This window comes from Solirubrobacter ginsenosidimutans (assembly GCF_027587205.1).
Genome location: NZ_JAPDOD010000009.1, coordinates 1 through 115,343, shown reverse-complemented (window position 1 = coordinate 115,343; position 115,343 = coordinate 1). Strand labels below are relative to the sequence as shown.

Genomic DNA, 115,343 nt, shown 5'->3' with positions numbered 1-115,343 from the left:
CTACAAGCCGCTGCCGGGGCCGGACTACTCCGATCCGAGCATCCAGCCGTCGGTGAAGAAGTGGAAGGTCGCGCTCGTCGTGACCGACTTCCCGGACAAGACGTTCACGATCTCGCAGCCGGCGGGCGGGACGGTCTTCGGCACGCCGACCGCGGAGGCCAACAGCGTCCCGCGCGCGGACGTGCCGGCGTTCTATCGCGACTTCCTGAACAAGCCGCAGGCGCTCAATCACTTCCAGACGATGAACCGGTACTGGATGGAGGACACGCACGGCAAGTACGGCGTGCAGCTGGACTCGTTCGGGCCGTATCAGCTCCCTGGCCGGTCCTATCAGTACTTCATGACCGACTTCGGCGGCGCGGCGCAGCAGGCGCACTGCCCGGACGCGGCCAACTACCCGTGCAACAAGAACTTCCGCACCGACGCCAAGGCGGCATGGGTCGCCGCGGTCGGCCAGGACGTCGTGAACTCCTACGACAACGTCTTCTACGTCTCCGCCGGTGAGGACGAGTCCTCCACCTGGCAGGAGTTCGGCAACATGAAGTGGGCGACGCAGGACCAGGTGCCGGACGCCTTCGGCCCGAAGAACTTCGACCCCACGCAGGCCAACTGGGCGATCACCCGCTACGTGCCGTGGACGTCGTGGGCCTCGGCCTCGACGATCTGGCCCAACGCGAGCGGCAACACCTCGATCGAGGCCGAGAGCTCGGGCATGGGGACCTACGCCCACGAGCTGACCCACAACCTCGGCATCGCCGACAACTACAACAACCCGTTCGACACGACGCTGCAGCGCGACGCGACCGGCCCCTGGGACATGATGAGCCGCGGCTCCTTCGGCGGCCCCGGCGGCACCCATGCGCGCTACTTCATCCCGCCCACCACCGGCGGCTCGCTCGGCTCGCAGCACGACCTGCGCAACAAGGCCAAGCTCGGGTTCATCACGCCCGACCAGCTGCTGAAGGTCAACCGCGGCGGCCTCGCGCAGTCCGGCATGGTCGTGGCCGACGTCACCGCGCGTGAGGTCGACCCCGGCTCGGGCCTCAGTGGCATCCAGGTCAACCTCGACGGCGGCGACAAGGAGCCGCCCTGCACCGTCGCCACCAACCCGCTGTGCGACGGCGTCGGCCGCAACGCGACCACGGGCGCGGTCACCAACGGCTACAACAGCTACCTCGCCGAGGTCGTCCAGCAGATCGGCTCGGACTCCTTCGACCCGAGCCACGGCGTGATCCTCTCGAAGTCCAAGACCGCGGAGAACTCCACCTGCGGTCGCTACACGTGCTTCAACTGGATCATCGACGCCCACCCGGAGGACATCAACATGGTCGACTTCGTGGCCGCCGACGGCACGGTCAACAAGGTCACGATCGCCGACCAGCGCCAGCTCGACGACGCGTCGTTCAACGCCGGCCTGAACTCGGGCTCCTCCTACGAGTACGAGGACACCGCGAACCGGCTGCGCTTCTACATCATCGACCTGCACAAGGACGCGAGTGGCGTCCTGCACTACACGATCGGCGTCCAGTCGCTCGACGGCAACGGCCCGCAGACCCGTGGCGTCGCGCTCGCCGACGCGCCCGGCCTCACGGACGACGCCGGCCTTCAAGCGTGCACGTTCACGCTCAAGAACACCGGCGTGGCGGCGGCCACGGACCCGGCGCTGCACCCGATGGACGTCTCGGCCAACCTGACCTCAGACGTCTACCGGCTCAGCGCGAGCGCCACCGGCAGCGGCTGGAGCGCGTACCTGCGCAACGCCCTGGCGACCGCGAAGTTCGGGGAGAGCACCACGGTCCCGGTCTACGTCTCCAAGGCCGACGGCGCCGCCGCGGACGGGACCGTCACGCTCAACGCCGTCTCGGTCAGCGATCCGTCCAAGACCGCGACCGCGGTCTGCGGCGTCTCGAGCGGGACGGTCGGCGGTTCGGTGCCGGCGACGCTCTCGCTGTCGCTCGGCGCGGCGGCCTCGTTCGGTCCGTTCACGCCCGGCGTGGGGCAGACCTACACCGCGTCGACGGCCGCCACGGTCATCTCGAGCGCGGGCGACGCGGCGCTGAGCGTCGCCGATCCGGACGCGGCGGCCACCGGCCATCTCGTCAACGGCTCGTTCTCGCTCCCGCAGGGCCTGAAGGCCCAGGCCAAGGGCGGCGCCTACGCGCCGGTCGGCGGCAGTGCCGCGCCGACGACCCTGACCAGCTGGAGCGGCCCGGTCTCCAACGACCCGGTGCCGATCGGCTTCCAGCAGACCATCGGTGCCGGCGATGCGCTGCGCACCGGCACTTACTCAAAGACGCTGACGTTCACACTCAGCACGACCACACCGTAAGTTCATGAGTCCTGGCCTCGTGGACACATGTCCACGGGGCTGGACTTGACCGTCCGCATATCTCCCCTTAAACATGAACGTACGGCGGCCTGGAGGGCTGCCCAGGGTCTAAACGAAGGGGAATACATGAAGGTGCTTCACGCCGCCGGGGTGGCGGCAGTGCTGGCGCTCGCCGCGCCCGCGGCGGCGTTGGCCGGCGCTCCGGCGCCCGTCGATCCACAGAACTGGTCCTTCCAGGACAACCTCACGTGGAACGACTACAAGCCGCTGCCGGGGACGGATTACTCCAACCCTGACGTGCAGCCGACCGTCAAGAAGTGGAAGGTCGCGCTCGTCGTCACCGACTTCCCGGACAAGGGCTTCACGATCTCGCAGCCCGCGGGTTCCACGATCTTCGGGACGCCGACGGCCGAGGCCAACCAGGTCCCGCGTGACCAGGTGCCGGCGTTCTACCGCGACTTCCTCAACAAGCCGCAGGCGCTGAATCACTTCCAGACGATGAACCGGTACTGGATGGAGGACTCCTTCGGCAAGTACGGCGTGCAGCTGGACGCCTTCGGGCCGTACCGCATGCCGGGTCGCTCGTACCAGTACTTCCACGATTACACGACCAACGCCCACTGCCCGGACGCCGCGCACTACCCGTGCACGCTGAACTTCCGCACGGACGCGCGCGCCGCCTGGCTCGCCGACGTCGGCGCCGCCAAGGTCGCCGAGTACGACAACATCTTCTACGTCTCCGCGGGTGAGGACCAGTCCTCCACCTGGCAGGAGTTCGGCCAGATGAAGTTCAAGACGATGGACGACGTGCCGGACTCCTTCGGCCCGAAGGCCTTCGACCCGCTGCAGACCAACTGGGCTCCGACCCGGTACGTCCCGTGGTCGTCGTGGGCGTCGTCGTCGACGATCTGGCCCAACGCCTCCGGCAACACGTCGATCGAGGCCGAGAGCTCCGGCATGGCGACCTACGCCCACGAGCTCACGCACAACCTCGGCCTGCCCGACAACTACGGCAACCCGTTCGGCACCACGCAGCAGCGTGCCGCCACCGGCATGTGGGACATGATGAGCCGCGGCTCGTTCAACGGCCCGGGCGGCCAGCACACCCGCTGGCAGATTCCCCCGACGCAGGGCGCCGCCCTCGGCTCGCAGCACAACATCCGCAACAAGCGCGTCCTGAACTTCATCACCGACAACGACCTCCTGCGCCTCAACCGCGACGGGCTGGCGACGTCGGGCATGGCGGTCACGGACGTCACCGCGCGTGAGACCGCGCCGACGGGCGGCGAGATCTCCGGCGTCAACATCGCCCTCAACGGCGCGGGCGACAAGGAAGCGCCGTGCAACTACCTGACGGACCCGACCTGCGACGGCGTTCGAACGTCCGGCTCGAGCGTGACGGGCAAGTACGACAACTACACGATGGAAGTCGTGCAGCAGATCGGCTCGGACTCCTTCAGCCCGGGTCACGGCGTCCTGATCTCCAAGACGAAGAACACCGCGTCCTCCTGCGGCTCCTCGAGCTGCTTCGTGTGGGTCGTCGACTCGCATCCGGAGGACATCAACAAGGTCGACTTCGTCGCGGCCGACGGCACGCCCAACAAGGCGACCATCGGTGACGAGCGCCAGAAGAACGACGCCTCGTTCAACGCCGGCGTCGGCTCGGGCTCCTCGTCGGAGTACGAGGACACGGCCAACCGCCTGCACTTCTACATCCTGGACAAGCACAACGACGCGCAGGGCATCCTGCACTACACCGTCGGCGTCCGCTCGCTCGACGGCTCCGGCCCGCAGGCCCGCGGCGTGGCGCTCGCGTCGCCGCAGCTCGGCAACGACTCCGGCTACGCGACCTGCTCGTTCAACCTGAAGAACACGGGCGCCGCGGCGGCCGTTCCGGCGGGCACGCACCCGCAGGACGCCTCGGCCTACCTGAACAACGACATCTACCGTCTCTCGGCCTCGGCCACCGGCACGGGTTACGCGGCGTACCTCAAGAACCAGTTCGCGACCGCCAAGTTCGGCGAGAGCGTCTCGGTCCCGGTGTACATCGAGCGTGGCACGGGCTCCGGCTCGGTCACGCTGAACGCCGTCTCCGAGAGCGATCCGACCAAGACCGCCTCCGCGGTCTGCACCCTGGCCGACAGCACGGTCGGCGGCTCGGTGCCGGCGACGCTGTCCCTGAACATGGGCGCGGCGGCCTCCTTCGGCCCGTTCACCCCGGGCCTGGGCAAGGACTACATCGCCTCCACGACGGCCACCGTCGTCTCCACCGCCGGTGACGCGACCCTGACGGTCGCCGACCCCGACGCGACGGCCAACTCCGGTCACCTGGTCAACGGCACGTTCGCGCTGCCGTCGGCGCTGCAGGCCTCCGGCTCCACCGCGGGCGCGTACTCCGCGCTCCCGGCGACGCTGAAGACCTACGCCGGCCCGGTGTCCAACGATCCGGTCGCCGTCAGCTTCAAGCAGACGATCTCCGATCACGACGCGCTGCGCACCGGTCAATACGCCAAGACGCTGACCTTCACGCTCAGCACCACCACCCCCTAGCGGCTCTCATCAACTACGACTCCGTGTACACATGTCCACGGAGTCGTGGTTGACCCGCGCCTTTATCTCCCCTGAAGATGCTCTCACGCGGCACTCCGTTTGCCGCGAGGGTCTACGAGAGGGGTCTGAACAACATGAAGGTGCTCCACGCCGCCGGCCTGGCGGCCGTGCTCGCGCTGGCGACGCCGATGGTCGCGTCCGCTGCGGGTCCGCCCGCGCCCATCGATCCGCAGAACTGGTCCTTCCAGGACAACCTGACCTGGAACGACTACCACGCGCTGCCCGGGACGGACTACTCCGATCCGTCGATCGTGCCGACCGTGAAGAAGTGGAAGGTCGCGCTCGTCCTCACGGACTTCGACGACAAGCCCTTCTACATCACGCAGCCGGCCGGCAGCTCGGTCTTCGGCACGCCGACGATCGAGGCCCACGACATCCCGCGCGCGGACGTCCCGGCCTTCTACCGCGACTTCCTCAACAAGCCGCAGGCGCTGAACCACTTCCAGACCATGAACCGGTACTGGATGGAGGATTCCTACGGCAAGTACGGCGTCCAGCTGGACGCCTTCGGCCCCTACAAGCTCCCGGGCCACTCCTACCAGTACTTCATGACCGAGTTCGGCGGCAACGCCAACCTCGCGCACTGCCCGGCGCTGACGCCCGCGCACCCGTGCAACCTGAACTTCCGCACCGATGCCCGCGCGGCGTGGCTGGCCGACGTCGGCGCGGCGAAGATCGCCGAGTACGACAACGTCTTCTACGTCTCCGCCGGTGAGGACGAGTCCGCCACGTGGCAGGAGTTCGGCGAGATGAAGTTCAAGACGCAGGACGACGTCACGGACGCGTTCGGCCCGAAGTCCTACGGCGACCTGACCCAGACCAACTGGGCGGTCACCCGCTACGTGCCGTGGTCCTCGTGGGCCGCCGTCTCGGGCATCTGGCCCAACGCGTCCGGCAACACGTCGATCGAGGCCGAGGCCTCCGGCATGGCCACGTACGCGCACGAGCTGACCCATAACCTGGGCCTTCCGGACAACTACAACAACCCGTTCGGCACCGTCCAGCAGGTCACCGCGACCGGCATGTGGGACATGATGAGCCGCGGCTCGTTCAACGGCCCGGGCGGCCAGCACGTCCGCTACCTGATCCCGCCGACGCAGGGCGAGGCGCTGGGCTCGCAGCACAACGTGCGCAACAAGCGCGTGCTGAACTTCCTCACCGACAACGACCTGCTGCGCCTGAACCGCAACGGGCTGGCGACATCGGGCATGGCGGTCGCGGACGTCACCGCGCGTGAGACGGCGCCGACCGGCGGCGAGATCTCGGGCGTCAACATCGCCCTCGACGGCACCGGCGACAACGAGGCGCCGTGCTACATCAACGGCGTCCTGACCACGCCGAACTGCGACGGCGTCGCCCGCGCGGCGAACGGCACGATCAGCGGCAAGTGGAACAACTACACGATGGAGGTCGTGCAGCAGATCGGCTCGGACTCCTACGACCCGGGCCACGGCGTCCTGATCTCCAAGACCAAGACCAACAACTCCTCCTGCGGCTCCTACAGCTGCTTCGTGTGGGTCGTCGACTCGCATCCGGAGGACATCAACAAGGTCGACTTCGTCGCGGCCGACGGCACGCCGAAGAAGGCGACGATCGGCGACGAGCGCCAGAAGAACGACGGCTCGTTCAACGCCGGCCTCGGCTCGGGCTCCTCGTACGAGTACGAGGACACGGCCAACCGCCTGCACTTCTACATCCTCGACAAGAAGACCGACGCGACCGGCATCCTGCACTACACGGTCGGCGTCCGCTCGCTCGACGGCTCCGGCCCGCAGACGCGCGGCGTCAGCGTCGCCTCGCCGCAGCTCGGCAACGCCGAGGGCTACACGACGTGCTCGTTCACGCTCAAGAACACGGGCGCCGCGGCGGCCGTCCCGGCCGGCACGCACCCGCAGGACGCGGCGGCGTACCTCAACAGCGACGTCTACCGCCTGTCGGCGTCGGCGTCGGGCACCGGCTACAGCGCGTACCTCAAGAACGCGTTCGCGGCCGCCAAGTTCGGCGCCACGGTCTCGGTTCCGGTCTACATCGAGCGCGGCACGGGCTCCGGCTCGGTCACGCTGAACGCCGTCTCCGAGAGCGATCCTTCGAAGACCGCGTCGGCGGTCTGCACGCTGGCCGACGGCTCGGTCGGCGGCTCGGTGCCGGCCACGCTGGCCCTGACGATGGGCGCTCCGGCCACGTTCGGCGCGTTCACGCCCGGCCTCGGCAAGGACTACGTCGCCAACACCACGGCGACCGTCGTCTCCACCGCCGGTGACGCGTCCCTGACGGTCGCCGACCCGAGCACGACGGCCAACGGCCACCTGGTCAACGGCACGTTCTCGCTCCCGCAGGCCCTGCAGGCGTCCGGCGCCACCGCCGGGCCCTACGCGGTGCTGCCCACCACGCTGAAGACATACAGCGGCCCGGTCTCCAACGACCCGGCGACGATCAGCTTCAAGCAGACGATCGGCTCCGCCGACGCCCTGCGTACCGGCACCTATGCCAAGACGCTGACCTTCACGCTGTCCACGACCACCCCTTAGTCCAGTTGTTCGGCCCCCGTGGGAGAAATTCCACGGGGGCTGTATTGACCTCCCATGAGTTGTTACGTAACCATTCATGAGAGCGGTGGCACGAATGCCGCCGGGGGTCTAAGTAGGAGGGTCTGTACAAATGAGAGGTACTCGCGCCGCGGTCGCCGCGGCGTTGGTCGTTCTCGCCGCGCCGGCCGCCGCACTCGCGGCGGACACCGCGCCGGCGCCGATCGATCCGCAGAACTGGACGTGGCAGGACGAGCTGACGTGGAATGACTACAAGAAGCTCCCGGGGCCGGACTACTCCGATCCGAGCATCCAGCCGTCGGTGAAGAAGTGGAAGGTCGCGCTCGTCGTGACCGACTTCCCGGGCACGCCGTTCACGATCAGCCAGCCGCAGGGAAGCACCGTCTTCGGCACGCCCACCGCGGTGGCCCACGACATCCCGCGTGCACAGGTTCCCGCGTTCTACCGCGACTTCCTGAACACGCCGTCTGAGCTGAACCACTTCCAGACGATGAACCGGTACTGGATGGAGGACTCCTTCGGCAAGTACGGCGTGCAGCTGGACGCCTTCGGCCCGTACGAGCTCCCGGGCACGCAGTACCAGTACTTCCTTACCGACCAGGCGAGCGGCAACGGCACGGCGCACTGCCCGGTGCTCACGCCGGCCAAGCCGTGCAACAAGAACTTCCGCACCGATGCTCGCGCTGCCTGGCTGGCGGACGTCGGCGCGGCGAAGATCGCCGAGTACGACAACGTCTTCTACGTCTCCGCCGGTGAGGACGAGTCCTCGACCTGGCAGGAGTTCGGCGAGATGAAGTGGATGACGCAGGACCAGGTGCCGGACGCGTTCGGCCCCAAGGCCCTCGGCGACCTGACCCAGACCAACTGGGCGATCACCCGCTACGTCCCGTGGACGTCGTGGGTCTCGGCGGCCACCAACTGGCCGAACGCCTCGGGCAACACGTCGGTCGAGGGCGAGAGCTCCGGCATGTCGACCTACGCCCACGAGCTCTCGCACAACCTGTCGATCCCGGACAACTACGGCAACCCGTACGCCGTCGTCCAGCAGCGCGGGTTCACCGGCATGTGGGACATGATGAGCCGCGGCACGTTCAACGGCCCAGGCGGCCCGCACACGCGCTTCCAGATCCCGGCGACGCAGGGCGCGTCGCTCGGCTCGCAGCACAACATGCGCAACAAGCGCTTCCTGAACTTCGTCGGCGACGCCGACCTCGTGCGGCTGAACCGCAACGGCCTGGCGGCGTCGGGTCTCGCGGTGGCCGATGTCACCGCCCGCGAGGTCCCGCATGCGGCGGGCGACGTCGCCGGCGTTCGCGTGGAGCTCGACGGCACCGACGGCGACAAGTCCACGCCCTGCAACTACCAGACCGACTGGAAGTGCGACGGCGTGCGCCTGAACGGCACGACCGTCACCGGCAAGTACAACGCCTACACGATGGAAGTCGTGCAGCAGATCGGCTCGGACTCGTTCGATCCCGGCCACGGCGTGATCATCAACAAGGTCAAGAACTCCGCGTCCAGCTGCGGCGGCTCGAGCTGCTTCGCCTGGATGATCGACTCGCATCCCGACGACATCAACCACGTCGACTTCGTCAAGCCCGACGGCACGCCGAAGATCGCGACGCAGGGCGACGAGCGCCAGCTCAACGACGGCTCGTTCAACGCCGGCCTGGACTCGGGCTCCTCGTACGAGTGGACCGACCAGCAGAACCGCCTGCACTTCTACGTGGTCGACAAGACCACCGACGCGCAGGGCATCCTGCACTACAAGGTCGCCGTGAAGTCGCTGGACGGCGCCGGGCCGCAGACGCGTGGCGTGGCGCTGACGTCGGGCGGGTCGACCCAGGTCGCCGCCGGCCAGTGGTCGACGTGCACGTTCGGCCTCAAGAACACCGGCGCCGCTGCGGCGACCGATCCCGCCCTGCACCCGCAGGACGAGAGCGCGTTCCTGGAGAGCGACGTCTACCGCCTCGCGGCTTCGGCCACGGGCACCGGCTGGAGCGCGAAGATCCTCAACGCGCTCACCGCCGTGAAGTTCGGCGAGACGGTCAAGGTCCCGGTCTACGTCACGAAGGCGCTCAACGCCTCCGCGGCCGGCACGGTCACCCTGACGGCGACGTCGGAGAGCGACCCGGCCAAGACGCAGACCGCGGTCTGCGGGCTCAGCGACGGCGCCGTCGGCGGCTCCGTGCCGGCGACGCTGGCGCTGACGATGGGCACGCCCGCCTCGTTCGGCGCGTTCATCCCGGGCGTCGGCAAGGCCTACGCCGCCCAGACCACGGCCACCGTGATCTCCACGGCCGGCGACGCGACCCTCTCGGTCTCGGACCCGTCCGCCACCGCCACGGGCAAGCTCGTCAACGGCACGTTCGCTCTGAACCAGCCGCTGATGGCCCAGGGCTCCTCGCCCGCCGCGGGCCCCGCGGGCGCGTTCACCGCGATCGGCGGCTCGGCCGCTCCGACCAAGCTCGCGGGCTGGGTCAACCCGGTCGCCAACGACCCGGTGACGGTCGGCCTCCAGCAGACGATCCTGGCCAGCGAACCGCTGCGCACAGGCTCCTACGCCAAGGCGCTGACGTTCACCCTCTCCACCACCACGCCATAACCTAAAGCCCACCTAAGGGGTCTGGCCCCTTAGGTGGCGCTTAAGTTCCGAAGGGCCGGCCAGAGCGTCGGCCCTTCGCCATTTCGTACCTAAAGCGCAGCTAAGGGGCCAGACCCCTTAGGTTGGCGTTAACTAGCGGCCGAAGAGGCGGACGAAGCCGCGGGCGCGGCCCTGGAGGGCCTCGACGAGCGTGCGGACCTCGGCCAGGTCGGAGCGCAGTTCGCGGTCGCCGACCTCGACCGGGAGCATCGAGTCCTGCAGCTCGACGAGGGCGTTGTCGGCCTCGTCGATCGCCTCGCCGGCGCGCTCGAGGAACGCGCGGGCGCCCTGGGACGGCAGGCCGGGACTCGGCTGCGTGAAGGTGCGGCCCTGGAGTGAGTAGCGGGCGGCGAAGGAGGAGTGGGTGCGCTGCGCGCGGCCGTACGCGGTCTGCACACCGCGGAAGAGCTCGGCTTCCATGCGGTCGGCGGTGTTCTCGTCGAGCAGCTCGTAGGCGGCGCCGAGCACGGCGAGCGCGGTCGCGAGCTCCTCGATCGCGATCGCGAGGTCGTCGAGCAGTTGCTGCCGCGCCTCGGCAGTCACATAGGTCATGGGTCGGGCTCCAGGTTGCGCGTGGACCACCACTCCTCGCCGTAGTCGATGGTGAGCTCCTCGCCCGCCTCGACGTCCCGCAAGGTCACGAACGTGATCAGCCGAGGACCATCCTGGATGTACTCGCAGTTGGCCTCATAGGAGTGGTTGTAGAGCATGCCGTAGCCCAGCAGGAGGATGACCTCGTTCTCGTCCTCGGCCGAGCCGAACACGTAGTCGCCGAGCATGCCGCTGACGCTGTCGCCCGGGACTTCGAGCGTCGGACACGACTCCACCGCGTCGCCCTTCGCGAACGCGCGCGCCGCGTACACGCCCCGCCCGTGGCGACCTTCCTTGATCTCCAGGCCCTCTGACACGGACGAGGACCTTAGCCGCCGGGGCGACGTTTACGGTCTCGCACGTGCTGCGCGTCCTCAGAAACGAGCCGTCGGCGGTCCTGCTGACCGTCCAGTTGGCCGGTGTGCTGCTCTATCCGTTCATGGAGGGCAACGGCGGCGGTCGTGCGCTCTTCAGCGTCTTCGGCATCCTCGTGCTCGGCCTGGTGGTGCTGGCGGTGCGCGCCACGCCGGCGCTGACGTGGGTGGGGGTGTTGCTGGGCCTGCCGTCGACCGTGCTGCTGCTGATCGTCGCGGTGACCGGCGACGAGACGCTGATCCCGTACTCGTCCGCGTTCGAGGCCGTCCTGTACTTCTACGCCGCGGGTGCCCTGATCTCGTACATGCTCGCCGACCACCAGATCACGCGCGACGAGCTGTTCGCGGTCGGCGCGACCTTCACGCTGGTGGCATGGGGCTTCGCGCACGTGTACGTGGTGTGGCAGGCGATCGAGCCGCACAGCTTCATCGCGGCGATCGACCCGACCGGCGAACGGTCGTGGATGGAGCTGCTGTTCCTGAGCTTCACGACGCTCTCGAGCACGGGGTTGAGTGACGTCGTCCCCGTGGAGGCGTTCGCGCGCAGCCTGTGCATGATCGAGCAGATCGCCGGCGTGGCCTACATCGCCGTCGTCGTGTCACGCCTCGTGGCGCTGACGATCCCGAGGCCGCGCAGCTAGAGGTGGAGACGGTGCAGGGTGACCTCGGCGGTCGCGCCCTGGAGGGCGAGCGCGCCCACGTAGCCGTCCTGGAGTAAAAGATCTGACAGTGAAAAGTCGCCGGGCTGTTGGGTGTCGAACGACTCCGGGGCCCAGCCCAGTCCGCCGCCGCCGGCCTTGGCCAGCGCTTCCTTGCGGCACCAGATGCGCAGCAGCTCGGTGTGGCGGTCGTGTCCGTTCAGGGCGGCGTGCTCGGCCGGCGTGAGGGTGCGCTCGACCGCCCGCGAGCGGCGCGACGTGTGTTCGACGTCGATGCCGACCTCGGCGTGCTCGGTCAGCGCGATCACGGCCAGGTCGGCCGAGTGCGAGAGGTTGAAGCGCAGCGCAGAGCCGAGGATCTCGGGCTTTCCGTGTTCGGAGCTGGCGAGCTCGACGTCGCCGGGGTGTATGCCGAGCCGGCCCGCGAGCACGATCCGCAGCGCGGCGCGGGCCACGATCCAGCGGGGTGCGGCGGCGAGCCGCGAGGCGCGCTCGCGCTCCTCGTCGGACAGCATCGCTTCAAGGGAACGGACGAGTTCCGGGGGCTGGGAGAGCCCGGCCTGCCAGACCTCGACGGTTCGCACCATGTGGACGGTAGCTGTAATACACTCCTGCTGGTCATTGGCAAGGATGCTTGATAAGAGGGGAAGTACGCCTGGCACCGCGGGCGTCGACTCCTGTTCTGAACCCACATAGGGCCTTGTTCCAGGCCCCCGAAGTCGGAGCAGCGAATGAATCGACGCAGCATGCTCATCCCTGTCGCGGTCCTGGCCGCGATGGTCGCCGCGAGCCCGAGCACCGCCTCGGCGGATGGCAACGGCTGGTCCTGCATCAGCCCGTTCGCGAACTACACGAACCAGACGTACCCGAACGATCCGCCGGCCCCGAGTCACATCATCGACTCGCTGGCGATCTCGGTCACCCGCACCGACGCGTCGCCGCTGACGGCCGTGCCCGGCCAGCCGCTGGCGCTGCGCGACCTGCGGCTGACCGCCTCCTTCACCGACACGCGCCCGATCGAGCAGATGTACCGCCGCACGGGTGGCATCGGCGTCTCCTACCGCGGCATCCCGCGTGGGCAGGAAGAGGACACCTCGCGGACCTTCGCCCAGCGCGCGAACCCGGCCGACAACAACGTCCTCTACTGGTCGTACAACACGGCCGCTCAGGGGCAGCCGGCCGTCTACGTCTACACGGAGAAGGCCGCGTCCGGCCCGCCGCAGGTGCGGACCGCCGACCAGCCGAAGGACACGCCGGACTTCACGTACGCGACGCCGACGGTGTCACTCGCGCACCGTTACCTGTCACACACCGGCAACAGCCAGTTCCCGCTCGACGCCTGGGTCGCGGTCGCCGCGTCCAACACCGCCGAGGGCGTCCAGACGCTACCGGTCAAGGGCTACTGGTCGGTCAACGTCAAGGACGCTACACCGGGCTCACCGGAGACGCCCGCCGACTACACCAACGACACCGTCACCGTGACGGTGCAGGACGTCGTGCTCGACCTGCCGCGCACGAACTGGACGCCCACGGGAGCAGGCCCGGTCGAGTTCTCGATCGCGGGTCCCGGCGGCCTCGGCGTGATCCAGGTCGAGTCCAAGGGCTACGACCGCGTGGGCTACAACTCGCCGTTGAACATCCGCCCGTTCGGCAGCGTCTACATCCGCGCGCAGACGGAGTCCTACGGCTCAAGCAACGACTGCATCCCGGGTGGCATCTCGGTCGTCAACAGCGCGATCGCCGCCGGTCAGGCGGGGCTGCTGTTCGGGGACGCCGATCCCGTCAACGCCGATCCGGCGCTCGGCGATCCGGCCACGCCGGGGGCGTACACGACCGGCAGCGGCGCGCAGAAGGCGATCGGCACCCGCGGGCGCTTCGGCTTCTCGTTCACGCCGCTTCCCGCGATCGCGGTCGCCGCGCTGCCGCCGGTGGCGGTGCCGATCGCGCAGCCGGCGGCGAAGCCGGTCATCCTGGCATCGGGCACGACGGCGAAGCCGACGTCCGTGGGCAGCGTCACGCTGAAGCTGACCAATCCCAACGCGACCGCCTCGCGATACAAGCTCGCGGTCAAGACGGTTTCGAAGTACAAGGTCGGCAAGACCAAGAAGGTCGTGACCGTCGCCGCCGGCAGGACCGTCACGGTCAAGCCGGGCGCGACGAGCCTGAAGTTCTCGCTCTCCAAGACGGCGAAGACGCTGCTCAAGACGCGCAAGACGCTGAAGGTCAAGGTCACGCTGACGCCCGTGGGCGGCGGTTCTGCCGTGACGAAGACGCTCACGCTCAAGCGCGCCTAGCCGGTGCGCCGGGCCGTATCCCTGCTGCTGCTCACCGGCGCCCTCGCGGCGCCGGCGAGCAGCGCCGCGGCGTTCCCGGACGCGACGTTCGGGAACCAGTGCCAGTACAGCTACGACCGCTACTGGCGGCCGGTGCCGATGATCTTCGGCGGGACGTTGACCGACGGCGCCGGGAAGGAGCTCGCCTCAGGGACGCGGCTCGCGGTGGGGGACACGGTGCGCCTGCAGGGCGGCACCGTGTCCGCCGTGCTGCCGTCCTGGATCCTCCCGTTCGCCTACGACTCGGGGATGATCGGGCTGGGCGGCGGCGAGCTCCCGGTGCGCGGGTGGCTCGCGCTGGAAGCGACCAACACCGTCGAGGGCGTGGTGGCGCCGATCGCGTTGACCACGGTCGCGCGCACGCACGTGGAGGTGACGGCGTCCAACCAGGTCGACGAGGAACGCTCGTCGATCGTCGTGGTCCAGGCGCCCGTCCCGGCCCAGACGTGGACGGCAACCGGCGGCGAAGTGCAGGTCCGCCAAGCCGTCGGCGAGAGCCTGCCGCCGATCCCGGTCGGCCGTGATGGAGCGGATGTGCGCGTCCGCGGGTCGTTGTTCGTCGAGGCGTCGTTGAGTGGCGATCTCAAGCTGTTCATGGACTGCCTGCAGGGCGATCAGGTCGCGCAGGGCTCGAGCTTCACCGACACGCTGCCGGGCACGCTGGGCGTCTTCGCGGTGCCCGGGTGGGACGGTGTCGTCGACGGGACGCCGGTGACCGGGCCGGTGGACGCCGACGTGCTGCTCAGCCAGGCGCCGCCGCGGGCCGAGGTGGGTGAGGGGGCGTCGGTGAGCGGGGCGACGCTCCGTCTGCGGCTGACGGAGGCGCAGCGGACGGCCTGGCTCGGCGGCGCGACGAGCTTCCCCGTGACGGGAGCGGTCGTCGTCCACGGGGCGCGCAGCGACGAGGCGACGCAGTCGGTGCCGGTCTCGCGGACGATCACGGTTGGGTCGAGCGGGCCGGTGACGGTGTCACTGCCGCTGGAGGCCTCCACGTGGACGTCGACCGGCGCGGGCGGGATCGATCTGCGTTCGGACCGCGTGATCTCACTCGACGCGGCGGTGGGCGGCTCGACCCGCACGCTGACGCTCACACGGTTGGCGGCGGGCGATCCGTACCCGTTCGCGCGGTTGCTGCGGTCCGTGGCGCCGACGCCGATCGTGACGCCGGCGCCGACGGCCGGCGCGGTGCCGACTGCCGCCGCGGTCGTGCCGGTGGTTCCGGCCCCCGGGCCGGCTCCGGCTGCGGTTCCGAAGCCCGGTGTGGCATCGGTGCGTTCGACGAAGCTCAAGGTCGCGGCGCGGCGCGTGGGGGTGTCGCTGCGGTGCACGGGCGCGACCGCGTGTCGCGGGACGGTCCGGCTGCGGACGGCGGCGAAGGTCCGGGTCGGCAAGCGGGCCAAGCGGATCGTCACGCTTGCGGGGGCCGCGAAGTATTCGGTGCGGGCGGGAGCGACGGCGACCGTCCGGCTCACCCTCTCGCGGGACGGTCGCACGCTGCTGGCGGCGCATCGTTCGGTGCGCGTCAGCGTCGAGGTGAAGCCCTCGGGCGGCACCTCGGTGCGGCGAACGCTCACGCTGAAGCGATGAGGCGCTACCCGCCGCCGGCGACGAGCCGGCGGCGGGCCTCGTCGTCCAGCAGCGGGCACGAGAAGCACTTCACGTTCGCCGGCGTGCGGTAGTAGAGACAGCAGCCCTCGCGGACGTGCAGGAGCAGCTCGTGCGTGCCGAGGTCGAGCAGGCGCAGCTCGGCACGGTCGGCGAGCAGCTCGAACGCGCGCTCGGGCTGGTTGGAGAGCTGCGCGACCCAGGTGATCGCGGCGTCGTAGCGATCCTTCACGGCGCGTCGCAGCGCGGCCTCGGGGCGCTTGGTGTGCTCGTGGACGGCCTCGATCAGCGGCGCGAGGTGGGCGTCGATGGCGTGGTGCGGGTCGTTGCCGCCGCCGAGCGTCGCGTCGGTGCGGAGCAGCTTGAGCCCATTGCCCTCGGGGGGCTCGGGGCCGATCCAGACGAGGACGTTGGCGGCGCTGATGTCCGGGACCGGCGCGTGGTTGAGCTGCGCGGTCGCCACCGGCACGGCCAGCAGCCACGTGACCAGCTCGACCAGGCGCTGGCCCTGGATGTCGAGGCGATCGGTGCCGAAGGACGCACCGCAGGTGGCCAGCGCATCGTGCAGTCGCGGACCGGCGAGCTCGGCCGTCGTCGCCCAGCCGGTCACCGGCCTAGTGGCGTCGAGTCTCCGCTTCGGGACACTAGTTCAGGCGCGCGGTGACCCGGTTCAGGCGCCGCTCGGCCTCGTCCATGTCGTCGAAGGGCAGCGTGACCCGCATGCGCACGATCTGGAGCTCGCGGGTCAGGTCGCCCGCGCGTTCGTAGCGAGGCTGCAACAGGTCGAGCAGGCTCGCGGCGAGCTGGTGGCCGCACTGCCAGTGCATCGTCCCCAGCGCGTCGGCGTCCGTCAGGTGGCCCGTCGCCGGGTCGAGCACCAGCGGCGCGGTCAGGCGCTGGTGGGCCAGGAAGTGGCCGTGCGCCCCGGCGACGATGCCGAGTGGCAGGCCGGCGCGGCGGCCGACCTCCTGCAGGATGATCGCGATCAGGACCGGGTGGGCGTGACCGCGCTCGAGCGCCTTGTCGATCAGCAGCTCGTGCGGCCCGCCGTTGAGGCGAGCGGCCAGCACGGCGTTGGTCACGGCCTCGCCGAGGGCGCGCAGCTGCGCCTCGGCGCTGGTCTCGAGCTCGGCGTGGATCGCGGTGCCGAGGGCGGTCAGCCCGCGCTCGACCCGATCGCCGTCGAGCTCTCCCAGCTCCCACGCCAGTGACATCGCGAGCTCGGCGGGCGAGGGGCAGGTGACCGACGCGTGCAGCCGGAACGGCACGGCCGTGACCGGCCTGCGCACCGCTGTATCTCTGTCGCTGCTGCTCACGTCCCGACCTCCGCAGAGCCAAGTTCGAAGTTCCCCGGGCCTCTCGGATGAGAGCGCCTCTTAGGGGACCCTAACAAATTCCGACGCCGAGAATCGGATTACGCTTCAATGTGCCCGACAAGCGACTTGGCGGCTAGTGCCAAGTCCCCTTGATGATGATCGTTTAATGGCCTTAATCGCAAGCCCACACACCAGATCCGCTTCTCCGGCCTCGCTGGCCGGGCGTCTCGCCGCGGGCGAAGGACGCGCCGTCGTGACCTTCGCGGGCCAGGGCGTGGACGTGCTGGACGAGCTCGCCGCGCTCGTCGCGCAGCGGCCGGAGCTCGCCTCCGGCGTCGCGCTGGGAACCGAGGTGCTGACGCGGGTGGCCGCGTCGGAGCTCGCGCTGGCATCCGGCGCCTACCGGCACGGCGTCGACGTCGGTGCGTGGGTGATGGACCCTGACGGCGCGCCGCCGGCGACGTACCTCCGCGGCGCGGCGGTGGCGTACCCGCTCTCGCTGCTGGCGCAGGCGCTGCTGTGGCGGGCGTTGTGGGCCGACGCGCTAGGCGAGGTGATCCGCGCGGGCTCGGTGGTCGCCTTCGCCGGGCACTCGCAGGGCTTGCTGGCGGCCTCGTTGGTCGCCGAGGCGCCTTTCGGGGAGGTCTCCGACGCGCTCCTGGCCCGCCACTTGGAACGCGCCGCGGTCCAAGGGCTGTTCATGTCGCGGGCGGCCTGCGGGCGCTCGCCGATGGCGGCGATCTCCGGCGTGCCGGTGGCGCGCGTCGAGGCGGTGCTCGCCGAGGTGAACGCCGAGCTCGCGCCCGCGGTGGCGGCCATCCCCGCGGTGTCGTCGCCCGCCGACGTTTCGCCGGCGCTTGCGCCCGCGACGGCGGCCGGCGGCGTGCGGCCGGGGTCCGCGGTCGTGTCACGCGCCACCGTCGCGCTCGTCAACACGCCGACCCGCATCGTCGTCGCCGGCCCGCCCGCGATCCTCGACCTGCTGCGCGGCCGGCTCTCCGAGATCGCCCGGAGCGAGACCGCGGAGCGGCGGGATGGGCGGCGGGGCGGCTCACCGTTGCGCTTCGAGTGGTCGGAGGTGGGCGTCGACGTGCCGTTCCACTCGCCCGCGCTCGCGGAGCCCTTGGCGGCGTTCGAGGCGTGGGCGGGGTCGGAGCAGGCGTCCAGCTGGGCGCCGGTCCTCGGCGTCGTCGGTGACGTCGCCCGCTCGCAGTTCGTGGAGCCGGTGCGCTGGGACGCGGTTGCACGGTCGATCGCGGAGTCCGGCGCCGACTGGGTGCTGGACCTCGGCCCAGGGACCGCCGTCGCGCGGCTGACGGCCGAGAACCTGCGCGGGACGGGCGTGCGGGTGCTGGCGCTCGCGTCGCCGGAGGGCCGGCGGGTGCTGACGGCGCCGGGCGCCGCTCCGGCCGAGCGCGATGTCACCTACGCGGATCTCGCTCCCCAGGTCGTCTCGCTGCCGGACGGCCGGCGGCACCTGGACACCCGCTACACGCGGTTGACCGGTCGTCCGCCGGTGATCCTCGCCGGGATGACGCCCACGACGGTCGACGCGCCGATCGTCGCCGCGGCCGCCAACGCGGGCTACATGGCCGAGCTCGCGGGCGGCGGGCAGCCGGACCAGCGCACGTTCGAGCTGCGCGTCGAAGAGCTGGCGTCGCTGCTGGAGCCGGGCCGGGAGGTCGTGTTCAACACGCTGCTGCTCGACCGCCATCTATGGGAGCTGCACGTCTCGCGCAAGGCGCTGCTGTTCGGTGCGCGGCGCGCGGGTGCGCCGCTCGCCGGGCTGACCGTGTCCGCCGGCATCCCGGACGTCGACGAGGCGATCGCGCTGCTGGACCGGCTCGCGGCCGAGGGCATGCGCCTCAACGCGTTCAAGCCCGGAACGGTCGAGCAGGTCCGGCGGGTGCTGGCGATCGCCGACGCCGCGCCACACCACACGATCGCGGCCCACATCGAGGGCGGGCGCGCGGGCGGCCACCACTCGTGGGAGGACCTCGAGGAGCTCCTGCTGGAGACCTACCACGAGCTGCGCCGGCGGCCGAACGTGCTGGTCTGCGCGGGGGGTGGCATCGGGACGCCCGCGCGTGCCGCCGACCTGCTGACGGGGTCGTGGGCGCTGGCGCACGGTGCGTTGGCGATGCCGGTCGACGCCGTGCTGATCGGCACGGCCGCGATGGCGGTGGCGGAGTCGGCGGCGTCGCCACAGGTCAAGGCGGCGCTGGTGGCGGCGTCGGGTTCCGGCTCGTGGGTGCCGCGGGGCGGGGCTTCCGGCGGTGTCACCTCGGCCCGGAGCAACCTCAACGCGGACATCCACCTGCTCGACAACGCGGCGTCGCGGGCGGGGCATCTGCTCGAGTCGGTGGCGGGCGACGAGGCGGCGGTGGCCGCTCGCCGCGACGAGATCATCGCCGCGCTGGCGCGCACCGCCAAGCCGTACATCGGCAATCTGGCGGAGCTGACGTATCTCGAGCTGCTCTCGCGGTTCACGGCGCGCTGTGCGACGGGCCGCTTCGGCCGCTACGACGACGGCGCGTGGGGACACACGAGCTGGCGCGCGCGGGCTGTGGCGCTGTACGAGCGATTCGCCGCGCGCTTGGACGCTGCCGAATCGGGTCCGTTGGCCGTCGCGTTCGATCTCGACGACCCCGCGCTCGCCCTGGAGCGGTTTGCGGCGTCCTATCCGGCGGCGGCGACCACGTTGTTGCACCCCGCCGATGCGCAGTTCTTCCTCGAGGTGTGCGACCGGCCGGGAAAGCCCGTGCCGTTCGTCCCGGTCCTGGACGGCGAGGTACGCCGCTGGTACATGGCCGACAGCCTGTGGCAGGCCCAGGACGACCGCCTCTCCGCGGACGCGGTCTTCGTCATCCCCGGCCCGGAGGCGGTGGCGGGCATCACCCGCGCCGACGAGCCGGTCGCGGACCTGCTCGCGCGCTTCGAAGCCGAGGCGATCTCGCGCGTTGCCTCACCCGCGGTGGAGCGGGAGCGGCTGGCCGCCCCGGGGCCCGCACCGGAGCCGCTCGCCGCCCTCACGGCCGGGCACGGACCGATCGCGGCGTTGTGCGCGGCGCAGTGCGTCGTCTCCTCCGACGGCCGCACCCACCCGAACCCGCTCTGGCGACTGCTCGCCCCGGGGGACACCATCACCCACCACGCCGGGACGGTGACGGTCCGCCCGTCCTCCGCGACGATCGAGAGCGTCACCCTCCGCGCCGACGGCGAAGACGCCCTCGTCATCGTCGACACCGCCACCACCGACCCGCTCGTCCTCCGCTACCGCCCAGGCATGCATACCACGCGTATACCGGGGTCTGACCCCGGTATACCGGATGCATACCAGGTGCATACCGCAGGTACACAGGGGTCTGACCCCGGTATGCCGGGTGGATACGACTTGGATGCAAGGGGTGCGGTGCGGGAGGCCGTCGTCGAGGTGGGTGGGGACGCTGCGCGGGCCGCGTTCGCCGCCGGCGCCCTCTCGGGTGAGCGTCCCGCGGCGGTCGACGACCCGCTGCGGGGGCTGCGTGCTCCGTGGGCGTGCCCGCCCGGGCTGGCCGGGTCGTATCGCGCGGCGACGGGTGCCGCGCACGACGGGGTGCCGGTCGACGTCGCGCTCACGCTGGCGTGGCCCGCGTTGTCCGCGCTGCTCGCGTACCCCGCGCTGGCAGCGCGGCTGCCGGAGCTCGTGCACGCCGCGCACGCGGTTCGTCCCGGCGCGGCGTGGCCGCCGCTCGCCGGCGAGCGCGGGGTCACGGAGGCTCGGCTGGTGGAGCTGGCCGACCCCGAGGGTGCGCCGACCCGCCTGCGCTGCCACGCGCGGCTGACATCGGCACGGGGTGTCATCGCCGAGGTCGAGGCCGAGCTGGCGATCCTCGGCGATGCGGCCGCGACGGCCTTCGCGCTCCGCCGGCGCGACGTCCACGACCTCACGCTCAGGCTCGCGGAAGCGGGTGACGCCGACTTCCTCGCCGCGCAGGCGTGGCTCCAGCTGACCCGCGAGCTCAGCGCCGGTGACGTGCTGCGCGTGCGCGCCGAGACGACGCTCGAGCTCCCGCACGGCGGCGCGCCCGTCTGGGCGGCGAGCGGGACGGTCGCGGACTCGACCGGCGTGATCGGCACGGTCACGGCCGACAGCGACGCCACGTCAGCGGCCTCGCGCGCGGCGGCGGTGGAGATCGGTGGCGCCGGTGGGGGCGCGTCCGTGGCGTCGCGTGCCGGCGTTGCGGAGGCCACGCCCGCGGACCCCGTCACCGCCGCGCTCGCGCTGCTCGCCCCCGCCGCGCCTGAGCGCCATCCCCGTCCCGCGAAGACGCTCGCGGAGGCGGAGGACTCGGCGCCCGCCTCGATGGAGGCGTTCGCGCGGGTGGGCGGGGATCGCAACCCGCTGCACCGCTCCGTCCTCGCCGCGCGGATGGCGGGCCTGAAGCGCCCGATCGTGCACGGCGCGTGGACCGCCGCGCGCGCGTCGGCGTTCGTCATCGACGCGCTGTGCGGCGGCGATGCCACACTCCTGCGCGAGTGGCGTGTCACGTTCCTGGCACCGGTCGCGCTGGGGGCGCTGCTCGACTTCGAGGCGACCCGCATCGCCGTCGTCGACGGGTGCCGCGTGGTGCAGGTGCGCGTGCGGGTGGGGGAGACGGACGTCGCGCTCGGCGAGGCGGTCCTCGCTCCGCTCCCGACCGCGCTCGTCTTCCCCGGCCAGGGCATCCAGCGCCAGGGCCTCGGCGCCGACGGCCGCTCACGCTCGCGCGCCGCCCGAGCGGTCTGGGAGCGCGCCGACGCGCACACGCGCGCCGCGCTGGGCTTCTCGTTGCTGGACGTCGTCGACCGCAACCCGCGCGAGCTGCGGCTGGCCGACGGGCGCGTGCTGCGCCATCCCGGCGGCGTGCTCTTCCGGACCGAGCTCACCCAGCCCGCGCTCGTCGCCCTCGCCGCGGCGCAGCTCGCCGAGCTGCGGGCCGAAGGGGCGATCGGTGACGCCTTCGTCGCGGCCGGGCACAGCGTGGGGGAGTTCGCCGCGCTGCACGCGCTCGGGGCGCTCCGTCTCGAGGACGCGCTGACGCTCGTCCATCGCCGCGGCGAGGCGATGCAGGCCCACGTCCCGCGTGACGCGGACGGCGCCTCGCCCTACCGGCTCGCCGTCGTCGACCCGGCGGGCGCTGACATCGAGCAGCTCGTCGCCGACGATCAGGTCGAGATCGTCAATCACAACGCGACCGGACGCCAGTACGCGGTGGCGGGTACCGCGCAGGCGATCGCGGGGCTCGAGCAGCGGCTCGGCACGCGCGCCGTGCGGGTCCTGCCCGGGATCGACGTGCCGTTTCACTCATCCGTGCTGCGCGCCGCGATCGAGGCGTTCCGCGTGCATCTGGAGGCGGTGGCGATCGATGTCACACGCATCCCGGGGCGCTGGGTGCCGAACCTGACCGGCCGGCCGTTCGCCGCCGGCGACTCGGTGGTCGACCTGCTCGCGCACCAGCTCGCTTCCCCCGTGCGCTGGATCGAGACCCAGCAGGCCCTCGCCGCCCGCCGGCTGATCGAGGTCGCGCCCGCGCACGCCGACGTCCTGACGGGGCTGGCGCGGATCACCCTGGCCGGCCGTGACATCGAGCTGCTGCACGCCGAGCGCGATCGCGACCTCGTGCTCGATCGCGACGAGCCTGTGCGAGCGGAGGTGTCCGCCCCGGTGGCGGTGCCCACCGGGGCGGACACGTCCGCTCGCACATCGGTGCCGGAGGATACGCGCGATCACCCGCTCGACGCGGGCGACGCGCTTCAGCTGGTGCTCGCGCTGCAGGCGCGGGTGCGCGTCGACCAGCTCGACCCCTCCGAGACGCTCGACGAGCTCTTCCAGGGCGTGTCCTCGCGGCGCAACCAGGCCCTGATCGACCTGGGACGGGAGTTCGGGCTCTCCGGCGCCGAGGGCGTCCAACGCCACACGATCGGCGAGCTCGGCGGGACGCTGCGCGAGCAGGGCGCCGCCTATCGCTTCCCGGGCGCGTACCTGCGCGAGGCGCTGGCGGCGGGTCTCGCCCGGGCGGGTGTGGGGCGGGCGGACACCACGGCCAAGCTCCGGCTGGCGCCGGGCTTGACCGAGCAGGTGCTCGCCCGCCTCGCGCTCGACACCCGCCCGGGCCCGTCGGCGCGCGGGGGAGAACTGGCCCGGTTGCGCGCCGGCGACCGCCTGCTCGAGCGCGCTGTGGAGCTGACGGCCAACGACCTCGGGATCACGCTCAAGCCGGCGCGCGAGGCCGAGCCGGCGGCCGCGCCGGTGCTGACCGGCGAGGCGGGCGCGCAGCTCCAGGACGCGCTGCTGGACTCCGCCCGCGCCTTGGCCGACGGGTTGGGTCGCCCGTTCGACGATCACGGCACGCCGCTGCACACGTCCGATGACGACCGCGAGCGCCTGGCGATCCTCGATGCCGAGCTCGGCGCGTCGCGCGCGACGGAGATCGCCCCGCGCTTCGACGCCCGCCGCCACGTCCGCTTCACCTCGGCGTGGGCCAGCGCGCGCTGGGACCTCGTCACCGCCTACCACGACGCGCTCGCCGGCCGCCTCGACTCGACGGCGCTGACCGACGAGGTGGACCGTCTCGCCGCCCACGCGGCCGAGGCGCCGGTCGCGACGACGGCGGCCTGGCTCGCGGCGAGAGCGGGCGCGGCGGGCCGGGAGGACATCGCGCGAGCGTTGCGCCGGCTCACCAGCGCGGCGGGGTCCGCGGTCGAGATCACGCCTGACTTCCGCCACGAGACCGCGCTCGTGACCGGGGCGTCGCCCGGCTCGATCGCGGCCGGGATCGTCAGGCGCCTGCTGCGCGGGGGAGCGAAGGTCGTCGTCACGACCTCGCATGACACGTCCGACCGGCGGCGGTTCTACCGCGACCTCTACCGCACGGCGGCCGGCGCCGGAGCCGAGTTGCACGTCGTGCCGGCCAACCTCGCCTCCTTCGCTGACATCGACAGCCTCGTCAACTGGCTCCAGGCGCCCGGCGGCGGACGGCAGGGGCGCGACGACCTGCGCCTCGATCCGTTCACGCCGACGTTGCTCGCGCCGTTCGCCGCGATGCCGACCGTGGGCGACGCGAATGAAGCCGGGGCGCAGTTCGAGACCGCGTTCCGGCTGCAGCTGCTCGGCGTCCAGCGGTTGATCGGCGCGTTCCAGACGCCGCGGACGGTGCTGCTCCCGCTGTCGCCGAACCACGGGTCCTTCGGCGGGGACGGGCCGTACGGCGAGACCAAGGCGGCACTCGAGGTGCTCGTTCGCCGCGCGCGCACCGAGGCCTGGGGCAAGGACGCGACGATCATCGCGCCCCGCATCGGGTGGGTGCGCGGCACCGGGCTGATGGGCGCCAACGACGCGCTGGCGCCGCTGGTCGAGGAGCGGCTCGGCGTGCGCACGTTCGGCGCCGACGAGATGGGCGGGCTTCTCGCCGGCCTGCTCGAGCACCCGGAGAGCGACCTCGACGGCGGCCTCGCCGGCATCGCGGACCTCCGCGCGGCGCTCGAACCGCTCGCCGACGAGCTGCGCGCCCGGGCGGCCCGCAACGCGCGGCGCCACCGGCTCGAAGGCGCCGCCGCCGCGCCCGCGGACGTCATCGAGGCGCTCCCCAGCCCGGGCACCGACATGGCGCCGCGAACGCCGGCGTACCTCCCTGAGCATGCGCTCAAGCCCGAGGACCTCGTGGTCATCGTCGGCACCGGGGAGCTCGGACCGGGTGGCACGGGGCGCACCCGCTTCGCGCTCGAGCTCGGCGAGCTGGACTCGCCCGGCGTCGTGGCCGAGCTGGCCTGGCTGACCGGGCTCGTGAACTACGAGGTCGAGCACTATCGCGGCCGCTGGATCGACGCCGCGACCAACCAAGAAGTCCCTGAGCACGCGATCGCGGAGCGCTACGCACAGCAGGTCGCGGAGCGAGTGGGCGTCCGCGCCCTGCACAGCGATGGCGCGATCGACGAGCAGGGGCACACCGTGCTCGCCCCGGTGACGCTCGAGAAGCCGCTCACCTTCGAGGTCGAGACCGAGGAGGAAGCGCGCGCCTTCCCGCACGCCCGCCGCCACGGCGACCGCTACCTCGTCACGCAACCGGCGGGAACGCAGATCCGCGTACCGAAGCTCGTGGCCCATACCCGCAAGGTCGCCGGGCAGCTTCCGCGGGGCCTCGATCTCGCCCGCTTCGGCGTCCCCGCCGACCTGATCGCGACCGCCGATCGCATGGCGCTCGTGAACCTCGCGTGCACCGTCGAGGCGTTCGCCGATGCCGGCCTGACCCCGGACGAGCTGCTCGGCGCGGTCCACCCCGCCAAGGTCGCCAACACGCAGGGCGCCGGAATGGGTGGCATGGCCTCGCTGCGGCGGCTGCTGCTCGACCATCTGCTCGCCGAGCCACGCCAGAACGACCGCGTGCAGGAGTCGCTGGGCAACGTCGTCGCCGCCCACGCGGTCCAGACCTACCTCGGCTCCTACGGCCCGATGATCCACCCCGTCGGCGCCTGCGCGACCGCGGCGGTGTCACTCGAAGTCGCCCATGACAAGATCCGCGGCGGCGGTGCGCTCGCCGTCCTCGCCGGTGGCTTCGACGACCTCACCCCCGAGGGCATGCTCGGCTTCGCGGACATGGGCGCGACCGCGAGCAGCGAAGCACTGGAGGCGCTGGGTCTCGAACCGCACGAGGCGTCGCGCGCCAACGACGTCAGGCGAGCGGGCTTCGTCGAGGCCCAGGGGGGAGGAGCGCAGCTCGTCGTGCGCGGCGACGTCGCGCTCGCGCTCGGCCTCCCGGTGCGCGGCGTGCTCGCCTTCGCGGGCAGCTTCGCCGACGGCCTGCACGCCTCGATCCCGGCCGCGGGGATGGGCGCGCTCGCCGCCGCGCCGACGCTGAAGACCGCCCTCCAACGCCACGGCCTGAATGCCGATGACATCGCCGTCGTCTCCAAGCACGACACGTCGACCGAGATGAACGACCCCGCGGAGGCCGACCTCCACGAGCGCCTGCAGGACGCGCTCGGCCGCACCCCGGGCAACCCGCTGCTCGTCGTGTCACAGAAGACGGTGACCGGCCACGCGAAGGGCGGCGCCGCCGCCTGGCAGCTCGACGGCGTGCTGCGGATGCTCGAGACCGGCATCGTGCCCGGCAACCGCAACCTCGAATCCGTCGACCCGCTGGAGCGCGACAACGCCCATCTCGCGCTCGGCGACCGCCCGATCCGCCTCGCCGAGCCGCTGAAGGCCGCGCTGATCACCTCGCTCGGCTTCGGTCATGTCTCCGCGGTGCTCGCGATCGCCCATCCGGACACGTTCCTGGCCGCGCTCGAGGACCCGGACGACTACCTGCAGCGAGCCGCCCGCCGCCGCGCCAAGGGCGTCCAGCGCCGCCTGAACACCCAGCTCGGCCGCCCACCGGTCGTCCGCCGCCCCAACCCGCCGCGCGGCCGCGACGACGAGGCAGAAATGCTCCTCCGCCCGTGATTGGCGTCGATCTGGTCGACGTCCCCGGCTTCGCGGAGCAACTCGACGACACCGCCAGCGGCTTCGTCGAGCACACCTTCACGGCGCAGGAGCGGCGCACCGCGAAGGGCGACCCGCGACGGCTGGCGGCGCGCTTCGCGGCCAAGGAGGCCTTCGTCAAGGCGTGGTCGGGATCGAGAAGGGGGCAGCCGCCGCTGCTGGCGCAGATCGACCTGCGACACATCGAGGTCGTCGACGACGGCTACGGTCGCCCCGGCCTGCGGCTGCACGGCCCGGTCGCGGACGCGGTCGGCCCGGTCGTGACGCACCTGAGCTTGAGCCATGACGGTCACGCGGCGATCGCGTTCGTCATCCTCGAGCGAGCGTGACCTTCTCGGCACCGAACGCACCAATCATCCCCACGTGCGCTTCGGCTCGTCGAGCCGAAGACGCCACAGCCCGATGCCCGCGAATGCCAGGGTGAACGCCAGCAGCACCGCGATCGGCCCGAGCACGTCAGTGACGCCGCCGCCGTCGAGGATCGCGCTGCGGTAGCCCTCCATCGCCCAATAGACGGGGGAGATGGGGGCGATCGGCTCGATCCAGTCCGGCAGCGACTCGACCGGCACGAACCCGCCGCCGAGCCCGCCGAGCGCCATCGCCCCGAGGTTGGTGACGGCGTTGACCTGCTGGATCGTGCTCAACGCGGCGGCGGCCGCGAGGCCGGCCGTGAGAACCAGCCCCGCGAACGCCGCCGCGATCAGGACGACCGCGATCCAGGAGCCGGAGACCCGCAGGTCCAGGAACGCGACGCCGAAGCCGAACAGCACGGCGTGCTGCGCCGCGACGAGCCCCGCCGGCACGGCGAGCTTGCCGCCCAGCAGCGCGCGGCCGGACACGCCCGCCGCCCGCAGCCGCGGCCACGTGCGCCAGCCGTGCTCGCGGAAGATCGCGAAGCCCACGACGGCGATCGCGAACGACGCGAACACGCACGCCATCCCCGGGACGGTCTGCGACGAGCCCGCGACGCCGGTGTAGCCCTCGGTCGCCAGCGTCCACTGCATCGCGTCGCTTAGCAGTGTCATCAGCACGAGTGGCATCCCGACCAGCACCGCCGCCGGGACGGGATCGTGGCGCAGGAGTCGCAGCTCGGTGCGGACGATGCTCACGCGGCGCTCCGCCGGCCGGTCAGCGCGAGGTACGCGAGCTCCAGCGACGGCCGGATGACCTCGGCGCGGATCACGCCCGCCTCGAGCCCGTGCAAGGACGCTCCAGGCCGGCGGGCGACCCGCCCGTCGTCGAACGTGACCTCGAGCACCGCCGTCGCGTGCTGCTCGACGAGCTCGGCGACCGTGCCGGTGGCGATGATCCGGCCCGCTTCGAGCAGCGCCACGCTCGCGCCCAGCTCCTCGACCTCGGGCAGGTAGTGGGTCGTGTAGACGACCGCCGTCCCCTCGGCGGCGAGGCCGCGCACCGCGGCGAGGATCGCCGCGCGGGTCTGCGTGTCCGCGCCCGCCGTCGGCTCGTCGAGCAGCACCACCCGCGGGCGGTGCACGAGCGCGATCGCGGTGTGCAGCCGCCGCTGCTCGCCGCCACTCAACCGACCGGCGGGCCGGTCGGCCAGCTCGCGCAGGACGAACGGGTCGAGCAGCCGCTCGGCGCGCCGGCGCGAGACGCCGTGGACCTCGGCGAACGCCCGCAGGTTCTCGCGCACGGTCAGCGACGGGTAGATCCCGATCTCCTGCGGTGCGACGCCGGGGCGACCGGTGACGTACACCGTCCCCGCGTCGGGCTGCATGAGGCCGCAGGCGAGCTGAACGAGCGTCGACTTGCCCGCGCCGTTGGGCCCGAGGAGCGCGAGCATCTCACCTGAGCGCACCGTCAGGTCGACGCCGTCGAGCGCCGCGCGCACCCCGTAGCGCTTGACGACGCCGGTCAGGGAGAGCGCCGCGCCGTCACGTGGGGCGCGCGCTGCTCGCGCGCTCACGCCGTCACGCGCCGCCGGCGGCCCGACAGGCGCTCGAAGTCCTCGCGCTCGCAGACCATGAACGCCGCGCGCTTGTCGGGCAGGTCGATCTCACCCGCCCGCCGGAACCCGAGGAACGCCAGCAGCGAGAGGAACTGGTGATTGCGCACGTCGGGCTCGCCGACGATCCGCAGCACGCCTGGCCGCTTGAAGAGGAACCGCACCACCGCCCGCCCGATCGCCACGCTGTAGCGGCCGAGGTGCTCCTCGTCGCCGATCAGCACGTGCGCGCCGATGTCACCCGGGAGCACCGGGGCGTGCGCGCCGAGCACGTCGCGCGCCGGGTCGTAGACCTCGATGTAGCCGACGGGGACGTCGTCGACGAAGCCGAGCAGCGGCGAGCGCGCCGGGTCCTCGTTCTGGCGCACGAGGTAGTCGCGAATCCAGTCCTGCGGCCAGTCCATCGCCCAGAACGGGACGACGTGCGGCTTGTGCATCCACGTCCACAGCAGCTCGGTGTCGTGCTCGGGCAGCGCGGGGCGGGCCCAGAGGCGGCGATCGAGCGCGGGCTCGTGCTCGACGTGGACGGCGAGCTCGGGCAGGGTCATACGGGCGCCAGCGGGTTGTCGATCCAGCCGACCGCGGCGGCGATCGGCCGCGAGGCGTCGTCGGCGTAGCCGCGCTCGAGCATCCGCACGCGGTTCAGGCAGAGCTTCACGAACGCGGGCGCGTCCATGTCGAACAGGGCGAAGCGCGACTCGAGCTCCGGGAAGCGCTCCTGGTAGGCCGCGACGACGTGCTCTCCGGCGGCCCAGAACGCTGCCTCGGGGTAGCCGAAGCGCTCCAGCAAGAGCTCGGAGAGGTAACGGTGCACGCACACCAGCAGCCCGCCCTGGATCCACTGGACGAGGATCGCCGCCTCGACGCCGTCCCCGAGCGCGGCGCGCACGTCGGCGGGCATGCCGGCGAGCTCCGGCAGCGGGTCCGACGAGACCATCATGTCGTCGACGAAGTCCTTGACCACGAGCCGGGCAGGGACATCGTCGCGCAGCACCAGCATGCAGTTCTGGCCGTGCGGGGAGAAGGCGGCGCCGAAGCGATAGAGGACGTGCAGCAACGGCGGCAGCGTCACCTCGTGCAGCCGCGCCACCCATTCGCGGACGGACAACCCCGACCGCGCGATCAGGGGTTCGACGAACGCCACGCCCGCCGGATCGCGGTGCAGCAGCGCCGCGAGCGAGATCGCCCGCTCACCGGGTCGCAGGTACGTCTCGACCGGCTCGCGCCAGATCGCCCCGAGCAGCTCCGTGTGCTGGTACGGGACGCCGGCGATCGACTCGAACGCCCGGTGCGCAACGCTGACGCTCGCCACCTCGCCGAGCATGATCAGCTCGCTCAGGAACGGATCCTGCGCCACCCGCGCCTTCAGCCACGCGCTCAAGGCGGGAGCCGCGAGCGTGCGATCGCGCGGCAGCCCGCGATACACCGACGTGTTCAGGATCGAGAGCGCGACCTTCACGTGGTGGCGGGCGGGGTCGTCGGCGTCGGCCAGCGTGCGGATCGACTGCTGCGGGAGCCAGCGCCCGCCGAGCTCACCGAGCACCCGGATCCGGCCGCGGGCGATGTCACCCGCGAAGAGCGGCGCGATCCGGTTCGCCCACTGCCACGGATGGACCGGGACGACTCCGGGCTCCGTTCCGCGCCAGTCGGCGCCCTCGACCGCGACCGCCAGCAGCGGGACCGCCGTGCGGGCCTCGGGCGTGTAGCGCAGCAGGTCCTCGGCCGAGAACCCGACCCGCCCCTTGGAGGCGACGATCCACGGGTGCCCGCGCAGCTCGCCCTCGAGCGTCAGGGCGTCGGCGTCGAGCAGCTCCGCGGCGGGGCGGCCGGTCTCGAGCTGGTGGACGTCGGCGACCAGCGTGGAGGAGATCTCACCGACCAGCCCCGCGGTGGTCGACGGATCGACGCCGAGTGCCGGTGCGCCGATGGCGACGATCTCGATCGCGTCCGGGAGTGGCACCGGCACACCCTCACGGGACGCCCGCAACGATGCCGGATCGACCCGCGCGTGGCCGAGCGCGCGGCGACACGCGGTGTAGTGCAGCGCGAGCCCGCCGAGGTTCAGCGACCACGCCTCGCCGTCCACCTCCGGGTGCAGGAGCTCCTCGAACTCGAGTTCGGTCAGGAGCTTGGCGATCAGCTCCCGGTTGGCGCGCTCCCAGGCGGACGTCACGCCGCCGCCGACTTCACGGGCGGCAATGGCGCGCCGAACGACTGGAAGACATTGCGCTCGCGCACGGCGTAGACCTCGCGCCCGCAGACCGCGTTGGCGATGACCGCGCTGCGGTGCGCGCCGAGGCCGAGGTCCGGCGTTCCGACGCCGTGGGTGTGCAGCTCCGCGTTCTGCACGAAGAGCGTCGAGGGCGAGCCGTCGGCCAGCCGCAGCCGGTAGTCGAGCTCGACCACCGGCCGCCCCGCCGCGTCGGCCGCCAGCAGCCCGTGTGGCACCGGCAGCGGCGCCGGCGAGTACCCCGTCGCGAGGATCACGACGTCGGCGTCGTGGGTGAACGCGACGTCCTGGTCGAGCTGGTGCAGGTGCAGCCGGTGACGGCCTTCGACGCCGCGCAGCTCGCAGCGCGCCGTGTAGCGCACGTCCGGCTCGGAGCCGTCGACGCTGCGCCGGTAGAGCAAGTCATAGATCCGCTCGCTCGTGCCCGCGTCGATGCCCTTGTAGAGCAGCGACTGCTGGGCGCGCAGCGCATCCCGCTTGCCGTCCGGCAGCGCGTGGAAGTACGCCGTGTACTCGGGCGAGAAGTGCTCGAGCCCGAGCTTGGAGTATTCCATCGGCAGGAAGCCGGAGCTGCGCGTGAACCAGTCGACGCGGCCAGTGGCATGCTCGACCAGGTCGGCGAAGATCTCCGCCGCGCTCTGCCCGGAGCCGATCACTGCCACCGAGCGCGCGGCCAGCGCGGCCTCGCGCTCGGACAGATACGAGGACGAATGCGTCAACCCGGTCGCGCACGCGGGCACGAAGGGCACGCAGCCGACCCCCAGCACCACGTGGCGCGCGCGATGCTCGACGCCGCGCGCCCACACCGCCCACCCGCCGTCGATGGGACGGATGGCATCGACGCGATGGGAGAAGTGGCACGAGTCCAGCTTCGATGCCACCCACCGGCAGTACGCCTCGTACTCCGCGCGCAGCACGTGGAAGCGCTCGTGGAAGTAGAAGCGGTAGAGCCGGCCCTGCTCGTGCAGGTAGTTGAGGAACGTGTACGGGCTCGTCGGGTCCGCCAGCGTCACGAGATCGGCCAGGAACGGGACCTGGATCTCGGCGCCTGGCAGCATCAGCCCCGGATGCCACGCGAACTGCGGCTTGTCGTCGAAGAAGCGCGCGTCGGCGCCGGCCCGATCAAGCAGCGCGGCGAGACCCAGGTTGAACGGCCCGAGGCCGACGCCGATGATGTCCTTCATCGCTCCCACACCACCAGCGCCGCGCGCTTGTCGGGGAGGTCCAGCGTCGCGCGCACCTCGCCGCCGAGCGCGCGGCAGAACGCGAGCATGCGCGCGTTGCGCACGTCGGGCTCGCAGACGACGCGGTCGCCCGGCTCGAGCAGTTGCCGGACGAGCTGCCGGGCCGCGCCCGTGCCGACGAAGTCGCGGGTCACGAGCAGGTGGAAGCCGCGGTCGCCGGGCCGCGCGTCGTAGTGCGCCGCGAGCGGATCCTCGGCCGCGCGGTAGGTCTCCACGTAGCCGAACGGCACTCCGCCCTCCACCGCGATCCACGCTTGCAGATGCGGCAGTGCGAGCTGCTCGGCGAGGTACGCCCGCACGTCGGCCGGCGGTCCCCACCACTCGGCGACGTGCGGCTCGTGCATCCACCCGCCGACGAGGTCCGCGTGGGCGTCCAGATCGAGCGGGACGAGCTGCACGCGCAGCGGGTTGGGAAGCCGGACGTACACCGACTGCTCGGCGATGTCACCCACCAGCTCGTCCATGTCGTTGATCCGCGTGCGCAGGTTCGCCTTGCACGGCCACAAGTCGTCGTCGAGCAGGCGATCGAGCAGCGTGTGCGGGTAGCGCCCGCCGCTCGCCCGTTCGCGTTCGAGCACCGCCCGCAGGTCGCCCAGCAGCACCCGCTCGTCGCTGCACCCGCCCGCCGCGAGCGCGTCGATCACGCCGAGCGCGTTGTTGACGAACGGGTAGTAGACGAGCCGCTCGTCGGCCAGCGCCTCGGGGAAGATCGACTCGCTGGCCTCGCCGTGGCGCGGGAGCACGCGGGCGATGTCCGCGTGCGCGGCCTCGCGGTGGAAGTAGCCCTGGCTGTCGCGGATCACACAGCGCTCCGGCCAGCCGCCCTCGAGCTCGAGCAGCGTGTTCTGCTGGTGGGGCTCGAAGCACAGCCCGAGGTCCAGGTACAGCCGCAACAGCGAGACGACGACGACCTCGCAGTAGCGCGCGAACCACTCGCGCGGGCCGAGCGCCGCGGCGAGCGCCGCCAGCCGCGAGCGCCCACCGAACGGATGGTCCTGGCAGAGCACCGTGAGGGCGCTCACATCCGCAAGCCCTGGCCAGCGGTTCTCCCGGAAGAGCACGCTGAAGCCGTCCTCGCCCGGGATCTGCAGGTACGCGGGGTCGTGCAGGATCTCCAGCCGCGGCGCGACTCGCCGCGCCGCGGCCCCGACCGGGGTCTGCGAGAGGCGCTTGGCCTCGACCGCCCGCCGCAGCTCCTTCGGCAGCGACACCCGCATCGAGTTCGTCACCCGCGCGTGCAGCGAGAACTTGAGCATGTACGGCCACGCGGCGCGGTAGACCGTGCGTACCGACGTGGTCGGGGTCACGGGCGCGCCGTCGGGGCCGAGGTCGATCACGTCGCCGGACGCGAACAGGTCCGCCGCCGCGCGCGCCAGGTACCCGGCCTCCCACGGGTGGGCGGGGAGCAGGATGCGCCCGGGCGCGGCGTTCCGGCCCAGCAGGCGCGCGGCCAGCTCCGGCGCGGGCGTGCCCGTCGCGCTGTCGTGCGCGACGCGCTCGGCGGCCACCGAGAGCCAGTGCAGCTGGAACTCCGGCCGCAGCTCGGGTGTGTAGCGCGCGAGGCGGCCGGAGAGGCCCTTGGGGGTCGGGTGCAGCGGGTGGCCGAGCAGCAGTGCCTGCTCGGATTCGGCGAACGGCAGTGGATCGGCGCTCCACAGGCGCTCGATGTCGTCGCTCCGCTGGTCGAGCACGGTCGTGACCGCGCTCAGGCTCTCGCGGACACGGCCGAGCAACGCCTCCGGCTCGGCCTTGGGGTCCAGCGCGCGGGCGAGCAGCTCCGCCAACTCGGCCGGCGCCAGCGGCTCGCCGTGGCGGCGTGCGGGAGCGCGGAAGCGATGATGGAAGAACGCCGAGCGATGCGTGACCTCGACGCGGATGCCGAGCTCGGGCAGCACCAGCTGCTCACCCTCGAACACGCCGGTCCCGCCTTCGCGGAGGTAGCAGTTCAGCAGGGTGATCGTGGCCGCCTGGAAGGCGGCATCGAGCGCGGGTCGGGCGGCGACGTCAAGCAACCGCCCCGATCTTAGTAAAGGTGCCTTGACGTTGCTAGTCGCCGCGCGGTGCGCGGCGCACGAACAACCCGCGCGCGGCGCGATCGGCGATGAACTGCTGCTCGCCGCCGATCTCGATCTTGAAGTGCCCCGCCGCGGGCTGGATGTCGCGGACCTCGACCGTGGCTCCGGGCTTGAACCCCTCGGCCTCGAACCACGAGAGCAAGCCGCCGTCCTGCTCGGCCTGGCGCACGATCTCGCCGCTGTCGCCCTTCGCCAGATCGGCCAGCGACACCAACTCGAGGCTCTCCGCGCGCTCCTTGTCGGGCGCGACCGGCCAGCCGTGCGGGCAGCGGTCCGGGTAGCCGAGCTTCGCGTGCAGGCGCTCGACCATCTCGTCGGTGAACGCGGCGCCGACGCGACCGGCGTGCTCGTGCGCCTCGGCGGTGTCGTAGTCCAGGAAGTCGGTGAGGAAGCGTTCGACGATCCGGTTGCGGCGGATCACCTTCTCGGCACGTTCGGTGCCCTCAGGTGTCAACACCAGTTCACGCCCGCCGCCCCGCTCGAGCAGGCCCTCGGCGGTCAGCCGCTTGAGCATCTCCCCGACGGCCGTGCGCGAGACGCCGAGCGCCTCGGCGACCCGGGCCGCGATCGCCGCCGGCGCCTTTGCCGGCTCATAGACGCCGATCGGGGAGACGAGCAGGTGGATCGCCTCCAGGTAGTCGTCGATCGAGTGTCCATGCGGCTTGCTCATCCCGATGCATCATAGTGCTCGCAATCTGACACCGGCAAACTTGCCGATCTTTGTTAGGGTTGCTTGACATATGCGCTGGAAGCTGATCGCGGCACTCTTGGCGAGCCTCGTGCTCATCCCGAGTTCACCGGCCTTGGCCGGCACGCTCACGACCCAGAACTCGTGCAAATGGAGCGACGGGGTCTGGCGGCACCTCGCCGTCGATCTCACCGGGGCCGGGACGCCGTCGCCGGTCGCGCCGGGCTCGGGCGTCACGCTGACGGCGGCCTCGGTTCACGTCCGGCTCCCGGACTATCTCGCCCAGGCGGGGCACGGCCTCGGGATCCTCAAGGCGGGTGACAACGAGATCCAGGCGAAGGCATGGGTCGCGATCGCCGCGCCGGCCACGCCGCAGGGCGTGCAGGTCTTCGCGCTGGAGACGGTCGTGCACACCACGATCACCGAGGACGCCACCGGCGTCTATGAGTCCTCGACGCCGATCGACGTCACCGTGCCGATCCCGGACTCCGCGTGGACGGCGGGCGCCACGCCCGTCGGCTTCACGCAGGCCGCCGCGGGGACGCTTCCGCCGGTGCCGGCGGGCTCGACCGGCGGACTGATCCAGCCGGCCGGCAGCGCGTTCATCAGCGCGATGATCGGCAGCGGCGGCCTGAAGCTCAACATCGACTGCCAGCCGGGCACGGGCGAGGGGATGTCCGCACCCACGCCGGCGGCGGCGGGACCGTTCGAGACCGTCGGGATCGACCCCGGCGTGCCCGTCGTCACGCCGCCCGCGCTGCGGTCGCCCGTGGTGGTGCTGCGCACGACGAAGCTGGTGCGCTCCGGCAAGCGGGTGAGCGTGGCGATCGCATGCGCCGACGCGCCGTGCAAGGGAACCGTGAGCGTCACCGGGGCGGCGCGCAAGCTGCCGTACTCGCTCGCGGCCGGCGCGCGCAAGACGCTCAAGTTCACGCTGACCAACCGCACCGTGAAGGCGTTGAAGAAGCAGTCGCGGGTCGTGACGGTGAGGGTCACCGGCGACGGCGCGAAGACCGTGTCGAAGAAGCTGAGGTTGAAGTGAAGCGCGTGCTTGCGGCGGTGCTCTGCGCCGCGTTCCTGCTGCCCGTCGCGAGCGCGGACGCCGCCGCCAAGCGCGTCGTCGCGATCGAGTGGGACACCGTCGAGAACCTGCACGTGCTCGGCATGGCGCCCGTGGGCGCGGCCGACATGAAGGGCTACGACACCTGGGTCGCCGCGCCGCGGCCGCGCGGGATGAAGGACATCGGGTCGCGCCAGTCGCCGTCCCTGGAGCGGATCGCGGCTTTGAAGCCCGACCTGATCGTCGTGCCCGACTACCGCTCGACCAAGAACCTCTCGCAGCTGAAGAAGATCGCCACCGTGCTGGTCACGCATCCGTACCCGGCGTCCGGCACGCAGTTCGACGCGATGGTGACCGACTTCCGGCGGCTGGCGGACGCCGTGGGCCGGCGCTCACGCGGTGAAGGCGTCCTGCAGGACCTCTCCAACACGCTCGCGCGCGACAAGGCGGCGGTGAAGCGCGCCGGGCGGGCCGGCCAGTCGGTGGCGGTGGCGACGCCGGGCGGCACCTCGAGCGCGCCCGCGATCCGGATGTTCACGCAGAACTCGCAGAGCGCGGACGTCGTGCGCCGGCTGGGCCTGCGCGACGGCTGGGCCGGCACCGCCCGCTACGGCTTCACGACGATCGGGCTCGAGGGTCTCTCGCGCGTGAGCGGGTGGCTCGCGTTCGTCTACCCGCCGCAGTTCGCCAAGCAGATCTCGGGCATCACCAAGCAGACGGCCTACAAGCGGTTGCCGGTCGTGAAGGCCAAGCGTGTCCGCACGCTGGGCGGCACCACGTGGCTCTTCGGCGGCCCGCGCTCGACGATGCTCTTCGCCGATCGTCTGACGGCGGCGCTGAAGTAGATGCGCCGCCGCGCGGCGGCGTTCGCGGGCGCGGGCCTGCTGCTCGCGCTGCTCGCCGGGCTAGCCGACGTGTGGCAGGGCGCCGGCGACGTCGACGTGTGGGCGGCGATCTTCCATCGCGGCGCGTCGCTGGGCGATGCGCTCTTCCTCGACGTGCGGTTGCCGCGGGCGCTTGCGGGGGTGATCGCGGGGGCGTCGCTGGCGTGTGCGGCGGTCGTCCTGCAGGCGATCACGCGCAATCCGCTGGCTGAGCCGGCGACGCTCGGGCTGACGTCGGGCGGCGCGCTCGCGGTCACATTGGTCGCGGCGTATGCGTCGCTGGCACCGGGCGCGCCGACGATCGCGGTGGCCTTCGTGGGCGTGGCCGTCGGCACCGGGCTGATCGGCGCGATGGCGGCGGCCGGGGGCGGGGGAATACGCCTGATCCTCGCGGGGATGGCGGTGGGGCTGGCCTTGGCCGCCGCCTCGGGCGCGGTGCGCCTGGCGCGTGAGACCGAGACCAGCGGCCTGTTCCTCTGGGGCGCGGGGTCGCTGCTCCAGACCGGCTGGGGACCCGTGCGGGCGGCCGCGCTGATCGGGCTGCCGGCGGGGGTGGGCGTGGTCGCGCTGTCGCGCTGGTTGGACGTCGCGGTGCTGGGTGAGGAGACCGCGCGCGGGCTCGGGCTGCGGTCCGGCGTCGTGCAGGTCGCGGGCGTGACCTTGGCCGCAGTGCTGACCGCGGTCGCCGTGGGGCTGTGCGGGCCGATCGCGTTCGTCGGCATCCTGGCGGGCGGGCTGGCGCGGGTGGCGCGGCCGCGCGGGCATCTCGGGATGCTCGCGATCGCGCTGCCCTGGGGCGCGGCGATCCTGCTGAGCGCGGACGTCGCGGGCCGCGCGTTGACCGGACTCGATTCCGAGACGCCCGCGGGGGTGATCTGCGCGCTGATCGGCGCGCCGGTGCTCGTCGTGGTCGCGCGGCGGCTGCGGGGCGAGGGCGGCCTGGCGGTGGATCGCGCGGCGAGCGCGGCCCGCTGGCGGCCGCGGGCCTCGCTCGTGGCGCTGGTCCTGCTGCCGGTGGCGGTCGTGGGGTCGCTCTGCTTGGGCGAGATCGGCATCGGGCCTGGGGAGGTCGTGCGGTCGGTGTTCGGCCACGGGTCGCCCTTGGGTGAGATCGCGCTGGACTCGCGCGCTCCGCGGCTGTGTGTGGCCCTGTTGGGTGGGGCGTGTCTGGCGGCGTCGGGCACCGTGCTGCAGGCCGCGGTGCGCAACCCGTTCGCGGGGCCGGAGCTCGCGGGTGTCGTGGGTGGCGCGTCGGTGGGCGCGTTCCTCGTGCTGCTGGTGTTCCCGGACGCGCCTTCGCCGGTGCTGCCGTTCGCGGCGTTCTTCGGCGCGCTGGTGGCGATGGGGATCGTGCTCGCGTTGGCGGGCGGATCCTCGCCGGCGCGCCTCGCGCTGATCGGGTTGGCGGTGACCGCGGCCTGCGCGGCGGTCACCGAGCTGATGCTCCTGCACTCGCAGCCGGCGGCCGCGACCGCGATCACGTGGCTCTCGGGCTCCACCTACGCCACCGGCTGGAGCGACTTCCGGCTGTTGCTCGTCCCCGCGCTGGTCCTCATCCCGATCGCGCTGTTCGCCGTGCGGCGGCTCGACGTGCTGATGCTCGACGACGAGTTGGCGCGCGCGCTGGGCATGCGGGTGAGCGTCAATCGCGGCGCGCTGCTGGCGGCGGGCGCGGCGCTGGGGGCGGCGGCGGTCGCCGTCTGCGGGGCGATCGCCTTCGTCGGGCTGCTCGCGCCGCACGCGGCGCGGTTGCTGGCGGGTGGGAACCATCGCCGCTCGCTGCCGATGGCGATGGCGCTGGGCGCGCTGCTCCTCGGCCTCGCCGATACCGTCGGGCGCACCGTGCTCGCTCCCACCGAGATCCCGTCGGGCCTCGTCGTGTCGATGATCGGCGCGCCCTACTTGGCGATCCTGCTCTGGCGGAGCCGCACGGCGTGAGCGCGCGCGAAGCGCCGCACGGCGGCCGCGACGTGGCCGTGACGGGCGCGGCGGCGACGCCCGCCGCGGCCGGCGACCGGACGCCGCTCCGCGCGACGACCCTCACCGTCGGCTACGGCGACCGCGAGGTCCTGCACGGCGTCGACGTGCCGCTGGCGGCCGGGCAGATCACCGCGATCGTCGGTGCCAACGCGTCCGGCAAGTCCACCTTGCTGCGCGCGTTCGCGCGGCTGTTGAAGCCGAGTGGGGGAGCGGTGGTGCTCGACGGGGCGGAGATCACGTCGCTGCCGACGCGCGACGTCGCGCGACGGCTCGGCTTCCTCCCGCAGTCCCCGGTCCCGCCCGAGGGCCTGACCGTCGCCGATCTCGTCCAGCGCGGGCGGTTCCCGCATCAACGGCTCGGGCGGCGCTCGTCGGCCGAGGACCGCGACCGCTTCGAGTGGGCGCTGAGCGCGACGGGCATCGCCGACCTGCGCGAGCGGCCGCTCGACCGGCTTTCCGGCGGCCAGCGCCAGCGGGTGTGGATCGCGATGGCGCTCGCGCAGGACACGCCGATCCTGCTGCTCGACGAGCCGACGACGTACCTCGATCTCGCCCACCAGCTCGAGGTCCTCGACCTGCTCGCCGACCTCAACGCCGCCGGTCGCACGATCGGGATCGTGCTGCACGACCTCAACCACGCCTGCCGCTACGCGCACCGGCTCGTGGCGCTGCGCGACGGGGTGGTGCACGCGGCGGGGCCGCCGGGGGAGATCGTCGACGAGGAGCTCGTCGAGGCGGTCTTCGGCCTGAAGTCGCGCGTGATCCCGGACCCGGTCACCGGGACGCCGATGTGCGTGCCGATCGGGCGGACGGTCACGCGCGTCGCGGGCGGCGCACCGTGAACGCCGCGGTGGCCGGGCCGACGCGGTTGCCCGCCGCGTCAAGCGCGGTGACCGCGACGCGGTACTTGCCGGGCTTCAGCGTCAGGCCGGCGAAGCGGCGGGTGAGCGTGAACGCATAGGCGCCGGACGCCTTGAGGGTCCGGTGACCGCGCAGCGACACGTAGCGGGTGCAGCGGGCGCGGTGGCGCAACGCGCGGGTCGGCGCGACGCAGCGCGAGCCTCGCCGCCGGCCGTCGCGAGCGACCTGCAGCGTCACCGTCAAGGTCGCGGGGCGCGACAAGCGCAACGACACCCGCGAACGCGTCTGCAGGACTTTCGGACTCACCCGCAGGCCGCTGACCCGCACCGCGGGCGGGCGAGGCGGGGGCGGCGGGGGGACGACCGGCGTGAGCGGCGGCGCCGGGACGAACGACGCCCCGACGGCCTGGTCGACGCCCATCGGCACGGCGCATGGCGCCGTGCCCGCGCAGGCGCCGGTCCAGCCGGCGAAGACGAACCCCGCGGCCGGCGTCGCGGTCAGCGTCACCGTCGTCCCCGTGCCGTAATGCTGCGAGCAGTCCGTCGGGCACTCGATGCCGGGACGGTCGCTCGTCACCCGCCCGAGCGCGATCGCGTCCACCGCGACCCTCAGCAACGACGGGCGCGGGGGCGTGACCCCGGGCGCGTCGAAGCGCAGCACCCGGTTGTTGCCCGCGTCGGCGACGTACAGCGTCTGCGCATCCGCGCTCAGCGCCAGGCCGGCAGGCTCGATCACGTCGCCGTCGCCAGTGCCTTCGGCGGCGATCGTGTTCCATCCACCGGCATCGCGCCGCACCACGCGCGCCCCGTTCGCCGTGCCCGGCCGGCGCTCTGCGACGGCAAGGACGCCGGAGCTCGCGGCGATACCGGTCACCGTGTCCCACGCGCCGCCACCCGGCGCCGCGACGGACGTGCCCGCGAGCGTGCGCACCCCGGCGGCGTCGGCCACGAAGACGTCGGTGCCGTCGAACGCCAGCGCGATCGGCCGCGTGAAGCCGCTGTGCCTCGTGAGCGCGGGCCCGTCGACCTCGATCACGTCGCCGTGCCCGGTGTCGGCGACGAGCACGCTGCCGTCGGGCCCCGCGGCGACCGCCTGCGGCTCGTCGAGCCCGCCGATCGTCCTGACGATCGCGCCGGCGGCGTCGACCGCGAGCACGCGGTCGTTCCCGGTGTCGGCGATCCACAGGGTCCCGGCGGCGTCGTAAGCCACCCCGCGCGGAAGCGAGAGCTGCCCGTCCGCGCCGCCGCCGTAGGTGTAACCGGTCCCGCCGCTGACGAGGCCGACCTGGCTCTCGTAGGCGCCGTCGGCACCCATCCTGACCACGCGGTGGTCGAACGTGTCGGCGACGGTGACGCCGCCACCGGGCGCGACCGCCACGCCGCGCGGGCGGGTGAAATAGCCAGGGCCGCGTCCTTGAATGCCCCAGGCGGCGAGGACGTTGCCCGCCGGGCCGTACGTCTGGACGCGGTTGTTGGCGGTGTCGGCGATCGCGATCCCGCCACCGGGATCGTCGGCGATCCCGCCCACGGCGCGCACGATCGTCATCTCGGGCGGCAGGCCGCGGCCGTCGCGCCCGATGAAGCCGAGCCAGGCGAGGCTGTCGGCGCTGAACACGTCGACGCGCCCGTTGAGGTTGTCGGCGACGTAGAGCCGGCGGGTGGCGTCGACGGCGACGTCGTAGGGCGCATCGAACTGGCCCGGGCCACTGCCGTGGCTTCCCACCTGCGCGCGCAGCGCGAGCGTCACCGGGTCGAGCACGACGACGCGGTCGTGGACGTCGTCGGCCACGTAGAGGGCCGTGTTGGCGGGATCGAGCGCGACGCCCTGCGGCGCCGCGAGGTCGACCGTGCTGAAGGTGGGTACGCCGAACGTGTTCGACGCGGCGTCGAACGGGATGCGCACGATCCGGTCGCGCGACGGGTCGGCGACGTAGACGACCCCTGGCGCCACCGCGATCCCACCCGCGCTGATCCCGCCGGCCGCCTCGGGATCGGCGTCGAGCAGGGAGAAGACCGTGTTGTCGCCGAAGCTCGCGCGGTGGTGACCGGCGGCGTCGAAGACCTGGATCCGGTCGTGCTCGGAGTCGAGGACGAACACGTTGCCGGCACGGTCGGTCGCAACGCCCCCGACGACGCCGAGGCGCCCGTCCTCGCGCCGCGCGGCCCGCGAGCCGAACGCGAACCGGAAGTCCCCGGCCGCGCCGAAGACCGAGATCCGCGCGCTGTACTCGTCGCCGACGATCACCGTCTGCCCGCCCGGGCCGTAGGCAACGGCCTGCGGGAACCGCAGCACGCCGCCGCCGTTGGGGCGGTTCACCCACGGTGCTCGGCGTCAGTGGTGGCGCAGCGATGGCCGGCGCGGCAGTGACGAACGCCGCGAGCAGACCGAGGAAAGCGGCTCTCACCCAGGCGAGGCTACGGCGTTCACCCGAAACCAGACGCGCGAATCATGTTCGGTCACGCCCCACGCGTCTGAGAGGCGCTCGACGAAGTAGAGCCCCCAGCCGCCGCGCGCCGGGCGCGGGTCGGGGGACGCGATGGTGCCGGTTCCCTCGTCGTGCACGGAGGCCCAGACGCCGTCCGGACCCGACTCGACGGTCAACTCGATGCGGCCGTCGCCGTGACGGAAGGCGTTGCTCACCAACTCGGAGACGATGACGTTCGCGTTCTTGAGCTGTTCGCTCGCAAGCGACGAGCCGTGCGCGGTCACGATCAGCCTGGCGATACCCACGGAGCCCTCCTGCCGGGGCAGCTCCAGGGTGGTGGTGCCCTTCACGGGGCCTCCTCGGGAACGTCCAGATGCGAGCATACGCGCATGCCGACCATAGGCAAGGAACTTTTGGCGACCACGCAGGTCCTGACGCTGCGCGAGACGTTCCAGATCGCCCGCGGGGCGGCGGACGAGGAGACCGTGGTCGTCGCCGAGCTGCGTCACGACGACATCGTCGCCCGCGGGGAGGGCGCGCCGGTCGACTATTGGGGTGAGACGCCCGAGGGCATCGCCGCCGCGCTCGAGGCCGAGGGCCTGGAGCTGCTGGGCGACGACCTGTTCGCGGGAGAGGCGATCCTGCGCCGCGTCGCCGCGTGGGACGGTCCGCAGGGGGCGAAGATGGCGCTCGACGGCATTGTCCACGACTGGCTCGGCAAGCGCCTCGGGCAGCCGACGTGGCGGGTGTTGGGCACCGACCGCGTGACGCCGCCGACCTCGTACACGATCGGGATCGACTCGGTCGAGGGCACCGCGGACAAGACGCGGCGTGCGACCGGCTACGCGGTGCTGAAGATCAAGGTCGGCGGGCCCGGGGACGTGGAGCGCCTGCGTGCGGTCCGGGCCGAGACGAGCGCCCGGCTGCGGATCGACGGCAACGAGGGCTGGGACCTCGAGACCGCCCGCGAGCTCACGCCGGAGCTGATCTCGCTGGGAGTCGAGTTCGTCGAGCAGCCGTTCCCGGCCGCCGACCTCGACAGCTTCCACGCCTACGGCGAGCTCTCGCCGCGCCTGCCGGTGCTGATCGACGAGGGCTGCCGCGATCTCGGCTCGGTCGCCCCGATCGCGGGGTATGCGGACGGGATCGTCATCAAGCTGGCCAAATGCGGCGGGATTCGTGAGGCGCTGCGCATGGTCCACGCCGCGCGGGCGTTGCAGCTGAAGGTGATGTTCGGGTGCATGATCGAGTCGGAGCTGGGCATCGCGCAGGCCGCGCAGCTCGGCTCGCTGGCCGACTACATCGACCTCGACGGGCACCTGCTGATCTCCAACGCGCCGTTCACCGGGCTCGGCCTGAAGGACGGCCGGCTGGTGCTCTCCGACGGCCCCGGCCTCGGCGTGGAGCCGGCCCGTGGCTGACCGGCTCGCGCTGTTCACCGGCGGCGTCTTCGCGGACTCCCACGCCAAGACCGCCCACGGCATCCTGCGCTACGGGACGCGTGAGGTCGTCGCGGTCGTCGACGACACCTCGGCGGGCGCGGTCGCGAGCGACGTCGTGCCCTACGCACGCCGCGCGGTGCCGATCGTGGGCAGCGTCGCGGAAGCCGTAAAGCTGGGATCGAACGTACTGGTCATCGGCGTGGCGCCGTTCGGTGGTGCGTTGACGCAGGAGTGGCGGGCGGCGCTCTTGGAGGCGATCGGCGCCGGGCTGAGCGTCGAGGCGGGGCTGCACACGGTGCTGTCCGACGACCCGGAGCTCTCGGCGGCGGCGGCCGCGGCAGGCGTCGAGCTGCGTGATCTGCGGGCCGCTCCGGCGGGGCTGAGCGTCCCGCCGGCCGACCGGCCGGACGCGCGGGTGGTGCACACCGTCGGCTCCGACTGCGCGATCGGCAAGATGTCCGTGACGCTCGAGCTCGACGCGGCGGCCCGCGCTCGCGGGTTGTCGTCTGCGTTCGTCGCCACCGGGCAGACCGGGATCGCGATCACCGGGTGGGGGATCGCGGTCGACCACGTGATCTCGGACTTCATCTCCGGCGCCGCCTCGCGGCTGGTGCACGAGGGGGCGAGCCGGGCGCCGCTGCTGTTCGTCGAAGGGCAGGGCGCGCTGGGGCATCCCGCGTACTCGGGCGTCACGCTCGGGCTCCTGCACGGCTGCCTGCCGGACGCGCTCGTGCTCTGCCACCGGGCGGGCGCGACGTTCATCGACGACTACCCCTCCACGCCGATTCCGTCTTTGACGGAGCTGATCGCGCTCTACGAGGGCGCGATCGGGTGGGTGCGGCCGGCGCGGGTGACCGCGATCGCGCTGAACACGCGCGGCCTGAGCGACGACGAGGCCCGGGCGGAGATCGCGCGCGCCGTCGCCGAGACGGGGTTGCCCGCGACGGACCCGGTGCGCTTCGGGGCCTCGCCGATCCTCGAGGCGGTCCTGTGACCGGCGAACGTCAACTTGATCGTGCTGTGCCCGAACAAGTCGACGCTCGATGAGCGCGCCCGTCGCCGCCGATGTCCACATCGCGCTGCGCGACGGGTCAACCGCGCACGTCCGGCCGGTCTCGCCCGCCGACACGCCCGCGCTGCGCACGTTCCTCGGCGGCCTGTCGGACAACTCGCGCTGGCTGCGGTTCTTCTCGCTCGGGGTCAACCTCGACAAGGCGGCCGAGATGGCCGCGCGCGGCGACCGCTCCGAGGGCTACGGGCTGATCGTCACGACCGGCGCGGAGGAGCGGGTGGTCGCCCACGCGGTCTTCGAGCTCGAGCGGCCCGGCCGGGCCGAGGTCGCGTTCGCGGTCGCCGACGAGATGCAGGGCCGCGGGCTCGCGACCGTCCTGATCGCCCACCTCGCCCAGGTCGCCTCCGCCCGCGGCGTGACGACGTTCACCGCGACGGTTCTGCCCGAGAACCGGCGGATGATCAGCGTCTTCCGCGAGTCCGGCTTCCCGGTCCACGTGCGCGCGTCGCCGGACGGGATCGAGCTCGAGTTCCCGACCGAGCTGGGCGACGACGCGCGGCGCCGGTTCGAGGATCGCGACCGGGTCGCCGCGGTGGCGGCGGTCGAGCGGGTGCTGCGGCCGCGGTCGGTCGCCGTGATCGGCGCCTCGCGGCGGGCGGACTCCTTCGGCGGCGCGGCGTTCCGGCACGCGCTCGACAACGGCTTCCGCGGCGAGCTCTACCCGGTCAATCCGAATGCGGACTTCATCGGCTCCCGGCGGGCGGCGTCGTCGGTCGCGGACGTCGGCGGTCTCGTCGACCTGGCGATCGTCGCCGTGCCGGCGGAGACCGTTCCCGGGGTCGCGCGGGAATGCGCTGCGGCGGGCGTTGCCGCGCTGGTGGTCATCACGGCCGGGTTCGCCGAGACGGGCGCCGAGGGCGCGGCGCGGCTGGCCGAGCTGCTGGAGGCGTGCCGGTCGACCGGGATGCGGCTCGTGGGGCCGAACTCGATGGGGGTCGTCAACACCGATCCGCTGGTCGCTCTGACCGGGACCTTCGGGCGCGCGGACGTACCCGCGGGCAACGTCGGGTTCGTCTCCCAGAGCGGCGCGTTCGGGGCGGCCGCGATCGACGGCATGTCGCGCCGTGGCATTGGCCTCTCCGCGTTCGTGTCGTTGGGGGACAAGGCGGACCTGTCGAGCAACGACGTCCTGCAGTACTGGGAGCAGGACCCGGCGACCCAGGTCGTCGCGCTGTATCTGGAGTCGTTCGGCAACCCGCGCAAGTTCGGCCGCGTGGCGCGGCGGGTGGCGCGGGCGAAGCCGGTCCTCGCGGTCAAGGCGGGGCGGACGAGCGCGGGCGCGCGGGCGGCCTCGTCGCATACCGGCGCGCTGATCGCGGCCTCCGACAGCACCGTCGACGCGCTGTTCGCGAGCGCGGGCGTGATCCGCTGCGACGGGTTGGACGACCTGCTCGACGCGGCTGCGGTGCTCGCCGAGCAGCCGACCCCGCGAGGCGGGTGCGTCGGCATCGTCTGCAACGCCCGCGGGCCGGGCGTGGTGTGCGCGGACGCGTGCGTCGACGCGGGGCTCGGCGTCGCCTCGCTCTCCGTCTCGACTCAGGACGCGTTGCGGGCCGTGCTGCCGCCGGCGTCGGTGGTCGCGGGCCCGGTCCAGCTGGTCGCCGCCGAGTCACCCGCAGGGTTCCGCGCCGCGGTCGAGCTCGTCGCCGCCGACCCCGCGGTGGACGCGGTGATCGCGATCTTCGTCGAGCACATCGCCACCGGCGCCGACGAGGCCGCCGCGGCCTTCGCCGCTGCCGCGCCGGCGCTGCACGAGGCGGGTACGCCGCTGCTGGCCGTCTTCATGACCCCAGGCCCGCTCCCGACGAACCTCCGCGCGGGCGGGGTGGGAGCCGCGGGCGTCGCCACCGTGGCGCGCCGCGCAGGCGCCGTTGATCCGTCTGCGGCCGCGGCCGCGCCGGGCGTCGCCGCGGCACGGCCTGTGGCCGCCGCCGGTCGGTCTGGCGGCGCGGCGGCGATCAAGGTTCCGACGTTCCGCGCGCCGGAGGCGGCGGCCCGCGCGCTCGGGCGGGCCGCGGCGTACGGGCGCTTCCGCGCGACGCCGACCGCGATCCCCGCGCAACTCGACGACGTCGACGCGGACGCCGCCGCGGCGGTCCTCGCCGGATCGCTCGCCCGTGGGGGCGGGTGGCTGCGGCCGGATGAGGTCGCGGCGCTGCTTTCGGCCTACGGGATCCGGCTGGTCGAGCAGCGGCGCGTCGGGTCGGTCGCGGCCGCCGCGAAGGCTGCCGCGGAGCTGGGTGGGCCGGTGGCGTTGAAGGGCATCGCGCACGGCGTCGTGCACAAGGCCCAGGCCGGGGCGGTGCGCCTCGGTTTGAACGGGCCGACCGCGGTGCGCCGCGGCGCGGCCGAGATCGCGCAGCGGCTGGAGGCCGCCGGGACGCCGGTCGAGGACTTCCTCGTCCAGCGGATGGTCAGCGCAGGCGTGGAGATGCTGGTCGGCGTGCTCGCGGATGAGCGCTTCGGTCCCGTCGTCGCGTGCGGCGCGGGCGGCGGTACGGCCGAGGTGCTCGAGGACGTCGCGGTGCGCCTCGCCCCGCTCGCCTACGAGGAGGCGCACGGGATGATCCGCGGCCTGCGCTCCCACGCGCTGCTTCAGCGCGCGCGGGCGGACGTCGACGCGCTGGCCGACATCGCGGTTCGCGTCGGCGCACTGGCCGACGCCCACCCGGCGATCGCCGAGCTCGACCTCAACCCGGTCATGGCCGGCCCCGACGGAGCGGCGGTAGTCGACGCGCGCGTGCGGGTCGCGCCGCCGGCCATCCAGCCGGTCTTCCCGGCCGTCGGCCGCTGACTCGACCGGGGGTGCGGAACGAGAAGTTCCTGACGGGAACTCCGTGTTACGCACCCCCGGCGAATCAGCGCGCGAGCGTGCGCGCCGCGGAGGCGAGTTGCGCCCGCGCCCTTCGCAGCGCCGCCGCGCCCGGCCGGCGCTGGCGCATCGTCCGGATCGCGATCGTCTGACGCTTGAGCGCGCCGAGGGCCGCGGTCCGTTCGCTCGAGGCGGGTAGGGCGGAGACCGCGTCGCGGCAGGCCTTGACGGCGCGGGCGAGCCGCGCGGCGACGGCGCGGCGGCGCGACGCTCGCGCCTTCGCGAGCGCCTTTCCACCGGCCACGCACCGCGCGACGGCGTCCGCCGTCGCGGTCCGAGCCCGCGTCTTGACCGTAGGTTCCGGCGGCCCGACCTTGGCGAACGGCGAGGGCGGCGCGGTCGCGGTGGCCGTGGCAGTGGCGACGGGCGTCGCCGTCGCGGTGGCCGTTGGCGTCGCGGTCGCGGTAGGCGTCGCCGTGGCGGTCACGGTGGCCGTTGGTGTCGCCGTGGCGGTTGCCGTTGCGGTGGCCGTTGGTGTCGCGGTCGCGGTGGGCGTCGCCGTCGCCGTGGCAGTCGCCGTCGCCGTGGCAGTCGACGTCGGCGTGGCTGTGGTCGTTGGTGTCGCCGTCGCCGTGGCAGTTGACGTCGGCGTGGCTGTGGCCGCTGCTGTCGCCGTCACCGTGGCGGTTGACGTCGGCGTCGCTGTCGCCGTCGCCGTGGCGGTCGCGGTCGCGGTCGCCGACGGCGTCGCAGTCGCAGTGCTCGTCGCCGTCGCGGTCGGCGTCGGCACCACCTGCGGCGGCGTCGGCACCATCCAGGGCGCGAGCGGGGTCGGGTCGTTCGCGCGCAGGGCGAACGTTCCCGTCAACGAGGGCGTCGCGCCCTTGCAGTGCATCTCGTACGTGAACTTGAAGCGGGTCACCTCGTTGCCGACGATCTCGAGCTCGTGGATCGTGAAGGAGCCGGTGACGTCGCCGAAGCAGCTGTGACCGTTGCCGCTGACGTCCATTCCCGGCTTGTCGCCGTTGACCCGGTAGGAGAGGGCGTTCGGGTAGGTGCCCACCGTCAGGGCGCCGCCGGCGGGAGGGGCGAGGTCGAACGTCCAATCGTCGCCGTTCTCGCCGCGGATGTAGCCCTCCAGATGCGACGGCGTGCCCTCGACCACGAGGTCGGAGCGGGCGTCGTAGGCGTACGTCTGCCCGCGGCCGATCCACTCGCCCGGCTGGCTGACCATCTTGTACTCGGTCGTCCCGCCGTGGTCGAAGGCCTCGAGCGGGAGCGACGTGACCGCGCCCGAGACATCTGTCACGCGCAGCGTGGCCCGCAACACACCCGCCCGCGCCGTCGACGGCCGCACCCACACGACGCACGGCTCGCCCCGCACGGCCGCCACGCCGGTGCAGTCATCGCGCCGGATCGTGAACTGATCGGCATCGGCGCCGGCCAGCGCGACACCGGCGACCCCGGCGCCGGACCACACCGAGACCGGCTGCGCGACCCCGCCGCCGCCGACCTCCTCGCGCGCCCACCGCAGCAGCGTCGGCACGACGCGCGGCCCAATGACCGCCGGCGCGCCGATCCGGATCTCGCCCGTCACCGCCGGCTCGTTGTACAGGCAGCGCTGCTCGAAGAGGATCCACGCGCGCAGGACGGTCCCGTCGTCGGCGCGCTCGAACTCGCGCACCTCGAAGCTCCCGGTCAGCCGGTCGCACCACACGCCCGCGTCGACGTCCATCGAAGCGAGTCCGTCGACGCGCTTCTGGACGTCCGTCGCGCCCCGGTACACGACGCCCGGATTGAAGTCCATGTTCGTCGACGAGCCGACGAGCCAGATCCGCGTCGGCGTGCCGTAGTTCCCGCCGGACGCCTGCAGCTTGAGCACGCCCGGCTCCTCGCTGGTGGCCGTGATCCGGTCGCCCGCCGCGACGTCGTACACGTTGCGCACGCCCCGCGACCCCGTCGCACCCGCCTCGCCGAAGACCGTGACCGTCGCGGACACGCCCGGTGGGGGAGCGGGCTCACCCGACACAGACGGGACCATCCACGGCGCAGGCGGCGTCGTCTCACCCGAGTGCCACGACAAAGTCCCGCGCAGGTCGTAGTCCGGATCGATGAAGCAGTGGACCTCGAACGAGATCCGCGCCCGCGTCACGTCGTGGCCGTCGAACGCGATCTCATGCACCGTGAACGACCCCAGCCAATCGCCGCAGCCACGGCCGTGGCCGTAGAACTCGAAGCGCGGACCGGGGGACGAGTAGTTCGTGACCGGCCCGTAGGTCTTGCCCGGCACGAGCAGGTCGCCGTCGCCCGGGCCGATCTGGAACGTCCAGCCCGCGTTGCCGTCCGGGACCTCGCCGATCCGCATGTTCAGGCCGGACTCGAGCGACCCGCTCAGGCGGATGTCGTCCTCGGGCCCGTATTGCCAATGCTGCCCGTCGCCGACGAACTCGCCGGGCTCGCTGTCGAGCGTGAAGCCGGTCGTGCCACCGTGCGCGAAGACCTGCAGCGGCACGTCCGTGCTCCCACCCGCGACGTCCGTCACCCGCAGCGCCGCAACCTGCGTTCCCGCAGCCGACGGCAGCGCCCGCACCTTCACGTCACACGCGTCCACCTTCCCGGTGCAGCCGTCGTTCTCCACGGCGAAGTCCTCCCCGATCACCCGCACGTCGGCGATCGCGGCGCTCGGATGTACGCGGACCGGCACCGCGAGCCCGCGCCCGCCCGCCTCCGCCTCGGGCCAGCGCACGAGCGCCGGCAGCGTCTGCGGCCCGGTCCCCGACGCCGGCATCCCGATCCGCAGCTCGCCGAAGTAGGACGTCGGCCCCGACTCGCAGTGCTGCTCGAAGACGATCCACGCGCGCGTGATCTTCCCGAGCCCGTCGCGGCGCAGGTCGCGGACCTCGAAGCTGCCGCGGTAGCGGTCGCAGGGCGTCGAGTCATACAGCGGCGGCCCGACGCGGATGCCGGCGTGGTCGGCCTGGCGCTTGTCGTAGTCCTGCGCGTCCGGGAACGACCCCTGCTCGAGCACGCCCGTCGGGCCGGTGAAGCGCAGCGTCATGCCCTCGAAGGTCGCGCTGTTCTGCGCGGTGACGGTGAGGCCGCCGTCGGGCGTGATGTTCTCGATCCGGTCGCCCGCGGCGCCGTCGAACACGGTCATGCGGCCCTGCCCCAAGGGCGTCCCGGCTTCGTTGAAGAGCGTCACCGAGTCGGCGGACGCCGGCGTCGCGCTCACCAGGAACGCGGCTACCAGAAAGGGGATGATCGCGCGCATCGCGCGAAGGTGAGTACCCCCTGAGCGGACTTTCGATCATGATCTTCGCAATGCTGCGAATCGGGCTCCTCGGAGGCATGAGCTGGGAGTCGACGAGCGAGTACTACCGGCTCGTCAACGAGCTCGTCGCGGACCGCCTGGGCGGTCTGCATTCCGCCGACTGTCTGCTGCGCAGCGTGGACTTCGCCGAGATCGAGGTGCTGCAGCGCGAGGACCGCTGGGACGAGGCGGGCGAGCGGCTCGCGACCGAGGCGCAGGCGCTGCAAAACGCCGGCGCCGAGCTGCTCGTGCTGTGCACCAACACGATGCACAAGCTCGCCCCGCAGATCACCGCCGCGATCGACATCCCGTTCGTCCACATCGCCGACACCACGGCGCAGGCGGTCAAGAACGCCGGACTCACCCGCGTCGGCCTGCTCGCCACCGCGTACACGATGGAGCAGGAGTTCTACGTCGGTCGCCTGCGCGAGCACGGGCTCGAGGTCACGGTCCCGGACGCGAAGGACCGCAGGATCGTCCACGACGTCATCTACGAGGAACTCTGCCTCGGGATCGTCAAGGACGCCTCGCGCGACGAGTACCGACGGATCATGCGCGCGCTGGCCGCCGACGGCGCCCAGGGCATCCTGCTCGGCTGCACGGAGATCGACCTGCTCGTCGGAGCACAAGACTCGCCCGTCCCGGTCTTCGACACCACCCGCCTGCACGCCGAGCGGGCGGTCGAGCTCAGCGTGGCGTCAAGCGCGTCGCCGCGGCCTTCCACGTCGCCGTCACCCGCACCCCAGGGCTGAGCGCGAGCGCGCGCACCGACGCGACGGTGACCTCGGCCACGAGCGGCTGTCCCGCCAGCAGCCCGACCCGCGCCCGCCCGCCGATCTCGGTGATCGAGACGACCTCGGCCACCAGATGATTCTGCGCGGAGGAGGGCGCGCTGCCCGCCTCCAGCACGACCTCCCACGGGTAGAGGCTCGCACCGACCGGGCCGCTCGCCGCGTCGGTGCTGACGATCGTGCCACCGCCGTCAAGCGCGACCGACGTCAGTCCGTCCCGGCCGGCCGACGCCACGCCGGTCAGGACGACCGCCCCGGTGAAGTCGGCCACGAACGCCGAAGCGGGCCGCGCCGACAACTCGGCGGCCGTGCCGAGCTGCACCACCGAGCCGCCGTCGAGCACGCCGACGCGGTCGCCGAACTGCGCCGCCTCGGCGAAGTCGTGCGTGACCAAGAGCGACGGGACGCCCGTCTCGTGCAACACGGCGAGCAGCTCTCGCGCCGCCGCCGCGCGGGTGCGCGGGTCAAGCGCCGAGAGCGGCTCGTCGAGCAGCAGGACCTCCGGGCCGCGCGCCAGCGCCCGTGCGAGCGCCACCCGCTGGCGCTCGCCGCCGGACAGCTCCGCCGGCTTGGCGTCCGCGCGCGCCTCCAACCCGAACCGCTCCAGATACGCGTGCGCCCGCGTGCGCCGCTCGTCGCCGGAGATCCCGTAGGCGACGTTGCGCCACGCGCTCAGATGCGGGAAGAGCGCGTAGTCCTGGAAGACGTACCCGCAGCGCCGCCGCTCGGGCGCCACGAACACGCCCGCTGCCGTGTCCAGCCACACCGAAGAGCCGCACGCGACCACGCCGCGCTGCGGCCGGAAGAGCCCCGCCACGGTCTGCAGCACGGTCGTCTTCCCCGCCCCCGACGGACCCGCCAGCGCGACGCACTCGCCGTCGCCGACCGTCAGCGCGACGTCCAGCGACGCCCGCGCCGCCCCGATCTCAAGCCGCAGCACGGAACGCGAACTTGACCGCCAGCAGGAGCCCCGCCGAGACGCACACCAGCACCGCGGACAGACCCAGCGCACCCGTGAAGTCCGTCGAGAAGCGCTCGTAGATCGCGAGCGGCACGGTCTGCGTCACGCCCGCGAAGGACCCCGCGAACATCAGCGTCGCGCCGAACTCCCCCAAGGCGCGTCCCCACGCCAGCGCCAGCCCCGCCGACAACCCCGGCAGCGCTGCCGGGATCGCGACCCGCGCCAGCGTCCGCGCCTCGCTCGCCCCCAAGGTCCGCGACGCGTCCAGCCACGACCGGTCCAGCGCCGCGAACGCCGACTGCGCCTGGCGCAGGTAGAACGGCGCCGCCACGAACGTCAGCGCCACCACGACCGCCGCGGTCGAGAGCGTGAACGACACGCCCAGCGGCGCCAGCAGTCCGCGCGGGCCGACCGAGGCCAGGAGCGCGATCCCCGCCACCGCCGGCGGCAGCACCAGCGGCAGCTCGATCAGCGTGATCACGAGCTCGCGCCCGCGAAACACCCGCGTCGCCAGGAACCACGCGGCGGGCGTGCCCACGACCACGATCAACGCGACGGCGGCCAGTGATGTACGCAGCGAGAGCCACAACGCCTCGGTCGCGCCCGGGTCATCCAGCGAGGACAGCAGCTCGCGCGGGCCGACGTCGGCGAAGATCGCGACCACCGGCAGCACGAGGAACGCCAGCACGACGGCCAGCGCGAGACCCAGCAGCGCGGAGAACCAGTTCACGGAGGGGGAAGGAAACCAGCGCGCTGCAGCGCCTGCTGTCCCGCCCCGTCCAGCAGCCCGTCGACGAACTGCTGCGCCTGCTCCGGATGCTTGGCGCCCTTGACCACCGCCACGCCGTAGGCGACCTGCGGCTTGAGGTCCTCCGGCAGGTCGATCGCCTTCAGCTTCCCGTCGGTCGCCTCGACGTCGGTCACGTAGACGAAGCCCGCGTCGACCGCGCCCTGGGCGACCTTGCCGACCACGCCCCCGACGTCGGGCTCGTTGGAGCGCACATTGGCGAGGATCGCCTTCTTCTGGTCCGCCGGCAGCCCGTCGAGCACCTTGCGCGTGTACGAGCCGACCGGCACCGACGGCGAGCCCATCGCGATCGTCGTGCCCGGCTTCGCGAGGTCCGCGAGTCCCTTGATCGAGCTGTCGGGCGGCACCGCCAGCACCAGCTGGTTGGAGGCGAACACGACCGGCTTCTCGACGAGCCCCTCGGCGTACAGCTGGTCGGGGAGCTTCGTGTTGGCCGAGGCGAAGACGTCGGGCTTGACGCCCTGGCGGATCTGGGCGGCGAGCTCGTCCGAGCCCGCGAACGACGGGCGCACGGTGGCGGCGCTGAAGCCCTTGCCGTAGTCGGTGACCGCGTTCTTCAACGACGCGGCGGCCGAAACGGTCAGCGCTGGCTTGGCGGGAGACGACGAAGAGTCGTCTGACCCGCAGCCGGCGAGCAGCGCGAGGCAGGCGAGAACGGCGATACGGCGCATCGCCTCACGGTACCAATGCAGTGCCTAGGCAGCGACCGGAGCGGGGACCGGCTGCGGCTGCGGGCGCCGCGTCTGCGGGATCGCCAGCGCGGCGACGACCGCGAGCCCCGCGGCGACCGCGGCGACGATGAACGCGTCGGTGTAGGCGGCCTCGGAGGGGATCTCGGTGCCGGCGATCGTCTTGGCCGTCAGCAGGCTGGCCACCAGCTGCGCGCCCAGCGCGCCGCCGAGCGAGCGCATGATCGTGTTGATCCCCGTGGCGACGCCGACCTCGTCGCGCGGGACCGCCTCGACGATCAGGTTCGCCATCGACGCGAAGGAGAACCCGATGCCGACGCCCAGCAGCGCGCCGCCGACGCAGATCTCCCACTCGCTGCCGTGAAACAGCGCGTAGACGACAAAGGCGAGCATGCCCGAGAACGTCCCGATGACGAGCGGCAGCCGCGAGTTCGCGCGCGTCGCCAGCCGCCCCGCGAACGGGCCCGCCACGAGCATCACCAGCGTGCTCGGCAGCATCAGCAGGCCCGCGCCCGTGACCGACGCGCTGAAGCCGTAGCCGAACTTCGTGTTGGTCTGGGCGAGCTGCGGGATCAGCAGGAACGACGCGAACATCGAGAAGCCGACCAGCACCGCGGTGACGTTCGTCATCAGCACCGGCCGCCTGCGCAGGACGCGCATGTCGACCAGCGGCTGGTCGACCTTCGTCTCGAACCAGCCCCAGAAGCCCGCGAGCGCGAGGCCGCCGAGCGACAGCGCCAGCACCCGCGGCGAGCCCCAGCCCCACTCGTTGGCCTTGCTCAGCCCGTACAGCAACGCGGCGAGCGCGACCGACAGCAGCGCGGCGCCGGCCCAGTCCACGCGCGCGCCCGGCCGCGTCTCCTCCTGCGGGACGAAGCGCCAGATCGCGAACGCGGCGGGCAGCGCCATCAGGCCGAGCCAGAAGAGCCAGGACGCGTCCAGCGCGGACACGATCAGGCCCGCGATCACGAGCCCGACGCCGCCGCCGATCCCGAACGTGGCGCTGATCCCTCCGATCGCGGTCGCGACGCGGTCCGGCGGGAACGTCTCGCGGATGATCCCGAACGCGAGCGGGAAGATCCCGCCGCCGACGCCCTGGATCACACGCCCGATGACGAGCACGCCGAGCGACGGCGCCAGCGCGCACACGGCGCTGCCGGCCGCGAAGACGAGCAGCACGATCGTCAGCACCTTGCCGCGGCCGAACAGGTCGCCGAGCTTGCCGACGATCGGCGTCGCGACCGACGCCGCCAGCAGGTATCCCGTGAGGATCCACGCCGCCGATGCCGCGTCCGCGCCGTACTGGTGCTGGATCTCCGGCAGCGCGGGGGAGACCACCGTCTGCGACAGCGCGAACACGATGCCGGCCAGCACCAGCGACAGGAAGACGACGCGGGTGTGGTCGGCACGCGGCATTTGCCACGCAGTTTATGAGAAATCTGGACGGGGCGGTCCGAAACCCCCCGTCCGTCGGGTCGTCTACTCCGCTCGTTCGACGAAGCGCAGCGTGATGTGCCCGCAGACGACGACGTCGCCGTCCTGCAGGTCGGCTTCGCTGACCCGGACCCCGTTGACGTGCACCCCGTTGCGGCTGCGGTCGTCGAGGATCACGGTGCGATCACCGCGACGCGCGATCAGCGCGTGGCGGCGGGAAACGGACGCGTCGTCGAGCACGATCTCCGAGGAAGGGCTGCGCCCGATGTGCATCAGGTCGGCGTCCAGCGGGAGCAGGACGACGTCGGACCCATCCTCGATCGCGAGGTAGCGCCCCGGTGAGAGGCGCGGCATGGTCACTGATGCTCTGCGGCGCTCTCGCTCGGGGACCCGAGGGATCGTGCCGGTTTCCTGCGTGGGCGCTTCGGTGTGGAGTCGAGGATCGGCGATGGCCACGGGCAAACCTCCGGGACGGCGTGGTCAGTGCCTTGCGAGAGGCATTGTCGTTAAGAAGTGCAAGTGTGAGGTAAAGATCTGTAGGCGTAGCCTTCGGGCATGGTCGAGCTGCGGCAGCGGTACGTCGATGCGCTCGTCGCGGGCGATCAGGCCGCCGCCGTCCGGCTCGTCGAGGACTCCGACGCCGACGTGCGCTCCCTCTACCTCGACGTCCTGCAGCCGGCGCTCTATGAGATCGGGCACCGCTGGGAGGAGGCGGAGATCTCGGTCGCGCAGGAGCACCTGGCGACCGCCACGACCCAGAGCCTGATGGCGCGGCTCGCCGAGCGCTTCGTGGGCGGCACCCGGCGCGGACGCAAAGTGCTGATCGCGTGCGCCGACGGCGAACTGCACTCGATCGGCGTGCGGATGATCGCCGACTTCCTCGACGCCGACGGGTGGGACGTGCTCTTCGTCGGCGCCCTGTCGCCGTCCGCGGCGGTGGCGGACCTGGCCCGTGCGCAGGCCGTCGACGTCGTCGCGCTCTCGGCCGCGCTGCCCGCGCGCGTGCCGGAGCTCGTCAACGCGGTGCGGGTGCTGCGGGCGCTCGAGCCCCCGCCGGTGATCGCCGTCGGCGGCCAGGCGTTCGCGGGCGACGCGACGCGCGCACTCGAGACCGGCGCCGACCTCTTCGCTGCCGACGCCGCCGCGTTCGCCGGCCAGCTTGCGACCCGTTTCTAAGTGATCGGCATCTCGATCGACTCGTGGACGTGGCGGTCGGTGGCGGTGCTGGCCGCGGCATTGGACGCCGATGGCCTGATCCGGCGCGCCAACCCCGCGCTGGAGCGGCTCGGCGGGAGCGCCGGCCGGCCGTTCGCGGACCTGATCGAGCCGTCGCAGCACGCCGCGCTGCAGCGCCGCCTCGCCACCGCGAGCGACAGCTGGCGGTCGGGGACGTTCGGCTTCGCGAGCGAGACGGGGCGGCCCGCGACCGATCGCCGGCTCTGGATCGCCGCCGCCGGTGACGAGGTGCTGGTCGTGGGGGAGCCGGTCGTCGACGAGCAGGAGCGTCTCGTCGAGAAAGTGCTCGAGCTCAACGACGAGCTCGTCGGCACCCATCGCGAGCTCGTGCGCCAGCGCGCCGCCGCCGAGGCGGGCGAGCGCCGCGTCGCGGAGCTGCTCGAGCGCGAGCGCGGGATCGCCGAGACGCTGCAGCGCGCGCTGCTCCCCGATCGCCTGCCCTCGGTCGAGGGCATCGAGCTGGTCGCGCACTTCGAGCCCGCGACCGGCCACGTCGGCGGCGACTGGTACGACGCGCTGGAGCTCGAATCGGGCGAGCTGGCGCTGGCGATCGGCGACGTCGCCGGCAAGGGCATCCCCGCCGCGGCGCTGATGGGCGAGCTGCGCGGCGGCCTCCGGGCCGCGATCCTCGCGGGCGCGGAACCCAGCGACGCCCTGCGCGTCCTCGATCGTCTCGCCCAGCGTGCCGGGCACATGGCCACGGTCGTGATCGTGCTGCTCGATCCCGCGACCGGGGCGCTGCGCTACGCGACCGCCGGCCACCTCCCGCCGGCGCTGATCGATCCTGGCGGCGCGGTTCGATTCCTCACCGCCGGCGCCTCCACGCCGCTGATCGCCTACGACCCGAAGGCGGGTGGCGCGACGGACCGGCTCGAGCGGGGCGCCCGCCTCGTCCTCTACACCGACGGCTTGGTGGAGCGCCGCTCGGAAGCGATCGACGCAAGCCTCCGCCGCCTCGCCGAGGCCGCGTCCGCCGGCGTCGAGCTCGCCGCGCTGCCGGCCCATCTGCTCGCCGCTCTCCGGCCCCCCGAAGGCATCGCCCGCGACGACATCGCGATCGTCGCCGTGCAACGCACCCGCTGACCGCACCGCCGCGCTATCCTTGCGGCCTCGCAGCTGGCGGCTGTGGTGAAATTGGTATACACGCAGGCTTCAGGTGCCTGTGGGCTTTACGCCCGTGGAGGTTCGAGTCCTCTCAGCCGCACTCTCTGCGCCCGTTGCTACGCTGGGCGCAGTGGTCCCTGCCGCTATCGTCTAGGGGACTAGGACGCCGCCCTCTCACGGCGGAAACCGGGGTTCGAATCCCCGTAGCGGTACTAACGAACGCCCTGCCTCCGAGCAGGGTTTCGTCGTTAAGGCGCGGGTGGCTCGAGGCGTTCGAGGACCCAGGCGGTGAACGTCGCCTCCGACGCCACGCCGGCGGCGACGTCTTCGATCATCTGCGCCGTGTCGGCGAGCCCGCCGGGCGGGTGCGTGAAGACCGCACCATTTCGTTCGATGAACTCGCGCATGACGTCGTAACCCGCCCGCTTGTTGCCGTCTGGAAGTGGGTGGTACGTGATGATCCGGAACGCGTAGACGGCTGCCTTCTCGCCGAGTGACGGGAAGAACTCGACGGCGCCGAAGCCGCTGAACGGCGCTGCAAGCGCGGCTTGGGCGATCTGCATGACTCGCGGCATGCGCGCGAGGTCCCGGGCGGCGATGCCCGCATGGGCTTCCGCGATCAGGAGGAAGTCTGCGAGTTCGACTCGATGCATCGTGACGCCATTGTGTCGCGGTGTCTCGATACCGAGCCATCATGCATCAGTTCAGGTTTACGTATCGGGCCCTTGGCGTCTACCATGGTTGGTACCAACGAACCGCGCCCGTAGGAGTTCAACATGGCCAAGAACATGACGCTGCGCCTGGATGACGAACGGGCGGCCATGCTGGAGATGGTCGCGCGAGCGGAGGACAAGTCGATGACGGACGCCGTCCGAGACGCCATCGACGCCCACATCGAGGCGCGTCGCAAGGACGCCGATTTTATGGAGCGCCTGCGCCTGCGGCACGAGCAGGAGCGCGAGCTGTACGAACGCCTGTCGAAATAGACCGAATCGGACACCTGTCCAGGGGTATCGCGACGAGATTGTCCGCGCCGATACATCGAGGAGAGGAAAGGAATCCCATGTCATTGATCTCAAACGTGCCGGCCCAAGCCGCGAGCACGGGCAATCTCAATCTCTCCAAGCAGACCTCCCAGCCGAGCAAGCCGGTGGCCAATCCGGCCGGCCGTGCCGACCAGGCGCTCTTCACGTCGCGTGCGCTCGCAGGCGCGTTCGAGCCGACGGACGCCCCGCTCTTGACCGCCGGCGAGCTGCTGGCGAGCGCTCAGACGGCCATGCTGGCCCAGGCGCACTCGTCGCCCAGCGGCGTGCTGGCGCTACTGCAGACCTAGTTCGGGCTGTAGTTCGCGCCGAGGTCCGGCGACTGCGGGACCGCGCGCGGGATCACGAGGTGCACCGCATCGGCGAGCTCCGGGGTCCACGTGTGCGGGTGCAGGCCGACGATCGCCCGGGCGTCTCCGTCCTCCGGCGCGGCCAGACCCGCTTCGATCAGCAGGTCGGCGATCCGGTGCATGAGCGCGAGGGCGGCGGCCTCGGTGACGCCGTCGAGCAGGACGTCGAGGCGGTAGCCGCGTTCGGCCGGGTCCGGCTCACGGCCGGCGTGGGAGCCGAAGTCCTCGTGCACGTGCCGAAGCCTACGCCGCGCTCGGCGGCAGGCGTTCAGCGGGCGTCGACCGTCGCGTCGATCGCGACCGCGCCGCGAGCGTGGGCGACCGAGACGCGATGGTGGCCGTCCACGACGGCGAAGGAGTGCTCGCCCACGGGCACGACCGAGATCGGGGGCAGGATCGTGCCGTGGTCCTCGGCCAGCCAGATGCGCTCCCAGCGCCGGCGGGCGGACCGGGTCACCGGCCGGAAGGCGCCGTCGAACTGCGCGGCGCGGGTCGGCTCGAGGGTTCCCGCGATCGCCGCGAGCGGGATCTCACGCAGGCCATGCTGCCCCGCGCGGCGCGGCCGGCCCGAGCTGCAATAGACGGCCAGCCTGCGCTCCACGCTGCCCAGGTGCAACGCTCGCGCCAGCGCGGCGCGGCGGCTCGCGCGGCGGGCGCGGGTGAAGGCGTATTCGGCGTCGATGAGGCCTGAACCCGTTCGCATCATGTGGTCCAGTCTCGGGCTGAGACAGCCGTGCGACATCGGGCGGACGCCGTCAGTTCAGGTGCGGCACCCCTTACTGACCTCCTGGTCAGGACCTATCGTCCCGCGGCCAAGACTGGACGTATGTACTGACGGCTGTCCTACGTTTCCGTCGATCGGCAAATAGAGGGCGCAGAAACCGCCGCCCAGAGCGAAAAACCGGTTTAGTGAGTTTCGCTGTAAGGGGTGTCAGACCACTACGCGTCCCCAGTGGTTCGGGTTGCCCCCCTTGCGCCGGGTTTGCCGGTTGAGATACAACACCGCCGGGTTCGGAGGTTCGGAGGGTGGAACAGATGGAGCAAGGACCGGCTCGGAAGCCGGCGCTTCCTACGGTGTCGATCGCCGCGCTAGGTGCTGCGGGGGTCTCGCTGGCGGTGGTCGCCGTCCCGTGGCTGCGGATGTCGGTAGAGGCGCCGTCCCTGAGGGTGGCGCTTGAAACTGGTGGTTCATTGCTGGCGGTCACGACCGTCGGCCTGTTACTGCGGCAATGCGGTCTGCGTTCGCGCGCCGATCATCTCTGGTTGACGGCCGGGTTGGTGATCCTCGCGCTGACGTCGCTCGTCGTCGCAGGGCTCGTCGTCGCCGATTCGTGGTCGCCCAATGAGGCGCGCTACTCGATGGGCGGCAACCTCGCGGGCACGCTGATGCTCGCCATCGCGGCCTTCGCCCCGTCGAGGAAGCTGCGCGTCAACCCGCGGCGGATCCTGATCGGCGCGGGCGCTCTAGGCATCGTCGTCTTCGCGCTGGCCTCGGTGCTGGCGGGCGCCGGCCCGACGCTGCGCACGCCGAATTCCACGTGGCCGACGTTCCACCTCGAGCTCGGCCGCGTGATCGTGCAGATCGCGACCGCCACCGCGCTGATCACCGCCGCCGCCGGCCTCAGCCGCCGCGGTGAGCCGTTGCTGCGCTGGGTCGCGGTCGCCGTCGTGCTGGCCGGCATCGCCAAGCTCGACTACGCGCTCTTCCCGCCGCTGGGGCCGAAGAACGTCCACCTCGGCGACGTGCTGCGCGTCACGGCGTGGGGCGTCCTGCTGATCGGCGTCGTGGGCGAGATGCGCACCCGCTTCCGTCTGCGCTCCGAGGCGGCCATCGCCGGTGAGCGCCGCCGTCTCGCGCGTGAGCTGCACGACGGGGTCGCGCAGGAGCTGGCCCTGATCCGGCGCCGCGCCGGCCGCCTGTCCGGCCATCCGGACGGCGAGGAGATCACCGCCGCCGCCGACCGCGCGCTGGAGGACTCCCGCCGCGCGATCGAGGCGCTCGTCCCGCCCGCGCACGAACCGTTGCACGTGGCACTGGAGCGTCTCGGCGCCCGGCTCGCCACCGAGTGCGGCGTCGAGGTGCAGGTCAACGTGCGCGTCCAGACGATCATTCGCGACGAGGTCCGCGCGGAGCTCATGCGGATCATCTGCGAGGCCGTCCGCAACGCGGCCAATCACGGCGGCGCGCACCACGTGCGGGTCGATCTCGCGGGCACGCCGCTGGCCGTCCGGATCATCGACGACGGCAACGGATTCCGCGACGGCGTCAACAGCGGTCTCGGGGTCGCCGGGTACGGTTTGATCGCCATGCGCGAGCGTGCTGAGCAGGTCGGGGGCCAGTTCAGTCTGGAATCCGTCCGCGGCGCGGGTACTCTCGTGCAGGTGGTGCTGCCATAGATCAGGTGCGCGTTCTTGTCGCTGATGACCACGCGCCGACGCGCGAGGACATCGCGGCGGCGCTGGGTCAGGACGGCGGCTTTGAGGTCATTGCCACGGCGGAAGACGCGCCGGGTGCGGTCGACGCTGCTCTGAGGGAGCAGCCCGATCTCGCCCTGCTCGACGTCAACATGCCGGGCAGCGGCCTGGCCGCGGCGTGGGAGATCACGGCGCGGCTCCCGTCCACGCGAGTGGTGATGCTCACCATCTCGCGCGACGACAGCCATGTGTTCGCGGCGCTTCGCGCCGGTGCTGCGGGCTACCTGCTCAAGGACACCGAGACCGAGCGGCTGCCGAGCGCCCTGCGCGACGTGATGGCAGGCGAGGCGGCGCTGCCCGTCACGCTGGTCACCCGCCTGGTGGAGGAGTTCCGCGACCGCGCGCCACGGCGGCGGGCGCTGATGCCCTCCCGCGAGGGCGAGCCGCGCCTGACCTCCCGCGAGTGGGAGGTGCTCGAGCTGATGCGCCGCAAGATGACGACGGCCCAGATCGCCCGCACGCTTGTGGTCTCACCGGCGACGGTGCGCTCGCACGTCGCCGCGATCCTGCGCAAGCTGCGCGTCGCGGACCGCGAAGCAGCAGTGAGGTTGTTGGACCCGGACAGCTAGCGATGCGCGCCCATGGCTCCTTTCTCGCCGGCGAGGTGGGGGAGCTGGCGGGCGTCAGCGGGAACACGATCGGCCAGTGGGCGCGGTGGGGGTACATCCGCGCCTCGCAGTCCTCCGGCGACCCGCACGTCTACAGCGTCGAGGACGTCACCGAGGCGGCGATGGTCCACACGCTGCTCGAGCGCGGCGTCTCGCATCTGCAGGTCCGGCGCGCGATCTCGCACCTGGCCTCCTACGGCAAGTGGCCGCTCTCGGAGGCCTCGCTGGCCGTCGCCGGTGGCAAGCTCGTGCTGCGCGAGGAGGGGGGAGCGTTCGCGCTCTCGCCGCGCGGCTGGCAGCGGATGGTCGCGCCGCCGCCGCTGGAGGACGTGCATCTCAAGCTCAGGAGATCTTGAGACGAGCCGGGTAGCTTGTCGTCGCGATGCTCCGTGTCGCCAGTGCCGTGCTCTGCGTCGTGTTGGGTGCCGTCGTGTACTTCGCGGTCCACGTCCCGGCGATCGCCGCCGCCGAGCTGCGGGTGCTGGAGGGCTTCATGGGCCTTCCGGGCAAGGCCTACGCCTTGGACCTCGTGGGCCTGTTCGACCCGGCGCCGTTCGCGGTGCTGTCAGGCTCGATCATCGCGGGCGGGCTGATCGCCCGGCGCCCGCGCGCCGCGCTCGCGGCGGCCGCGACGATGTACGGCGCGGCCGTCACGACCCAGGTCCTGAAGCCGGCGCTGGCGTTCCAACGCGACTTCCCGCCCGGCCATTTCATGGGGCCGATCGCGTTCCCGAGCGGGCACACCACCGCGGTGATGAGCCTCTCGCTGGCGCTGGTGATCGTCAGCCCGTCACGCCTGCGGCCGCTCGCCGCCGCGGCCGGCGGCCTGCTCACGGTCGCGACCGTCTTCTCGCTGCTGATGCTGGGCTCGCACTACCCGAGCGACATCATCGGCGGCCTGCTCGTGGCCACGTCGTGGGCCTGCCTCGCCAGCGCGGCGCTGCGGCTGGAGTTCTCGCCCAGCCCGAGCGGGGCGGCACTGGGGGCGGCGATCCTCGCCGCCGCGGGGCTGCTGGTGGTCGCGTCGCGGCCGGCGAGCGCGCTCGCCTACGCGTCCGCCAACACGACCTTCGTCGTCGGGGCGCTGGCGATCGCCGCCGGGGCGCTCGTGCTCAGCGGAAGCGTCCCGGCTCCCATAGGGGCTCAGCGGCACCCACGTTCGCCTCGCGCGAGAGGATGAACAGCAGGTCGCTGAGGCGGTTCAGGTAGCGCACGCACTCCGCGTTGACGGCTTCGCCGCACGCGATCGTGCGCCGTTCCGCGCGGCGGCAGACGGTGCGGCACACGTGCAGCTGCGCGGCTTGGACCGTGCCGCCGGGGAGGACGAAGGACTTCAACGCCGGGAGCGCCGCGTTGGCCTCGTCGCACGCCTCCTCCAGCCACTTCGTCTGCTCCGGGACCACCCGCAGGCGCTCGCGCGAGCCGCCCTCGGGCACCGAGATGTCGGCGCCGACGTCGAACAGGTCGTTCTGGACGCGCGCGAGCCACTGCGCCGTGCGCGGGGCGAGCCCGCCCTGGGCCAGCGTGACGCCGAGCTGCGCGTTGAGCTCGTCGACGGTCCCGTAGGCCTCGATGCGCTCATGCGTCTTGGAGACGCGGCTCATGTCGCCGAGGTGCGTCTCACCGCCGTCGCCGAGCCGGGTGTAGATGCGGGTCAGGTTCACGGTCATCGCTTGGCGTCCGTAATACCATGCTGACCGAATCAGGTCGGTGGTCAGGGAAGCCGGTGGGAATCCGGCGCGGACCCGCCACTGTCACCGGTACAAGCCCATCGCAGGGCGGCTGTGCGCCGCCGGTCACTGAGTCCTTACGGCTCGGGAAGGCGCGGAGGGGTTCGCCGGAAGCCAGGAGACCTCCCTCCGACCGCCAAGCCGACGCCCTCGTGGAAAGGGGTGGCTCACAGCATGAAGCTCACTGTTATCGCCGGCACGGTCGCCGGGCTGCTCTTCCTCTCAGCTCCTGCCTCCGCCGCCCCAACCGTCACCGTGCGCGTCGAGGGGGCCACTTCGACGCTGCTGGAGCGCACGAGCGTGACGCTCGGCTCCGGCAACGGCAGCCCGTGCGAGGCCGACACCGCGGGTGCGGCGCTCGACGCCGCGACCAAGGGCAACTGGGACAAGCAGGAGTTCGTCTCGACGATCCTCGGCGAGACGCACAAGTTCGACAACAACGACTACTGGGCCGAGTGGGTGGACAAGGGCCAGGGCTACAAGCGCGGTAGCGGCCTGTGCGCCGACCACCTCGCCGAGGGCGACGAGGTGCTGCTGCTGGTCGATCTCTCGCCGCCGCCGACGTTCGCGCCGACGGTCTTCCCGCTCGCCATCGAGACGCCGTCCGAGGTGGTCAACAACGCCGGGCCGCTCCCGGTGACCGTGGTCGAATACACGAGCGCGACCGGCAACCCCGGCGAGGGCGAGCGGACCCCGGTCGCCGGGGCGACGATCACCGGCGGCGATGTCCCGGTGGTCACCGATGCGGCCGGCCACGCCGACGTGCCGGTGGCCGCCCTGTCGGCGAACCCCATCCACCTGCGGGCGACGAAGCCCGGCGCGGCGCCGTCGGCCACCGAGTCGGTCACGTTCCTCTCCAAGGGCGTCCCCCAGATCAACGGAGTGCCCGTCCAGCCGCCCGCGACGCCCGACCGCTCCGCCCCGACCGCCAAACTGGTGGGCTTGACCGATCGCCAGACCCTCAAGACCGGCCCGCGTGAGCTGAAGGGCAGCTTCACCGACGTGTCCGGCATCAAGTCCGTCAAGCTGCGCCTGGCCAAGCGCGCCGGCGGGAAGTGCTCGTACTTCTCGGGCAAGCTCGAGACGTTCCGGCGCACCAAGTGCGGCACCGAGAAGTACTTCGCGATCGGCGACCGGGCCGACTGGACGTACCTGCTGCCGGCGAAGCTGGGCAAGGGCCGCTACGTGCTCGACGCGATCGCGATCGACGGCGCCGGCAACCGCACGCCGCTCGCGCGCGGGACCACGCGGGTGGTGTTCACGGTCCGATGAAGCGCCTTTCCCTCGCAGCGCTCGTTCTCGCCCTCGTCGTCGCCGGCTGCGGCTTCGGCGCGGGGAAGAAGTCCGGCGGCTCGGTCAGCGTGACCGTCTCGGAGGACTTCGGGCGCGCCCGGCTCGCGCCGACGAGCCGGCAGACCGCCCGCGAGGGGGAGACGGTGATGCGGCTGCTGCAGCGCTCGTTCGACGTCACGACGCGCTTCGGCGGCAACTTCGTGCAGGAGATCGACGGCGTCTCGGGCGGGCGTGAGGACGGCCGCCGCGTCGACTGGTTCTACTACGTCAACGGGATCGAGTCCTCCAACGGTGCCGGCGAGCGCAAGCTCTATCCGGGCGACCGCATCTGGTGGGACCACCACGACTGGCAGACCGCGATGCGCGTCCCGGCCGTCGTCGGTGCGTTCCCGGAGCCGTTCCGCTCCGGCGAGAACGGCAAGAAGCTCCCGATCCGGCTCGTCTGCTTCAACGGCGAGGACCGCTCGTGCGACGAGGTCGAGAAGCGGCTGCGTGACGCGGGCGTGCCCGACGTCGCCCGCTCGAACCTCGAGTCCTCGCCCGGCGAGGTGCTGCGCATCCTCGTCGGCAAGTGGTCCGACGTGCGCAAGGACATCGCCTCGCGGCAGCTCGAGCAGGGCCCGTCGGTGTCGGGCGTCTTCGCCAAGCCGTCGCCGGACGGCGCCTCGATCGCGCTGATGAGCGCCGACGGCAAGGCGGGGCGGACGCTCGGCCCGGGCTCGGGCCTGGTCGCCGCGACCTCCTACCAGGAGGAGCACCCGACCTGGATGATCACCGGCACCGACGACGTCGGGGTCGCCGCCGCGGCGGCCGCGATGACCGAGGACCAGTTGCGCGACCACTTCGCGCTCGCGATCGACGCCGGGCGGGGAGTCCCGCTCCCGCTCGAGGCCCCATGACGCGCAGCCCGCTCCATGCCACGCGGGCGAGCGTGGGTGGAGCGTGGTGCCTCGCGCTGGGCGCGGTGCCGATCTGCAGCGGGCATCCGGCGCTGCTGGTCGCCGTGCTCGCCGCCGAGGTGATCATCGCCTTCGCGGCGGGGCTCGGCCCGGAGTTGCGGGCGACGGCGCGTTGGGGCGTGCCGTTCGCCGTCGTGGTGATGGCGATCAACGTGCTCGTCTCCCGCAACGGGGCGACGGTGCTCTTCCGCGGGCCGTATCTGCCGTGGGTCGGTCAGGTCGACTTCACGTTCGAGGCGCTCGTCTACGGCGCCGTGCTCGGCCTGCGGATCCTGGCGATCTTCGGCTCAGCGATCTTCCTCGCCGCCGCCGTCGACACCGACGAACTGCTGCGAGCGCTGCGCCGCGTGTCCCTGCGCTCTGGGGTCACCGCCGCACTTGCCCTTCGGCTGTTCGGCGTGTTGAAGCGCGACGCGGGGCGGCTCGCCGACGCGCAGCGCTGCCTGCCGGACGGCGGCGCCTCGCGGCTGCAGGTCCTGCACGCGGTGACGACCGGGGCGCTGGACCGCGCGACCGACGTCGCCGCGACGCTCGAGGTCCGCGGCTTCGGCGCCGGCGGGCGGCCGCCGCGGATGCCGCGTCCGTGGTCGCGCCACGACCTCGCGTTCACGTGCAGCGCGATCGTGCTGGTGGGGATCGCCGCCGGCGTCGTGGCCGGCCTCTGGGGCGAATTCGAGGCCTATCCGCGACTGTACGCGCCGCTGAATGCCGCCACCGCGGGTGCGATCGCGGTGCTGATGCTCAGCGCGGTGCTGCCGTTCGCCGATCGGCGCGGGATATGACGCCCCTGCGCGTCTCCGATCTCTCCTACCGCTACCCCGGCGAGGAGCGGGCGGCGCTGGACAGCGTGTCGCTGACGGTCGAGCCCGGGGAGCTGGTCCTGCTCGCGGGCGGGTCGGGATCGGGGAAGTCGACGCTCCTGCGCGCCGCGTCGGGGCTGGTGCCGCACTTCCACGGCGGGACGTTCGCCGGCACCGTGCTGACGGGCGGGTTGGACACGCGCGAGCACGGGCCGGCCCAGCTCGCCGCGGTGGCGGGGACGCTCTTCCAGGACCCCGAGACGCAGGTCGTGATGGGGACGGTCCGGGCCGAGCTGGCGTTCCCGCTGGAGAACCTCGGCTGGACGGCGCCCGCGGTGGCCCGCGGCGTCGAGGAGGCCGCGCTCGCGCTGGGCCTGGGGAACCTGCTCGACCGGCCCACGCACGAGCTGTCGGGCGGGGAGCTGCAGCGGGTCGCGCTCGCCGCCTCGCTCGCCGGCCGCCCGCGCCTGCTGCTGCTCGACGAGCCGACGTCCCAGCTCGACCCCGTCGCGGGCGACGAGCTGCTCGGCGTGCTGCGGCGCCTCAACGAGGAGTGGGGCACCGCGATCGTCCTCGCCGAGCACCGCCTCGAGCGCTGCCTGCCGGCCGCCGACCGCGTCGTCGAGCTGCGCGACGGGCGGGTGGTCGCGGACGAGACGCCGCGCACGTGGCTGGCGAGAACGCGCGCGACGCCGGCGGCGCAGCTCTTCGCGCTCGCGGGCGTGGACGGGGCGCCGGTGACGGTGAAAGAAGCGCGGCGCGGGCTCGCGCGGGTGGGGTGGACCGGAGAGGCGCGGGCGGGCGACGACGCGTCGGCGGCCGCGAACGCCGCGGCCGACTCCCGCCGCGGCCTCTTCGCGTCGCGCCACGCGCGGCGCGACGCGGTGCTGTCGGTCGAGAACGTGTGGCTCGAGCTGCGCGACGGCCCCGCGATCCTGCGCGGGGTGACGCTGCATGCCCATGCCGGCGAGGCGATCGCGCTGATGGGCCGCAACGGCGCCGGCAAGTCGACGCTGCTGAAGGTCATCGCCGGCTTGCTCGACGCCACCCGCGGGCGCGTCAAGACGCCCGCGACGGCGCTGCTCACCCAGCATCCCGGCGACCACCTGATGCACGACACGATCGGCGCCGACGTCCCCGGCTCGGAGCTGGCGCACCGGCATCCCAAGGACGTCTCCGGCGGCGAGCGCCAGCGCAGCGCGCTCGAGCTGATGCTCAGCGCGGGGGCCGAGGTGCTGCTGCTCGACGAGCCCACGCGCGGGATGGACCCCGCTCGCCGCGACGCGCTCGCCGCGCGGCTCACGCAGCGCGCCGGCGTGACGATCGTCGCCACCCACGACCCGGAGTTCGCCGCCGCCTTCGCCACCCGCGTGATCCTGCTCGGGGACGGTCGCCCGGTCGCCGACGCGACGCCGTCGGAAGTGCTCGCCGGCGGGTGGTACTTCGCGACGCAGGTCGCGCGCGTGCTCGGCGGGGCGGGCGGCGCGCTGACGCCGGAGCAGGGCGCGCGGCTGCTCACGCAGGCGACGGCGGTGCCGCTGTGAGCTGGATCCTCGCGAGCATGCTGATCCTCGGCGCGGTGATCGTGGTCGGGTTCGCCTGGTACGAGCGCACCCACCCGTCGACGCGGGTGATCGCTCTCGTCGCCACGCTCGCCGCGATGGCCGCGCTCGGGCGGGTCGCGTTCACCGCGCTGCCCAACGTCAAGCCGACGACCGACATCGTGCTGATCGCCGGCTACACGCTGGGCGGCGCCCCCGGGTTCATGGTCGGCGCCGTCGCCGCGCTCGCCAGCAACCTGTTCTTCGGCCAGGGGCCGTGGACGCCCTGGCAGATGGTCGCCTGGGGCGGCGTGGGCGTGTTCGGCGCGGGGCTCGCCCGCGTGGCGGGCAGGGACCTCGGGCGTATCCCGCTCGCGGCCGCCTGCGGCCTGGCGGGCCTGGGCTTCGGCGCGGTGATGAACCTGAGCGCCTGGATCACCTTCGACGGCGACCACACGGTCGGCTGGCTCGTCGCCTACTCAGGCACCTCGCTGCCGTTCGACATCGCCCACGCGACGGGCAACGTCGTCTTCTGCCTGGCCTTCGGGCCCGCGCTGGTACGCGCCTTGCGGCGCTACCGCACCCGCTTCGACATCATCTGGCTGCCCCGCGCCGATGAGTCGACCCGAGCCCTATAGCGCCTGCTGGACCCTGGCCGACCACGTCGACCGGGCCGCGACCCTCTGGCCGGACACGGACGCGCTCGTCTTCGGCGGCGTCCGGCGCACGTTCGAGCAGTTCGCCGACGCGACGTTCGAGTTCGCCCGCGCGCTCGCCGCGCTCGGCGTCGAGGCGGGGGACACGGTCGGGGTCCTGCTGCCGGTCGGCATCCCCGCGCTGACCGCGCTCTACGGCGCCGCCCGCCTCGGGGCGATCGGCGTGCCGCTCGACCCGTCGCTGCGCAGCGCCCAGCTGCGCGACGTGGCCCGCCACGCCGACCTGAAGGTGCTGATCGCGGGCACCGACCTCAAGATGCCCGACGCGCCGCAGCTCGAGCACGTCGTCCGGCCCGGAACGGACCTGCGCGCGCTCGCTGCCGAGACGCCCAGCGCGGTGGTGCGTCGCGCCCAGCGCGCGGTGGCGGTGTCCGATACCGGACTGATCGTGTATGCCCCCGCGGACTCCCTGCGCGGATGCCGGCTGGGGAACGAGGGGCTGATCCGCGCCGCGCGGATCTTCGCCGAGCAGCGCTTCCCGCTGGAGGCGGGTGACCGGATCTTCAATCCGCTGCCGCTGGCGGGCCTGGGCGCGCTGCAGCCGTTCAACGGGTGCCTCGCGGTCGGCGCGACGTTCGTCGGCATGCCGCGCTTCGACGCCGCCGAGGCGGCGCGGCTGCTGGTGGCGGAGCGCTGCACGCTCGCGTTCCCGGCGATCGACTCGCTGTGGGCGGCGATCCTCGATGAGTCCGACGTCGAGGCGCTGTCGGAGGTCTGGCTGGTCGCGGTCGACGGCAGCCCGGAGCTGCTGCGCGCGACCGCGGAGCGGACTCCCGAGGCGACGCAGGTCTCGATGTACGGGAGCACCGAGGCCGGCGGGATCATCTCGCTCGGCCAGCTCGACGACTCGCTCGAGTTGCGGCTGAGCTCGGTGGGCCGCCCGTTTCACGGCATCCAGCTCAAGATCCTCGACCTCGAGACGGGCGCCGAATTGCCCCCCGGACAAACGGGCCAGATTGCGGTCAAGGGCTGGACGCTGTTCGAGGGCTACCACAAGGATTCCGACCGGCATGTCGATCCGGACGGATATCTGCACACAGCCGACGTCGGGTCGCTCGACGGCACGGGACGCCTCTTTCTCGGAGACGTCGCCTTCGTCAGTTAGGGTTGCGCGCACTTGAAGATCGGCGTGCCCAAAGAGACGGCCGCGAGAGAGAGACGTGTGGCCTTGGTCCCGGACGTCGTTCGGCGTCTGCGCGCGGCCGAGCACGAGGTGATCGTCGAGGCCGGCGCGGGTCTGGCCGCCGGCGCGACCGACGAGCAATACGTCGCTGCGGGGGCTTCGCTGGGCGATCCGTGGGCGGCTGAGGTGGTCGCGAAGGTCGCGCCGCCGTCGGAGGCCGAGCTGGTCAAGTTGCGCTCCGGCACGATCCTCGTCGGCTTCCTGAACCCGCTCGGCGACCCCGACGGGCTCGCCGCGATCGCCGCGACCGGAGCGACGGCTTTGGCGATGGAGCGGATTCCGCGGATCAGCCGGGCGCAGTCGATGGATGCGCTCTCGTCGCAGGCGACGGTGAGCGGGTATCGCGCGGTGCTGATCGCCTCCACCGAGCTCGAGCGCTTCTTCCCGATGTTCATGACCGCGGCCGGGACGGTTCCGCCCGCGCAGGTGCTCGTGCTCGGCGCGGGTGTGGCGGGGCTGCAGGCGATCGCCACGGCTCGCCGCCTGGGCGCGGTGGTCACCGGGTTCGACATCCGCAGCGCCGTGAAGGAGCAGATCCAGTCTTTGGGCGCGCGGTTCTTCGAGGTCGAGGGTCTGGGCGACGCGGAGGCCGAGGGCGGTTACGCGCGCGAGCTCACGCCTGAGGAGCAGCAGATCCAGCGCGATGCGCTGAGCGTGCAGATGGGCAAGTCCGACGTGATCGTCACCACCGCGCTGGTGCCCGGCCGGCCCGCGCCGAAGCTGATCCCGGCTTCCGCGGTCGAGCTGATGAAGCCGGGCAGCGTGATCGTGGACCTGGCGGCCGAGGCGGGCGGGAACTGCGAGCTGACGCGGCCGGGGGAGACCTACACGACCGACGGCGGCGTGAAGATCGTCGGCCCGCTGAACCTGCCGTCGGAGATGGCCGAGCACGCGTCGGCGCTGTACGCGCGCAACATCCTGAGTTTGATCGAGCTGGGCTTCGACTTCGAGGACGAGGTCGTCAAGGGCGCCTGCGTGGTGCGCGAAGGAAAGGTGGTCTAAGCCGTGGACCTGCTGACCGAGCTGGCGATCCTCGTGCTCGCCGCGTTCGTCGGCTTCGAGGTCATCTCGAAGGTGCCGAACACGCTGCACACGCCGCTGATGAGCGGCACCAACGCGATCCACGGCATCGTCGTGCTCGGCGGGTTGCTGCTGATCGGCCCGGCCGAGGGCTTCCTCAACGAGTTCCTGCTCGTCATCGCGATCGCCTTCGGGACGATCAACGTCGTCGGCGGCTTCCTCGTGACCGACCGGATGCTCGGGATGTTCAAAGACAAGAAGAAGAAGCCTGAGCTCGAAGAGTGAGCCGTAACGACGTCATCCAGCTGCTGTACATCGTGGCCTTCTCGATGTTCATCACGGGGCTGCGGATGCTGCGCGGGCCACGCACGGCGGTGCGCGGCAATCAGGTCGCGGCGGTCGGCATGGCGATCGCGGTCGGCGCGACGCTGGCGCAGCCCGGCGTCGGCGACTGGCTGCTGATCGTGATCGGCGTCGCGATCGGGGTCGCCGTGGGCGTGCCGGCGGCGCGCAGCGTGAAGATGACCGCGATGCCGCAGATGGTCGCGCTGTTCAACGGCGTGGGCGGCGGGGCGGTGGCGCTGATCAGCGTCGTCGAGTTCCGCGGTGCGGGCGGCGATCTGCCCGCGCAGGAGCTGATCCCGATCCTGTTCGCGGCGATCATCGGCTCGATCTCCTTCTGGGGCTCGAACATCGCCTTCCTCAAGCTCCAGGAGCTGATGAAGGGCGGGCTGAAGACGCCCAAGGCGGTCACGGCGGTGCTGGCCGCGATTCCCGTCGCGCTGGCGATCGTCATCGCCGCGGGCTCGGAGTCCGAGCTGTTGTTCTGGCTGATCCTCTTGAGTGCGGGCGCGCTGGGCATCTTCGCCGTGGTGCCGATCGGCGGCGCCGACATGCCGGTCGTGATCTCGACCCTGAACGCCTTCACGGGCCTGTCCGCGGCCGCTGCGGGCGTCGCGCTGGACAACACCGCGCTGATCGTCGCCGGCATGCTCGTCGGCGCGTCCGGCACGATCCTGACCAAGCAGATGGCCGAGGCGATGAACCGCTCGATCGGCAATGTCTTCTTCGCAGGCGTGGGAACCGGAGGCGGAGGCGCGCTGGTGGCGCCGGGCGGGGGCGGGACGGCGCGGTCCACGAGTGCCGCCGACGTCGCGATCCAGCTCTCCTACGCCCGCCTGGTCGTGGTCGTCCCCGGCTACGGCATGGCGGTCGCCCAGGCGCAGCGGGCGGTCGCCGACCTCGCCGCGGAGCTCGAGAAGCGCGGCGTCGAGGTGCTCTACGCGATCCACCCGGTCGCGGGCCGCATGCCCGGGCACATGAACGTCCTGCTCGCCGAGGCCGACGTCCCGTACGACAAGCTCAAGGAGATGGACGACATCAACGGTGAGTTCGCGCGTACCGACGTGTCGCTGGTGATCGGCGCCAACGACGTGACGAACCCCGCCGCCCGTACCGTCGCCGACTCCCCGATCTACGGCATGCCGATCCTCGACGTCGACAAGTCCGGCTCGGTGATCGTCCTCAAACGCTCGATGAGCAGCGGCTTCGCCGGCATCGACAACCCGCTCTTCTACGACCCCAAGACCGCGATGCTCTTCGGCGACGCGAAGACCTCAGTGAGCGAGATCCTTTCGGAGGTCCAGGCGCTCTGAAACACTGAGCGCCATGGAGGAGACAGAGGACCAGCTTCGCACCGAGATCGGGGAGCTGATGGACAAGGTGATGGCGTCGATGGGCGTCGGGACGCTGATGATCCCCGACGAGATCCAACGCGGCATGCAGGAGACGGCGAGCCCGTCATTGGACGAGGCGGGCCTGCGGACGCTGCGCGACGACCTCAAGGCCCTGCTCTAGATCCTGCGGGGCCGATGAGTTTCGGGGGCGGGGCGAGTCCAACTGTGGAGAATGCACTCCATGGCACACGTCCGCCTGCGCGGACCACTCAAGGGCCTCGCCGGGGGAGCGGAGCACCCGGTCGACGGCGCGACCATCGCTGAGCTCCTGCGGGCGCTCGAGCGCGAGCACCCCGGGCTCCACGGCTGGATCCTCGACGAGCGCGGCCGGATCCGCCGCCACATCAATGTCTTCGTCAACGGTGAGCAGGGAACCGAGGACACGGCCGTCGCTGCCGACGACCGCGTCGAGGTCATCCCCGCGATCTCAGGAGGAAGCGCGTGACCGAGCTGCTGGTCGGAACCAAGAAGGGCCTGTTCGTGCTCGAGGGCGAACCCGGGGCGCCGTTCGAGGTCACGGCGCGCGCGTTCGCGGGTGAGCCCGTCGAGTACGCGATGCGCGACCCGCGCTCAGGACGCATCCTCGCGGGCGTGATCAGCCCGTTCTACGGGCCGAAGATCTTCATCGCCGAGGACGCCACCGGCGAGTGGGAACAGGCGCAGGGCGTGGCCTTGCCGGAGGGCGGTGACGCGGCGCTCGAGCGGATCTGGGTGATCGTCGCCGGGGAGGAGGAGGGCACGCTGTACGCGGGCGGCGACCCGGGCGTGCTGTTCAAGACCGTCGACGGCGGCTTGACGTGGGAGCTGTGCCGCAGCCTGTTCGAGCACCCCACCCGCCCGGACTGGACCCCCGGCGGCGGCGGGCTGTGCCTGCACTCGATCGCGCCCTGGCCGGGGGAGCCGGACAAGCTCGCGCTGGCGCTCTCGGCCGTGGGCGTGTGGCTGACCGACGACGGCGGCGAGACGTGGCGCCACGGCAACCAGGGTCTCGGTGCCCGCTACCTCCCGCAGGAATCCCAAGAGCAGACCCTCACGCTCTGCGTGCACGATCTCCAGCGCGCGCCCCGCCGCCCGGAGCGGTTGTTCATCCAGTTCCACGGCGGCGTGTACCGGTCCGACGACGCCGGGGAGTCCTGGACGGAGATCGGCGCGGGGCTGCCGTCGGACTTCGGCTTCCCGCTCGTGGTCGACCCCGCCGATCCCGACAGCGCGTACGTGATCCCGCTCAAGGCCGACATGGACCGCGTGACGCCCGAGGGCCACGTGCGCGTCTACGAGACCCGCGACGCGGGCGAGTCCTGGGCGCCGCGCGGCGACGGCCTGCCCGCCGAGCACGCATACCTCACCGTCCTGCGCGAGGCGTTCGACCGCCGCGGGGAGGGCGACGCGCTCGAGCTCTACTTCGGCGCGACCTCGGGCGACGTCTTCGGCTCGCCCGACGCCGGCGCGACGTGGTTCACCGCCGCGACCCACCTGCCGCCCGTCTACAGCGTGCGGACGAGCTAGAAGTCCTGCCGGATCTCGTGCAGGAGCTGCTTTCCCGTCAGCTCCGGCACGATGATCCGGCGGATGCTCCACAGCGGGTGCTCGCGGTCGAGCTTGTCGGCGAGCTGGAACGCGGCGCGGTAGCCGGCGGTGAACATCGGCTGGATCGCCTTGGCGGAGTAGGCCCCGTCCGGGTAGGCGAAGAGCGGGACCTTGTGGCCGACGATCCTGCGCAGCTCGCGCCCCGGGTCGGTGAGCTGCGTCTTGAAGTCCTCACCCGCGTACCGCGGGACTTCCTTGTGGTCGTACGTGTGGGCGCCGATCGTCATCCCGGCGCGATCGAGCGCCTTCACCTGACCCTTGGTCAACCACCCCTCCTTGCCCAGCACGACCGTCATCACGAAGAACGTGGCGACGAAGCGGTGCCGTTTGAGGATCGGCAGCGCGCGCGTGTACTGGCCGGCGGAGGCGTCGTCGAAGGTGAGCAGGATCGGCTTGCGGGGCAGCTTCGCCCCGCGCAGCATGTGCGCGACGTAGGCGTCCCCGGTGACCGGCGTGTAGCCCGCGTCTTGCAGCGCCTTCATCTGCGCTTCCAGGACCGACGGGCGGACGATGTACTGCCGGTCGGCGGCGCTGTCGGCGCCCGTCGGCTCGCGGATCTGGTGGTAACAGAGCACCGGGACGTGCGAGCGCGAGGCGACGGCCGCGGCGGTCGTGCGTGGGGCGGGGGCCTGCTGGGGGGGGGGCGTTGGGGTCGGCTTCGGCGGCTCGTCCCCGCCGCCGCAACCGGCGGCGAGCAGTACCAGCGCGAGCGGCCACCGGCGCCACGCGTGCGCGTGGCGCGCCGCCTCGCGGGGCGCGGCCTGGCGAGGCCCCCCTTCGCGGGGCGCGGTCTCGCGGCGTCCCGCCTCGCGGGACGCGGCCTCGCGGCGCCCCGCCTCGCGGCGCGGCGCTGCCGCTGCGATCCTGCCCGCCCGCACCCGGGTCAGGCTACGGCGTACTCCCCAGCCGCGTCGAGCAGGAGCTCCTGCGCCTGCTCGAACCGGCTCTGCGCGTCCGCGGCCGTGTTGCCGATCGCCGTCAGCCCCACGCGGCCGAGCTCGTCGAGCGCGCTCAGCATGTGGAACACGACGCCGCAGCCGTCCGCGGCAAGGCGCGGGAGCGCCGCCAGCCGCAGCAGGCCGCCGTGGCCCAGCGCGCGCAGGCGCGGCGACTCGAGGTGGTCGGTCGCCACGTAGTGCCGCGGCGAGCCGCAGGACGCGGTGAAGATCGCGGTGTCCGCGTCGTAGACGCCGCCCGAGAGCAGCTCCAGCGCGGCCAGCGGGTGCGTGGTGCCGCCGCTGCGCAGGTTCACCTCGATCGCGTAGGCGTGCCAGACGCCGGTCTCGTCGCGCGCGACGACGAAGTCGATTCCCGCACGGCCGCGGGCTCCGGCCGCGGCCAGCAATGCACCGACCCGCCGCGCGCTCTCCGTGATGGCACGGGCGTACGCGGGCTCGGCCGGGAAACGGCAGCCCAGGTAGCGCTGGCCGGACAGGATCTGATCATGCGTCGAGACGATGCGGGCCTCGCCGCCGGGGGTGAGCTCGAGCTGGACGCTCGGGCTGCGCAGCTCGATCCCGCCGATGCGCTCCTCGACGACACCGCCGTGGGACAGGCGCTCGAGGTAGACGGCCATCGACACGCCGAGCGCCTCCATCTGCATCGCGTCGAAGCGCAGGCCGATGCGGTGCTTCTCGTAGCGCGAGCCGGGCGCGGGCAGCCCGCTCAGCTCGACGATCGCGTTGCCCTCGCCCGAGACGCCGGCGTCGAGCTTGACCACGACCTGATCGAGCTCCGGCTTGGCGGCGCGCAGGCGGGCGATGGCCTTGACGGCGTCGGCGCGGCCGGTGATCCGCTCCACGCCGAGCGGGTGCTGCACACCCGCCCGCTCGAACAGCTCGCGCGACCCGCTTTTGGTCCCGAGATAGGCGAGGGCGGGATCGGCGCCGTGCACCGGGATGGCGAGGGCGTCGCCGACGGCCTGCTCGAGCTCGGTCGAGACGTACGGGACGAGGTGGCAGCGCTCGATGTCCGGGATCGCCCAGCGGATCCGGTCCAGCAGGCGCGGGCGCTCGAGCAGCTTGGCCGACAGCGGGCGCACCGACGCGTCGTCGGCGCTGATCATGGTCAGGCGCTCGCGGGCGTCTGCGGCGAATTCCGGGCCCAGCAGCGACAGGTAGTACTCGATGATGGGCTCCGCGACCGGCGAGGACGTCACGTAGACGACCCGCAGGTCCGGGTCTCTGAGCATCAACAGGAGACACAGCAGCCGTTCCTCATAGGCCTGCGTCTCTGCCGCGGGCTCGTGGAACTTGTCGATCGTCCTGGACGGGACGATCACGATCGACCGATACGTCTCCATGGCGCGGAAGAGTGCCAACGAGACGGCCGAAACGCCAGTGCTCAAAGGTCGAGATTTTCACACCTCCCATTTGTCCAAGATCCCGCCCCCGGACGAGCGTAGGTTTCGGACCATGAGCACAGTGCATGGAGCGGTCAGCTTCTTCGAGCTCGGCGTCGGCGATTCCGCTGCTGGGCGGGTGTTTTACGAGGGTCTCTTCGGGTGGGACCTCGAGACAGGGCCGTCCGGGAACGGCTGGATGTTGCACACGCCCAACATCCGCGGCGGGATGCACCCCAACGACGCGGGCGGCGGGCCGTATCTCTTCTTCGCCGTCCAGGACATGGACGCGGCGGTCGCGCGCGTGACCGAGCTCGGGGGTGAGATCCTGCCTGACATGGGCAGCGACGAGACCGAGGAGTCGCGGCAGCGGTTCGGTCGCTTCAAGTTCTGCAAGGACGACCAGGGCTCGTCGTTCGGGCTCCACCAGCCGCCTGCCTGATGGCGCGCGTCGTCCGCCACGAGTCCGAGCGCGACGTCTGGGAGATGATCCACGGCGCGCCGGACCCGCGGCTGGGCGGCTACGTCCTGGAGTACTGCGCCTACGACGAGCGGACGGGCAGTTTCGTCCGCCGGCGCGAGCTCCCCTCGGATCGAGTGGTGCTGATCGTGAATTTCGGCGCCCCGATTCGCGTCTTGTCTCCATGTGATGGATGGACCGACCAGCCGTTCGGCTTCTTCGCCGGCATGTACGACACGTTCGCGGTGAGCGAGACCGTGGGCGCGCAGCGCGGTCTGCAGATCGACCTCTCGCCCGTCGGCGCGCATCTGCTCCTGCGGACGCCGATGCACGAGCTGGCGGGGCGGGCGGTGACCTTGGACGCGCTGTTCGGGCGCGCGGGGATGCTGCTGTGGGAGGCGCTCGCGTGCGCGGGCGGGTGGGAGGAGCGCTTCGCCCTGCTCGACGACTTCCTGCTGGAGCGGCTCGACGACGCGCTCTCCCCGGTGCCGTCCGTGACGCGGGCGCTCGGGCGGCTGCGGGAGAGCGGCGGGAGCGTGCGGGTGGGCGACCTGGCCGCCGAGCTGGGCTGCAGCCGCCGGCATCTCGTGGCCGGGTTCCGCGAGCAGGTGGGTGTGTCGCCCAAGCTCCTCGGCCGCATCCTGCGCTTCCAGCGCGCGGTCGCGCTCGCCGGAAGCGGGTCCGGCTGGGCGGAGATCGCGGTGCGCTGCGGCTACTACGACCAGGCCCACATGGTCCGTGACTTCCACCAGTTCGCCGGTGGGTCGCCGGGCGAGTTCACCCGCCGCCGGCTACCGGACGGCGGGGGCGTCGTCGGCGACTGACGTGCTGCTCGAGCGCGAGGTCGAAGCGGCGCGGCTGGCGGCCGCGGTGGAAGGCGCCGCGGCGGGGCGCGGCGCGGTCGTGGTGATCGAGGGTGCCGCGGGCCTCGGCAAGACCCGCCTGCTGCGCCACGCCGCGGAGTTGGCGTCCTCCAGCGCGCGGGTGTTGACGGCCTCGGGCTCGGAACTCGAGCACGAGTTCGGCTTCGGGGTCGTCCGCCAGCTGTTCGAACGGGCGGCCGCCGAGGCGGGGCTGGAGGGAGCGGCGGCGCTCGCGGCCCCGGCGCTGGGACACGCGTCCGACGCGTCCGGCGACCGCTTCGCGAGCCTCCACGGCCTCTACTGGCTCGTCGCGAACCTTTCGTCCTCGCAGCCCCTGCTCCTGACCGTCGACGACGCCCAGTGGGCGGACGGCCCCAGCCTGCGCTTCCTCGCGTACCTCGCGCGTCGCGTCGGCGAGCTGCCGGTGACGCTGCTGCTCGCTTCGCGGCCTCCGCTCCCGGACGAGGACCGCTCGATCCTCGAGGCGATCGCCGCCGAAGCGCAGCTCCTCGCCCCGGCCCCGCTGAGCGAGTCCGCGATCGCGACCCTCGCCGGCCCGACCGCCGACCCCGCCTTCGTCACCGCGGTCCACCACGCAACCGCCGGCAACGCCCTCCTGGTCGAAGAGCTCCTCGCCGAAGCCCGCGAGACCCACCTTGCATACGACATGCACACCACCCGCATACCGGGGTCAGACCCCGGTATACGAGATGCATACGACATGCATACGTCGCGTACACCGGGGTCTGACCCCGGTGTACGACTTGGATACGAGTTGGATGCAAGCGTGGAGCGGATCGGAAGGCGGGTGGCGCGGCGGCTCGCGGGGCTGGGCGAGGCGGCGGCGCCGCTCGCGGGCGCGGTGGCGGTGCTCGGCGACGGCGTGGAGGTGGAGGTCGCGGCGCGGCTCGCCGGGGTCGCGGTCGAGGACGCGCGGGTGGCGGCGGCCGAGCTCGTCGCCGCCGATCTGTTCGAGGACGCCCGCACGCTGCGGTTCCGGCACCCGTTGATCCGGACGGCGGTCGCCGAGCGGCTGCCGGCCGTCGAGCTCGGCCAGGCGCACGCCGACGCCGCCCGGCTGCTCGCGGCGCTCGGCAAGCCTCCGGGGGCCGTCGCCGCTCACCTGCTCGCGGCACCGCCGACCGCGGACGGGTGGGCGCACGAGACGCTGCGTGCGGCCGCCCACGAGGCGTGCGGACAGGGCACGCCGGAGCTCGCCGCGATCTACCTGCGCCGCGTACTCCAGACGCCTGTCGTGGGTCGCGCCGGCGCGGACGAACACGTCGCCCTGCTCGTCGAACTCGGGCGGGCTGAGCATGCGGCCGGGTCGGCGGAGGGTCCCGGGCGGCTGCGGGCGGCGTGGGAGCTCTCCGGCGACGGGCAGGTCGCGTTCGAGCTGGTGTCGATGCTCGCCGAGCAGACACGCTGGGCGGAAGGGGCGGCGGTCGGCCGCGAGGCGCTGCGGCGCACCCACGACCGCGAGCTCGACCTCCGTCTCCAAACCGCGGTGGCGGACTGCGTGCGGATGGACCCGTCGACCGGGGGCGACGAGCCGGAGCGGTTGATCGCGCTCGCGAAGACGCTCAACGGCGACACGCCCGCTGAGCGGCGAGTGCTCGCCACCGCGGCCCTGATCACGCCCGTCGACACCGCCGCGGAGCACGCCCGCGCCGCGCTGCTCGTGCACCGCGCGGCGGCCGACGGCTCGCGGGTGAGCGTCACCGGCGTCGTCTCGAACCTGATCCGCGCCGGGCGGCTCGACGACGCCGAGCGGATCGCCGAGGAGGTGCTCGCGAGTGCCCGCGCCGCCGGGTTGATCCAACGGCACGCGCTGATGCTCTCGATGCGCGGTTGGATCTCGCTCGAGCGCGGGAACCTCGTCGCGGCGCGCGAGGACCTCGAGGCCGCGCTCGAGCTCGGGCCCCAGCTCGAGCTGCCCGCGACCGTGGTCGCCAGCGCGGCGGCGATGCTCGCGCTCGTCGTCGCCGAACAGGGTGAGCTCGAACGCGCGGACGACCTGCTCACCGCACACGGACTCCAGGACGACCTCCCCGAGCACCAGGTGATGAACCTCCTGCTGCACTTCCGCAGCCGTATCCGCGGGCTCCAGGGCCGGCCCGATGACGCGCTCAGCGACGCGCAGGGCGTCGGTCGCCGGTACGAGCGGCTCGGCATCAGGCGCGCGGTCCCGCCCTGGCGTTCCACCGTCGCGATCCTCACCGACGACGAGGCACTCGCCCGCGAAGAGCGAGAGCTCGCCGAGCGGTGGGGCACGCCGCTGGCCAAGGCTCAAGCGCACCGCGGGCTCGGCCTCATCACCCACGACACCCACCACCTCCAGCGCGCCGCCGAGCTGCTCGAGAAGAGCCCGCACCGGCTGGAGCTCGCCCGCGCCCGCGTCGACCTCGGCGCGGCCCAACGGCGCGCTGGTCAGCGCGCCCAGGCGCGCGAGCCGCTCCGCCAAGGCATGGACGCCGCCCACGCCTGCGGCGCCCGCCCACTCGCCGATCGCGCCCGCACCGAGCTGCTCGCGACCGGCGCCCGCCCGCGGCGGCTCGCGCTCCAGGGCACCGACGCGCTCACGCCCTCCGAGCAGCGCGTCGCCAACCTCGCCGCAACCGGACTCACCAACCGCCAGATCGCGCAGGAGCTGTTCGTCACCGCCGCGACGGTGGACACCCACCTGCGCCACGTCTTTCAGAAGCTCGACATCAAGTCCCGCGGCCAGCTGACCGGCGCAATCTCACGCTAGCCCTGACGAAACATCAGGTGCTGGCCCTGATGCGAGCGGCGCGCGCCCCCGGGAGCATCGAGGCCATGAACATCGACGACGCCAAGGCGCTCGCCGTCCGCTCGATCCACATCATGGGCGACGGCACGCTTGAAGACTTCCACGAGCTCCTGCACCCGGAGTTCCTCAACCACGAGGCCAAGGATGAGCCGCCCGCCGCGCGCGGTCGCGGTCCGGCCGCCGCCTACGCCACCGCGGAGTGGCTCCGCCACGCCTTCGAAGGCCTCCACTGGGAGATCAACGAGGTGATCGCCGAGGGCGACATCGTGGTCGTGCACTGCACGATGAAGGGCCGCCACACGCGCGTGTTCGTGGACTACGACGAGGACGCCAAGGTCGGCCAGGCCTTCCCGCCGACCGGCAAGACGTTCGCGAGCACGCAGACGCACTGGCTGCGGATCGCCGACGGCCGCGTGATCGAGCACTGGGCCAACCGCGACGACCTCGGCACCGCGCTGCAGCTCGGTTGGGTGCCGCCGACCCCGCTCTATCTCGCCCGCGCCCTGTTCGCCAAGCGCAAGGCGACGCGCATCGCGGCCGCCGCCGCCGCATAGGGCGACGGCAGCCGCGAGCGCCGGAACGCCTCAGCGCGTGGTCGTGAGCGACCGGCCGCCGTCGGGGTCGAAGAGCTTGATCTGCGAAGCGTCGAGGACGACCTCGACCTCGCGGCCGTGCTCGGCCTGAGACCGCGCGTCCAGGCGCGCGACGACGTGCGAGGCGCTCCCGCCCGGGACGTCGTCCATGCCGGCGTCGGCGGCGAGCTCGTCGAGTTGCTCGGAGTGGACCTCCGACGCGCCCTTGATGTCGAAGTAGGCGTAGAGCTCGGAGCCCATCGACTCGACGACGTCGACGGTGGTCTTGAAGCGCAGTCCGCCCTCGACCTCGTCGCCGTACTGGGCGTCCTCGAAGTGCTCCGGCCGGATGCCGGCGATCACCTCGCGCTTGTCGGTCTTCACACCGGCGGGGATCGGCACGTCGCCGAACGGCAGCCGGACGTTGCCCTCTTCCAGGCGGGCGGGGATGAAGTTCATCGCGGGCGAGCCGATGAAGCCGGCGACGAACAGGTTGATCGGGTCTTCGTAGAGGACCTTGGGCGTGTCGACCTGCTGGATGATGCCCGCGCGCATGACCGCGACGCGGTCGCCGAGGGTCATCGCCTCGGTCTGATCGTGGGTCACGTAGAGCATCGTCGTGCCGAGCTGCTGCTGGATGCGCGCCACCTGGGTGCGCATCTGCACGCGAAGCTTGGCGTCGAGGTTCGACAGCGGCTCGTCCATCAGGAAGGCCTTGGGGTCGCGCACGATCGCGCGGCCCATCGCCACGCGCTGGCGCTGGCCACCTGAGAGGTTCGCCGGCTTGCGATCGAGATGCGCGCCGAGCTCGAGGATCTGCGCCGCCTCGTCGACCTTCTTGTCGATCTCCGACTTGTTGACCTTCGCGAGCTTGAGCGCGAAGCCCATGTTCTCACGCACCGTCATGTGCGGGTACAGCGCGTAGTTCTGAAAGACCATCGCGATGTCACGGTCGCGCGGGGCGAGCTCGTTGACCCGTTCGCCGCCGATCACCAAATCACCGTCGGTGATGTCCTCGAGGCCCGCGACCATCCGCAGCGCGGTGGACTTCCCGCAGCCGGACGGCCCGACGAGGATCATGAACTCGCCGTCGCCGATCTCGAGATTCATGTCCTTGACGGCCTCGAAGCCGTCCGGGTACCGCTTCCACACGTTCTGGAACGTGATCTCGGCCATTCCCCGTGTCTCCTCCCGGCGCCTACTCGCTGGTTTCACAGCCTCGCGAAGAACCTCCGCGCTGTCAACAGATAATCACGACTGCCGGAGCGATGCTTCCGGTAGCGTGCCCGCGATGAGCGTCCTCGACACGTTCCGGCTCGACGGCAAGGTTGCGGTCGTCACCGGCGGCGGCAGCGGAATCGGCGCCGCGGTCGCGACCGCGCTGACCGAGGCCGGCGCCGAGGTCGTGATCGCCTCGCGCTCGCAGGGCGTCATCACCGATGTCACCGACATCGACAGCGTGCGCGCGATGGTCGCGGAGATCGGACCGATCGACGTGCTCGTCAACAACGCCGGCGTGTGCTTTCACCGCCCCGCGCTCGAGGTCCCCGACGAGGAGTGGCGCGCGGTCTGGGACGTCAACGTCGACGGCGTCTGGAACTGCTCGCGGGTGGTGGGCGAGCAGATGATCGCCCGTGGCGGAGGGGCGATCGTCAACATCGGCTCGATCTCCGCGCAGATCGTCAACCGCCCGCAGTGGCAGCCCGCCTACAACGCGTCCAAGGCCGCCGTGCACCAGCTGACGAAGTCGCTGGCGGCCGAGTGGGCGCCGCACGGCGTGCGCGTCAACGCCCTCGCGCCGGGCTACGTCAAGACCGAGATGGCACCGGTCGACGACCCGCGGTTCAAGCCGCTGTGGATCGACGACCCGCCGATGGGCCGCTACGCGCTGCCGGAGGAGATGGGGCCGTCGGTGGTCTTCCTCGCCAGCGACGCGTCCAGCTTCATGACCGGCTCGGTGCTGGTCGTCGACGGCGGCTACACGCTCTGGTAGCGCTCGAGCGTCCTGCGGGCGCCGTGCTCGTGCAGTGAGTCCAGCGCCGCGTCGTAGGCCGCGCGGAAGCGGGCGTCGCCGGCGAGGTCGCCGAACAGCGCGCGATCCTCGATGAAGCGGCCCGCCCGCGCATTGGCGCTGACGCGGTCCTTGAGCGGGTCGACGATGTCGATCGGCTCGCCCTTTTCGTCCGTTCCCTCCGCGTAGCGCGCCCAGCTGGCCACCACGGCCGCGCTGCGCTCGATCTCGCCGCCATGGGCGAGGTTGTGCCGGATGACCGGGAGCAGCCACTTGGGGATCCGGTCGCTGGACTCGGCGCAGAGGCGGGCGACGGTGTCGCGCACCTCGCCGTTGGAGAAGCGCTCGATCAGCGTCGCCTCGTAGTCCTCGAGGTCGACGCCGGGCACGGGGGCGAGCGTCGGCGCGCCCTCGCGGTCCATGTAGCCACGCAGGAACGTGCGGTAGAGCGGGTCCTGGGCGGCCTCGTGGACGAGCCGGTAGCCGTCGAGGTAGGCGAAGTAGCAGAGCGCCTGATGGCTGGCGTTGAGCAGCCGCAGCTTCATCAGCTCGTACGGCTCAACGTCTTCGACCACCTGCACGCCGACCTGCTCGTATGGCGGGCGCCCGAGGGTGAACGCGTCCTCGAGCACCCACTGCTCGAACGGCTCGCAGACGACGGGCCAGGCGTCGTCGAGGCCGAAGCGCTCCTTGACCTCGCGGCGGTCGGCGTCGGTGGTCTGCGGCGTGATCCGGTCCACCATCGAGTTCGGGAACGCGACGCCGCGGATGGCCTCCTCGCCGCCGAGCTCGAGCATGACCTGGCGCGTGCGATCGCCGTTGCCGGGGAGGTTGTCGCAGGACATCACCGTGAACGGCTCCAGGCCGCGCTCGCGCCGGCGGGTGAGCGCGTCGAGGATGTAGCGGAAGACCACGTTGCCCGGCTCGTAGCCGCCCTCGGTCACGGTCAGCGAGACGATCCGCGTCGTCTCGGCGGCGAGCCGCTCGATCACCGCCTCGGGATCGTCGGGCGCGAACAGGTAGTCCACGATCGAGCCGATCACGCGCGGCTCGTACGTGCCGTCGGCGTGCTTGACCACGAGCGTGTAGAGATGCTCCTGGGCCTCGAGCGCGTCCTTCATCGCGCGGTCCTGCGGCATCACGCCCACGCCGCAGATGCCGTACTCGAAGCCGGTCCCCGCGCTGAGCAGGCGGTCGTGGTACATCGCCTGGTGCGCGCGGTGGAAGCCGCCGACCCCGAAGTGCACGACCCCCGGGACCACCCGGCTGCGGTCGTAGCCCGGTGTCGGGATCGTCCCTTCCGCCGGCAGAGGCACGCGCGGAGCGTACTCCGAAGGTGTGGCTAGCCCCACTACACCTGAGCGCCGAGGCGCCGATTAGTCGGGTCGATGACCCGCATCTGGGCTGCCGGCGCCGCGCTCGCGGCGCTCGCCATCTTGACGGTCTTCCTCCGCGGCCCGTGGGAGGTTCTCGTCCACGTGCTGTGGGTGGGGTTGATGGTGTGGTGCGGCGCGCTGTCGTTCAATCGCCGCTCCGCCGCCGACGCGTCGCGCTCGGCCGCGCTGCTGGCGGTGGTCGCGCGGGCGGGCAAGAGCATGAACCGGCTCGGCACCGAGGAGGTGCTCGAGGGTGTCGTGGCGGCCGTGGGGGAGATGGGCTTCGAGTCGGCCAACATCTCGATCATCGACGAGGAGAGCGGGACCTACCACGTCACCCACGCGCGCGGGATGCCGGTCGACTACGTCAACGCCGTGCACCCGGCGACGATCGGGATGACCGGGCTGGCGCGGGCGGCCCGCGCGGTCGTCGCCGTCGCCGACTACGGCTCCCAGGCCGCCGCGGTCCCGCGGCTGGCGCAGGCGGGCTTCACCTCGGCCGTGGCCGGTCCGATCTGGGTGGGCGGCTCGCTCGCGGGCGTGCTGGTCGGCGGCAGCAAGCGCTCCCGCAAGCTGCGGCCGGAGGAGATCGAGGCGTTCGAGCTGCTCGCCGCCCACGCAGGGGTCGCGCTCGAGAACGCCCGCCGCTACGAGGAGCTCGAGCGCAGCCGGGCCCAGATCCGCCATCAGGCCCACCACGACGCGTTGACCGGGCTCGCCAACCGGCGCCTCTTCCGCGACGTCGTCGGCTCGGCCCTGGAGCGGCGGACCGGCGCGGTGCTCTACATCGACCTCGACGGCTTCAAGAGCGTCAATGACGAGCTCGGCCACGCGGCCGGAGATCTGCTGCTGACGATCGTGGGCGAGCGGCTGCGCCGGAGCCTGCGCTCAGGTGACGCCGCCGCCCGGCTGGGCGGCGACGAGTTCGGCGTGCTCTTGAGCGAGGCTACGCCGGAGGAGGCCGCCGCGGCCGCGGAGCGCCTGCGCTCGGCGCTGCGCGAGCCGGTCGCGCTCGACGGCCGGACGGTCGCCGCGGGGGCGAGCATCGGTGTCGCGGCGATCGCGCTCAGCTCCGCCGCGGACGTCGATCAGCTGCTCGGCGAGGCCGACACCGCGATGTACGCCGAGAAGCGCCGCAGCCGGGTCACGTCTCCAGAAGCGTGACGTCGTCGCGGCCGGCGGTCGCCGTCACGGCCGCGCTCTGCAGCGCTTCGCGGACCGCTTGGACCGCGGGCGCGTCGGCGGTCGACGCGCGGACGGCGGTGAAGATCGTCCGGTGCACGGCGCCTTCGGCGATCGGCCGTGCCGCGACCTGCGGCGTCGCGGTCGCGATGAACGCCGCCAGGATCGTCACCGCCTGACCCGAGGCGACGAGCGCGCGCAGGATCAGCGCGTCGTCGGTGTGATGGCGGATGTCGGGCGCGTAGCCGCCCAGGCGGTTGCAGAGGTGCTCGAGCGCGGTGCGGTGGCCGCTGCCCGGGAAGTCGGCCGCCCACGCGGCGTCCTCGAACGCGGCGAGCGAGACCGGGCCGGGGGCCGCGGCGAGCGGGTGGTCGGGCGGGATGCACAGCAGCACCGCTTCGCGGATCAGGTCGCGGCGGTCGACGTCGCGGTGGCGGGGCACCGGGATCGGGTCGTAGTCGATGCCGACGACCAGGTCCACCGCCCGCGAGCGCAGATCGGCGAGCGCGGGGGCGGTCTCGGAGTGCTTGACCTCGACCCGCAGGTCCGGGGCGGTCTCGGCGAGCTGCCGGAGGGCGCTGCTCAGCAGCGCGAGCGCGGGGGTCTGCACGAACGTCATCCGCACCCGCCCGCGTGGCGTGCCGGTCAGCGCGGCGAGCTCCGCGAGGACCGCCTCGTCGGCGGTGAGGGCGCTCGCGGCGTGGGCGGCGAGGCGGATGCCGGCGGGCGTGAGCTCGAGCGTGCGCCCCGAGCGCCGCAGCAGCGGCACACCCGCCTCGCGCTCGAGCTCGGCCAGCTGCACGGACACCGACGACGGGCTGTAGCTCAGCGCCTCGGCGACGGCCGCCACCGTCCCGCGCCGGGAGAACTCGTGCAGCAACCGGAGACGCCGGAGTTCCATCATTCGGATTCTCGCACGCTTTTGCGTTCGAAACCATCGCTGGAATAGAAGGCTCGCATCGCTCAGGGTGAAGGTCCACATGGTCTTCGTCCCTCTCCTCGCCGCACCCACCCTGATGCTCGCCGCCACCGCCGCCGAGCGCCGCTTCGGCCCCGCCGTCGCCGGCGCGATGGCGGCGATGCCCGTCGCCCTGTCCGTCATCGTCCTCGCCGTCGGCGCCGAGCTCGGCCGCGATGCCGGCGCGACCCTCGCCGCGGGCGCCGCCTCCCACGTCGTCGCCCAGGTCGCGTTCGCCCTCGTCTTCGCCGCGGTGCTCACCCGCCGCGGCCCCGCCCTCGGCCTCCTCGCCGGCACCACGGCCTTCGTGGCGCTCTCGCTCCTCGTCGCCCCGATCCCGCCGCTGTTCGCGATCGTCGCGGGCGTCCCGGCGCTCCTCCTCGGCACCGCGCTTATTAAGGGGTCTGACCCCTCAACGCGGCGTTCGTATGAAAACCCCTGCTCAGAGACAAATCGCATTGTTAAGGGGTCTGACCCCCTGGTGGCGGGGCTCGGGGCGATGGCCGCGTTCGTGATGGTGGGCGCGTCGCTGGTGACCGCGGATCTGGCCGGGCCGGCGGCGGCGGGGACGATCGGGGCGTTCCCCGCGTTGAGCACGGCGCTGGCGTTGGTGCTCGCCCGCAGCCGGGGGGTCGAGGCCGCGGCGAGTGCGCTGCGCGGGCTCGTGGGTGGGCTGCGGGCCTACCTCGTCTTCTGCGTCACGGTGGCCGTCGTCGCGCCGGGGTTCGGCGTGATCGTCGCCGTGCCGCTCGCGCTGGCGGGGTGCGCGATCGCCTACGCCGCGCTGCTCAGCAGCGTTCCGCGGCGCGCGGTGTGCGTCACGGGAGCTTCTGGCTGAGGAAGAGGGTGCGCTCGGCGCCCTTCGGCGTCGAGGAGAAGCCGCAGCGCTCGTAGAGGCCGATCGCGCTCGCGTTGGTCTCCTGCACGTCGAGCTCGATCCGGCGGCAGCCGCGGGCCCGCGCCCGCTCGACGCACGCCTCGACCAGCGCGCGGCCGACGCCGGTCCCGCGCGCGGAGTCGCGCACGAAGAGGTCCTCGAGCCAGCAGTCCTCGACGCCCGTCCACGCGCTCAGCCGGAACCGCAGCTGCGCGACGCCCACGTCATCGACGAGCAGGTACTCCGTGCGCGGATCCTCGAGCAGCAGGGACACCGTCGAGTGGAACGTCTCGTCGGACGGCGTCGTCGAGCCCCACCAGTCCCGGAACGCGCACAACAGCCCGGCGATCGTGTCCGCATCGCCCGGACCCGCCAGCCGCACCACCGCGTCGCTCACTTGTGCCCGCGGACCTTGGTCAGGCGGATGCGCACCGGCATCGAGTACTTCGCCGCGAACTGCTCGGGCGCGATCCGCAGCCGCTCGAAGCCCCAGGCGTACTTGCTGACGTAGGCGGGGAGCTTGTGCACGGGCGCGTCGTCGGGCTCCAGCGACGCCACACCGGAGACGATCACGATGTCACCGCCGGATCCGTCGCCCGCGAAGTTCAGTGACACCTTGCCGTTGGCGGCGATGTTGCGGGTGCGCGGCGTGTCGGGCAGGCTGAAGACGTACACGGTGTCCTCGCCGTCCCACCAGAACCAGACCGGGCTCGGGACGGGCGCACCGCCCGGGGTCACGGTCGTCAGCCAGACGACGCGGTCCTCGCGCAGGTGGCGCGCGACCAGCGCGCCAAGGTCCGTCCGCTCATCGATCATGGCGTGGACTCTATGCGCAGCGGCGCGTCGAGCAGGTCGCGGACCTCGGCGAGCAGCGTCCCGTGGTCGAACGGCTTCTCGAGGAACGCGCTGCCGGCCGGCAGCGCGCCCCGCCCCGCGACCTCGGCCGCGTAGCCGGAGATGAACAGCGTGCGCAGCGGCGCCAGGCGCGCCGCGAGTTCCAGCCCGGACATCCCGGGCATGACGACGTCCGTGACCAGCGCGTCGATCGCCTCGCCCTCGCGCGCGGCGAGCGCCAGCGCGTCCGAGGGGTGCCCCGCGGCGAGCACGGAGTAGCCCGCGCCGGTCAACACGAGCTCGAGCAGCGCTCGGACCGCGTCTTCGTTCTCGCACAGCAGCAGGGTCTCGTCGCCGCCCAGTTGCGGCGCGGCGCGATGCTCGACCGCCCGCGCCGCGCGCGTCCCGTCCGCCGCGGCCGGCAGCGACACGGTGAAGGTCGAGCCGAGCCCGGCATCGGAGATCACGTCCACCCGCCCACCGGACTGCGTGACGATCCCGTGCACGGTCGCCAGGCCCAGCCCGGTCCCGAGCCCGACGGCCTTGGTCGTGTAGAACGGCTCGAAGATCCGCTCCAGGACGTCCGGCGCGATGCCCGTGCCGGTGTCAGAGACGGCCAGCCGCACGTGGTCGTCGACCACTGACGTCTCGATCGCCAGCGTGCCGCCGCCCGGCATCGCGTCCCGCGCGTTGATCGCCAGATTGACGATCACCTGCTCGAGCTGCACGCGGTCCGCGAGCACGGGAGGCAGGTCGTCGCCGGCCAGCATCGCGATCTCGATCGTCTCGCCGATCAGCCGCGACAGCATCGGCACCAGCCCCGCCGCGACCTCGTTGACGTCGACCAGGACCGGCTCCAGCACCTGCCGGCGGGCGAACGCGAGCAGCTGGCGCGTCAGCTCACCCGCCCGCTCCGCCGCGCGGGCGATCTCGCCGAGCTCGTTCGCTCCCGGCCCGGCCCCGATCCGCCGCCGCGCGATCTCCCCGTAGCCCGCGATCACCGTCAGCAGGTTGTTGAAGTCGTGCGCGATGCCACCCGCGAGCTGCCCGACGGCCTCCATCTTCTGCGCCTGGCGCAGCTGGTCCTCGAGCACCCGCCGCTCGGTGATGTCGCGCAGCACGAACAGATGGCGATCGGGGAGGAACTCGGGTCGCGCCCGCACCTCCAGGACGACGCGGCGGCCGTCCTGCACGCCGTCCCAGACGTTCTCGAGCATCCCCTGCGCGATCCGCTCAGGCTCCAGGAACCCCGCCCAGTCGGCCTCGGCGCGCTCGGTGCCGATGAAGTCGTCCAGGCGGCAGCCGACGAGCTCGGCGCGGCTGCGCTCGTAGAACCGGCAGGCCGCCTCGTTGACCGACACGAAGCGCCGGTCGGAGTCGAACACGGCGACGACGTCCATCGTCGCGTCGAGAATGGCCTGGAGGTCGGTCTGCACCCTTCGCGAGGCAGCGTAGCGGGGTCCGCTAGCGTCATTCGGGTGCTCCGCTCTGGTTTCGCCGCGGGCCTCGCGGCGTACCTGCTGTGGGGCCTGTTCCCGCTCTACTGGCCGCTGCTGGAACCCGCCGGCGCGGTCGAGATCCTCGCCCACCGGATCCTCTGGTCGATGGTCGTCGTCGCGATCCTGCTGGTGGCGACGCAAGGCTTCAAGTGGGTGCGTGACCTCGGGCGCCGCCGCACGCTGCTGCTCGGCGTGGCCGCGGCGCTGATCACCGTCAACTGGGGCGGCTACATCTACGGCGTCAACAGCGGGCACGTGGTCGAGACCTCGCTCGGCTACTTCATCAACCCGCTCGTGACGGTCGCGCTCGCCGTCAGCGTGGTCGGGGAGACGCTGCGCAAGCCGCAGTGGGTCGCGATGGGCATCGCCGCGGCCGCCGTGGTCGTGCTCACCGTGGCCTACGGCCGGCCGCCGTGGATCGCGCTCACGCTCGCATTCTCGTTCGGCTTCTACGGGCTCGTGAAGAAGCAGGTCGGCGTGGGCGGGACGCAGAGCCTCGCGATCGAGACCACGTTCCTGTTCCTGCCCGCGCTGGCGTGCGTGATCTACCTGCAGGCGAGCGGGAAGGGCACGCTGACCACCGAGGGCGCCGGCCACGTCGCGCTGCTCGCGGGCGGCGGGATCGTCACCGCGATCCCGCTGATCCTGTTCGGCGCGGCGGCGGTGCGGATCCCGCTGACGACGATCGGCCTGCTGCAGTACCTGGCGCCGATCCTGCAGTTCGCGATCGGCGTCGGGATCCGCGGCGAGGCCATGCCCGCCTCGCGCTGGGCGGGGTTCACGCTCGTCTGGATCGCCGTCGCGCTCTTCACCTGGGACAGCCTCCGCATCCGCCGGCTCGCGGCCGTTACCGTCCCGGCATGAGAGAAGAAGCACCGCTCGTGCCGAGCGAGTTCGGCCTCGTCGCCGCCACCGACGGGTGGTTCACCGTCAACGTCCGCGACGCGGCCTGGATGACCAGCGAGGCGTTCGGGGACGCCTGCATCTTCGAGGGCGGTCCCGTGGATTTCGGCCAGATCGGCTACACGCTCGCCGTGCTGCAGCCCGGGCAGCCGAACGGGATGTATCACCGCGAGCTCGACCAGGAGGACTTCCTCGTGCTCTCCGGCGAGTGCCTGGCGATCATCGAAGGCCAGGAACGAGCGCTGAAGGCCTGGGACTTCGTCCATTGCCCGCCCGGCACCGAGCACATCTTCGTCGGCGCCGGCGACGGGCCGTGCGTCATCTTCATGGCCGGCGCCCGCGCGCACCGCGGCGAGCAGGTCTACACGCGCGACGAGACCGCGATCAGGCACGGGGCCGGCGTCGAGACCGAGACCCCGCGTTCCAAGGAGGCCTACGCCCCCTACCCGAAGTGGCGCAACGGGCCGCCGGAGCGCATGCCGATCTAGCGCTTCTTGCGCGCCGTGTAGTGCTTGCCCTTCCGCACGATCACGGTCTTGTGCGTGACAGAGTTGAGCACCTTGACGGAGCCGACCGCGACCGTCGTCACGGTGGTGGTGCAGGTGTCGGTGACGAGCCACTTGGTGCCGCGGACGGTCGCGGCGGAGTACTGGCCCTTGGTGCGGAACTTGCCCTTGCCGTCGCCCCACAGCTTGCGCGTCTTCGGCTTCTTGGCGGCCGCGCTCGCCGACGACTTCTTCGCCTTCGGGCAGCCCGTCAGCTTCTCGCTCAGCGTGACAGTGGTGAGCCCGCCGGTCTGGCTGATCTTGAAGATCCCGTCGTAGAAGTCGGCCTGCTCGTTCGTGGACGTCGTGATGCCGACGCGGCCCTTGCGCGCGTCGATCTCCGACCCGTTGGCGATCACGCCGTCCTTGAGCGGGACGAACTTGCCCTTGACCTTGATCAGGACCTTGCCCGACTCGGTCTCCGCCGCGACGCTCTTGTTGCGGACCGGCTGCGGTGACGGCGTGGGAGCGGGCGTGGGCGCTGGGGTCGGCGCGGCGGGCGGGGACGGCGAGAGCAGCGCGGTCACGGTGTTCGTCGTGAGCGAGGAGACCGCGGCGTCGGGAACGCCGTCGCCGTTGAAGTCGCCCGCGGCGACCCCGCTGGGCGCGCCGACGATCGCCGTCGGCGTGTCTCGCGTGAGCGTCGCGCCGGTGTTGTAGAGCGTGTCGAGGACGCCCGACCCGGAGGCGATCGCGAGGTCGGGCCGCCCGTTGCCGTCGAAGTCGCCCGCGGCGATCTGATTGGGCTGCGGCGCGACCGCGATCGGCGAGCCGTAGCCCTCGTCGAAGCCTGTGTTCCCGGCGTTGCGCAGGAGCACCGTGACCGTGCCTGAGGCGTTGTTCGTCACCGCGAGGTCGGGCCGGCCGTTGCCGTCGAGGTCGGCGGCGATGATGCCGTTCGGCGCGCTGCCGACGCTGATCGCCGCCGCGCCCTCCTGCACGAACGTGCCGTCGCCGACCCCGCGCAGGACCATGACGTTGTTGGAGCCGACGTTGGCGACCGCGAGATCCAGTTTGCCGTCGCCGTCGAAGTCGGCCACGGCGATCTGGCGCGGATTCGTCCCCGTGAAGTTGTTCCCCGTCGTCGTGAACCCGTTGTTGGACGTGTTGCGCAGCAGCGTCGTGATGTTGGCCGAGCCCCAGTTGGCGACGGCGAGGTCGCCGCGCCCGTCGCCGTTGAAGTCGCCGATGCCGACGGCGCTCAGCTGCCCGCCGAGCGCCGGCGAGGTCTCGCGCGTGAAGCCGCCGCCCGCATTGCGGATCAGGATCCCGAGGCCCTCGTTCTGGAGGAAGCCGGCGTTGACGAAGTCCGGCAGCCTGTCGCCATTGACGTCGCCGACCGCGCCGTTGCTGGTGGCGGCCGGGAACGGGGAGCCCGCTTCCTCGGCGAACCCGCCGCCCGCCTGGCGGAGGAACACCGACAGGGACGCGGCGTCGCCGTTGCCCGTCGCCATGTCGACGCGCCCGTCGCCGTTGAAGTCGGCGGCGTACACCGTGTAGGGGGCGCTACCGGTCGTGTAGGGCGACCCTTCAGGCGTGAACGCCGCCCACGCCGTCGTCGCTCCTACCAGCAGTGCCGCGGCTCCGAGCGCGGCGGGGATCCGTCCCTTCACACGGTCGATGATCTCCTATCAGCGGCGTTCGACGCAACCGGCAACTGAACGTCGGTCGCGGTTCGGACGCGCCAAGCGGTCCGGCACCGGGGGTTCACCAGAGCTGACGCCTGCGGCCAGCAGGCCAATCGCGCGAGCCTTGATCTCACGTGCAGGTTCCGGTGCGATCATCGCCTGCATGAGCGACGAAGACAACCCGAAGTCCTTCGAGGAGACGCTGCGCGCGATCGCCGACGAGGTCACCCGCGGCCTCGAGCGCGTCCAGCGTGGCGAGGGCGAGGATCTCGCCCGCGAGTACGGGATCGACGCTGACCGGGCCAAGCGCTTCATGGACACCGCGGGCGATTGGCTGCGCTCGCAGGCCGACGCGTTCAACGTCGGCCAGTCCGAGTCCGCGCCGGCGCCCGGGCAGGGCCGCAGCGACTCGCGCCCCGCCGACACGCCCTGGACGACGTTCCCCTCCGGTGCCGGCCCCGACCCGCTCGACGTCCCGTCCGACGACCAGGGCCGCGCGCTCGCCGCGCTGGACTCAGGCCGCTGGGAGGTCGAGCCCGGCACGAGCGCGCTCTCCTCACGCGGCGACGGCCCCGGGCCGAGCGACGCGCTGGGCCTGGTTCGCGAGCTGCGCGTGCGCGACTGGATCGACGCCGACGGCGAGGTGACCCAGACCGGCCACGCCGCCCTGCAGCGCTGGCTGGACGCGGCCGTTCGCGATTAGCGCGAAGGGCGGTCCGCCGCCCCCAGGTGCGGCGGACCGGGCTTGTCAGCGGCCGGGCTTGCCGCGCGGCTTGTCCTGGTTGCGGCCGGGAGCGTCATCGCGCTTGCCGCGCTGCTTGGCGTCGCCCTTGGGCTTGGGCTTGTCGGCCTTCGGCTTCGGCTTGTCGGCCTTCGGCTTCGGCTTGCCGTGCCACCAGTTGGTGCGTAGCTGCGCACAGAGCGCGACGTCGCCACCTGCGTAGACCACCACGCGGTACTTGGCGCCTCGCTTCGCGCTGAAGGTGCGCGAGCGCGCCGTCGAGTTGCCGACGCCCTTGCGGTTGGTGCGCAGCGGCTTGTACTTGAAGCCGGCGACGTCGGTCCCGCCGGGCGCGCCCGCCTTGCACGTGCCCTCCTGCAATCTGTACGTGTACGTCGCCTTAGCGCGCAGCTGGCGGACATGCACGCTGAGCTTGTCGTTGCGCTTGTTGTCGACCAGTTGGACGTTGCCGAAGCGCCCGGTGACATAGTCGCCGTCGGCGCCGACGAGCGCCAACGTGCCCTTGTAGACCTTGGCTCGTGAATGCCCTTCCGCGGTGCTCGGAACGAGCGCCACGGCGGGCACGACGAGGAGCGCCAGCAATCTCTTCATGGATGCACAACGCCGCAGCGTCGTCAGGGTTAGGAACAATGTCGGAAATGGATCAACAACCCGTCCGGATCGACAAGTGGCTGTGGGCCGCGCGGCTCGTCAAGACGCGCGCCCTGGCCGTCGACGCCATCCGTGGCGGGCGCGTGAAGGTCAACGGCTTCCCGGCCAAGCCGAGCAAGGACGTCCGCCCGGGTGACCGGCTCGAGTTCAGCGCGGGGGTGATTCGCCTGGAGGCGACGATCCGCGCCACCGCCGAGCGCCGGCTTCCGGCCTCCGACGCGCAGCTGCTCTACGTCGAGACCGAGAAGAGCCGCGAGGAGCGCGAGCAGCGCGTGGCCGAGATGCGGATGACGCGACCGCAGGGCGTGGACCGCAACGCCAGGCCGACGAAGCGCGAACGCCGCCAGCTCGACCGCCTCAAGGGCCGCGACGACCGGTAGCGGTTACGGCGGCAGGCGGCGGCCGTCGCGGCGCACGCGGAACCACAGCGCTGCGTAGGGCTCGAGCTCGAGGGTGGCGGGGAGCGGGTGCTCGGCGTGCCCGAAGAGGTCCACGAGCGCGGCTCCGTCCTCGATCTCCAGGCGCGCGGTCACGGGCCGGCCGGACAGCTCGTGGACGGCGACGATCGTCTCGCCCTCCCAATCGCAGCGGTGCGCGAGGACCGAACCGGCGCCGGTGTCGAGCACCTCCAGCTCCCCGAAGCCGAGCTCCGGGCACTCGCGGCGACGCCGGATCAGGCGCTCGAACCAGTTCAGCAGCGAGTGCGGGTCGCGGCGCTGGGTGGCGACGTTGATCCGTGACGGACCGTACTCGCCCTCGGTCAGCGGCCGGCATGGCGCGTCGGAGACCGTGAAGCCGCCGTCGGGCGACCACTGCATCGGCGCACGCACGGCGTAGCGGCCGTCGATCGCGAGGTTCTCCGCCATCCCGATCTCCTCGCCGTAGAAGAGCACCGGGGTGCCGGGCAGGGAGAAGACCAGCGAGTAGACCATGCGGATCGCCCGCTCGTCGCCGTCGAGCATGCTCGGGAGCCGGCGACGCAGACCGCGGCCGTAGAGCTGCAGGTCCTCGTCGGGGCCGAAGCGGGCGAAGACCTCGGCGCGCTCGCTCTCGCTGAGCTTGTCCAGCGTCAGCTCGTCGTGATTGCGCGCGAAGCGCCCGAGCGAGGCGGAGGCGGGGATCGCCGGGAAGCCGGTCAGCGCCTTGGCCAGCGGCTCGGCCGACCCGCGCGCCAGCGAGAGGTATAGCGCCTGGTTGCCGAGGAAGTCGAGCACCATGTGCAGCTCGTCGCCGCCCTCGTCGCCGAGGAACTTGCGCACTTCGGGCGCTGCCAGGTTGACCTCGCCGAGCAGGATCGCCTCGCCGTTGCGGCGGTTCACGAACGCGCGCAGGTCGCGCAGGACCTGATGCGGGTCGTCGAGCGACCCCTCGATCAGGAACGGCACCGCGTCGACGCGGAAGCCGGAAAGTCCCTGCTGGAGCCAGAACGCCATCACCTGGGCGAGCTCGTCGCGCACCTCCGGGTTGCTCAGGTTCAGGTCCGGCTGGTGGGAGTAGAACTTGTGCAGGTAGTACTGCTGGGCCTTGCGGTCGTACGCCCAGTTCGAGTTCTCCTGGTCGGGGAAGACGACGTCGCCAGGCTTCTCGGGCGGCCGCTCGTCGCGCCAGACGTAGAAGTCGCGGTAGGGCGAGTCGGGGCTGGAGCGCGCCGCCTGGAACCACGGATGCTGGTCCGAGGTGTGGTTCATGACGAAGTCGGCGATCACCCGGATCCCGCGGTCGCGGCAGGTGCGGATCAGCTCCGTGAAGTCGCCGAGCGTGCCGAGCCGCGGTTCGACGGTGAAGAAGTCGGAGATGTCATATCCGTCGTCGCGGTTGGGCGACGGGTAGAACGGCATCAGCCACAGGCAGCTGATGCCGAGGCCGGCGAGATAGTCGACGCGCTCGGTCAACCCGACGAGGTCGCCGCTCCCGTCGCCGTCCCAGTCCAGGAAGGTCTCGATGTCGAGGCAGTAGAAGACCCCGTTCTTCCACCACAGGTCGCTCGTGGCCTTGATGCTCATGACAGCTCCGGGAGGACGTGCTCGCCGAAGGTGTCGATGAACGCGTCCAGCTCCTGCCCGACGTGGTGGAGCGCGATGTCATCGAAGCCGAGCGAGGCGAGCTCCTGCAGCCACGCCACATGTCGTTGCGGGTCCGCGCTGACGAGCACCTTCGAGGCCACGTCCTCGGGCCGGACGAACGCCGACGCGGCGTCGAACGCCTCCGGGGTGTCCAGGTCCCAGCACACGGGCGGGTCGAGCACGTTCGTCCGCCACTGGTCGTACGCGATCTTGCGCGCCTCCTCGTCGGTCCTCGCCCACGAGAGATGCACCTGCAGGACCTTGCGGCCGTCGTCGCCGAACGCGTCGAGCATCCGCCGCAGGTGCTCGACCGGGGCGTTGACCGTCGCGAGCCCGTCCGCCCACGTCGACCCCCACGCCGCGGTCTCCTCGCTCACCGCCGCGCACAGCAGCTGCGGCGGCGTCTCCGGGAGCGTCCACAGCCGCGCGCGATCGACGATGACGTGCCCGGCATGTGACACCTCGTCGCCGGCGAACAGGGCTCGCATGATGTCCACGCACTCGCGCAGCCGCGCCGTGCGCACCGTCTTCGACGGCCAGCGCTCGCCGGTGATGTGCTCGTTGGAGGCCTCGCCCGTCCCGAGGGCGATCCATAGGCGCCCGGGGAACATCTCGCACAGGCTCGCCGCGGCCTGGGCGATGATCGCCGGGTGATAGCGCTGTCCCGGCGCGTTGACGATCCCGAACGGCAGCGCGGTCCTCGCGAGCGCCGCGCCCAGGAACGACCAGGCGAACCCGGACTCGCCCTGGCGGACGCTCCAGGGAGCGAAGTGATCGGACGACATCCCGCCCTGGAAACCGGCCTGCTCGGCCCTGGCGATCGACTGCAGGAGACGGCTAGGCGCGATCTGCTCGTGCGAGCAGTGAAGGGCGATGCGGGGCACGGCCTTCGTCTACCCGCCATGTCGTCCGCGTAGCGCCTCCTCGATCTCGGGGACCCGTGGGCGGTACTCGCGGCGGTCGCGCAGGCCGATCGAGCGCAGGCGCGGTAGCTCGAGCAGGACCGAGAGGTCGCCGTCGAGCACTTTGGTCGACTCCCACGCGAAGAACTCTTCGAGCTGATCGAGGCCGCGCAGCGGCGCGAGCGAGGCGATGTCACCGCAGTTGGCGACCTTCAGGCGGGTGAGGCGGGACGGGAGCGCCGGAAGCGCTTCGAGCTTCTTGGCGCCTTCGATGGCCAGCACGGTCAAGCCTGCCGGCAGCCCGTCGAGGGCCTCCAGCGCGCCCTGCATGTACAGGCCGAGGAACTCGACGTTGGCCCCGACGCCCGCCGTCGAGGTCACCTTGCGCCCTTGGGAGAGCTCGAGCCGCCGCAGCGCGGGCAGCGCGCCGAAGCGGGTGAGATCCGGGTCGGGTGGCCCGAACACGAACAGCGACTCCAATGACGTGCAGGCGAACACGGACTCGAAGCCCGCGTTGAAGTACATCCGCAGCGTGCGCAGATGCGGGAAGGCCGTGAAGTCGAGCTCCATCCGCGGCTTGGAGACGGTGTTGAGCGTCAGCGTCTCCAGACCGCGAAGCTGTGACACCGGGCCGAGGTCGCGCACCTCGCCGGCGTTGAGGACGAGCCCGCGCAGCGCGGGCAGCCGGGCGAGGAACGACAGGTCCCCGCCGCGGACCATGATCGAGAGCGCGGCGAGGTCGTGCGCCTCGATCACGTTCGCGTATTCGTCGCGCCACCCGCCCTCGAGGACGGCGAGGGCGGGGAGACCGTCGATCTCCGAGATCGTCGGCTGCGTCAATAGAGGTCCATCAGATGCTGGCGTTTTGGCCCGATCGGATTCACCTTATTGGCGATCCCCGGGTCCGACGCGCCGACACCGTTGGTCAGCTCGTTGATCCGTCGCTGCTCGGCGACCTCGCGCGCGGTCTTGCCGCCCGTCACCTCGGTCCGGGCGGCCGCGTCGGCCGCCTCCTGGGTGATCTTGCCGTCGCTCACGTGCCGCGCGAGCCGCTGGTCGATGTTGCCGGACTGCCCGACATAGGGGAGACCTTCCTTGGTCACGACCTCGTAGATGCCCTCGGTCGCCTCGCGGCCGGCGCGGACCGCGGCGCCGCCGCCGGTGACGAACGGGATCAGCGCGCCCGCGACGTCGGCGCCGAGCGCGACGACGTCCCACGGGTCGACGCCACACCCGTTCATCAGCGACTTGCCGATCCGGTACAGGTCGTACCCGATGAACCCGATGTCGAGGATCGTGTCCAGGATCTGGCCGCTCGGGTCGGTCAGGTTGACCGGGTCCGCGAGCGCGTAGCCGTAGAGGTTCGTCCCGCCGCCGCCGAAGCGCAGCGGGTCCGGCGCCATGAAGCGCCCGGTCCGCGGGTCGTAGTCGCGGGCGCCGAAGCGCACGAGCCCCGTGTCGGAGTCGTACAGGCCACCGGCGAACCCGAACGGCTGGAAGCCCGGGTTGCTGTCGTGGGTGACATTGCCGAACGCGTCGTAGTCGAGCTCCTGCACGACCGCGCCGGTGGCGATGTTGACCACGGCGCGCGGGCTGCCGACCTGATCGGTGACGATCCGGTAGGTCGTCGAGCCCTGGACCATCAGGTCCGGGACGTTTGAGTGCGTCGCGTAGATGAAGCGGCTCTTGACCGCGTTGCCCGCGTCGAGCTCGGCGACCGGCCCGAGCCCGCGGCCGTAGAGGAACCGGCGCTTGAGCGTGCTGCCGTTGCCGCTCTCGGCGACGCGCCGTCCGGCGGAGTCGATCGCGTAGTCGATCGTGTTGCCGCCCGGCAGCTTGACGTGGGTCAGCGCGCCGAGCGAGTCGTAGTCGTAGGTGGTCCCGTCCGGCTTGGCGTGCAGCTCGCCCGCGGCGGTGTAGTCGTAGGCGGCGCCGTTGACGGTCGCGATCCGGTCCCGGCCGTCGTACGTGACCGGCTGCCCGTCTGAGGTCTTGTTGCGGTTGCCATTGTCGTCGTAGTCGTAGGACTGGACGGTCGCGCCGTCGCGCTTGATCGTCGCCAGCCGGTCGCCCGCGTCGTAGCCGTACTCGTACGTCGTCGTGGTCGCGCCGCGCTTCTCGGTCTTGCCGGTGATGCGGCCGCCGGCGTCGCGCGTGTAGGTCTCGCCGTATACGCCGGCGTCGAAGGACCCGGTCTCCCCGAACGCCGTCGGCGTCAGCGTCGTCACGCTCGTCCCGGCGTTCAAGGCGGTGATCAGGCCGTTGTCCGGGTTGTGCGTGATCGTGAGCGACCCGGCCGCGGTCAGCTGCCCGTCGGCGTCGAATGCGTAGTCGGCACGGTTGGCGCCGTTGACCGATTCCGTCTTGAGGCGGAACTCGTCGTCGTAGGTGTCGTCGATGACACCCGCGACGCTCCCGGAGATCGTCGTCTTGACCGGCAGCGCGCCGTCGTAGAGGTACTGGAGCTTCTCGTTGCCCGACGTGTTCGCGGTCGTCAGCCGGCCGGTGGTGGGCGCGTAGCTGAACGTCGTCGTCTTGCCCGCGCCGTGCGTGATCTGCTCCAGGCGCGCCGCGTCGTCGTAGGTGAAGCCGATCGCGGTGTCACCCGGGCGCTCGATCTTCGTGACGAGCGCGTCCTTGTCCGCCGTGTACGTGGTCGGGGCGGGCGCGCCGACCTGCGGCGGCGTGTAGCTCCTCATGACGCCGCGCTCGGAGTACGCGAAGCTGTGCGCGCCGCGGCCGGGCGGGGTGGTGGTCAGCAGGTTGCCGTTGGCGTCATAGGAGTAGGCGATCGTCTTGCCACTCGGCAGCGTCTGGGTGAGCGGGCGGTCGGCGTCGTCGTAGGCGAACGTCGTGTCGCGCCCGAGCGCGTCGGTGATCGTCTGCACGCGCCCGCGCGCGTCGTAGGCGTAGGCCTCGGTGCGCGCGCCCTGCGCCGACGTCGTCAGGCGGCCGTCGACGTACGTGTAGACCGACGGCGTGATGCCCACCGCGTCCACGCGAATCGGCCGACCCTGCCCGTCGACCTCGGTGACGAGCTTGCGCCCGCCGGGGGAGACGTCGGTCCAGCGCGAGGTCGTGGCATCGAAGCTCGTCGTCTGGACGCGGTCGTTGACGGTCGTGGTCTCCGTGAGCGAGCGCAGCGAGAGCGGCGCGCCCGGCGTGGCGAGGTCCACCGAGCGGGTGCGTGACATCACGGTCCGCAGCCCGGCGGGCGTCGTCAGCGTCATCCGCGCGGTGAGCGGCGCCTCCATGCCGAAGCGCGGGTCCGGACCCGCCTCCTCGGTCACGACCGTCCCGTCCGGGCGGGTGACCGTGACGACGCCGTCGGTGCCGATCAGCGTGTTGGTCGCCGCGCCCTCGCCATCCGTGACCGAGCGCTTGATCTCGCCGTTCTTGAGCTTCTCGACCCGATAGACGGTCTTGCGGCCTTCGCCGGTGGTGCGCGTGACGGTCACGACGTCGCTCGCGGAGGTCCGCGTGAGCGTCTGCGAGGAGTTGTCCGGCGCGGTGTCACGGATCAGGCGCCCGGCGCCGTCGTAACCGAAGCTGTGGACCTGGTTGCGCGGGTCGGTGAGCTTGGTCAGCAGGCCGCCGGCGTCGTACTCGGCCTTGATCTCGTCGCCGGCCGGGTTCTTGATCGAGCTCAGGTAGCCGCCTGAGACGGCGAGCGTCGTGACCTGGCCGTAGGGCGCGACGATCGTCTTCGGCATCCCATTGGCATCGCGGGTGATCGTCGTCTTGTGCCCGTCGCCGTCGGTGACGCTGATCAGGCGCCCGGCGCCGTCGTAGCCGAACGTCAGCACCGTCGCCTTGGTCAGCGCGTCGACCGTGCGCAGGTGGCGGCCGTTGGGGTCGAAGACGTACAGCGAGCGGCCGTCGTCGGAGGCGATCGTGGACTCGCCGAGCCGCAGGGCGGGCAGCGCGGGGGCGACGGAGCGCACGCGGCCGGCGGTCTCGTCGCTGAAGTAGATCGTGTCGTCGGAGCCGAGGACGATCGCCGACGGGAACTGCAGCCGCGCCTGGCCCGCGGGCCCGCCGTCGCCGCGGGTGCCCTGGTCGCCGTTGCCGGCGATCGTGGTCATCGTCCCGTCGGACTGCACCTTGCGCAGCCGCGCGTGGCCGGAATCGGCGATCAGCAGGCCGCCGTCGCGCGTCGGCGCGATCGCCGACGGCGTGTCGAGGTGCGCGGCGGTCGCGAGGGCACCGTCGCCGCCGAACGTCGTCTGCCCGTCACCCGCGACCGTGCGGATCGTGCCGTCGGGGTCGATCCGGCGCACGCGGTGGTTGCCGCTGTCGGCGACGAAGACGCTGCCGTCGCCGTTGACGACGATGTCACGCGGGTTGCGCAGCTTGGCCTTGGCGGCCAGACCGCCGTCGCCCTCGAAGCCCGGGACGCCGGTGCCGGCGAGCGTGGTGATGACACCGTCGGGGCCGATCCGCCGGATCGCGTTATTGGCGCGGTCGATGGCCAGCACGGCGCCGCCGGCATCGACGGCGACGTCGGTCGGCTCGTCCAGCCGCGCTTGCCGGGCGGGGCCGCCGTCGCCCTCGTAGCCGCCGTCGCCGGTGCCGGCGACCGTGTCGATCTTCCCGCCGGAGATCCTCCGGATCCGGTTGTTGCCCTGATCGGCGACGTAAATCGCCCCGTCCGGTCCGAGCGCGACGTCCGCCGGGTGGTCGAGTTGCGCGTCGGTGGCCGGGCCGCCGTCCCCACTGAAGCCGGCGCTGCCCAGCTTGCCGGCGACGATCGTCGAGGTGCCGTCCGGCTCCACGCGCCGGATCACCTGCGCCGCGCCGTCGGCGATCAGCATCGCCCCGGCGGCCGTGCGGGTCATGCCCTCGGGGCTCGACAGGCCGGTCTTCGTGGTCTGGATGACGTCGAAGTTCTGGCCCTCGGCGCTGCGCTTGCTGCCGTCGCCCAGATAGAGCGTGTGCCCGATCGGGTCGTAGGTGTGGTGGACGTCGAGGCTCCAGCCCGCGAGCGCGCTCGGCGGGGCCTGCAGGCCGTCGCCGACCACACCGCTCCACTGCTGCGCGACCGAGATCTCGGTGCGCGTGGAGTTCGTCGAGAGGATCGCCCCGCCGACCTGGCTGAACGAGGACTGGAACGTGTCCGGCGTCCGGTAGACGGCCGGATAGACGTAGTCGAGCGTGATGTCGACCTTCTGGCGCCCCTGCACGCGCCGCCCGTAGGCGTCGCGGCCGTCGAAGACGAACGTGTAGCTCAGGTTCGGCGCGGGCGTGAACGACTGCTTGAAGGTGCGCCCGAGCACTTCGATCATCAGGTCGACGCGCTTGACCGACGGCGGCAGCGTCGCGCTCGTGAGCGGGATGTTCAGCGTGTCCCCGGTGCGCCGCCCGGGCACCCGGTCGGACTGGTAGGCGAGCGTGTAGGGCGTGCCGCTGACGGGCGAGCGCTCGCCGAGCACCTGGTTCTCGCAGAGGATGATCGAACCGTGCGAGTTGCACGGGTCGTCGCCGGGCGGGTCGCCGCCGTCCGGGCCGCCCTGGCCGGGGCCGCCCGCGCCGTCCGGGAGACCGTAGGGCCAGTTGTAGTCCCAGGGCGTGAAGTGGCTGATCGCCGCGCGCCAGAGCGACTTGCCGGGGTCATAGAGCTCCGCGAGCTTGGCCAGCTCGGCGTCGTCGATGCCGAGCGCGGTGAGCTTGACGCCGGTGTCGGCGACGCCGTCGCCCGTCACATCGAGCACCGCGCGGCCGCCCGACTCGCTGAGGATCTTGATCACGATCCCGTTCTTCGCGGCGATCCACTGCGCCTGCTCGCGGTCGTAGTAGCCCATCGGGACCGCGGTGCCGGCGGGGAACTCGAGCAGGTTGTCGACGTAGGTGACGACGGGCTTGTCGAACTGGACGTCGGTGGCTTGGTCCTTGTTGGCCTCGTCGACTGAGTACTCGACGGCGTAGGTGTAGGCCGAGGTGGGCGGGAGCTCGCCGGGCATCGCCTCGGGGCCGGAGTCGCCGATCGTGAACTCCGTCGCGCGGATGTTCAGCTTGTCGCCGAGGTCCTTCGTGGTGCCGTCCGGGAGCGTGGCGGTGGCGTTCGTACCCGGGTCGAGCAGCAGCGTGGCCTTGCGGGTGCCGTCGCCGTCGGTGATCTCCGATCCCTGCGCGACCTGGATCTCGTTCTTGGTCAGGTCGACGCCGGTGACCTTGTCCTCGTACGGGACCATCACGATCTCGTCGACGAGGTCGTAGTCCTGGGTCGGGACGTCGAGCTGGCGCTGGCTCGGGATGTACCCGGCGCGAGCGAAGGCGAGCGTGACGGCGCCGCCGCCGTTGACGGCGATGTCGAAGCCGCCGTCGGTGCGGGTCGCGGTGCGGCCGAGCTCGGGATGGTCGAGGACGGTGACCTCGACGCCCTCCACCGGGCTGCCGTTGCGGCGCACCACGCGGCCTCTCAGGACGGCGGCCTGGAGCGGCTTGACGGCGTCGGCGGCGACGCCCTTCTGGATCGGGTCGGCGCCGGTGTAGAGGAACTGCGTGGCGTCGGAGACGAGCGTGACCTCGGCGTCCTCGACGGCGGTGGCCTTGCTCTCAGGTGCGGCCGCGGCGGGCGGCGACGGGCCGGGCGCGGGCGCCTCGAACTCGATCCGCCACGCCTTGTGGGCGGCGCTCGTCTGGATCCCGAGCGTGGCGATGACGTCGACCGTGTGGGCGCCGGCGAGGACGCCGGCGAAGCTCTGATGCGCGCTGCAGGCCTGGTAGGGGTTGGCGTCGATCCGGCAGCGGAAGGTCGCTCCGGGGGTCGAGACGAAGTCGAACGTCACGGTGGTCGAGCCGAACACGGCGGGTGAGGCGATCGCGACGGTGATCGGCGTGTCCGGACCGTCCATCGGCGGGTCGGTCGGCGCCGGCGTCGGCTGCGCAGGCAGCGGCACCGGAGCGCTCGGCTGCGGCGGCGCCGCGGGCGCCGGGGCGGCGGTCACGGAGAGAGCGGTCGCGACCCGGCAGTTGTTCTTCTCGGAGCTCTCCTTGACCTGGTTCGCGCCGTCGGCGCAGACGAGCAGCGAGTACCGCCTGGCGGCGAGCGTCGTGGGGACGGTCGCGGTCAGCTTGCCGGTCGCGGTCTTCTTGGCCTTGAGCGCCTTCTGGGCGGCGGTGCCGAGCCTCGAGTCCTTCGCGTCGAGCTTGGCGTCGGCCGAGAGGACGAGCGTCGTCGTCGACTTGCCGGCCGCGCTCTTGCCGCCGTTCTTGATCGTCCAGGTGAGGTTCAGCTTCCCGCCGGCAGCGGCCTGCGACGCGCTCGACGCGGCCTTGCTGACGCTGAGGTCAGGCTTCGCCTTGGCCGCCTGGGCGGACGCGGGAGCGAGCGCCAGCAGGGCCGCCACGACCATGGCGCGCAGCGCGCGTCGACCCGACATCCCTGTCCTCACCCTCCGGTAGCTCTGCTTTGCCGACCCCTCGGCGGCGAACCTAACAGGGGCGCAGGACGCGCGGGAAGGGCATTTGGCCGCGCTGCCCGAACGCCTGAACCATCGGGCAGGGCGCATTCATGAGTGGGTCAGCGGCCGAACATCTAGGGTTTTTCGCCGTGCTCATCCGTCCAGCCACCCCCACCGACCTCGACGCCGCCTTGCGGGTGATCGGCGACGCCTTCGGGATCGTCGTCCAGCCGCCCACCGTCCACACGACCGTCGCCGAAGACCCCGACGGCCACTTCCTCGTCGCCGAGCGCGACGGCGCGATCCTCGGCACCGGCGCGAGCGTCGGCTTCGGGCGCAACGGCTGGCTGGGCGGGATCGCCGTCCGCCCGGAGGCGCGCGGCGAGCGGCTCGGGCAGCGGTTGACCGAGGCCGCGATCGATGTCCTCGGCCCGCGCGACTCGGTGCTCCTGCTCGCGAGCGAGGCGGGGCGCCCGATCTACGAGCGCCTCGGCTTCGAGGTCGAGGAGCGCTACGTCGTGCTCTGGTCGCCGCCGGACACGCCCGCGCCCGTGCCCAACGGGCTGCGCAGGCTGACCGCCGCCGATCGCGACGCGGTCCTCGAGCTCGACGAGTGGGTCACCGGCGAGTCGCGCACGCTGGCGGTCGACGTGGCGCTCGAGGGGGCGCTGGCCACCGAGGATCTCTCCGCGGTCGCGCTCAAGCCGCCGTGGCCGGCGCTCCCGATCCTCGCCCGCGACCCGGCCGCCGGCGAGGCGCTGCTGCGCGCGCTGATCGCTCCCGGCCTCCGGCTGGCCGTGCCGGAATCCAACACCGCGGCGGTCGAGACCCTCCGCTCCCTCGGCTGCACCGACGGCCCGGACGTCGTGCGCATGCGGCGCGGGGCGCCGGTCGCCTGGCGCCCCGAGGGCCTCTGGGGCGTGTTCAGCCTGTTCTTTGGCTAAGTCGCCGGCGGCGCTTCGGTGTACTCGTCGTCCTCGACGCGGCGGGGCGCGCCGGCGCCGCCGCCCGAGAGCAGCCAGTCGACGTCGTGGGCGCGCTCGGCGTCGTCGGCCGGCTCGCGCCGGACGGACAGCAGGCGCTCGCCGCCGAAGCGCACCATCGCGACGGTGTAGGCCGAGACCGGGACGTCGTGGCGGCTGGCCAGCCAGTCGATCGTCGCCAGCGCGCGCGGGTCGTAGCCGCCGGCCACGAGCACGAGGGAGGGAGACTGGGTGCCGTCGATCACCTCGAGGTCGGCGTGCACGCTCACCAGCCGCTCGCGGTCCCACGACGCGACGTCAGCCGCCGCGCCGAGCGCGCGGCCGAGCTGCCACTCGACCGTGTCGCCGGTCACGAGGATGACGACGACGCGGTTGGTGGCCTCGTCGAGGCCGAGCAGATCCACGTACGGCACGGGCTCACGCGCGAGCAGCCGTACGCCGGACAGGCCGAGCTCGCCCGCGAACGCGTCCCACGAGGAGGTCACCAGACCGAGCAGTTCCTCGCGGTCAGGGGGGCTCTCCTGGACGAGTCCGGCAGCCTCCGGCGCCACGAGCGTCCCAGAAGTCTCATCGATGCGCAGCACGGCGGTCCGGTCCTCCTTGATGATTCGCGATCAACGGAAGCCTAACTGAGCTTGACCGGCTCGCCGAGCAGCAAACGTCCAGCTTCGACGACTCTCGCTTCGATTCCCGGTCCATCGCCGCGTGAGGCGACAAGTCGCAGGCGCACCCCGTCGCGGAATGCAAGCTCCCGCCCGGCCCACCCGCCAGGCGGCGGCTCGAGGCGCAGCTGGACGTTGATCCCGGCGGCCGCGCGCTCACCTTCGGGCGGCGTCGCGGCGACGATCACGCCGCGGGTGAGCTCGAGGTCGCGCACGAGGTCGACCGCGCGTCCGAGGTCGCGCTCCAGCGCGAACGCCAGGCGCGGGTCGCCCCAGCGGTAGTTCTTCATGCCGTTGGGCGTGGTCAGCAGCGGGAACGGCGGCGGGCGATCGGGGACGATCGCGCCGTCGGGATTGAACGGGAACGCCGCGGTCCACTCCCCGAGGCGGGGGATGTCCTGCGGCGTGAGCATCCCCTCCGGACCCGTCGCGAAGTGCTGGCGATCGCCCGCGATCCCGCGCGTGTCGACCTGCGAGGAACGCAGCTGCTCGCCCTTCATCCCGAGCACGGGAAAGCGCCAAAGGCCCTGAACGAATCCGTCGGACATCCGGCCCGATAGCCTCGCAGGACGTGCTTCCTCGCGCCGACGCCGTCGCCTCGCTCGCGTCCGAACCGTTCGACGTGCTCGTGATCGGCGGTGGGATCACGGGTGCCGGCGTGGCGCTCGACGCGGCGACGCGCGGCTATTCGGTGGGGCTGGTGGAGCGGGCGGACTTCGCCTCCGGCACCTCTTCACGTTCGTCAAAGCTCGTTCACGGCGGGCTGCGCTACCTGCAGAACTTCGATCTCGGGCTCGTGCGCGAGGCGCTGCTGGAGCGCCAGATCAACGTCAATCTCGCGCCACACCTGGTCAAGCCGCTGCGGTTTGTCGTGCCCGCGTTCGACGGCGCGCGGCTGGACCGGGTCGTCGGGCTGGGCCTGAACGCCTACGACGTGATGGCCGTCGACCGGCTGCGCCGGCGCCGGCGGGTGCGCGACGAGGCCGACTGGAGCCCGGCGCGCCACCGGGTGATCTCCGGGCCCGACGTCCTGGAGCTCCTCCCGGCCCTGGCCGACCGCACGCCCACGGGCGGCTACCTCTTCTATGACTGCCAGACCGACGACGTGCGGCTGGTGCTGACGGTCCTGGCCGAGGCGGAGCGCTTCGGCGCGGTCGTCGCCAATCGGCTGGACGCGGTCGGGCTGCTGGAGGAGGGCGGGCGCGCCGTCGGGGCGATCCTGCGCGACGGCGAGAGCGGGTCGACGCTGGAAGTGCGGGCGACCAACGTCATCAACGCGACCGGCGTCTGGGCCGACCGCCTGCGCCCCGCGGAGCTGCACGACGAGGCCGAGGTGCCCGTCATCCGGCCGTCGCGCGGGACGCACCTGATCGTCGAGCGGGCGGCGCTGCCGGTCGTCGCGGGCGCGATCGTCCCCGCGGGCTCGGGGCGGACGATCTTCGTGCTCCCATGGCTGGGTCAGACGCTGATCGGCACGACCGACACCGACCACGAGGGCGATGCGATCCATGTCCAGCCCTCGGCCGACGAGATGACCTACCTGCTGGACGCCGTCAACGCGTTCTTCGCCACCGCCTTGACCGTCGACGACCTCGTGGGCGCCTACGCGGGCGTCAGGCCGCTGATCTCGACCGGCGATCCGCGCAAATCGGTCGACATCTCGCGCAAGGCCGAGCTCTACGAGACCTCCTCGGGCATGATCACGATCACGGGCGGCAAGCTCACGACCTGGCGGCGGATGGCGAAGGAGACCGTCGACCGGATCGTGTGGCGTGACGGCTCGGAGACCAAGTGCCGCACCCACGCCGTACCGCTCGGGATGCCGGTCGATCCCGCGGACCTGGTGCTCGCCCCGGAGGGTTCACGCGAGCAGCTGGCCTCGCGCTACGGGCACATCGCGCACGACGTCCTGGCGGCCGGGCGGGTCGAGCCGATCGTCGCCGGCCGGCCCGACCTGATGGCCGAGGTGGTCTACGCCGCGCGGCGCGAGCAGGCACGCACCGTCGGGGATGTGCTCCTGCGGCGCACCCGGCTCGGCCTTACGGCCGCGCGTCCGCTGCTCGCGAGCGACGCGGTCGAGCGCGTGGCGGCGGTCATGGGCGAGGAGCTGGGCTGGGATCCGGCGCGCGTCGGGCGCGAGGCGTCGGCGTTCCGCGAGGAGGCCGTCGCGGAAGGCATCCTGCCCGGGTCGTAAGGTCCGCCGGAACTTTCGGGCTCGTCGCCGGTTGAGATCCGGCGGAGCCCCTCGACCTGGAGTCGCTTTGCCACGCCGTCTGATCGTCCTGCTCACCGCCGCACTTGTCCTCGTGCCGGCCGCCTCCGCGCACGCGGGGTGGTTCCCCGCGCAGCCGATCGACGGCCCGAGCGCCGACGTCGTCTCGGTCGGCAACGTCGACCTCGCCCGCGACGGCACCGGCGCCGTCTCCTACATCAAGAACGGCGACGGCGTGCCTCAGGCGTGGGTGTCGCGCATCTTCGGCGGCGGCTGGCAGCCGCCCGAGCGCATCAGCTTCACGCCCGGCACGGTGACCGACGTCAAGGCCGCGGCGGGCGACGGCAACCGGCTCGCGGTCGCCTGGATCGCCGACGGCAACGTCTACGCCTCGGTGTCCCCGGGCGGGGACACGCCCGGCGGGTTCGCTCCGGCCGTCCAGGTCGGTGGGCCGAACGCTCGCTCGCTCGATCTGGACCTCGGCGTAAACGGCGCCGCGTACGCGATCTGGGAGGAGAGCGGCAACGTCGTCGCCGCCCGCCTGCAGGACACGACGTGGACACGCGTCGCCGAGCCGCTGGACATCGAGATCAACCGCGTGGCCGGGACCGGCCTGCTGCGCCCGAAGGTGGCCGTCTCGGCCGAGGGGTACGCGGTCGCGACCTGGGGCGAGGTCGCCGCGGATGGCTCGACCCACGTGTGGGGGCGCCGGATCACCGGCATGACCCTCTCGCTGGTCCCGCAGGACATCACGCTGCCGGGCGGGAACGCCGACTCGCCCGACATCGACATCGAGGACGACGGGTCCTACGCGTGGATCGTCTTCCGCGAGGACGTGGACGGCGTGACGCGCACGGTCGGGCGGCGGCTGGTCGGGTCGGCCTACGAGGCGCCGGAGTTCATCGACGCGGGGGTGCCGTCGAACGAGCCGAAGGTCGACATGAGCGGGATCGGCCGCGGGTACGCGGTGGCGCAGACGCCCGCCGGGGCGCAGATCTTCGGCTCCTGGCTCGACCATGACCACTTCCAGCCCGGCTTCCGGATCGACAGCATCGATGGGGTTGCGGACGCCAAGCCCGAGGTCGCCTCGACCGACCAGAACGACTCGGCGATCGCCTGGCGGCTCACCGGCGCCGACGGCACCTCCGTGGTGCGCGCCCGCTACCACGACGGTGAGGACGCCAATGGTGCGTTCAGCGGCGAGGTGACCGTCTCGCGCGGCGACCTCGGCCCGATCGCCGATCCGGGCGCGTTCATCGCCGCCGATCGTTCCGGGGACGTCGCGGTGGCGATGGTGCAGGGGACGGTCGGCGCGCGGACTCTGGCGGTCGCGATCTATGACCGCCCGCCGGGCGCGCCGTTCATCGACACCACCGAGGCCTACAAGCGCAAGACCCGCCCGGAGCTGCGCTGGCGGCCGGGCAACGATCCGTGGGGCGCGCAGACGTTCCGCGTCTACATGGACGGCGTCGTGATCGGGACCACGACGAACACGACGTTGGTGCCGGCGACGCCGCTGACGACCGGCAAGCACACGTGGCAGGTCGAGTCGGTGGATCGCGCCGGGCAGGCCGCGCGCAGCCGCGTGCGGACGCTGAAGATCGACGCGACGCCGCCGACCTTGACCGTCAAGGTCTCAGGCAAGCGGGCGGCGGGCAAGAGCCTGAAGATCACGGTGCGCGCCAAGGACGCCGGCGGGTCCGGGCTCGATCACGTCACGGTCGACTACGGCGACAAGTCGCCCACCTCGCAGGTGGCGTCGACGCGGCACACGTACAGGAAGCGCGGGTCCTTCACGGTCAAGGTCGCCGCGGTCGACAAGGCGGGCAACGTCACGCGCAAGGAAACGAAGTTGCGCATCAAGAAGTCGTGATCCTGCGGGCGGGTGCGCGGCGGCTGGAACTCGGCGGCGGCCGGCGCCCGCTGTTGATGGGGATCCTCAACGCGACGCCTGACTCGTTCTCGGACGGGCGTGGGGAGGAGCCGGTGTCGGCGCGGCTCGAGCGCGGGCGGGCGCTGGTGGCCGCGGGGGCGGACATCATCGACATCGGCGGCGAGTCCGCGCGGGGTGACCGGCCCGCCGTCTCAGCTGCGGAAGAGATCGCGCGGGTCGAAGAGCTGGTGGCCGCGTTCAGTAAGGACGACGTGCTGACGTCGATCGATACGTACAAGTTCTCTGTCGCGGAGGCGGCGATCGCGGCGGGGGCGTCGATCGTCAACGACGTGTCCGGCTTGCGGGACACGCGCCTGGCGTCGTTGTGTGCGGCCTCGGGGGCGGCGCTGGTGATCATGCACACGGCGGTGGAGCCGAAGGGCACGCTGCTCGATCCGGCGACCTACGCGGACGTCGTGGGTGAGGTGGAGGCGTTCCTGCGCTCGCGGATCGACGTTGCTCTGGCGGCGGGCGTGTCGTTGGAGCAACTGATCCTCGACCCGGGGCCGGACTTCGCCAAGACGCCCGCGCAGACCGTGGCGGTGCTGCGGCGGATGGACGTCCTGCGGGGGTTCGGCCGGCCGATCCTGCTCGCGGCGTCGCGCAAGGACTTCGTCGGCGCGATCACCGGCCGCGCCCCCGCGGAGCGCGATCCGGGGACCTTGGCGGCACTGGCGTACGGCGTCGAGCAGGGCGCGTCGATCCTGCGCGTGCACGACGTCGCGGGTGCGTCGGACTTCTTCGCGGTGCGGTCGGTTCTGCAGGGCGAGCGGGTGCTCGGGCCGCTTGAGGGATTGTCGCCGGAGCGCTATCCCGACGGCGTTCCCGCACATCTGCCGCTAGGCTGAGCCCCTGATCGCCGGTCGCTGAACCCAACGCGGCCGGAGCCCACCGATTCACCCCTGAGGAGACGTACTCAATGCCTTCCGTCCTGGATCGCTCCGCTTTGGAGCAGAGCCCGCTCGCCGATCTGCACCTGCTGGCCAACGAGCTCGGTGTCGACGGCTTCCGCCGCCTGCGCAAGCCCGACCTGGTCGACGCGATCCTGTCCCGCCAGTCCGGCGACGTCGCCGTTGTTGACGAGCCCGAGCCCGTCGCCGAGGCGCCCGCCGAGCGGGGCGAGCAGTCCGACGACGATTCGCCGCGCCGTTCGCGCCGCGGTCGCCGCGGCGGGCGTGGCCGTCGCCGCGAGGAGGAAGAGGGCGGCGAGTCCACGAGCGATTCCGACCGCGACCGCGATCGGGACCGCGACCGCGAGGAGCCGGTCGCCGCGTCCACGCCGGCCCCCGAGGCGCGCGGCGACGAGCGCACCGTCGAGGGCGCCGTCGAGCTGCTGGCCAACGGCTCGGGCTTCCTGCGCCTCTCGCCGCCGGACCCGACCGACGACGACGTCTACATCTCGGCCGCGCAGGTCAAGCGGTGCGAGCTCGTCTCGGGCGACCGCGTCGCCGGCCCGGTCCGCGCCGCGCGGCGCTCGGAGCGCTTCCCGTCGCTGATCCGCGTCGAGACGATCAACGGCCGTCCGGCCGAAGAGGTCGCCGAGGGCACGCGCTTCGAGGAGCTCGCGGTCGCTTGGCCGTCCGAGCGGATCTCGCTGGTCTCCGACGACGCCACGGTCTCCGCGATCTCGTCGCTGACGCCGTTCGGCAAGGGCTCGCGCGTGCTGATCACCGGCGCGTCGCGCTCGGGCAAGTCGGAGGCGCTGCGGCGCCTGGCGACCGCGCTCGCCGCGCGTCCGGAGCTCGAGGTCTCAGCGGTGCTGACGGGCGTGCGCCCGGAGGAGATCGCGGACTTCCCCGTCACGCCCGGCTCGGCGCTGAACTTCTCGGCGTCGGTCGAGGCGCAGGCGCAGGCGGTCGAGCAGGCGGTCGAGGTCGGCCGCCGTGTGGCCGCGCGCGGCGGCGACGCCGTCGTCCTGATCGACGGCTTCGAGTACCTCTCGGCCGCGGCCGCCCGTCGCGCGCTCGCCGCCGGCCGGAACCTGGCCGCCGCGGGCTCGCTGACCGTCATCGCGACGTCGCCGGAGCCGATCGGCGGCGAGACGACCGTGATCGCGCTGGATCGCGCGCTCGCCTCGGCGGGAACGTTCCCGGCGCTGGCGACGACCGAGTCGGGCACGCTGCGGCCCGAGCTGCTCCTCGACGCGCCGCCGGTCGTCGTGCCCGAGCCCGAGCCGGTTGTCGTCGCCGAGCCGGAGCCGGTCGTCGTGGCTGAGCCCGAGCCGGTCGTCGTGGCCGAGCCCGAGCCGGTCGTGGTGGCCGAGCCCGAGCCGGTCGTCGTGGCCGAGCCGGTCGCCGAGCCCGCCGCGGCGAAGCCCGCCGGCCGCCGTCGCACCCGCGCGCCGAAGGCCGCCGCGGCGAAGAAGCCCGCGGCCGCGAAGGCTCCCGCCAAGCCGGCGGCGGCGAAGAAGCCCGCCGCTGCGAAGACCGCGGCCAAGAAGCCGGCCGCCAAGGCCAAGGCCGCCGCCAAGCCCGCGACGACCGCCGCGAAGAAGCCGGCCGCCGCCGCCAAGAAGCCGGCCGCCGCGAAGGCCGCTGCCAAGCCGAAGGCCGCCGCCGCGAAGAAGCCCGCGGCCGCCGCCAAGAAGCCGGCCGCCGCCAAGCGCAAGCCGGCCGCGAAGCGCAAGCCCGCCGCCTCCTAGTCCCGTCGCGCCGGCGGGCACCGCCCGCCGGCGCCCCGCGCTACGCGAGCGTCGAGTTTCTCGTGCTGTACACGAGGAACTCGACCTTCGCCGCGCGTGCGCCGCGGCTCAGTAGCGGCGCAGGCCGTACGCGACGCGGCGCCAGCTCGGCTCGGGCGAGAGCTCGATCGGTTCGCGGTCGCGTTCGGGCTGGACGTAGCCGAACGTGTGGGTGATCTCGTCGAAGACGACGTCCAGCTCGCCTTCCTTCACCCGCTGATCCAGCCAGGCGGAGCGGAAGACGAGGCGGCGCAGCCAGTGCACGAGGGAGCGGTCGGCGGGGCCGACGAGGTCGGGCCAGCAGTCGTTGACGTGCTCGCCCAGGCCCGAGGCCGGATCGACGACCTCACCGTTGACGGTGAGGTTGACGAGGTCCTCGAGCTCGGTCTCCTCGAGCGGGCGGCCGACGAAGCCGAGCTTGCGCGCGGCCTGCTCGACGCGCTCGCTGAAGTCGCGCTCGTTGAACGTGAAGCGAAGCTCCCCGTATTCGAGCACGTAGTCTTGACCGGAGTCATAGTTGCCGCGGCGAATTTGATCCATAGCGTGAGAGCCCGGGGTCGCCGGGGCGTCTGCATCTTATGCGCGGTTCCTGCCGTGGGTCTGCCCTTGAAGGCGATCTTTCATGAGGACTCCAAATGGTGTCTGAGGTCGAACGCCCTTATGGCATCTGGACCCGTCTCCGGAAAGTCGGCGAAGCGGCGGTTGCGGCAGTGAAACTCCGGGCTCTCGTGCGCCTTCTCGACTGAGAAGGCGCATTGGGTGAGGGGCTCGCGCGCCAGCTTGAGCGTTCCGTAGCCGCGGCCGCGCTCGGCCTCCTCGAACAGCGCGACGTCGATCTCGGTCGCGAAGACGTCGTGCGCGCAGCCCATGTAGCGCGTCCCGTTGAGCGGGTCGACATACGTGTAAAGCGCGGGGCACTGCGCTTTCACGCAGGTCGCGGGCGCGATCACCCGATCGCAGTACGTGAGGCACTGGCGGCACTCGGCCGCCTCGGTTCGGCGGGCTGTCCGGCCCATCGACGCGAGTTTACTCGCGCCGCATGGCTAGACGAGTAGCCAGGGTTTGCGCAATACACCGTGTTTGAGAGCGGGCCCTCTGGATAGGTTCGCATGATGACCTTCCGGCCCTTCCTCGTCCTGCTCGCCCTCGTTCCGGCGGGGACCGCGATGGCGGCGAGCGACGTCGTGCCGAAGGCGGGCGTCGCGCTGACCGGCGCGATCAAGTTCCCGCGCGAGCAGCGGATGACGCTCGAGACGGGCGCGCAGGACGCCGGCAAGCTCAAGGTCCGGATGGGCTTCGACGGCAAGTGCACCGGCGGCGGACTCCAAGAGGCCTGGGCGTCGACGATCCTGGCCGACCAATCCGTGCGCGTGCAGGGCGGCAGGTTCTCCGCCGACCTGACCGGCACCGCGCGCAACCTCGGCGGCGTGAGGGGCCGCACCGGCGAGTTCAAGTGGACGCTCAGCGGTCGCTTCCTCGCCGCGGACGCCGCCACCGCCACGGTCACCGGCAGCGCCGTGATCAAGAAGAACGGCCGCGTGTTCTCGCGCTGCAAGATCGCCGGGCCGACCTCCGTGCGGCTCGCGGTGCGCTGATAGATCACGGGGCACCGTGTTGAGTTGAGGCCTGCTCCCGGTTTTGGGGGTGGGC

96 protein-coding genes, 2 tRNA genes and 1 riboswitch (1 of these 99 running past the window's edge) are annotated in these 115,343 nt (G+C 72.2%); of the genes, 56 read left to right on the top strand and 42 right to left on the bottom strand.

All coding sequences use genetic code 11. The features are described from left to right. The 4 genes from OM076_RS12880 to OM076_RS12865 all read left to right on the top strand — a co-directional run. Nucleotides 1-2,329 carry the 3' portion of a M6 family metalloprotease domain-containing protein gene (locus tag OM076_RS12880; protein ID WP_270040365.1) on the top strand. The gene continues 137 nt to the left of window position 1, outside the view, so only the last 2,329 of its 2,466 coding nucleotides appear in the window; its start codon lies beyond the left edge, outside the window; its stop codon occupies nt 2,327-2,329. A gap of 126 nt (nt 2,330-2,455) precedes the next feature. Further along, nucleotides 2,456-4,879 (top strand): M6 family metalloprotease domain-containing protein, encoded by a 2,424-nt coding sequence (locus tag OM076_RS12875; RefSeq protein WP_270040364.1) that lies wholly within the window; start codon nt 2,456-2,458, stop codon nt 4,877-4,879. A 134-nt stretch (nt 4,880-5,013) separates the two neighbouring features. Further along, a complete protein-coding gene (locus OM076_RS12870; protein WP_270040363.1) occupies nt 5,014-7,467 on the top strand; it encodes a M6 family metalloprotease domain-containing protein in 2,454 nt (817 codons plus the stop codon). Between the two features lie 130 nt (nt 7,468-7,597). Then, entirely contained in the window at nt 7,598-10,090 is a 2,493-nt protein-coding gene (locus tag OM076_RS12865) for an immune inhibitor A domain-containing protein (protein ID WP_270040362.1), read from the top strand. A gap of 132 nt (nt 10,091-10,222) precedes the next feature. Here OM076_RS12865 and OM076_RS12860 read toward each other — a convergent pair whose 3' ends face one another. Next, the gene (locus OM076_RS12860) at nt 10,223-10,681 is read right to left on the bottom strand and encodes a hypothetical protein (RefSeq protein WP_270040361.1); all 459 of its coding nucleotides are present in this window, start codon (nt 10,679-10,681) and stop codon (nt 10,223-10,225) included. Next, nucleotides 10,678-11,037 carry an SET domain-containing protein-lysine N-methyltransferase gene (locus OM076_RS46025; protein WP_270040360.1) on the bottom strand — a complete coding sequence of 120 codons (360 nt, stop codon included), beginning with the start codon at nt 11,035-11,037 and terminating at the stop codon, nt 10,678-10,680. Before OM076_RS46025 ends, OM076_RS12860 begins: the two co-directional genes overlap by 4 nt. Before the next feature lie 44 nt (nt 11,038-11,081). Between OM076_RS46025 and OM076_RS12850 the strand changes: the two genes are divergently transcribed. Continuing rightward, on the top strand, nt 11,082-11,735 hold the full coding sequence (locus OM076_RS12850; protein WP_270040358.1) for a potassium channel family protein: 654 nt from the start codon (nt 11,082-11,084) through the stop codon (nt 11,733-11,735). Here the strand turns inward: OM076_RS12850 and OM076_RS12845 are convergent. Next, a complete protein-coding gene (locus OM076_RS12845) occupies nt 11,732-12,337 on the bottom strand; it encodes a 4'-phosphopantetheinyl transferase family protein (RefSeq protein WP_270040357.1) in 606 nt (201 codons plus the stop codon). The two genes, OM076_RS12850 and OM076_RS12845, sit on opposite strands and share 4 nt — an antisense overlap. A 162-nt stretch (nt 12,338-12,499) precedes the next feature. Between OM076_RS12845 and OM076_RS12840 the strand changes: the two genes are divergently transcribed. Beyond that, nucleotides 12,500-14,047 carry a hypothetical protein gene (locus OM076_RS12840; protein WP_270040356.1) on the top strand — a complete coding sequence of 516 codons (1,548 nt, stop codon included), beginning with the start codon at nt 12,500-12,502 and terminating at the stop codon, nt 14,045-14,047. A gap of 3 nt (nt 14,048-14,050) precedes the next feature. Continuing rightward, nucleotides 14,051-15,673, top strand: coding sequence for a hypothetical protein (locus OM076_RS12835; RefSeq protein WP_270040355.1), 1,623 nt, complete (start codon nt 14,051-14,053; stop codon nt 15,671-15,673). Nucleotides 15,674-15,677: 4 nt separating this feature from the next. Here the strand turns inward: OM076_RS12835 and OM076_RS46020 are convergent, their stop codons facing one another. Both OM076_RS46020 and OM076_RS12825 read right to left on the bottom strand, forming a co-directional pair. Further along, complete coding sequence (locus OM076_RS46020; protein ID WP_270040353.1) at nt 15,678-16,301, bottom strand: (2Fe-2S)-binding protein; 624 nt, start codon at nt 16,299-16,301, stop codon at nt 15,678-15,680. Nucleotides 16,302-16,335: 34 nt separating this feature from the next. Then, nucleotides 16,336-16,980: a transglutaminase family protein gene (locus tag OM076_RS12825; RefSeq protein WP_270040352.1), complete on the bottom strand. Its 645-nt coding sequence runs from the start codon at nt 16,978-16,980 to the stop codon at nt 16,336-16,338. Between the two features lie 280 nt (nt 16,981-17,260). Between OM076_RS12825 and OM076_RS12820 the strand changes: the two genes are divergently transcribed. Then, the gene (locus OM076_RS12820) at nt 17,261-26,470 is read left to right on the top strand and encodes a type I polyketide synthase (protein WP_270040351.1); all 9,210 of its coding nucleotides are present in this window, start codon (nt 17,261-17,263) and stop codon (nt 26,468-26,470) included. Further along, nucleotides 26,467-26,838, top strand: a complete 372-nt coding sequence (acpS, locus tag OM076_RS12815) for a holo-ACP synthase AcpS (RefSeq protein ID WP_270040350.1) — start codon at nt 26,467-26,469, stop codon at nt 26,836-26,838. Before OM076_RS12820 ends, acpS begins: the two co-directional genes overlap by 4 nt. 24 nt (nt 26,839-26,862) lie before the next feature. Here the strand turns inward: acpS and OM076_RS12810 are convergent, their stop codons facing one another. From OM076_RS12810 to OM076_RS12780, 7 genes are read right to left on the bottom strand one after another with little or no spacing between them, the layout of a single operon-like run. Further along, complete coding sequence (locus OM076_RS12810; RefSeq protein ID WP_270040349.1) at nt 26,863-27,618, bottom strand: ABC transporter permease; 756 nt, start codon at nt 27,616-27,618, stop codon at nt 26,863-26,865. Then, nucleotides 27,615-28,436, bottom strand: a complete 822-nt coding sequence (locus tag OM076_RS12805) for an ABC transporter ATP-binding protein (RefSeq protein WP_270040348.1) — start codon at nt 28,434-28,436, stop codon at nt 27,615-27,617. Before OM076_RS12805 ends, OM076_RS12810 begins: the two co-directional genes overlap by 4 nt. Next, the gene (locus OM076_RS12800) at nt 28,433-29,023 is read right to left on the bottom strand and encodes a GNAT family N-acetyltransferase (protein WP_270040347.1); all 591 of its coding nucleotides are present in this window, start codon (nt 29,021-29,023) and stop codon (nt 28,433-28,435) included. Before OM076_RS12800 ends, OM076_RS12805 begins: the two co-directional genes overlap by 4 nt. Beyond that, complete coding sequence (locus OM076_RS12795) at nt 29,020-30,648, bottom strand: IucA/IucC family protein (protein WP_270040346.1); 1,629 nt, start codon at nt 30,646-30,648, stop codon at nt 29,020-29,022. Before OM076_RS12795 ends, OM076_RS12800 begins: the two co-directional genes overlap by 4 nt. Then, nucleotides 30,645-31,889, bottom strand: a complete 1,245-nt coding sequence (locus OM076_RS12790) for a lysine N(6)-hydroxylase/L-ornithine N(5)-oxygenase family protein (RefSeq protein WP_270040345.1) — start codon at nt 31,887-31,889, stop codon at nt 30,645-30,647. The genes OM076_RS12795 and OM076_RS12790 overlap by 4 nt, the downstream gene beginning before the upstream one ends. Then, a complete protein-coding gene (locus OM076_RS12785; RefSeq protein WP_270040344.1) occupies nt 31,886-33,961 on the bottom strand; it encodes a GNAT family N-acetyltransferase in 2,076 nt (691 codons plus the stop codon). Before OM076_RS12785 ends, OM076_RS12790 begins: the two co-directional genes overlap by 4 nt. Before the next feature lie 34 nt (nt 33,962-33,995). Continuing rightward, nucleotides 33,996-34,694 carry a metal-dependent transcriptional regulator gene (locus OM076_RS12780; protein WP_270040343.1) on the bottom strand — a complete coding sequence of 233 codons (699 nt, stop codon included), beginning with the start codon at nt 34,692-34,694 and terminating at the stop codon, nt 33,996-33,998. 70 nt (nt 34,695-34,764) lie between these two features. Here OM076_RS12780 and OM076_RS12775 point away from each other — a divergent pair, with 70 nt between their 5' ends. The 4 genes from OM076_RS12775 to OM076_RS12760 are packed head-to-tail and all read left to right on the top strand — an operon-like array spanning nt 34,765 to nt 39,478. Next, on the top strand, nt 34,765-35,754 hold the full coding sequence (locus OM076_RS12775) for a hypothetical protein (RefSeq protein WP_270040341.1): 990 nt from the start codon (nt 34,765-34,767) through the stop codon (nt 35,752-35,754). After that, a complete protein-coding gene (locus OM076_RS12770; RefSeq protein WP_270040340.1) occupies nt 35,751-36,617 on the top strand; it encodes an ABC transporter substrate-binding protein in 867 nt (288 codons plus the stop codon). Before OM076_RS12775 ends, OM076_RS12770 begins: the two co-directional genes overlap by 4 nt. Next, entirely contained in the window at nt 36,618-38,594 is a 1,977-nt protein-coding gene (locus tag OM076_RS12765) for an iron ABC transporter permease (RefSeq protein WP_270040339.1), read from the top strand. Further along, nucleotides 38,591-39,478 carry an ABC transporter ATP-binding protein gene (locus OM076_RS12760; protein WP_270040338.1) on the top strand — a complete coding sequence of 296 codons (888 nt, stop codon included), beginning with the start codon at nt 38,591-38,593 and terminating at the stop codon, nt 39,476-39,478. Before OM076_RS12765 ends, OM076_RS12760 begins: the two co-directional genes overlap by 4 nt. Here the strand turns inward: OM076_RS12760 and OM076_RS46015 are convergent. Then, the gene (locus tag OM076_RS46015) at nt 39,450-41,813 is read right to left on the bottom strand and encodes an NHL repeat-containing protein (RefSeq protein ID WP_270040336.1); all 2,364 of its coding nucleotides are present in this window, start codon (nt 41,811-41,813) and stop codon (nt 39,450-39,452) included. The genes OM076_RS12760 and OM076_RS46015 overlap by 29 nt on opposite strands. Before the next feature lie 84 nt (nt 41,814-41,897). Continuing rightward, entirely contained in the window at nt 41,898-42,272 is a 375-nt protein-coding gene (locus tag OM076_RS12750; protein WP_270040334.1) for an ATP-binding protein, read from the bottom strand. 39 nt (nt 42,273-42,311) lie between these two features. Here OM076_RS12750 and OM076_RS12745 point away from each other — a divergent pair, with 39 nt between their 5' ends. The 3 genes from OM076_RS12745 to OM076_RS12735 are packed head-to-tail and all read left to right on the top strand — an operon-like array spanning nt 42,312 to nt 47,230. After that, on the top strand, nt 42,312-43,343 hold the full coding sequence (locus OM076_RS12745; protein ID WP_270040332.1) for a dipeptide epimerase: 1,032 nt from the start codon (nt 42,312-42,314) through the stop codon (nt 43,341-43,343). Then, nucleotides 43,336-44,358: an N-acetyltransferase DgcN family protein gene (locus tag OM076_RS12740; RefSeq protein WP_270040330.1), complete on the top strand. Its 1,023-nt coding sequence runs from the start codon at nt 43,336-43,338 to the stop codon at nt 44,356-44,358. The genes OM076_RS12745 and OM076_RS12740 overlap by 8 nt, the downstream gene beginning before the upstream one ends. 49 nt (nt 44,359-44,407) lie before the next feature. Next, nucleotides 44,408-47,230, top strand: a complete 2,823-nt coding sequence (locus OM076_RS12735; protein WP_270040329.1) for a bifunctional acetate--CoA ligase family protein/GNAT family N-acetyltransferase — start codon at nt 44,408-44,410, stop codon at nt 47,228-47,230. Between the two features lie 64 nt (nt 47,231-47,294). Here OM076_RS12735 and OM076_RS12730 read toward each other — a convergent pair whose 3' ends face one another. Then, the gene (locus OM076_RS12730) at nt 47,295-50,519 is read right to left on the bottom strand and encodes a hypothetical protein (protein ID WP_270040327.1); all 3,225 of its coding nucleotides are present in this window, start codon (nt 50,517-50,519) and stop codon (nt 47,295-47,297) included. Nucleotides 50,520-50,569: 50 nt separating this feature from the next. On the opposite strand from OM076_RS12730, the gene OM076_RS12725 reads away from it, so the two are divergent. Next, nucleotides 50,570-51,310 (top strand): aspartate/glutamate racemase family protein, encoded by a 741-nt coding sequence (locus OM076_RS12725; protein ID WP_270040326.1) that lies wholly within the window; start codon nt 50,570-50,572, stop codon nt 51,308-51,310. On the opposite strand, the gene OM076_RS12720 is transcribed toward OM076_RS12725, so the two are convergent. The 5 genes from OM076_RS12720 to OM076_RS12700 all read right to left on the bottom strand — a co-directional run bounded on the left by OM076_RS12720 (nt 51,246) and on the right by OM076_RS12700 (nt 55,595). Continuing rightward, nucleotides 51,246-52,289 (bottom strand): ABC transporter ATP-binding protein, encoded by a 1,044-nt coding sequence (locus OM076_RS12720; RefSeq protein ID WP_270040324.1) that lies wholly within the window; start codon nt 52,287-52,289, stop codon nt 51,246-51,248. The genes OM076_RS12725 and OM076_RS12720 overlap by 65 nt on opposite strands. Beyond that, on the bottom strand, nt 52,276-53,040 hold the full coding sequence (locus OM076_RS12715; protein WP_270040322.1) for an ABC transporter permease: 765 nt from the start codon (nt 53,038-53,040) through the stop codon (nt 52,276-52,278). The genes OM076_RS12720 and OM076_RS12715 overlap by 14 nt, the downstream gene beginning before the upstream one ends. Continuing rightward, nucleotides 53,037-53,789, bottom strand: coding sequence for a molybdate ABC transporter substrate-binding protein (gene modA / locus OM076_RS12710; protein WP_270040320.1), 753 nt, complete (start codon nt 53,787-53,789; stop codon nt 53,037-53,039). The genes OM076_RS12715 and modA overlap by 4 nt, the downstream gene beginning before the upstream one ends. A gap of 24 nt (nt 53,790-53,813) precedes the next feature. Further along, nucleotides 53,814-55,223, bottom strand: a complete 1,410-nt coding sequence (locus tag OM076_RS12705) for an MFS transporter (protein WP_270040319.1) — start codon at nt 55,221-55,223, stop codon at nt 53,814-53,816. A 63-nt stretch (nt 55,224-55,286) separates the two neighbouring features. After that, the gene (locus OM076_RS12700; RefSeq protein ID WP_270040317.1) at nt 55,287-55,595 is read right to left on the bottom strand and encodes an FHA domain-containing protein; all 309 of its coding nucleotides are present in this window, start codon (nt 55,593-55,595) and stop codon (nt 55,287-55,289) included. Nucleotides 55,596-55,796: 201 nt separating this feature from the next. On the opposite strand from OM076_RS12700, the gene OM076_RS12695 reads away from it, so the two are divergent. The 4 genes from OM076_RS12695 to OM076_RS12680 all read left to right on the top strand — a co-directional run bounded on the left by OM076_RS12695 (nt 55,797) and on the right by OM076_RS12680 (nt 57,793). Continuing rightward, entirely contained in the window at nt 55,797-56,417 is a 621-nt protein-coding gene (locus tag OM076_RS12695; RefSeq protein WP_270040315.1) for a cobalamin B12-binding domain-containing protein, read from the top strand. Further along, complete coding sequence (locus OM076_RS12690; protein WP_270040314.1) at nt 56,418-57,560, top strand: PP2C family protein-serine/threonine phosphatase; 1,143 nt, start codon at nt 56,418-56,420, stop codon at nt 57,558-57,560. 36 nt (nt 57,561-57,596) lie between these two features. Then, nucleotides 57,597-57,681 (top strand) — tRNA-Leu (locus OM076_RS12685). Between the two features lie 39 nt (nt 57,682-57,720). Then, nucleotides 57,721-57,793: transfer RNA gene (locus tag OM076_RS12680), tRNA-Glu, on the top strand. A gap of 36 nt (nt 57,794-57,829) precedes the next feature. Here OM076_RS12680 and OM076_RS12675 read toward each other — a convergent pair. Beyond that, the gene (locus OM076_RS12675; protein ID WP_270040312.1) at nt 57,830-58,234 is read right to left on the bottom strand and encodes a type II toxin-antitoxin system death-on-curing family toxin; all 405 of its coding nucleotides are present in this window, start codon (nt 58,232-58,234) and stop codon (nt 57,830-57,832) included. Between the two features lie 123 nt (nt 58,235-58,357). On the opposite strand from OM076_RS12675, the gene OM076_RS12670 reads away from it, so the two are divergent. After that, entirely contained in the window at nt 58,358-58,567 is a 210-nt protein-coding gene (locus OM076_RS12670; RefSeq protein ID WP_270040311.1) for a hypothetical protein, read from the top strand. Nucleotides 58,568-58,644: 77 nt separating this feature from the next. Further along, the gene (locus tag OM076_RS12665; protein ID WP_270040310.1) at nt 58,645-58,914 is read left to right on the top strand and encodes a hypothetical protein; all 270 of its coding nucleotides are present in this window, start codon (nt 58,645-58,647) and stop codon (nt 58,912-58,914) included. Here the strand turns inward: OM076_RS12665 and OM076_RS12660 are convergent. After that, nucleotides 58,911-59,207 (bottom strand): hypothetical protein, encoded by a 297-nt coding sequence (locus OM076_RS12660; protein WP_270040309.1) that lies wholly within the window; start codon nt 59,205-59,207, stop codon nt 58,911-58,913. The genes OM076_RS12665 and OM076_RS12660 overlap by 4 nt on opposite strands. A gap of 35 nt (nt 59,208-59,242) precedes the next feature. Next, the gene (locus OM076_RS12655; RefSeq protein WP_270040308.1) at nt 59,243-59,680 is read right to left on the bottom strand and encodes a ParB N-terminal domain-containing protein; all 438 of its coding nucleotides are present in this window, start codon (nt 59,678-59,680) and stop codon (nt 59,243-59,245) included. A gap of 557 nt (nt 59,681-60,237) precedes the next feature. Here OM076_RS12655 and OM076_RS12650 point away from each other — a divergent pair. Genes OM076_RS12650 through OM076_RS12635 form a run of 4 tightly spaced genes read left to right on the top strand, consistent with a single transcriptional unit; the run spans nt 60,238 to nt 63,237 of the window. Next, a complete protein-coding gene (locus tag OM076_RS12650) occupies nt 60,238-61,371 on the top strand; it encodes a sensor histidine kinase (RefSeq protein ID WP_270040307.1) in 1,134 nt (377 codons plus the stop codon). A 5-nt stretch (nt 61,372-61,376) separates the two neighbouring features. Beyond that, nucleotides 61,377-62,018 carry a response regulator gene (locus OM076_RS46010; RefSeq protein ID WP_270040306.1) on the top strand — a complete coding sequence of 214 codons (642 nt, stop codon included), beginning with the start codon at nt 61,377-61,379 and terminating at the stop codon, nt 62,016-62,018. Nucleotides 62,019-62,020: 2 nt separating this feature from the next. Further along, a complete protein-coding gene (locus OM076_RS12640) occupies nt 62,021-62,413 on the top strand; it encodes a MerR family transcriptional regulator (protein WP_270040305.1) in 393 nt (130 codons plus the stop codon). 26 nt (nt 62,414-62,439) lie between these two features. Next, nucleotides 62,440-63,237, top strand: coding sequence for a phosphatase PAP2 family protein (locus OM076_RS12635; RefSeq protein WP_270040304.1), 798 nt, complete (start codon nt 62,440-62,442; stop codon nt 63,235-63,237). Here OM076_RS12635 and OM076_RS12630 read toward each other — a convergent pair. Further along, nucleotides 63,170-63,727: a cob(I)yrinic acid a,c-diamide adenosyltransferase gene (locus tag OM076_RS12630; protein ID WP_270040303.1), complete on the bottom strand. Its 558-nt coding sequence runs from the start codon at nt 63,725-63,727 to the stop codon at nt 63,170-63,172. The two genes, OM076_RS12635 and OM076_RS12630, sit on opposite strands and share 68 nt — an antisense overlap. Further along, nucleotides 63,714-63,932: riboswitch (cobalamin riboswitch) on the top strand. (Overlaps the previous gene by 14 nt.) 29 nt (nt 63,933-63,961) lie before the next feature. Here OM076_RS12630 and OM076_RS12625 point away from each other — a divergent pair. Genes OM076_RS12625 through OM076_RS12570 form a run of 12 tightly spaced genes read left to right on the top strand, consistent with a single transcriptional unit; the run spans nt 63,962 to nt 74,541 of the window. Then, the gene (locus tag OM076_RS12625; RefSeq protein ID WP_270040302.1) at nt 63,962-65,059 is read left to right on the top strand and encodes a hypothetical protein; all 1,098 of its coding nucleotides are present in this window, start codon (nt 63,962-63,964) and stop codon (nt 65,057-65,059) included. Then, complete coding sequence (locus tag OM076_RS12620) at nt 65,056-65,979, top strand: DUF4430 domain-containing protein (protein ID WP_270040301.1); 924 nt, start codon at nt 65,056-65,058, stop codon at nt 65,977-65,979. Before OM076_RS12625 ends, OM076_RS12620 begins: the two co-directional genes overlap by 4 nt. After that, nucleotides 65,976-66,821 (top strand): energy-coupling factor transporter transmembrane component T, encoded by an 846-nt coding sequence (locus OM076_RS12615; RefSeq protein ID WP_270040300.1) that lies wholly within the window; start codon nt 65,976-65,978, stop codon nt 66,819-66,821. The genes OM076_RS12620 and OM076_RS12615 overlap by 4 nt, the downstream gene beginning before the upstream one ends. Beyond that, the gene (locus OM076_RS12610; protein WP_270040298.1) at nt 66,818-68,383 is read left to right on the top strand and encodes an ABC transporter ATP-binding protein; all 1,566 of its coding nucleotides are present in this window, start codon (nt 66,818-66,820) and stop codon (nt 68,381-68,383) included. Before OM076_RS12615 ends, OM076_RS12610 begins: the two co-directional genes overlap by 4 nt. 17 nt (nt 68,384-68,400) lie before the next feature. Next, nucleotides 68,401-69,018 carry an ECF transporter S component family protein gene (locus tag OM076_RS12605; protein ID WP_270040297.1) on the top strand — a complete coding sequence of 206 codons (618 nt, stop codon included), beginning with the start codon at nt 68,401-68,403 and terminating at the stop codon, nt 69,016-69,018. After that, nucleotides 68,996-70,201 (top strand): class I adenylate-forming enzyme family protein, encoded by a 1,206-nt coding sequence (locus tag OM076_RS12600; protein ID WP_270040296.1) that lies wholly within the window; start codon nt 68,996-68,998, stop codon nt 70,199-70,201. Before OM076_RS12605 ends, OM076_RS12600 begins: the two co-directional genes overlap by 23 nt. Nucleotides 70,202-70,213: 12 nt before the next feature. Then, nucleotides 70,214-71,281, top strand: coding sequence for a Re/Si-specific NAD(P)(+) transhydrogenase subunit alpha (locus OM076_RS12595; RefSeq protein ID WP_272597922.1), 1,068 nt, complete (start codon nt 70,214-70,216; stop codon nt 71,279-71,281). Between the two features lie 3 nt (nt 71,282-71,284). After that, nucleotides 71,285-71,584, top strand: coding sequence for an NAD(P) transhydrogenase subunit alpha part 2 (locus OM076_RS12590; RefSeq protein WP_270040295.1), 300 nt, complete (start codon nt 71,285-71,287; stop codon nt 71,582-71,584). Nucleotides 71,585-71,628: 44 nt separating this feature from the next. Further along, nucleotides 71,629-72,954 (top strand): NAD(P)(+) transhydrogenase (Re/Si-specific) subunit beta, encoded by a 1,326-nt coding sequence (locus OM076_RS12585; protein WP_372518034.1) that lies wholly within the window; start codon nt 71,629-71,631, stop codon nt 72,952-72,954. Between the two features lie 13 nt (nt 72,955-72,967). After that, nucleotides 72,968-73,156, top strand: a complete 189-nt coding sequence (locus OM076_RS12580; RefSeq protein WP_270040293.1) for a hypothetical protein — start codon at nt 72,968-72,970, stop codon at nt 73,154-73,156. 60 nt (nt 73,157-73,216) lie between these two features. Then, nucleotides 73,217-73,480: a MoaD/ThiS family protein gene (locus OM076_RS12575; protein WP_270040292.1), complete on the top strand. Its 264-nt coding sequence runs from the start codon at nt 73,217-73,219 to the stop codon at nt 73,478-73,480. Further along, entirely contained in the window at nt 73,477-74,541 is a 1,065-nt protein-coding gene (locus tag OM076_RS12570) for a WD40/YVTN/BNR-like repeat-containing protein (protein ID WP_270040291.1), read from the top strand. Before OM076_RS12575 ends, OM076_RS12570 begins: the two co-directional genes overlap by 4 nt. Here the strand turns inward: OM076_RS12570 and OM076_RS46005 are convergent. Then, the gene (locus OM076_RS46005; protein ID WP_270040290.1) at nt 74,538-75,500 is read right to left on the bottom strand and encodes a polysaccharide deacetylase family protein; all 963 of its coding nucleotides are present in this window, start codon (nt 75,498-75,500) and stop codon (nt 74,538-74,540) included. The two genes, OM076_RS12570 and OM076_RS46005, sit on opposite strands and share 4 nt — an antisense overlap. 5 nt (nt 75,501-75,505) lie before the next feature. Then, a complete protein-coding gene (locus tag OM076_RS12560; protein ID WP_270040289.1) occupies nt 75,506-76,924 on the bottom strand; it encodes an ATP-grasp domain-containing protein in 1,419 nt (472 codons plus the stop codon). A 121-nt stretch (nt 76,925-77,045) separates the two neighbouring features. Between OM076_RS12560 and OM076_RS12555 the strand changes: the two genes are divergently transcribed. From OM076_RS12555 to OM076_RS12540, 4 genes are all read left to right on the top strand, one after another. Beyond that, nucleotides 77,046-77,405 carry a VOC family protein gene (locus OM076_RS12555; protein WP_372518033.1) on the top strand — a complete coding sequence of 120 codons (360 nt, stop codon included), beginning with the start codon at nt 77,046-77,048 and terminating at the stop codon, nt 77,403-77,405. After that, nucleotides 77,405-78,247, top strand: coding sequence for a helix-turn-helix domain-containing protein (locus OM076_RS12550; RefSeq protein WP_270040287.1), 843 nt, complete (start codon nt 77,405-77,407; stop codon nt 78,245-78,247). Before OM076_RS12555 ends, OM076_RS12550 begins: the two co-directional genes overlap by 1 nt. Next, nucleotides 78,162-81,038 (top strand): AAA family ATPase, encoded by a 2,877-nt coding sequence (locus OM076_RS12545; protein WP_270040286.1) that lies wholly within the window; start codon nt 78,162-78,164, stop codon nt 81,036-81,038. The genes OM076_RS12550 and OM076_RS12545 overlap by 86 nt, the downstream gene beginning before the upstream one ends. 65 nt (nt 81,039-81,103) lie before the next feature. Then, nucleotides 81,104-81,631, top strand: coding sequence for an ester cyclase (locus OM076_RS12540; protein WP_270040285.1), 528 nt, complete (start codon nt 81,104-81,106; stop codon nt 81,629-81,631). 30 nt (nt 81,632-81,661) lie between these two features. On the opposite strand, the gene OM076_RS12535 is transcribed toward OM076_RS12540, so the two are convergent. Next, on the bottom strand, nt 81,662-82,825 hold the full coding sequence (locus OM076_RS12535) for an ABC transporter ATP-binding protein (RefSeq protein WP_270040284.1): 1,164 nt from the start codon (nt 82,823-82,825) through the stop codon (nt 81,662-81,664). Nucleotides 82,826-82,940: 115 nt separating this feature from the next. On the opposite strand from OM076_RS12535, the gene OM076_RS12530 reads away from it, so the two are divergent. Beyond that, complete coding sequence (locus tag OM076_RS12530) at nt 82,941-83,642, top strand: SDR family oxidoreductase (RefSeq protein ID WP_270040283.1); 702 nt, start codon at nt 82,941-82,943, stop codon at nt 83,640-83,642. Here OM076_RS12530 and OM076_RS12525 read toward each other — a convergent pair. After that, nucleotides 83,627-84,976 (bottom strand): mannitol dehydrogenase family protein, encoded by a 1,350-nt coding sequence (locus OM076_RS12525; RefSeq protein WP_270040281.1) that lies wholly within the window; start codon nt 84,974-84,976, stop codon nt 83,627-83,629. The genes OM076_RS12530 and OM076_RS12525 overlap by 16 nt on opposite strands. A gap of 72 nt (nt 84,977-85,048) precedes the next feature. On the opposite strand from OM076_RS12525, the gene OM076_RS12520 reads away from it, so the two are divergent. Then, nucleotides 85,049-86,200, top strand: a complete 1,152-nt coding sequence (locus OM076_RS12520) for a diguanylate cyclase domain-containing protein (RefSeq protein ID WP_270040280.1) — start codon at nt 85,049-85,051, stop codon at nt 86,198-86,200. Here OM076_RS12520 and OM076_RS12515 read toward each other — a convergent pair. Next, nucleotides 86,181-87,119: a LysR family transcriptional regulator gene (locus OM076_RS12515; RefSeq protein WP_270040279.1), complete on the bottom strand. Its 939-nt coding sequence runs from the start codon at nt 87,117-87,119 to the stop codon at nt 86,181-86,183. The genes OM076_RS12520 and OM076_RS12515 overlap by 20 nt on opposite strands. Before the next feature lie 79 nt (nt 87,120-87,198). Between OM076_RS12515 and OM076_RS12510 the strand changes: the two genes are divergently transcribed. Next, the gene (locus tag OM076_RS12510; RefSeq protein WP_270040277.1) at nt 87,199-88,014 is read left to right on the top strand and encodes a hypothetical protein; all 816 of its coding nucleotides are present in this window, start codon (nt 87,199-87,201) and stop codon (nt 88,012-88,014) included. On the opposite strand, the gene OM076_RS12505 is transcribed toward OM076_RS12510, so the two are convergent. From OM076_RS12505 to OM076_RS46000, 3 genes are read right to left on the bottom strand one after another with little or no spacing between them, the layout of a single operon-like run. Further along, nucleotides 87,995-88,450, bottom strand: coding sequence for a GNAT family N-acetyltransferase (locus OM076_RS12505; RefSeq protein WP_270040275.1), 456 nt, complete (start codon nt 88,448-88,450; stop codon nt 87,995-87,997). The two genes, OM076_RS12510 and OM076_RS12505, sit on opposite strands and share 20 nt — an antisense overlap. Continuing rightward, a complete protein-coding gene (locus OM076_RS12500; RefSeq protein WP_270040274.1) occupies nt 88,447-88,869 on the bottom strand; it encodes a TIGR03667 family PPOX class F420-dependent oxidoreductase in 423 nt (140 codons plus the stop codon). The genes OM076_RS12505 and OM076_RS12500 overlap by 4 nt, the downstream gene beginning before the upstream one ends. Beyond that, the gene (locus OM076_RS46000) at nt 88,866-90,323 is read right to left on the bottom strand and encodes an ATP-binding protein (protein WP_270040272.1); all 1,458 of its coding nucleotides are present in this window, start codon (nt 90,321-90,323) and stop codon (nt 88,866-88,868) included. The genes OM076_RS12500 and OM076_RS46000 overlap by 4 nt, the downstream gene beginning before the upstream one ends. 36 nt (nt 90,324-90,359) lie before the next feature. Between OM076_RS46000 and rarD the strand changes: the two genes are divergently transcribed. Together rarD and OM076_RS12485 are read left to right on the top strand one after the other, a co-directional pair. Continuing rightward, complete coding sequence (gene rarD / locus OM076_RS12490) at nt 90,360-91,250, top strand: EamA family transporter RarD (RefSeq protein WP_372518032.1); 891 nt, start codon at nt 90,360-90,362, stop codon at nt 91,248-91,250. Next, nucleotides 91,247-91,777: a cupin domain-containing protein gene (locus tag OM076_RS12485; protein WP_270040270.1), complete on the top strand. Its 531-nt coding sequence runs from the start codon at nt 91,247-91,249 to the stop codon at nt 91,775-91,777. Before rarD ends, OM076_RS12485 begins: the two co-directional genes overlap by 4 nt. Here OM076_RS12485 and OM076_RS12480 read toward each other — a convergent pair. Continuing rightward, a complete protein-coding gene (locus tag OM076_RS12480) occupies nt 91,774-93,447 on the bottom strand; it encodes an FG-GAP repeat domain-containing protein (protein WP_270040269.1) in 1,674 nt (557 codons plus the stop codon). The genes OM076_RS12485 and OM076_RS12480 overlap by 4 nt on opposite strands. Nucleotides 93,448-93,625: 178 nt before the next feature. On the opposite strand from OM076_RS12480, the gene OM076_RS12475 reads away from it, so the two are divergent. Continuing rightward, nucleotides 93,626-94,165, top strand: coding sequence for a hypothetical protein (locus tag OM076_RS12475; protein ID WP_270040268.1), 540 nt, complete (start codon nt 93,626-93,628; stop codon nt 94,163-94,165). Between the two features lie 45 nt (nt 94,166-94,210). Here the strand turns inward: OM076_RS12475 and OM076_RS12470 are convergent, their stop codons facing one another. Then, nucleotides 94,211-94,795: a hypothetical protein gene (locus tag OM076_RS12470; protein WP_270040267.1), complete on the bottom strand. Its 585-nt coding sequence runs from the start codon at nt 94,793-94,795 to the stop codon at nt 94,211-94,213. Nucleotides 94,796-94,842: 47 nt separating this feature from the next. Here OM076_RS12470 and OM076_RS12465 point away from each other — a divergent pair, with 47 nt between their 5' ends. After that, nucleotides 94,843-95,235 (top strand): RNA-binding S4 domain-containing protein, encoded by a 393-nt coding sequence (locus OM076_RS12465; protein ID WP_270040266.1) that lies wholly within the window; start codon nt 94,843-94,845, stop codon nt 95,233-95,235. Between the two features lie 3 nt (nt 95,236-95,238). On the opposite strand, the gene OM076_RS12460 is transcribed toward OM076_RS12465, so the two are convergent. From OM076_RS12460 to OM076_RS12445, 4 genes are read right to left on the bottom strand one after another with little or no spacing between them, the layout of a single operon-like run. Beyond that, on the bottom strand, nt 95,239-96,858 hold the full coding sequence (locus tag OM076_RS12460) for an alpha-amylase family protein (protein WP_270040264.1): 1,620 nt from the start codon (nt 96,856-96,858) through the stop codon (nt 95,239-95,241). Then, complete coding sequence (locus OM076_RS12455) at nt 96,855-97,802, bottom strand: TIGR03885 family FMN-dependent LLM class oxidoreductase (protein ID WP_270040263.1); 948 nt, start codon at nt 97,800-97,802, stop codon at nt 96,855-96,857. Before OM076_RS12455 ends, OM076_RS12460 begins: the two co-directional genes overlap by 4 nt. 9 nt (nt 97,803-97,811) lie before the next feature. Next, nucleotides 97,812-98,660: a leucine-rich repeat domain-containing protein gene (locus tag OM076_RS12450; RefSeq protein ID WP_270040262.1), complete on the bottom strand. Its 849-nt coding sequence runs from the start codon at nt 98,658-98,660 to the stop codon at nt 97,812-97,814. Next, entirely contained in the window at nt 98,657-105,202 is a 6,546-nt protein-coding gene (locus OM076_RS12445) for an NHL domain-containing protein (RefSeq protein WP_270040261.1), read from the bottom strand. Before OM076_RS12445 ends, OM076_RS12450 begins: the two co-directional genes overlap by 4 nt. Before the next feature lie 170 nt (nt 105,203-105,372). On the opposite strand from OM076_RS12445, the gene OM076_RS12440 reads away from it, so the two are divergent. Next, nucleotides 105,373-106,167, top strand: coding sequence for a GNAT family N-acetyltransferase (locus tag OM076_RS12440; protein WP_270040259.1), 795 nt, complete (start codon nt 105,373-105,375; stop codon nt 106,165-106,167). On the opposite strand, the gene OM076_RS12435 is transcribed toward OM076_RS12440, so the two are convergent. Both OM076_RS12435 and OM076_RS12430 read right to left on the bottom strand, forming a co-directional pair. Further along, nucleotides 106,164-106,790 (bottom strand): hypothetical protein, encoded by a 627-nt coding sequence (locus OM076_RS12435; protein ID WP_270040257.1) that lies wholly within the window; start codon nt 106,788-106,790, stop codon nt 106,164-106,166. The genes OM076_RS12440 and OM076_RS12435 overlap by 4 nt on opposite strands. 41 nt (nt 106,791-106,831) lie before the next feature. Beyond that, on the bottom strand, nt 106,832-107,416 hold the full coding sequence (locus OM076_RS12430) for an MOSC N-terminal beta barrel domain-containing protein (protein ID WP_270040256.1): 585 nt from the start codon (nt 107,414-107,416) through the stop codon (nt 106,832-106,834). A gap of 23 nt (nt 107,417-107,439) precedes the next feature. Here OM076_RS12430 and OM076_RS45995 point away from each other — a divergent pair, with 23 nt between their 5' ends. The 4 genes from OM076_RS45995 (at nt 107,440) to OM076_RS12410 (ending at nt 113,654) form a co-directional block, all read left to right on the top strand. Then, nucleotides 107,440-109,062: a glycerol-3-phosphate dehydrogenase/oxidase gene (locus OM076_RS45995; protein ID WP_270040255.1), complete on the top strand. Its 1,623-nt coding sequence runs from the start codon at nt 107,440-107,442 to the stop codon at nt 109,060-109,062. Nucleotides 109,063-109,129: 67 nt separating this feature from the next. Further along, complete coding sequence (locus OM076_RS12420) at nt 109,130-110,953, top strand: PKD domain-containing protein (protein ID WP_270040254.1); 1,824 nt, start codon at nt 109,130-109,132, stop codon at nt 110,951-110,953. Then, complete coding sequence (folP, locus tag OM076_RS12415) at nt 110,950-111,861, top strand: dihydropteroate synthase (protein WP_270040253.1); 912 nt, start codon at nt 110,950-110,952, stop codon at nt 111,859-111,861. Before OM076_RS12420 ends, folP begins: the two co-directional genes overlap by 4 nt. 71 nt (nt 111,862-111,932) lie before the next feature. Continuing rightward, nucleotides 111,933-113,654, top strand: a complete 1,722-nt coding sequence (locus OM076_RS12410; protein WP_270040252.1) for a Rho termination factor N-terminal domain-containing protein — start codon at nt 111,933-111,935, stop codon at nt 113,652-113,654. 108 nt (nt 113,655-113,762) lie between these two features. Here the strand turns inward: OM076_RS12410 and OM076_RS12405 are convergent, their stop codons facing one another. Together OM076_RS12405 and OM076_RS12400 are read right to left on the bottom strand one after the other, a co-directional pair. Then, nucleotides 113,763-114,188 (bottom strand): hypothetical protein, encoded by a 426-nt coding sequence (locus OM076_RS12405; RefSeq protein WP_270040250.1) that lies wholly within the window; start codon nt 114,186-114,188, stop codon nt 113,763-113,765. Between the two features lie 125 nt (nt 114,189-114,313). Then, a complete protein-coding gene (locus OM076_RS12400; RefSeq protein WP_270040248.1) occupies nt 114,314-114,643 on the bottom strand; it encodes a hypothetical protein in 330 nt (109 codons plus the stop codon). Between the two features lie 162 nt (nt 114,644-114,805). Between OM076_RS12400 and OM076_RS12395 the strand changes: the two genes are divergently transcribed. Beyond that, nucleotides 114,806-115,288 carry a hypothetical protein gene (locus OM076_RS12395; protein ID WP_270040247.1) on the top strand — a complete coding sequence of 161 codons (483 nt, stop codon included), beginning with the start codon at nt 114,806-114,808 and terminating at the stop codon, nt 115,286-115,288. The last annotated feature ends 55 nt before the right edge of the window (nt 115,289-115,343 follow it).

Excerpts from the sequence above, each read along its gene's own strand:
- OM076_RS12875 (WP_270040364.1), top strand. The coding sequence starts at position 2,456 with ATGAAGGTGCTTCACGCCGCCGGGGTGGCGGCAGTGCTGGCGCTCGCC.
- OM076_RS12510 (WP_270040277.1), top strand. The coding sequence starts at position 87,199 with ATGGTCTTCGTCCCTCTCCTCGCCGCACCCACCCTGATGCTCGCCGCC.
- OM076_RS12840 (WP_270040356.1), top strand. The coding sequence starts at position 12,500 with ATGCTCATCCCTGTCGCGGTCCTGGCCGCGATGGTCGCCGCGAGCCCG.
- OM076_RS12695 (WP_270040315.1), top strand. The coding sequence starts at position 55,797 with ATGGTCGAGCTGCGGCAGCGGTACGTCGATGCGCTCGTCGCGGGCGAT.
- OM076_RS12725 (WP_270040326.1), top strand. The coding sequence starts at position 50,570 with ATGCTGCGAATCGGGCTCCTCGGAGGCATGAGCTGGGAGTCGACGAGC.
- OM076_RS12520 (WP_270040280.1), top strand. The coding sequence starts at position 85,049 with ATGACCCGCATCTGGGCTGCCGGCGCCGCGCTCGCGGCGCTCGCCATC.
- OM076_RS12500 (WP_270040274.1), bottom strand. The coding sequence starts at position 88,869 with ATGATCGATGAGCGGACGGACCTTGGCGCGCTGGTCGCGCGCCACCTG.
- OM076_RS12485 (WP_270040270.1), top strand. The coding sequence starts at position 91,247 with ATGAGAGAAGAAGCACCGCTCGTGCCGAGCGAGTTCGGCCTCGTCGCC.
- OM076_RS12655 (WP_270040308.1), bottom strand. The coding sequence starts at position 59,680 with ATGATGCGAACGGGTTCAGGCCTCATCGACGCCGAATACGCCTTCACC.
- OM076_RS12800 (WP_270040347.1), bottom strand. The coding sequence starts at position 29,023 with ATGACCCTGCCCGAGCTCGCCGTCCACGTCGAGCACGAGCCCGCGCTC.
- OM076_RS12625 (WP_270040302.1), top strand. The coding sequence starts at position 63,962 with ATGAAGCTCACTGTTATCGCCGGCACGGTCGCCGGGCTGCTCTTCCTC.
- OM076_RS12765 (WP_270040339.1), top strand. The coding sequence starts at position 36,618 with ATGCGCCGCCGCGCGGCGGCGTTCGCGGGCGCGGGCCTGCTGCTCGCG.
- OM076_RS12670 (WP_270040311.1), top strand. The coding sequence starts at position 58,358 with ATGGCCAAGAACATGACGCTGCGCCTGGATGACGAACGGGCGGCCATG.
- OM076_RS12535 (WP_270040284.1), bottom strand. The coding sequence starts at position 82,825 with ATGGCCGAGATCACGTTCCAGAACGTGTGGAAGCGGTACCCGGACGGC.
- OM076_RS12445 (WP_270040261.1), bottom strand. The coding sequence starts at position 105,202 with ATGTCGGGTCGACGCGCGCTGCGCGCCATGGTCGTGGCGGCCCTGCTG.
- OM076_RS12515 (WP_270040279.1), bottom strand. The coding sequence starts at position 87,119 with ATGGAACTCCGGCGTCTCCGGTTGCTGCACGAGTTCTCCCGGCGCGGG.
- OM076_RS12675 (WP_270040312.1), bottom strand. The coding sequence starts at position 58,234 with ATGCATCGAGTCGAACTCGCAGACTTCCTCCTGATCGCGGAAGCCCAT.
- OM076_RS12775 (WP_270040341.1), top strand. The coding sequence starts at position 34,765 with ATGCGCTGGAAGCTGATCGCGGCACTCTTGGCGAGCCTCGTGCTCATC.
- OM076_RS12580 (WP_270040293.1), top strand. The coding sequence starts at position 72,968 with ATGGAGGAGACAGAGGACCAGCTTCGCACCGAGATCGGGGAGCTGATG.
- OM076_RS12865 (WP_270040362.1), top strand. The coding sequence starts at position 7,598 with ATGAGAGGTACTCGCGCCGCGGTCGCCGCGGCGTTGGTCGTTCTCGCC.
- OM076_RS12665 (WP_270040310.1), top strand. The coding sequence starts at position 58,645 with ATGTCATTGATCTCAAACGTGCCGGCCCAAGCCGCGAGCACGGGCAAT.
- OM076_RS12630 (WP_270040303.1), bottom strand. The coding sequence starts at position 63,727 with ATGACCGTGAACCTGACCCGCATCTACACCCGGCTCGGCGACGGCGGT.
- OM076_RS12780 (WP_270040343.1), bottom strand. The coding sequence starts at position 34,694 with ATGAGCAAGCCGCATGGACACTCGATCGACGACTACCTGGAGGCGATC.
- OM076_RS12605 (WP_270040297.1), top strand. The coding sequence starts at position 68,401 with ATGCTGATCCTCGGCGCGGTGATCGTGGTCGGGTTCGCCTGGTACGAG.
- OM076_RS12735 (WP_270040329.1), top strand. The coding sequence starts at position 44,408 with ATGAGCGCGCCCGTCGCCGCCGATGTCCACATCGCGCTGCGCGACGGG.
- OM076_RS12705 (WP_270040319.1), bottom strand. The coding sequence starts at position 55,223 with ATGCCGCGTGCCGACCACACCCGCGTCGTCTTCCTGTCGCTGGTGCTG.
- OM076_RS12475 (WP_270040268.1), top strand. The coding sequence starts at position 93,626 with ATGAGCGACGAAGACAACCCGAAGTCCTTCGAGGAGACGCTGCGCGCG.
- OM076_RS12610 (WP_270040298.1), top strand. The coding sequence starts at position 66,818 with ATGACGCCCCTGCGCGTCTCCGATCTCTCCTACCGCTACCCCGGCGAG.
- OM076_RS12460 (WP_270040264.1), bottom strand. The coding sequence starts at position 96,858 with ATGAGCATCAAGGCCACGAGCGACCTGTGGTGGAAGAACGGGGTCTTC.
- OM076_RS12550 (WP_270040287.1), top strand. The coding sequence starts at position 77,405 with ATGGCGCGCGTCGTCCGCCACGAGTCCGAGCGCGACGTCTGGGAGATG.
- OM076_RS12410 (WP_270040252.1), top strand. The coding sequence starts at position 111,933 with ATGCCTTCCGTCCTGGATCGCTCCGCTTTGGAGCAGAGCCCGCTCGCC.
- modA (WP_270040320.1), bottom strand. The coding sequence starts at position 53,789 with ATGCGCCGTATCGCCGTTCTCGCCTGCCTCGCGCTGCTCGCCGGCTGC.
- OM076_RS12430 (WP_270040256.1), bottom strand. The coding sequence starts at position 107,416 with ATGTCCGACGGATTCGTTCAGGGCCTTTGGCGCTTTCCCGTGCTCGGG.
- OM076_RS12395 (WP_270040247.1), top strand. The coding sequence starts at position 114,806 with ATGACCTTCCGGCCCTTCCTCGTCCTGCTCGCCCTCGTTCCGGCGGGG.
- OM076_RS12620 (WP_270040301.1), top strand. The coding sequence starts at position 65,056 with ATGAAGCGCCTTTCCCTCGCAGCGCTCGTTCTCGCCCTCGTCGTCGCC.
- OM076_RS12560 (WP_270040289.1), bottom strand. The coding sequence starts at position 76,924 with ATGGAGACGTATCGGTCGATCGTGATCGTCCCGTCCAGGACGATCGAC.
- OM076_RS12465 (WP_270040266.1), top strand. The coding sequence starts at position 94,843 with ATGGATCAACAACCCGTCCGGATCGACAAGTGGCTGTGGGCCGCGCGG.
- OM076_RS12540 (WP_270040285.1), top strand. The coding sequence starts at position 81,104 with ATGAACATCGACGACGCCAAGGCGCTCGCCGTCCGCTCGATCCACATC.
- OM076_RS12745 (WP_270040332.1), top strand. The coding sequence starts at position 42,312 with ATGCCGACCATAGGCAAGGAACTTTTGGCGACCACGCAGGTCCTGACG.
- OM076_RS12575 (WP_270040292.1), top strand. The coding sequence starts at position 73,217 with ATGGCACACGTCCGCCTGCGCGGACCACTCAAGGGCCTCGCCGGGGGA.
- OM076_RS12615 (WP_270040300.1), top strand. The coding sequence starts at position 65,976 with ATGACGCGCAGCCCGCTCCATGCCACGCGGGCGAGCGTGGGTGGAGCG.
- OM076_RS12600 (WP_270040296.1), top strand. The coding sequence starts at position 68,996 with ATGAGTCGACCCGAGCCCTATAGCGCCTGCTGGACCCTGGCCGACCAC.
- OM076_RS12635 (WP_270040304.1), top strand. The coding sequence starts at position 62,440 with ATGCTCCGTGTCGCCAGTGCCGTGCTCTGCGTCGTGTTGGGTGCCGTC.
- OM076_RS12585 (WP_372518034.1), top strand. The coding sequence starts at position 71,629 with ATGTTCATCACGGGGCTGCGGATGCTGCGCGGGCCACGCACGGCGGTG.
- OM076_RS12530 (WP_270040283.1), top strand. The coding sequence starts at position 82,941 with ATGAGCGTCCTCGACACGTTCCGGCTCGACGGCAAGGTTGCGGTCGTC.
- OM076_RS12860 (WP_270040361.1), bottom strand. The coding sequence starts at position 10,681 with ATGACCTATGTGACTGCCGAGGCGCGGCAGCAACTGCTCGACGACCTC.
- OM076_RS12700 (WP_270040317.1), bottom strand. The coding sequence starts at position 55,595 with ATGCCGCGCCTCTCACCGGGGCGCTACCTCGCGATCGAGGATGGGTCC.
- OM076_RS12790 (WP_270040345.1), bottom strand. The coding sequence starts at position 31,889 with ATGAAGGACATCATCGGCGTCGGCCTCGGGCCGTTCAACCTGGGTCTC.
- OM076_RS12640 (WP_270040305.1), top strand. The coding sequence starts at position 62,021 with ATGCGCGCCCATGGCTCCTTTCTCGCCGGCGAGGTGGGGGAGCTGGCG.
- OM076_RS12870 (WP_270040363.1), top strand. The coding sequence starts at position 5,014 with ATGAAGGTGCTCCACGCCGCCGGCCTGGCGGCCGTGCTCGCGCTGGCG.
- OM076_RS12730 (WP_270040327.1), bottom strand. The coding sequence starts at position 50,519 with ATGCGCGCGATCATCCCCTTTCTGGTAGCCGCGTTCCTGGTGAGCGCG.
- OM076_RS12470 (WP_270040267.1), bottom strand. The coding sequence starts at position 94,795 with ATGAAGAGATTGCTGGCGCTCCTCGTCGTGCCCGCCGTGGCGCTCGTT.